Genomic DNA, 109387 nt, shown 5'->3' with positions numbered 1-109387 from the left:
GCTGCGGCGGTTGTCGAGGTTGGTTACCCGCACGCGGGTACCGAACGGCAACGTGCGGTGGGCAGCGGTCATTGCGTTGGGGTTGTAGCGCTCGCCGCTAGCGGTACGCAGGCCTGCGTGGCGGCTGCCATAGTAGGAGGCTTCGCCGGTATCCGCGGAACCGCTGCCGGCGAGGCTGGAGCAGCCGGCGAGGAACAGGGGCAGGACGGCGAGGGCGAGGCGCGCGGCGGCGGATGGGGTGGGCATGGACAACAGGCTCCTGGCGGACAAGAAGACGCCGGGCGAACCCGGCGTCTGGCTTTGACTCACGCTTCGAGCTTTTTCTTCAGCAACTCGTTCACCTGCTGCGGGTTGGCCTTGCCTTTCGAGGCCTTCATCGCCTGGCCGACGAAGAAGCCGAACATCTTGCCGCGCTTGGCCTCGTCGGCGGCGCGGTACTGCTCGACCTGCTCGGCGTTGGCCGCCAGCACCTCGTCGAGCATCTTCTCGATGGCGCCACTGTCGGTGACCTGCTTCAGGCCCTTGGCCTCGATGATCTGGTCGGCGGAACCCTCGCCGTTGGCCATGGCTTCGAAGACCATCTTGGCGAGCTTGCCGGAGATGGTGTTGTCCTTGATGCGCAGGATCATGCCGCCCAGTTGCTCGGCGGACACCGGGGACTGCTCGATCTCCAGGCCGTCCTTGTTGAGCAGGCTGCCCAGCTCGACCATCACCCAGTTGGCCGCCAGCTTGGCGTCGCCGCAGATGCCCTGGACCTTCTCGAAGTAGTCGGCCATCTCGCGGCTGGCGGACAGCACGCTGGCATCGTAGGCGGACAGGCCGTACTGGCTCTCGAAGCGTTCGCGCTTCTGCACCGGCAGTTCCGGCAGTTGCTCGCGCAGCTTCGCCAGGTACTCGGGCTCGATGACCACCGGCAGCAGGTCGGGACAGGGGAAGTAACGGTAGTCGTTGGCTTCTTCCTTGCCGCGCATGGAGCGGGTCTCGTCCTTGTTCGGGTCGTACAGGCGGGTTTCCTGGACTACCTTGCCGCCGTCCTCGATCAGCTCGATCTGGCGCTGGATCTCGTGGTTGATCGCCTTCTCGATGAAGCGGAAGGAGTTGACGTTCTTGATCTCGGCGCGGGTGCCGAATTCGGCCTGGCCCTTCGGTCGTACCGAGACGTTGCAGTCGCAGCGCAGCGAGCCCTCGGCCATGTTGCCGTCGCAGATGCCCAGGTAGCGCACCAGGGCGTGGATCGCCTTGACGTAGGCCACGGCTTCCTTGGCGCTGCGGATGTCCGGCTCGGAAACGATCTCCAGCAACGGCGTGCCGGCGCGGTTCAGGTCGATGCCGCTCATGCCCTGGAAGTCTTCGTGCAGGCTCTTGCCGGCGTCCTCCTCCAGGTGCGCGCGGGTGATGCCGATGCGCTTGGTGGTGCCGTCTTCCAGGGTGATGTCGAGATGGCCCTTGCCGACGATGGGATGGTCCATCTGGCTGGTCTGGTAGCCCTTCGGCAGGTCGGGGTAGAAGTAGTTCTTGCGGGCGAACACGTTCTGCCGGTCGATCCGTGCGTCGATCGCCAGGCCGAACAGGCAGGCCATGCGTACGGCCTCCTCGTTGAGCACCGGCAGGGTGCCCGGCATGGCCAGGTCGACCAGGCTGGCTTGGGTATTCGGCGCGGCGCCGAAGGCGGTCGAGCTGCCGGAGAAGATCTTCGATTGGGTGGCGAGCTGTGCGTGGATTTCCAGCCCGATCACGGTTTCCCATTGCATGTGGTGTTCCTCAATCCTTCTGTGCCTGCGCAGTCCCGCTGCCGACCCTGCGGGTCGCCCTCTCCGCGCCGGGAGAGGGGAGGGGACTGCGTGGCGTTGCCATGGCTTAGAAGCCGGCCGGGGTGCGGGTGTGCCAGTCGCTGACCTGCTGGTACTGGTGCGCGACGTTGAGCAGGCGGCCTTCCTGGAAGTAGGGCGCGAGCAACTGGACACCCACCGGCAGGCCGTCGACGAAGCCGGCGGGCATGGACAGCCCCGGCAGGCCGGCGAGGTTGGCGGTGATGGTGTAGATGTCTTCCAGGTACTGGGAAACCGGGTCGTCGTTCTTCTCGCCGATCTTCCAGGCCGGGTTCGGCGTGGTCGGGCCGAGGATCACGTCCACTTCGGCAAAGGCGCTGACGAAGTCGTTCTTGATCAGCCGGCGAATCTTCTGAGCCTGCAGGTAATAGGCATCGTAGTAGCCGGCCGAGAGTGCGTAGGTGCCGACCATGATGCGGTTCTTCACTTCGCTGCCGAAGCCTTCCGCGCGCGAGCGCTTGTACAGGTCTTCCAGGTTCTGCGGGGCGTCGCAACGATAGCCATAGCGCACGCCGTCGAAGCGCGACAGGTTGGAGGACGCCTCGGCCGGCGCGATTACGTAGTAGGCCGGGATGGCGTGCTGCATGTTCGGCAGGGAAATGTCCTTCACCGTGGCGCCGAGCGTCTTCAGCTCCTCGACCACGGCCAGCACCGCGTCGGCGATGCGGCTGTCGAGGCCGGCGCCGAAGTATTCCCGCGGCAGGCCGATGCGCAGGCCGCTCAGCGGCTTCTGCAGGGCGGCCAGGTAGTCGTCCACCGGCTGTTCGACGCTGGTCGAGTCCTTCGGATCGAATCCGGCCATCACCCCCAGCATCAGCGCGCAGTCCTCGGCGGTGCGCGCCAGCGGGCCGCCCTGGTCGAGGCTGGAAGCGTAGGCGATCATGCCCCAGCGGGAAACCCGGCCGTAGGTTGGCTTGATCCCGGTGAGGTTGGTCAGCGCCGCCGGTTGGCGGATCGAGCCGCCGGTATCGGTGCCGGTGGCGGCCGGCAGCAGGCGCGCGGCGACTGCCGCGGCGGAACCGCCGGAGGAGCCGCCCGGCACGCGGTCGAGGCTCCAGGGGTTCTTCACCGCGCCGTAGTGGCTGGACTGGTTCGACGAGCCCATGGCGAATTCATCCATGTTCAGCTTGCCGAGGGTAACGGCGCCGGCGGCGGTGAGCTTCTCGACCACGGTGGCGTCGTAGGGCGAGACGAAGTTGTCGAGCATCTTCGAACCGCAGCTGGTGCGTACGCCCTGGGTGCAGAACAGGTCCTTGTGGGCGATCGGCGCGCCGAGCAGGGCGCCGTTCTCGCCGTTGGCGCGCCGTTCGTCGGCTGCCTTGGCCTGGGCGATGGCCAGGTCGTCGGTGATGCTGATGAAACTGTTGAGCTGGGGATCCAGCTGCCGGATGCGACCGAGCAGGGTGCGGGTCAGCTCTTCGGCGGAAAATTGCTTGTCGGCGAGGGCGCGGGCGATCTCGGCGAGGGTCAATTGATGCAGCATGTGTCCGCGTCCTTATGACTCGATGACTTTCGGAACCAGGTACAGACCTTCTTCCACGGCGGGGGCGATGGTCTGGTAGGCGTCGCGGTGATCGGTCTCGGTGACCGCGTCCGGGCGCAGGCGCTGGGTGGCTTCCAGCGGATGGGCGAGCGGTTCGACGCCGCTGGTGTCGACCGCCTGCATCTGGTCGATCAGGCCGAGGATGTTGTTCAGGGTCTCGGTGGTGCGCGGAAGATCGGCCTCGCTCAGGCCCAGGCGGGCGAGATGGGCGATTTTTTCCACGTCGGAGCGTTCAAGCGCCATCGGGAGTCTCCAGCAAAAGCGGCCTTGGAAGGGCGGCGGGGCGCCATGCGTTATATAAGGCAGGGAACGGATGCCGCGGTCGGCGGTCTAATTCCGCCTGGACGGGCCTTGTGGGGCCGGGAAAAGCCTGCAATTTAGCATATTGCCCGCCTTGCCCAAAATCCCCGTCGTTGTTAGAGTTTGCCGCACTTTTTTACCCGCGTATTTTTCACCCACGCTTCGCCTAGGGTTTCTTTCCCATGTTCAAAAAATTGCGTGGCATGTTTTCCAGCGATCTGTCGATCGACCTGGGTACTGCCAATACCCTTATTTATGTGCGCGAGCGCGGCATCGTCCTGAACGAACCGTCCGTGGTCGCCATTCGCAGCCATGGCAGCCAGAAGAGCGTCGTCGCCGTGGGCACCGAGGCCAAGCGCATGCTCGGCCGTACCCCGGGCAACATCGCCGCCATCCGTCCGATGAAAGACGGCGTGATCGCGGATTTCAGCGTCTGCGAGAAGATGCTGCAGTACTTCATCAACAAGGTCCACGAGAACAGCTTCCTGCAGCCCAGCCCACGCGTGCTGATCTGCGTGCCGTGCAAGTCCACCCAGGTTGAGCGCCGGGCCATCCGCGAATCCGCCCTGGGCGCCGGCGCCCGCGAGGTGTTCCTGATCGAAGAGCCGATGGCTGCCGCCATCGGCGCCGGCCTGCCGGTCGAGGAGGCCCGCGGCTCGATGGTCGTAGACATCGGCGGCGGCACTACCGAGATCGCCCTGATTTCCCTCAACGGTGTTGTCTACGCCGAATCCGTCCGCGTCGGCGGCGACCGCTTCGACGAAGCCATCGTCACCTACGTGCGCCGCAACTACGGCAGCCTGATCGGCGAATCCACCGCCGAGCGCATCAAGCAGGAGATCGGCACCGCCTTCCCGGGCGGCGACGTTCGCGAAGTCGACGTCCGCGGCCGTAACCTGGCCGAAGGCGTACCGCGCAGCTTCACCCTGAACTCCAACGAGGTCCTCGAGGCCCTGCAGGAGTCCCTGGCGACCATCGTCCAGGCGGTCAAGAGCGCCCTCGAGCAATCGCCGCCGGAGCTGGCCTCGGATATCGCCGAGCGCGGCCTGGTGTTGACCGGCGGTGGCGCGCTGCTGCGCGACCTGGACAAGCTGCTGGCACAGGAAACCGGCCTGCCGGTGATCGTCGCCGAGGAGCCGCTGACCTGCGTGGCTCGCGGCGGTGGCCGTGCGCTGGAGATGATGGACCGCCACTCCATGGACCTGCTCTCCACCGAGTAAGGTGGCGAGCATCGTCGCCTAGGAGCGGATCATCAAACCGCTATTCTCCAAAGGCCCGTCGCTGGGCGTTCGCCTGTTGGTGCTGGCCGTGCTGTCGGTCAGCCTGATGGTGGTGGACGCCCGGTTCGACTATCTGGAGCCCGTCCGTAGCAAGCTGGGGATGGTGCTCACGCCTTTCTACGGCCTGGCGGAAATGCCGGTGCGCGCCTGGGAAGGCGTGCGCGACCAGTTCAGCAGCCGTAGCGAGCTGATCGCCGAGAACGAACGCCTCAAGGCCGAGTCCCTGCTGATGCAGCGCCGGGTGCAGAAACTCGCCGCGCTCACCGAGCAGAACGTGCGCCTGCGCGAGCTGCTCAATTCCGCCGCGCTGGTCGACGACAAGGTACTGGTCAGCGAGCTGATCGGCGTCGATCCGAACCCCTTCACCCAACGCATCATGATCGACAAGGGCGAGAACGACGGCGTCTTCGTCGGCCAGCCGGTGCTCGATGCCAGCGGCCTGATGGGCCAGGTGGTCGAGGTGATGCCCTATACCGCGCGGGTCCTGCTGCTCACCGACACCACCCACAGTATCCCGGTGCAGGTCAATCGCAACGGCCTGCGCGCCATCGCCGTCGGCACCGGCAATCCCGAGCGCCTGGAATTGCGCTACGTCGCCGACACCGCCGACATCAAGGAAGGCGACCTACTGGTCAGCTCCGGCCTGGGGCAACGCTTCCCCGCCGGCTATCCGGTGGCCACGGTCAAGGAAGTGATCCACGATTCCGGCCAGCCGTTCGCCGTGGTGCGCGCGGTGCCGACCGCGAAGATGAACCGTAGCCGCTACGTGCTGCTGGTGTTCAGCGACAGCCGCACCCCGGAACAGCGCGCCAACGACGCCGCCGAGGCCCAGGAAGAGGCGGACAAGAAAGCCGCCGCCGGCGCCCAGGCGCCCCAGCCTGCCGCGCAACCGGCCGCCGCGCCGTCGCCGGCCACCCCGGCAGCCCAGGGCGCTGCGCAGCAGCCCGCCGCCGCGCCCGCGCCAGCTCCCACGCAGCCTGCCGCTCCGGCGGCCAACGGGGGGCGCCGCTGATGGCTCGCGCGACCCAGGGTTCGAACAATGTCTGGGTGATCTGGCTGAGCCTGCTGGTCGGGCTGGTGCTGGCCGTAGCGCCGATGCCTACCTTCACCGAGATCGGCCGCCCGCTGTGGCTGGCGATGCTGCTGACCTACTGGGTGTTGCTGCTGCCCGAGCGCGTCGGGATGGTCACCGCCTGGCTGCTCGGCCTGGCCCAGGACGTGCTCTACGGCAACCTGCTCGGGCAGAACGCGCTGATCCTCGGCCTGATCACCTTCCTCGTGCTGTCCCTGCACCAGCGCCTGCGCATGTTCCCGGCCTGGCAGCAGTGCCTGGTGCTGGTGGTGGTCTACGGCCTGGCGCAACTGCTCCAGCTCTGGCTCAACGCCCTGACCGGCAATCGCCCGCCGACCCTGACCTTCCTGCTTCCGGCCCTGGTCAGCGCGCTGCTCTGGCCCTGGGTGTACGCCCTGCTGCAGTTCGTCCGCCTGCGTCTCAACGTGAGGTAGGTCCGCTTCGCAGCTATGCTGCGGCGGATACGTCATTCTTCGAAACGGGTGATCGGCGCATCGCCCGACGCGTTTCCCGGGAGCCTCCATGCCGTCGCTGTATCTCGCCTCCGCCTCGCCCCGTCGCCGTGAACTGCTGACCCAGATCGGCGTTCCGCTGTCCGTGCTCGCCACCGCTATCGACGAGTCCCCCTTGCCGAACGAAGCGCCCGCCGCCTACGTCGAGCGCCTGGCGCGCGGCAAGGCGGCCGCCGGGCTGGCTATGCTGGAAGGGCGCGGCGAGGACGGTTATGTCCTGGGCGCGGATACCTCGGTGGTGATCGACGGGCGAATTCTCGGCAAGCCCGTGGACCAGGCCGAGGGGCTGGCCATGCTGGCTGCGCTGTCCGGGCGCGAACACCAGGTTCTCACCGCCGTGGCCCTGGCCGCCGCTGGCGGCGTCGAGGCGCGGGTAGTGGAGTGCCGGGTGCGCTTCCGCCAGGTCGCCCCGGAAGAAGCGCTGCGCTACTGGCAGAGCGGCGAGCCGGCGGACAAGGCGGGCGGATATGCGATCCAGGGCCTCGGAGCGATATTCGTCAGCCGCATCGAAGGCAGTTACAGTGCGGTGGTCGGGCTGCCTTTGTGTGAAACTGCGGAACTGTTGAGGGAATTCGGCATCCCTTGCTGGCAGCCCGTGGGTGGCAACCCGCCGTAACGCCTAACGCGCCGAAATAAGGACAGTGGACGCATGAGCGAAGAGATCCTGATCAATATCACGCCGATGGAGTCGCGCGTGGCGGTGGTGGAAAACGGCGTCCTGCAGGAAGTGCATGTCGAACGCACCCAGCGGCGCGGCATCGTCGGCAATATCTACAAGGGGCGGGTGGTACGGGTACTGCCGGGGATGCAGGCGGCGTTCGTCGACATCGGCCTGGAACGTGCGGCGTTCATCCATGCCGCCGAGATATCCAATCGCGAAGGCAGTGCCGTGGAAAGCATCAGTGCCCTGGTCCATGAGGGGCAGGCGCTGGTGGTGCAGGTGACCAAGGATCCGATCGGCACCAAGGGCGCACGGCTGACCACCCACCTGTCGATTCCTTCGCGCTATCTGGTGTACATGCCGCGCACCAGTCATGTCGGGATATCCCTGCGGATCGAGGACGAAGTCGAGCGCGAGCGCCTGAAGAAGGTGGTGGCCGACTGCGTGGCGGCGGAAGGCATCGAGGGGCAGGGCGGCTTCATCCTGCGCACCGCCGCGGAAGGCGCGGGCGAGGACGAGATTCTCGCCGACATCCGCTACCTTCGCCGGCTATGGGACCAGATCGCCGCGCAGATCCAGACCGTCGGCGCGCCTTCGGTGATCTACGAAGACCTGTCCCTGGCGATCCGTACCCTGCGCGACCTGGTGAACCCGCGGATCGAGAAGATCCGCATCGACTCGCGAGAGAACTTCCAGAAGATCACTTCCTTCGTCGAAGAATTGATGCCGGAGATTTCCGATCGCCTCGAACACTACCCGGGCGAGCGACCGATCTTCGATCTCTACGGCGTCGAGGACGAAATCCAGAAAGCCCTGGAGCGCAAGGTACTGCTGAAGTCCGGCGGCTACCTGATCGTCGATCCGACCGAGGCGATGACCACCATCGACGTGAACACCGGCGCCTTCGTCGGCCATCGCAACCTCGAGGAAACCATCTTCAAGACCAACCTCGAGGCGGCCACCGCGATCGCCCGCCAGCTGCGCCTGCGCAACCTGGGCGGGATCATCATCATCGACTTCATCGACATGGAGGACGAGGAGCATCGCCGGCAGGTCCTGCGCACCCTGGAGAAGCAACTGGAGCGCGACCACGCGAAGACCAACATCATCGGCATCACCGAGTTGGGCCTGGTGCAGATGACCCGCAAGCGCACCCGCGAAAGCCTGGTGCAGATCCTCTGCGAGCCGTGCCCCTGCTGCCAGGGACGCGGCATGCTGAAGACTGCGGAAACCACCTGCTACGAGATTTTCCGTGAGATCCTCCGCGAGGCGCGTGCCTACCAGGCCGACTCCTACCTGGTGCTGGCCAACCAGAAGGTGGTGGACCGGCTGCTCGACGAGGAGTCGGGTAACGTCGCCGATCTCGAGGCGTTCATCGGCCGCACCATCAAGTTCCAGGTCGAGGCGATGTACTCGCAGGAGCAATATGACGTGGTCCTGCTCTGAGGCGTATGGCTGAAATGGCGGATGTGGGAAGCCTCGGAACGCGACTGCTACGGATCGTCCTGGGTCTGTGCGCCCTGGTACTGGTGCTGCTGGCGCTGTACGTCAGCCTTGGCCGGCAACTGGTGCCGCTGGTGGCCGAATACCGCCAGCAGCTGGAGGACGAAGCTGGCAAGCAACTCGGCATACCGGTGCGGATTGCCGAACTGACGGGCTCCTGGCGCGGCTTCGAGCCTCTGGTGGTGGCGCGCGACATTCAGGTCGGCGACGGCGAACAGAGTCTGCGCCTGGCGCGGGTGCGGCTGGCGCCGGACCTGCTCGGCAGCCTGCTGGCGCGCCAGGTGCGGATCGGCAGCCTGGAGCTGGAGGGACTCAAGCTGACCCTGCGCGAAGGCGAGGATGGCCAGTGGAGCCTGGATGGCCTGCCGCACAGCGACAAGCCCAGCGATCCCCGGAAACTCCTGCAATTCCTGCTGCAGACCCAACGCATCTCGCTGCTGGACAGTCAACTGGAGGTGGCGCCGCGGGGAAGCGCAGCGCTGTCGCTCAGCGCGGTCGGCGCGACCCTGCGCAGTTCATCGGTCGGTGGGCAGAGTCTCGATGCCCGCCTGCAACTGCCGGATGGCCAACCCCTGGCGCTGCACGCCGAAGGGCGGATCGACAGCGAGGACTGGCCGCGCAGCAGCGCCAGGTTCTATCTCAGCCTGCCGCAGAGCGACTGGGCGCAATGGTTGCCGGCCGGTCTGACCCAGGAATGGAAGATCGTCCGGGCCAAGGCCGGCGGCGACTTCTGGTTCGACTGGCGCGACGGCAAGGCGCAACGGCTGGTGGCACGGCTGCTGGCGCCGCAGTTGAAGGCGTCGTATGCCGCGCGCAAGCCGGTGGAAATCAACGACCTGGGCATGAACCTGTTCTTCGATCGCGAAGCGCAGGGCTGGAAGGTTCGGGTCGGCGACCTGGCGGCGAATTTCGGCGAGCAGCGCTGGGGCGAGGTGGAGTTGCTGTTGCGTCGCGACCAGCAGAACAACGAGCCACACTGGAAGCTGCAGGCCGACCGCGTCGACCTGACGCCCCTGGTGCCGGCGATAGAAGCGCTGGCGCCGCTGCCGGACGCGGCGGCGGAGTGGGTGGCGGGCCTGAAGCCGAAGGGCATCCTGCACAACCTGAACGCCGATTTCTGGCCGCAGCGAGAGGTGCCTGAGCGGGTCAGCTACGCGACCAACCTGGAAAAGGTCGGTATCTCGGCGTTCCATGAGGTTCCGGCAGTGGAAAATGTCAGCGGCACCTTGACCGGCACCCTGGCTGGAGGCCAGCTCGACGCATCGGCGCAGGATTTCATGCTGCACCTGGCCAAGGTGTTTCCCGAGCCGTGGCGCTACCGCGAGGCCCGCACGCGGATGTTCTGGAGCCTGGACGACCGCGCCTTCACCCTCGGCAGCCACCTGATGCGGGTCGAGGGCGAGGAGGGCCGCCTGGCCGGCGACATGCTGATCCGCCTGATGCGCGATCCCGGCGCTGAAGACTACATGGACCTGCAGGTCGGCCTCAGCGACGGCGACGCGCGCTTCACCGCCAAGTACCTGCCGACCCAGTTGCCGGGAATGAACAAAAGCCTGGCGAACTGGTTGAAGACGGCGATCCGCAGTGGCCATGTCGAGCAGGGCTACTTCCAGTGGCAGGGCTCGCTGAATCGCGGCGCGGCGGCCGAAGCCCACGTCATGAACCTCTACTTCAAGGTCCGCGACGGCGAGCTGGCCTACCAGCCCGGCTGGCCCGTCTTGAGCAAAACGGTCGGCGAGGTGTTCGTCGAGGATTCCGGAGTCCGCGTGCTGGCCTCCAGCGGGAGTCTGCTGAATTCCCGGGTCAGCGACGTCAAGGTCGACATTCCCCTCGGCCGTCCGGGACAGACGCCGCACCTGTATGTGGATGGGGCCGTCGACAGTAACCTGAAGGACGGCATCAAGCTGCTCCAGGAAGCGCCGATCCCGACCCGCAAGATCTTCGCCGGCTGGGAGGGCGATGGGCCCTTGCAGGGCCACCTGAAGCTGGATATTCCGCTGGACCACGACGAGGCCGGCAAGACCGGGGTGGTCGTGGATTTCTCCACCGTGGGCGCGACCCTGAAAATGCCCAGTCCGAAGCTGGATATGAGCGAAGTGAAGGGCGACTTCCGTTTCGACCTGGCCAAGGGCCTGAGCGCCCCGGCGGTGCAGGCCCGGGTGCTGGGCAGCGAGGTACGCGGGCGGATCGTCGCCGAGGGGCGCGGCGATGCGCGCACGCGCTTGCTGCTCAACGGCCAGGTGGCGGTCAAGTCGCTGAGCGACTGGCTCGGCGCTGGCCAGCGTCCGTTGCCGGTCTCGGGACGCCTGCCGTTCCAGCTCAACCTGCTGCTGGATGGCAAGGACAGCCAATTGCAGATCGATTCGGATCTCAAGGGCGCCGTCGTCGACCTGCCGGCGCCGTTCGGCAAGACGGCCGCCCAGGCGCGGCCGACCCAATGGCGGATGACCCTGGATGGCGCCGAACGACGTTACTGGGCGCGTTACGACGGCCTCGCCAGCCTGGCCTATGCGGCCCCGGCGGACAAGCCGCTGAACGGACGCGGCGCCCTGCGCCTGGGCGGTGACCCGGCGTTGCTGCCCTCGGCACAGGGGCTGCGGGTGCGCGGGCGTCTGGCGGAACTGGACTGGGACGCCTGGCAGGCCACCCTGAAGCGCTACGGCAACGGCGACCAGGCCGCCAGTAGCGCTGCGGGCCTGCTGCGCGGCGCCGACCTGCGCATCGACAGCTTCAAGGGCTTCGGCCAGGAGCTGAAGAACCTGACCGTCGACCTGGCCCGCCAGGAGCGGGCCTGGCAACTGGTGCTGGTCAGCGACCTCGCATCGGGGCGCCTGGTCCTGCCGGATGCCAGGGGCGCGCCGATCGTGGTCGATCTGGACCGCCTGAACCTGCCGAAGTCGACCCTTCCCGACGAGAACAAGGTGGAGGACTCGGACCCGCTGGCCGCCGTCGATCCGCGCAGCCTGCCGGCGGTAGACGTGAAGATCGGCCAGGTCGCCCTCGGCGGCCAGCCGCTGGGCGCCTGGAGCCTGAAGGTACGGCCGGGCAGCAACGGCGTGGCGTTCAACGACCTGGACCTCGACCTGCGTGGCCTGCACGTCAACGGCAGCCTGCGTTGGGACGGCAGTCCGGGCAATACCCGCAGCACCTATCAGGGCCGGATCGAGGGCAAGAACCTGGCGGATGTGCTCAAGGCCTGGAATTTCGCGCCGAGTGCCACCAGCGAACGTTTCCGCATGGATATCAACGGCCAGTGGCCGGGATCGCCGGCCTACATGGCCCTGAAGCGCTTCAGCGGCAGCATGGATGCATCGCTGCGCAAGGGGCAGTTCGTCGAGGTCGAAGGCAGCGCCCAGGCGCTGCGAGTGTTTGGCCTGCTCAATTTCAACGCGATCAACCGCCGGCTGCGCCTGGATTTCTCGGACATCCTCGGCAAGGGACTGAGCTATGACCGGGTGAAGGGGGTTCTCTCCGCCACCGACGGCGTCTACGTCACCCGCGAGCCGCTGAAGCTGGAAGGGCCGTCGAGCAACCTGGAGTTGAACGGTACCCTGGACCTGGCTCACGATCGGATCGACGCCAAGCTGCTGGTGACCTTGCCATTGACCAACAACCTGACCCTGGCGGCACTGATAGTCGGCGGTCCGGCGGTCGGCGGCGCGGTCTTCGTCGTCGACAAGCTGCTCGGCGACCGGGTCTCGCGCTTCGCCAGCGTGCAATACAGCGTCAAGGGCCCCTGGCAGGATCCGAAGATCAGCTTCGACAAGCCATTCGAGAAGCCCCGCTGAGCGGCGCCCGGTGCCGCGACGCGGCGCTTTCGTCCGCAAGGAGGAAACCATGTCCATTGCCGTGATCCAGATGGTCAGCCAGGACGACGTGACGGCCAACCTGGCCGCCGCCCGTCGCCTGCTGGAACAGGCCGCCGAGGGCGGGGCGCGGCTCGCCGTGCTACCGGAAAACTTCGCCGCCATGGGCCGGCGCGACCTGGCCGAACTGGGGCGCGCCGAGGCGCGGGGGAACGGGCCTATCCTGCCGTGGTTGAATTCCGCCGCTCGCGACCTCAGGTTGTGGATAGTCGCCGGAACGTTGCCGCTGCCGCCGGATGGGCAACCCGAGGCGAAGGCGAATGCCTGTTCGCTGCTGATCGACGAGCACGGAGAGCGGGTCGCCCGCTACGACAAGCTGCACCTGTTCGATGTGGATGTAGCCGATGCGCGGGGCCGCTATCGTGAATCCGACGACTATGCTTTCGGTCAGAATATCGTGGTGGCGGATACGCCGGTCGGCCGCCTCGGCCTGACGGTCTGCTACGACCTGCGTTTTCCGGAGCTCTATACCGCCCTGCGCGAGGCCGGCGCGGAACTGATCACGGCGCCGTCGGCGTTCACCGCGGTGACCGGCGCGGCGCACTGGCAGGTACTGGTCCGCGCCCGTGCCATCGAGACCCAGTGCTACCTGCTGGCGGCCGGACAGGGTGGCGTTCACCCACGGGGCCGGGAGACGTTCGGCCATTCGGCCATCGTCGATCCCTGGGGCCGGGTCCTGGCCGAGCGGCCGCAGGGCGAAGCGGTGCTGCTGGCGGTGCGCGACGCCGCAGAACAGGCGGATATCCGCCGGCGCATGCCGGTGGTGGCGCACAGACGATTTTTCCCGCCGGCCGAACCGCGGCCGGCGCGTACGGAGTGAATATGAGCGAGTTGTTGTCATCCGTCAGCCAGCAATTGCTGGCCCCCGGTGGTCTGGAACTGGACAGCCTGCCCGGCATTCTTCATGAACTGAACGGCCCGGGCATCGATGCCGCCGACCTGTATTTCCAGAGTCAGGTCTCCGAGTCGTGGATGCTCGAGGACGGCATCGTCAAGGAAGGCAGCTTCAATCTCGACCAGGGTGTCGGGGTACGCGCGCAGTCGGGCGAGAAGACCGGCTTCGCCTATAGCAATGCGATCACCGCCGAGGCGTTGAAACAGGCCGCGGTGGCGGCCCGTTCGATTTCCCGTGCGGGACAGAACGGCAGCGTGCAGGCGTTCAAGGCCGTGGTGCCGGCTCGCCTGTACGCCGGCGAGAACCCGCTGGACGTGCTCAGCCGTGCCGAGAAGGTCGAGTTGCTGAAGCAGATCGACGCCGCTACCCGTGCGCTCGATCCCCGCATCCAGCAGGTCACGGTGAGCATGGCCGGCGTCTGGGAGCAGATCCTGGTAGCGGCCAGCGACGGTTCTCTGGCCGCCGACATTCGTCCGCTGGTGCGTTTCAACGTCAGCGTGATCGTCGAACAGAACGGCCGACGCGAACGCGGCGGCCACGGCGGCGGCGGTCGCACCGACTATCGCTATTTCCTCCAGGAGGATCGCGCCATGGGCTACGCCCGCGAGGCCCTGCGCCAGGCGCTGGTCAACCTCGAGGCGATTCCCGCGCCGGCCGGCACCCTGCCGGTGGTGATGGGCGCGGGATGGTCCGGGGTCCTGCTCCACGAAGCGGTCGGCCACGGCCTGGAGGGCGACTTCAACCGCAAGGGCAGCTCCGCCTACAGCGGCCGGGTCGGCGAAAAGGTCGCCTCGAGCCTGTGCACCATCGTCGACGACGGCACCCTGGCCGGGCGTCGCGGCTCGCTGAGCGTGGATGACGAAGGCACGCCGAGCAACTGCAACGTGCTGATCGAGAACGGCGTGCTCAAGGGCTACATGCAGGACAAGCTCAACGCCCGCCTGATGGGTGTGGCGCGCACCGGTAACGGCCGCCGCGAGTCCTACGCGCACCTGCCGATGCCACGCATGACCAACACCTACATGCTGGCCGGCGAGAGCGATCCGCAGGAAATCATCGCCTCGGTGGAGAAGGGTATCTACTGCGCCAACCTCGGCGGTGGCCAGGTCGATATCACCAGCGGCAAGTTCGTGTTCTCCACCAGCGAGGCCTACCTGATCGAGAACGGCAGGATCACCACCCCGGTGAAAGGCGCCACCCTGATCGGCAACGGTCCGGAAGCGATGAGCCGGGTGTCCATGGTCGGCAACGACCTGGCCCTGGACAGTGGCGTGGGAACCTGCGGGAAGGACGGTCAGTCGGTGCCGGTCGGCGTCGGCCAGCCGACCCTGAAGATCGATGCGATCACCGTCGGCGGCACCGGCGCCTGAGGCATGGCCCGGGCGCCGGCGCGGCGAAACCTAGCGCAGGCCGCGCTTGGTTTCGTCCAGCTCGCGGATGTACTTGAACACTTTGCGTGCGGCGGCCGGCGGTTTGTTGTGCGCGGCCTCGTGCTGGGCGTGGCGGACCAGGCCGCGCAGGTGCTGGCGATCGCACTCGGGGAACTCCCCGACGAAGGCGTCGAGCGCTGCGTCGCCGCCGGCGATCAACTGGTCGCGCCAACGTTCGAGGGCATGGAAACGTTCGTTGTACTGGCGGGTGGAGGAGTCCACCTGGTCGATGAGGGCGACGATGGCGTCCACGTCCTGGTCGCGCATCAGTTTGCCGATGTACTGGATATGCCGTTTGCGGGCGATGTGCGCCTTGTGCTTCGGCGCCTCGAGCAGCGCCTTGCGTAGCGGGTCGGTGAGCGGCAGGCGCTCCAGCAACTGCGGTTGCAGGGTGGTCAGGCGCTCGCCGAGGTCCTGCAGGGCATGCAGCTCGCGTTTGATCTGCGACTTGCTCTTCTCTTCGAATTGCGAGTCGTCGTCGTGAAATTCAGCCATGGTGGTGGTCCAGTGGAAAACGCCGCCATGATAACGAGTCAGGGGCCGCTTGTCCGGCCCGGCCGCGTGGGCGGCCACGTCAACAGGAGAGTCAACAGATGAGTCTACATGCCGCGGCAGTCGGTCCCTCCGTGCTTCCGGACCTTCGCGAGCAGGTCGAGCAGATCATCGCCGAGGCCCGCCGCCAGGGCGCCAGTGCCTGCGAAGTGGCGGTGTCGCTGGAGCAGGGCCTGTCCACCAGCGTGCGCCAGGGCGAGGTGGAAACCGTCGAGTTCAACCGTGACCAAGGTTTCGGCATCACCCTCTACGCAGGCCAGCGCAAGGGCTCGGCGAGCACCTCGGCGACCGGCGAGGCGGCCATCCGCGAGACGGTGGCGGCGGCGCTGGCGATCGCCCGCCATACCTCCGAGGACGAATGCGCCGGTCTCGCCGATGCCGCGTTGATGGCCCGCGAGTTGCCCGAGCTGGACCTCTATCATCCATGGAGCCTGAGCCCCGAGCAGGCCGTGGAACGAGCCCTGGCTTGCGAGGCAGCGGCGTTCGCCGCCGACAAGCGGGTGACCAAGGCCGACGGCACTACCCTGAATACCCACCAGGGTTGCCGGGTATACGGTAACAGCCACGGTTTCATCGGTGGTTACGCCAGCACCCGGCACAGCCTCAGCTGCGTGATGATCGCCGAGGGCGAAGGACAGATGCAGCGTGACTATTGGTATGACGTCAACCGCCGTGGCGAGGCCTTGGCCAGCGCCGAGTCGATCGGCCGGCGCGCCGCCGAGCGCGCCGCCAGCCGACTGGGCGCGCGGCCGGTGCAGACCGCCGAAGTGCCGGTGCTGTTCGCTCCGGAAATCGCTGTTGGCCTGTTCGGCCATTTCCTCGGGGCGATCTCAGGCGGCAGCCTGTATCGCAAGTCATCCTTCCTCGAAGGCGCGCTGGGCCAGCGCCTGTTTCCCGATTGGCTGAGCATCGACGAGCGGCCGCACCTGGTCGGCGCGCTCGGCAGCGCCAGCTTCGATAGCGACGGCCTGGCGACCTATGCCAAGCCATTCGTCGAGAACGGCGAGCTGGTGTCCTATGTCCTGGGCACCTATTCCGGGCGCAAGCTCGGCCTGCCGAGCACGGCCAACGCCGGCGGCGTGCATAACCTGTTCGTCAGCCATGGCGACGAGGACCAGGCCGCTCTCATACGCAGGATGGGGCGTGGCCTGCTGGTCACCGAGTTGATGGGGCAGGGCGTCAACCTGGTGACCGGCGATTATTCCCGCGGCGCCGCCGGCTACTGGGTCGAGAACGGCGAGATCCAGTTCCCGGTCCAGGAAGTCACCATCGCCGCCAACCTGCGCGACCTGTTCCGCCGTATCGTCGCGGTCGGCAAGGACATCGAACGGCGCGGCAACCTGCATACCGGTTCTGTACTGGTCGAGTCGATGATGGTGGCCGGGCGCTGAGGCCGGGTTTCCCTCTATAAAACGCCAGCGCTCGTCGCTGGCGTTTTCGTTTCCGCCTGTTCAATTGTCCGCCTCTATGGGGACCATGCTTGTCTTTTGCCAAGAAGAAAACAATAATCAATCTCATTATCGTCTGGTGAGGTTGCCATGTCCTTCGAGGCGCACGACCCGCAAGCATTGGATCACTGGTACTGGCTGGGCACGCAGATCCGCTGCGCGCTCGATCCCGACGAACCGCGCCTGCTCGACCAGTACCTCGGCGAGGCGCGCTATCTCGCCGGTTGGGAAGGTGTGGCCGCCTGGCCGCTGTTCGAGAAAGCCTACAACCTCCTGCTCGATACCGGTCGCGATCCGATATTGCCCTGGCACTGGCGCAGCCTCTGCCTCGACTACGCCTACCGGCCCCTCTGCGAACTTCAGCGACTGACCACCAACGGCAGCCAGCGACGCCGGCTGCGCCAGCTCTCCGTACGAATGGCCAGGCAGGACCTGGCGCCGTCGATGAGCTTCGATCACCCGCAACAAGGAAACCAAGATGACTGACACCCGCATCGAACGCGACAGCATGGGCGAACTGGCGGTCCCGGCGACCGCCCTCTATGGCGCCCAGACCCAGCGCGCGGTGAACAACTTCCCGGTCAGCGGCCAACGCATGCCCCAGGCCTTCGTCCGCGCCCTGCTGCTGGCCAAGGCCGCGGCGGCGCGGGCGAACGTCTCCCTGCAGCAACTGGATGCACCGATGGGCGAGGAGATCGCCGAGACCTGCCTGCAACTGCTGCAGGAGGACTTCATGCAGCATTTCCCGGTGGATGTGTTCCAGACCGGCTCCGGCACCAGTTCCAACATGAACGCCAACGAAGTGGTGGCGACCCTGGCCAGTCGTCGCCTGGGCGGCAAGGTCAATCCGAACGACCATGTGAACTGCGGGCAGAGCAGCAACGACATCATTCCCTCGACCATCCACATCAGTGCCGCCCTCGAGATCAGCGAACGCCTGCTGCCGGCGCTGCGCCACCTGGAGCAGACTATCCAGAGCAAGGCCGGCGAAGTGCATGCCTATGTGAAGACCGGCCGCACCCACCTGATGGATGCGATGCCGGTACGCATGAGCCAGGTGCTCGGTGGCTGGGCGCAGCAGGTGCGACAGGCCGGCGTGCACATCGAGAGCGTACTTCCTGCCTTGCAGCAGTTGGCACAGGGCGGCACCGCGGTGGGCACCGGGATCAACGCCCATCCGCGGTTCGCCGAACGTTTCAGCCAGGAGCTGAACGACCTGACCGGGCTGGCGTTCCGCCCCGGCGACGACTTCTTCGCCCTGATCGGTTCGCAGGACACCGCGGTCGCTGCGTCCGGCCAGTTGAAGACCCTGGCGGTGACCCTGATGAAGCTGGCCAACGACCTGCGCTGGATGAACTCCGGGCCGCTTGCCGGGCTCGGCGAGATCGAGCTGGAAGCGCTGCAACCAGGCTCCTCGATCATGCCCGGCAAGGTCAACCCGGTGATCCCGGAGGCCACCGCGATGGTCGCCGCCCAGGTGATCGGCAATGACGCCGCCATTGCCGTCGCTGGCCAATCGGGCAACTTCGAACTGAACGTGATGCTGCCGCTGGTGGCGGACAACCTGTTGCACAGCATCCAGTTGCTGGCCAACGTCAGCCGGCTGCTGGCGGACAAGGCCATCGCCAGCTTCAAGGTCAACCAGGGCAAGCTCAGCGAGGCGTTGGCGCGCAACCCGATCCTGGTCACTGCGCTGAACCCGATCATCGGCTACCAGAAGGCTGCGGAAATCGCCAAGCAGGCCTATCGCGAGGGACGGCCGATCATCGATGTGGCGCTGGAAAACACCGATCTGGACCGTGCGCGCCTGGAGGTGTTGCTGGATCCGGAAAAACTCACGGCTGGCGGCCTCTGAGGCCGCCCCACCACTGGAGGTACCGCCATGCGTCATTGGCAACGAACGATCGAACAGGGCAACCGCTGTTTCGTCACCGGCGCATTGATCGATGCGCGTGAGCACTACCTCCATGCCCTGGCCCTGGCCCAGGTGCTGCTGGAACGCTGGGGCGACGCCGACGAGGCGGTGATGGCGTTCGTCATTTCCCATCACAACCTGGCCGACTTGCACCTGCAACTGGAGCAACCGGAGGAGACCGCAGAATACCTGTGCGCCTGCCACGAGCGCCTGTTGCGGGTCAGCGCCGACCAGAAGCTGCCGCTGGCCCTGCGCCAGGCGGCCCAGCATCACAGCCGGCGCACCTATGTCGAACTGCTGTCGTTCATCGGCGAACACGGTGCCTATCCGCGCACAGAGCGCCTGCTCAAGGGACCGCCGAACGCGGAGGTCCGACCCGAGTTCCTCGCTCCGCCCCCCTCACTTCGCTATCACTGACGGAGAGTTTCCATGCCCCACGCCTTGCCGCCCTTGCCTTACGCCTACGATGCCCTGGAACCGCACATCGATGCGCTGACCATGGAGATCCACCACAGCAAGCACCACCAGACCTATGTGAACAACCTGAACGCCGCGCTGGAAGGCACGCCCTATGCCGAGCAGCCGGTGGAAAGTCTGCTGCGGCAACTGGCTGGTCTGCCGGAGAAGCTGCGCACCCCGGTTGTCAACAATGGCGGTGGGCATGCCAACCACTCGCTGTTCTGGACCGTGATGTCGCCCCAGGGCGGTGGCCGTCCCGATGGCGACCTGGGGCGGGCCATCGATGAGCAGCTCGGGGGCTTCGAGGCGTTCAAGGATGCGTTCACCAAGGCTGCGCTGACCCGCTTCGGCAGCGGCTGGGCCTGGCTCAGCGTGACTCCCCAGGGCAGCTTGCTGGTGGAGAGCAGCGGCAACCAGGACAGCCCGCTGATGAACGGCAATACGCCGATCCTCGGCCTGGACGTATGGGAGCACGCCTATTACCTGAAGTACCAGAACCGCCGCCCGGAATACATCGGCGCTTTCTACAACGTGATCGACTGGCGGGAGGTCGCGCGTCGCTATGCGCAAGCCCTGGCCTAGTGTTACCCGTGATGCGAGATGGCTGGCCGGCAGCCTGGCGGTGCGGCGATGAAGGCGTTGCTCCATGGCATCGCCGAAGGTAACGGGCGGACGCTGCGCAACCTGCTGGGCCTGCTGATCTTCATCGGCGGCGGCTACCTGCTCGGCCGCCACGCGCTGTTGCTGGCCGAACTCAACCTGCCGGCGCCCATCGTGCTGGCATTGAAAGGCGGCCTGCTCTGTGCCTTCGGTACCGCTCTCGGGGCGATGCCGGTGCTGGTGGTGAAGACCATGCCGGCGCGCCTGTCGGATGCGCTGCTGGGCTTCGGTGCCGGCGTGATGCTCTCGGCGACGGCCTTCTCGCTGATCATGCCGGCGCTATCCGCGGCCGGCGACCTCGGCTACTCGAAGTTCGGCGCGGGGTTCCTGGTCAGCTTCGGCCTGGCGGTCGGCGTGATGGGGCTGTTCATCCTCGGCCGGCTGATGCCGGACGTCCATCCCGGTTGCGAGGGCGCGCCACTGTCCGGTGGCATTCCCCCGCGCATCCTGCTGTTCGTCACGGCCATCGTCCTGCACAACATCCCCGAAGGCATGGCGGTTGGCGTGTCGGCCGGTGCCGGCCTGGACGAGGCGAACGGCCTCGCCCTGGGCATCGCTCTGCAGGATGTGCCGGAAGGTCTGGTGGTGGCGCTGGTGCTGGCCGGAGTCGGTATGTCGCGTTTCAAGGCGATGCTGGTCGGTGCCGCGTCGGGCCTGGTCGAGCCGCTGTTCGCGGTGCTCTGCGCCTGGCTGGTCGGCCTCTCCGCGCTGCTCCTGCCCTGGGGGCTGGCCGCCGCGGGGGGAGCGATGCTCTTCGTGGTCACCCACGAGATCATTCCCGAGTCCCACCGCCAGGGACATGCCGCCGAGGCTACGCTGGGCCTGGTGTTCGGTTTCTGCCTGATGATGGTGCTGGATACCGCGCTGGGCTAGGGGATTCATCCGACCCGCGCTGAATTGACGCCGGCCGCAATCGCCGGAAAGGAAAAGCCGCCAGTTGGCGGCTTTTTCGTTGTCGCTGGGAAGAGCCTACTCGCCCTCGTCGAACCTGTTGTTGATCAGTTCGACCAGCGCGTTCAACGCCTCGTCTTCCTGTTCGCCTTCGGTATGCAGGTGCAGGTTGGTGCCCTTGCCGGCAGCCAGCATCATCACGGCCATGATGCTCTTGCCGTCGACGCAGCTTTCAGGATTGCGGCCGACCCGGACCTGGCAAGGGTAGCGCCCCGCGACGCCGACGAACTTGGCCGCCGCGCGGGCGTGCAGACCGAGCTTGTTGATGATGGTGATCTCGAGGGCGGGCATCTTGGGGAGTCTGTCCTTCTTGTTATGGGCTAGCTGCTGAGATCGCGGTGGCGAATCTGCACGTTCTTCAGGGAATCCCTGAGTGCAGCGCCAATCCGCTCGGCGAGGTAGACCGAACGATGGTGCCCGCCGGTACAGCCTATCGCAACTGTTACATATGAGCGGTTACTGGCGGCGAAGCGCGGCAGCCATTTGTTCAGGTAGCCGACGATGTCCTGGTACATTTCCTCGACGTCCGGCTGGGCGGCCAGATACTCGCGGACTTCCGGCTCCAGCCCCGAATGATCGCGCAACTCGGGCTTCCAGTAGGGGTTCGGCAGGCAGCGCACATCGAACACCAGGTCGGCGTCGACTGGCATGCCGCGCTTGAAGCCAAAGGATTCGACGAGGAACGCGGTGCCGGGCTCCGGCTTGTTCAACAGGCGCAGTTTGATGGTGTCGCGCAGCTGATAGAGGTTGAGGCTGGTGGTGTCCAGCTTCAGGTCGGCGAGGTCGGCGATCGGTCCGAGCAATTGGCTCTCGTCGCCAATCGCCTCCGCCAGCGAACGGGTGTCGGTGGTCAGCGGGTGGCGCCGGCGGGTTTCCGAGAATCGTTTGAGCAGCGTCTCGTCGTCGGCGTCGAGATACAGCACATCGCAGTTGATGTGGTTGTCCCGCACTTCCTGCAACAGTTCGGGGAAGCGCTGCAACTGGCTGGGCAGGTTGCGGGCGTCGATCGACACCGCCACCTGTGGCTGCAGTAGCTCCGTGTGCAACAGGGCGCGCTGCGCCAGGTCGGGAAGCAGGCTGGCGGGAAGGTTGTCGATGCAATAGAAGCCGTTGTCTTCGAGGACGTTCAGGGCGGTGCTCTTGCCCGAGCCCGAGCGGCCACTGACGATGATCAGGCGCATGTCATTGCCCGTTCTGTACGTCTACCACGATCTGATAAAGCGCTTCGGCGGTGGGAGCGCTGCGCAGGCGGTCGCGTACGTCGGCACGGTCGAGCATGGCGGCGATCTGCCGGAGCAGTTCGAGATGTTCTTCGGTCGCGGCCTCCGGTACCAGCAGGACGAAGAGCAGGTCGACCGGCGCGCCGTCCAGCGCGTCGAAGTCCACGGGAGCATCCAGGTGCAGCACGGCGCTGATGGGGCTCTGGCAGCCAGACAGGCGGCAGTGCGGAATGGCGATGCCATTGCCGAAGCCGGTGGAACCGAGTTTTTCCCGGGCCACCAGGTTTTCGAAGATGGTCTGGGCGTCGAACTCCGGCAGCTCCCTGGCTACCAGGTTGGCGATTTGTTCGAGTACGCGTTTCTTGCTGCCGCCCGGCACGTTCACGAGGGAACGGCCGGGGGTCAGGATTTGCTCAAGTCGGATCATAGGGGAGGGGAGATCAGCGGGCGCCTACGCCTTGCTGCCGTTCGAGATACTTCTCTTTGTGTTTGATCAGTTGACGGTCGAGTTTGTCGATCAGCAGGTCGATGGCCGCGTACATGTCCTCATGTTCCGCATTGGCTACGATCTCGCCACCGGCGATGCGCAGGGTGGCTTCGATCTTCTGCTTCAGTTTCTCGACCTCCATGATCACCTGAACATTGGTGATCTTGTCGAAATGGCGCTCCAGACGGCTCAGTTTCTCGCCGACATAGTCGCGCAGGGCGTCGGTCACATCCAGTTGATGGCCACTGATGTTGACTTGCATACCGCGTTCTCCTTGTTGCCCGTGTGTAAGTGGCAGGTTAGCAACCTGCCTCCGGAACACCTTGGCGTGGATCAACGTCACACCAGTCGCTTGCGCTCGCTCGAAGGGGCTATGCCCAGGGATTCGCGGTATTTGGCGACGGTGCGGCGAGCCACTTGAATGCCCTGTGCCTCCAGTAAACCAGCGATCTTGCTGTCGCTCAATGGCTTTTTCGCATTTTCCGCGGCCACCAGTTTCTTGATGATCGCGCGGATCGCGGTGGACGAGCATTCCCCGCCTTCGGCGGTACTGACGTGACTTGAAAAGAAATATTTCAGCTCGAAAATGCCGCGCGGCGTATGCATGTATTTCTGCGTGGTGACCCGCGAAATGGTCGATTCGTGCATGCCCACCGCTTCGGCGATGTCGTGCAGGACCAGCGGCTTCATGGCTTCTTCGCCGTAGTCGAGGAAACCGCGCTGGTGCTCGACGATCTGGGTGGCGACCTTCATCAGCGTTTCGTTGCGGCTCTGCAGGCTCTTGATGAACCAGCGGGCTTCCTGCAACTGGTTGCGCATGAAGGTATTGTCGGCGCTGCTGTCGGCGCGGCGGACCATGCCGGCGTAGGTGGCGTTGACGCGCAGGCGCGGCATCGCCTCCTGGTTCAGCTCGACCAGCCAGCGCTCGTTGTCCTTGCGCACGATGACGTCGGGGACGATGTATTCGGCTTCGCTCGATTCGATCTGCGAACCGGGCCGGGGATGCAGGCACTGGATCAGCTCGATGACCTGGCGCAGTTCGTCTTCCTTGAGCTTCATGCGCCGCATCAATTGGCTGTAGTCGCGGCCGCCGAGCAGGTCGAGGTAGTCGGATACCAGGCGCAGCGCTTCGTTCAGCCAGGGCGTGGTGGACGGCAACTGGCGCAGTTGCAGCAGCAGGCACTCGCGCAGGTTGCGGGCGCCGATGCCGGCGGGTTCCAGTTGCTGGATGCGGCGCAGCACGACTTCCACTTCGTCGAGTTCGACGTCCAGTTCCGGATCGATGGCGGCGAGGATTTCTTCGAGGGACTCTTCGAGATAGCCATCGTTGTTGATGCTATCGATGATGGTCACCGCGATCATCCGATCGGTGTCCGACATCGGTGCCAGGTTGACCTGCCAGAGCAGGTGGCTGTGCAGGCTCTCGCCGCTGCTGGTGCGCGCGGTGAAGTCCCATTCGTCATCGTCGTTGCTGGGCAGGCTGCTGGCGCTGGTCTGGTAGATGTCTTCCCAGGCGGTATCCACCGGCAACTCGCTGGGTATGCGTTCGCTCCACTGGTCGTCGTCGAGGCTTTCGACGCTGGGCGTGGCGCTTTCCTGGAGAGGGCTCTCCTGGGGCGCGCTGGCCGCCTGTTCGGCGCCATCGGCGAGAGGGTCGCTGTTGTCGAAATCGTCGCCGTCTTCCTGGCGTTCGAGCATGGGATTGGATTCCAGCGCTTCCTGGATTTCCTGCTGGAGGTCCAGGGTGGATAGCTGGAGGAGGCGTATGGCCTGTTGCAGCTGCGGCGTCATCGTCAGCTGCTGGCCCATCTTGAGGACTAGCGATGGTTTCATGGCTGAGGGCTTAGTACCTTATTCGCTGGTACCGGATGGCACCATCCACTACTACGGGTGCCGAGGTGGCGGCACCGCCAGGAAGCAAATTATATGCCTGAATTTTCGTACTTTGCCTAGGGTTGCTCTGAATAAATCATCCGCTCCAGGCGGCACTCGCGGTTGCGAAACCGCGGGCGAGCGGAACCGCTCCGGCGAGGCCGGAGGGCGCGCTAGGAGATTTCTTCAGAGGCGGAACTCGTGCCCCAGGTAGACTTCCTTGACCAGGTCGTTGGCGAGGATGCTCTCGGCATCCCCCTCCGCGATCAACTGCCCATCATTGACGATATACGCCGTTTCACAGATGTCCAGGGTCTCGCGGACGTTGTGGTCGGTGATGAGGATGCCGATACCCTTCGCCTTGAGGTGATGGATGATCTGCTTGATGTCGCCGACCGAGATCGGGTCCACGCCGGCGAAGGGCTCGTCGAGGAGGATGAATTTCGGCGCGCTGGCCAGGGCGCGGGCGATTTCCACCCGGCGTCGTTCGCCGCCGGACAGGCTCATGCCGAGGTTGTCGCGGATGTGGTGGATGTGGAATTCCTGCAGCAGGCCTTCCAGGGCTTCCTTGCGACCGTTGCGATCGAGGTCGCTGCGGGTCTCGAGGATCGCCATGATGTTGTCGGATACCGACAGCTTGCGGAAGATCGAGGCTTCCTGCGGCAGGTAGCCGATGCCGGCCCGGGCGCGCCCGTGCATCGGCAGGTGGGTGACGTTCTGCTCGTCGATGCGGACCACGCCCTGGTCGGCCTGGACCAGGCCGACGATCATGTAGAAGCAGGTGGTCTTGCCGGCACCGTTCGGACCGAGCAGGCCGACGATCTGCCCGCTATCGATGGACATGCTGACGTCGCGGACGACTTGCCGGCCTTTATAGCTTTTGGCCAGGTGCTGGGCTTTGAGCGTTGCCATTACTGGGCCTTTTTCTTCGGCTGGATGACCATGTCGATGCGCGGGCGCGGGCTGGTCACCTGGGAGCCGGTGGCACGACCCGCGTTGACGATCTGGCGCTGGGTGTCGTAGACGATCTTCTCGCCTTCGAAGGTGTTGCCTTCCTGGATCACCTTGGCCTGGTCGATCAGCACGACCCGGTTCTGCGTGACGAAGTACTGGATGGTCAGGCCATAGGCCTTGGTCACGTCCTTGTCCGGAGCGGGTTTCTGCTCGTAGTAGGCAGGCTTGCCGACCGAGGTCACGACCTCGATGTCGCCGTTCTTGTCCTGCTTCAGGGTCACGGTGTTGCCGGTCAGCTTGGTGCTGCCCTGGGTCACCACGACGTCGCCGCGGTAGACCGCGACGCCCTGCTTGTCGTCCAGTTCGGCGCTGTCGGCCTGGACGCGGATCGGTTGTTCGCGGTCCGAAGGCAGGGCCAAGGCCATGGAGCTGCCGAGGGCGGCAGTCAGACCGAAAATAAGGGGGAGGGTATTAACGAACCTCATGCTGACCTCTTACGTTGGACAGCAGGTGCATCCGGCTGTCTTTCAGATACGCTTTCATTCCAACAGCCGTCGTCACTCCATTGGCCGCGTCGATTTTAACGGCTTGCTCGGTCTGTGCATAATTCTTGTCGGGGAATACGGTCAGCCGAGTGGTGGTCAGGATGCTTGGTTGGCCCTTGGCATCGGTACGTGCGACGCGCACGTCGTCGATGAGTTCGACCTCCTTGCCTTTCGGTCCGACTTCGGCGCGGGCGCTCTGGATGTGCCAGGGTTGCACGTTGCCACGGAAGAGCAGCAGGTCGGGGGTGGTGACGAAAGTGATGTCCGTGGCTTTCTGGTGCTCCAGCTTCACCGCGGTCATCTCGTAGTCGAGGCTGCCGTCCTCCTGGTACTGGAGGCTATGGGCATTCTCGGCATAGTAGTCGATGGTGTTGTCCTGGCCGGGGCGGGTCGGCTGTTCGTTGAACAGCTCGAGCCCGACGTTCCAGTAGTAGCCCGCGACGATCAGCAACAGGGCGATCAGGGCGAGCAGCAGTTTCTGGCGTAGTGTCTTCGGCATGGTCGGCTCTACAGATAGGCGCCCTGGGCGGCTTCGAGCGTACCCTGGGCGCGCATGATCAGTTCGCAGAACTCGCGGGCGGCGCCTTCGCCGCCGCGGGCCGCGGTGACGCCATGGGCATGCTGGCGCACGAACGGGTCGGCACTGGCTACCGCCATGCCCAGGCCGACGCGGCGGATCACCGGCAGATCGGGCAGGTCGTCGCCAAGGTAGGCGACTTGCTCATAGCCTAGTCCGAGTTCGCCGAGAAGTTCGTCGAGGACGGCGAGCTTGTCTTCCCGGCCCTGATAGAGATGCTGGATGCCCAGGTTGCGCGCGCGCCGTTCGACCACCGGAGTGTCGCGGCCGGTGATGATGGCGGTGCGCACGCCGGAGGCGATGAGCATCTTGATGCCATGTCCGTCCAGGGTGTTGAAGGTCTTGAACTCGCTGCCGTCGACGAGGAAATACAGCTTGCCGTCGGTCAGCACGCCGTCGACGTCGAAGATCGCCAGGCGTATCCGGCTGGCCCGGACCGGGAGTTCCGCGGCCGAATGGGTATCGCTCATTACATCACTCCTGCGCGCAACAGGTCGTGCATGTTCAGGGCGCCGACCGGACGGTCGTCCGCGTCGACCACCACCAGTGCGCCGATCTTGTTGTCTTCCATGATCTTCAGGGCTTCCGCGGCGAGGATCTCGGCGCGGACGGTCTTGCCGTGGACGGTCATCACCTGGTCGATGGTGACCTGGCGGACGTCGATGCCCCGATCCAGGGCGCGACGCAGGTCGCCATCGGTGAAAATGCCGGCAAGCTTGCCATGTTCGTCGAGCACTACGGTCATGCCCAGGCCCTTGCGGGTCATTTCCATCAGCGCGCCGGTCAGCGAGGTGCCGAGCAGCACCTGCGGCAGCCCTTCGCCGACGTGCATGACGTCTTCCACCTTCAGCAGCAGTCGGCGGCCCAGCGCACCGCCCGGGTGCGAGAAGGCGAAGTCTTCCGCGGTAAAGCCGCGGGCTTCGAGCAGGGCGATCGCCAGGGCGTCGCCGAGGACCAGGGTTACGGTGGTGGAGGAGGTCGGGGCCAGGTTCAGTGGGCAGGCTTCCTGGCCGACACTGGCGTCCAGGTTCACTTCCGCAGCCTTGGCCAGGGGCGACTCGGGGTTACCGGTCATGCTGATCAGGGTGATGCCCAGGCGCTTGATCAGAGGCAACAGGGTGACGATTTCGGCAGTCGAGCCGGAGTTGGACAGGGCGAGGACCACGTCGTCCTTGGTGATCATGCCCATGTCGCCATGGCTGGCCTCGGCCGGATGCACGAAGAAGGAGGGGGTGCCGGTGCTGGCCAGGGTAGCGGCGATCTTCTTGCCGATGTGACCGGACTTGCCCATGCCGACGACGACGACCCGGCCCTTGCCGGCCAGCAGCAGTTCGCAGGCCTTGACGAAATCGTCGCCAATCCGCGCCAGCAGGCTGTCTACCGCGTCGCGCTCGAGGCCGATGGTGCGCTGGGCGGAATGGATGAAATCGAGGTTCTGGCTCATGTTCAACGAATGTGGCGCCTGGATTAAAGGCGGGATTATAACGGGAAAGCGTGCCCCGCTTACACCAGCCATGCTGTGAAGTCGGTCCGCATCCCCCGCGGCGCAATGTTGTATGGACTGCAATGCTCTGTTACGCCGCCGTTATCTGCACTCCGCGCTATGACTGCATAAATGTCGATATATTCGACGTCGACGCGATTTTTTTCTGTCCGTAGTGAACCTGAAGTGTGCGATATGTCCTAAAGGGCTGAGAGAACGCTCCGAACAAGCTGAATCCAAGCTGAACGGCACGGTGCCAGGCCTTGGGCCAGAACCCGCCGCAGTGCTATAGTCCGCGCCCATTCGACCCCTCCGGGATGCGTGCCTTTGCAACGGGGCAAGGCGTCCAGCATGGACGGGTCGCATCGCAAGGAGTCCTGATGAGCACCGATAGTGCCTACGCGGTCGAGTTGAAGGGCCTGACCTTCAAGCGCGGATCGCGGGCGATTTTCGACAACATCGATGTGCGTATCCCGCGCGGAAAGGTGACCGGCATCATGGGCCCGTCCGGTTGCGGCAAGACCACGTTGCTGCGGCTGATCGCCTCCCAGTTGCGTCCTTCGAAGGGGGAGGTCTGGGTCAACGGGCAGAACCTGCCGCAGCTTTCGCGCGGCGACCTGTTCGACATGCGCAAGCAGTTCGGCGTGCTGTTCCAGAGCGGGGCGCTGTTCACCGATCTCGACGTCTTCGAGAACGTCGCGTTTCCGCTGCGCGTGCATACCCAGCTGCCGGAAGAGATGATCCGCGACATCGTCCTGATGAAGCTTCAGGCCGTCGGCCTGCGCGGCGCCGTGGAACTGATGCCGGACGAGCTTTCCGGCGGCATGAAGCGCCGCGTCGCCCTGGCCCGGGCGATCGCCCTGGACCCGCAGATCCTGCTCTACGACGAGCCGTTCGTGGGGCAGGATCCGATCGCCATGGGCGTCCTGGTGCGCCTGATCCGCCTGCTCAACGATGCCCTCGGCATCACCAGCATCGTGGTTTCCCATGACCTGGCCGAGACCGCCAGCATCGCCGACTACATCTATATCGTCGGCGACGGCCGGGTACTTGGCCACGGGACGCCGGACGTCCTCAAGGAAACCGACGATCCTCGTATCCGCCAGTTCGTCAAGGGAATCCCGGATGGTCCCGTTCCGTTCCATTATCCGGCCCGCGACTACCGGGCCGACCTGCTGGGAGAGCGCTGATGCGTAGAGTCTCTCCCCTCGAACGTATCCGGCTGTTCGGCCGCGCCGGCCTGGACGTGGTCGCCGCGCTCGGCCGCTCGACCCTGTTCCTCGGCCACGCCCTGCTCGGCCGGCGCACGCCAGGCACCGGTTTGCACCTGCTGGTGAAGCAACTCTACTCGGTAGGCGTGCTGTCGCTGGCGATCATCGTCGTCTCGGGCCTGTTCATTGGCATGGTGCTGGCCCTGCAGGGCTACAACATCCTGATTTCCTATGGTTCCGAGCAGGCGGTCGGGCAGATGGTGGCCCTGACCCTGCTGCGCGAACTGGGGCCGGTGGTGACCGGCCTGCTGTTCGCCGGCCGTGCCGGCTCTGCGCTTACCGCGGAAATCGGCAACATGAAGGCCACCGAACAGCTTTCCAGCCTGGAAATGATCGGTGTCGACCCGCTCAAGTACATCGTCGCGCCGCGCCTGTGGGCCGGTTTCATCTCCATGCCGCTGCTCGCCGCGATCTTCAGCGTGGTCGGCATCTGGGGTGGGGCGATGGTCGCGGTCGACTGGCTGGGCGTATACGAGGGGTCGTTCTGGGCGAACATGCAGAACAGCGTGCAGTTCACCGAGGATGTGCTCAACGGCGTGATCAAAAGTATCGTATTCGCCTTCGTGGTGACCTGGATCGCGGTCTACCAAGGCTACGACTGCGAGCCGACCTCGGAAGGAATCAGCCGGGCGACGACCCGGACCGTGGTCTATGCCTCCCTGGCGGTGCTGGGGCTCGACTTCATTCTGACTGCTTTGATGTTTGGAGATTTCTGAATGCAAACCCGCACCCTGGAAATCGGTGTCGGCCTGTTCCTCCTGGCCGGCCTGCTGGCCCTGTTGCTGCTGGCCCTGCGGGTCAGCGGCCTGAGCGTGGGCAACGCCGGCGATACCTACAAGGTCTACGCCTACTTCGACAACATCGCCGGTGTTACCGTGCGCGGCAAGGTCACCCTGGCCGGCGTGACGATCGGCAAGGTGACGGCGGTCGACCTGGATCGCGACAGCTACACTGGTCGCGTGACCATGGAGATCAACCAGAACGTGAACAACCTGCCGGTCGATTCCACGGCGTCGATCCTGACCGCCGGCCTGCTGGGCGAGAAATACATCGGCATCAGCGTCGGCGGCGACGAGGACGTTCTGAAGGACGGCAGCACCATCCACGACACCCAGTCGGCGCTGGTGCTGGAAGACCTGATCGGCAAGTTCCTGCTGAACTCGGTTAACAAAGACGAAGCCAAAAAGTGAGGTTTTCTTCCATGCTGACTCTTCTGCGTCGCGGCCTGCTGGTGTTCCTGGCGGCTTTCCCGCTGCTTTCCATGGCGGCGCCGACCCCGCAACAGGTGGTGCAGGGCACGGTCGACGAACTGCTTTCCGACATCAAGGCCAACAAGGCCGCCTACAAGGCCGATCCGCAAAAGCTCTACGCCACTCTCGACCGTATCCTTGGGCCGGTGGTCGATGCCGAAGGCATCGCCAAGAGTGTGATGACCGTCAAGTACTCGCGCCAGGCCTCACCCGAGCAAATCAAGCGCTTCGAGGAAGTGTTCAAGAACAGCCTGATGCAGTTCTACGGCAACGCGCTGCTCGAATACGACAACCAGGACATCCGCGTGCTGCCTAGTTCGGCCAAGCCGAGCGACGATCGCGCCAGCGTCAACATGGAGATCCGTGACAGCAAGGGCACGGTCTATCCGGTCTCCTACACCATGACCAACCTGGCCGGTGGCTGGAAGGTCCGCAACGTGATCATCAACGGCATCAACATCGGCAAGCTGTTCCGCGACCAGTTCGCCGACACCATGCAGAAGAACCGCAACGACCTCGAGAAGACCATCGCCGGCTGGGGCGAGGTGGTCGCCAAGGCCAAGGAAACCGCGAAAGCGGAAGAGGCCGGGGCGAAATGAGCCAGGCCAGCCTGCGCGAAGGCGCGGCCGGCGAACTGCAGCTCGCCGGCGTGCTCGACTACAGCAGCGGGCCGGCGTTGCGCGAGCAGGGCGGTCGGCTGATTCGCGCCAGCCAGGCGGCGGAACTGGTCGTCGACTGCTCGGCGGTGGAGCGCTCCAGCAGCGTGGGCATTTCCCTGTTGCTGGCCTTCATGCGCGACGCACGCAAGGCCGGCAAGGTCCTGAGCGTCAGGGCGTTGCCGGACGACATGCGGGAGATTGCCAAGGTCAGCAGCCTTCTGGAGATCCTGCCTTTGCAGGAATGACCGGCCGGCGGAACGAGCGGCCCTCCGTCTGCGCGTCCCTTCCTGGGGTTCGCAGGCGGAGGGCTTTTTTGTATGATGGCCGACCGTGCGCGTAGGGCGCCCGATTGAGGTTGAGCATGCAGGCCGAAGACGTTAAGAGCCTTCTCCAGGAAAAACTCCCCGGCACCCAGGTGGAAGTCGAGGGCGAAGGGTGCAATTTCCAACTGAATCTGATCAGCGACGAACTGGCCGGCCAGAGCCCGGTCAAGCGTCAGCAGCAGGTCTACGCCCATTTGAACGCCTGGATCGCCGATGGCAGCATCCATGCCGTCACCATGAAATTCTTCAGCCGCGCCGCCTGGGCCGAGCGTTCCTGAGCCCACGGGGGATCATTGCAATGGATAAACTGATTATTACCGGCGGTAACCGCCTCGATGGCGAAATCCGCATTTCCGGCGCGAAGAACTCGGCGCTGCCGATCCTGGCCGCGACCCTGCTGGCCGATACTCCGGTCACCGTCTGCAACCTGCCGCACCTGCACGACATTACCACCATGATCGAACTGTTCGGCCGCATGGGCGTGCAGCCGATCATCGACGAGAAGCTCAACGTCGAAGTCGATGCCAGCAGCATCAAAACCCTGGTCGCGCCGTACGAACTGGTGAAGACCATGCGTGCCTCGATCCTGGTGCTGGGCCCGATGCTGGCGCGCTTCGGCGAGGCCGAAGTGGCCCTGCCGGGCGGTTGCGCGATCGGTTCGCGTCCGGTCGACCTGCATATCCGCGGTCTCGAGGCCATGGGCGCGCAGATCGAGGTCGAAGGCGGCTACATCAAGGCCAAGGCGCCGGCCGGCGGCCTGCGTGGCGGTCACTTTTTCTTCGATACCGTCAGCGTGACCGGCACCGAGAACCTGATGATGGCTGCCGCGCTGGCCAACGGCCGTACCGTGCTGCAGAACGCCGCTCGCGAGCCGGAGGTGGTCGACCTGGCCAACTGCCTGAACGCCATGGGCGCCAACGTCCAGGGCGCTGGCTCCGATACCATCGTCATCGAAGGCGTGAAGCGCCTCGGCGGTGCTCGCTACGACGTACTGCCCGACCGTATCGAGACCGGCACCTACCTGGTGGCCGCGGCCGCGACCGGTGGCCGGGTGAAGCTGAAGGATACCGACCCGACCATCCTCGAGGCGGTCCTGCAGAAGCTGGAAGAGGCCGGTGCCCACATCAGCACCGGCAGCAACTGGATCGAGCTGGACATGAAGGGCAACCGGCCGAAGGCGGTCAACGTGCGTACCGCGCCGTACCCGGCGTTCCCCACCGACATGCAGGCCCAGTTCATCTCCATGAACGCGGTAGCCGAAGGCACCGGCGCGGTCATCGAGACGGTCTTCGAGAACCGCTTCATGCATGTTTACGAAATGAACCGCATGGGCGCGCAAATCCTCGTCGAAGGCAACACCGCCATCGTCACCGGCGTACCCAAGCTCAAGGGTGCTCCGGTCATGGCGACCGACCTGCGCGCATCCGCGAGCCTGGTGATCGCCGGCCTGGTGGCCGAAGGCGACACCCTGATCGATCGCATCTACCACATCGACCGTGGCTACGAGTGCATCGAAGAGAAACTCCAGCTGCTCGGCGCCAAGATCCGCCGCGTACCGGGCTAGCGGAGGCTGTCGCGCAAATGCTGACCATCGCCTTGTCCAAGGGCCGGATTCTCGACGATACCCTGCCGCTGCTCGCAGCGGCGGGCATCGTACCGTCGGAGAACCCGGACAAGAGCCGCAAGCTGATCATCCCGACGTCCCTGTCCGATGTGCGCCTGCTCATCGTGCGCGCCACCGACGTGCCGACCTATGTCGAGCATGGCGCCGCCGATCTCGGCGTGGCCGGCAAGGACGTGCTGATGGAGTACGGCGGCCAGGGACTCTACGAACCGCTGGACCTGCGTATCGCCAACTGCAAGCTGATGACCGCCGGCGCCATTGGCGCGCCTGAACCCAAGGGACGCCTGCGGGTGGCCACCAAGTTCGTCAATGTCGCCAAGCGCTACTACGCCGAGCAGGGCCGCCAGGTCGACGTGATCAAGCTGTACGGCTCGATGGAGCTGGCGCCGCTGGTCGGTCTCGCCGACAAGATCATCGACGTCGTGGATACCGGCAATACCCTGCGCGCCAACGGCCTGGAGCCCCAGGAACTGATCGCCACGATCAGCTCGCGCCTGGTGGTCAACAAGGCCTCGATGAAGATGCAGCACGGTCGCATCCAGTCGCTGATCGATACCCTGCGCGACGCCGTCGAGGCGCGACACCGTCACTGATACCCGTGCGGCTCCGCGCCGCACCTGCCTATCCGTGTCATAGCCAAATTTTCTCGGGTGCCCGCACGGTGGGCTTGGTAGTCTAGCGGCGCCCGAGACAACGCCATCCATAAAAGAGGCTCGCTATGACCGCTCCCTTCGCTATCCGTCGACTCAATGCCGCTGATCCGGACTTCGGGCGTCATCTGGATCATCTGCTGAGCTGGGAAAGTGTCTCCGACGATTCGGTCAACCAGCGCGTCCTCGACATCATCGCCGCCGTACGCAGCCGTGGCGACGCCGCCGTGGTCGAGTTCACCCAGCGCTTCGACGGTCTCCAGGCCGCCTCGATGGCCGACCTGATCCTGCCGCGCGAGCGCCTGGAGCTGGCTCTCACACGTATCACCGTAGCCCAGCGCGAAGCCCTGGAAGTCGCCGCCGAGCGCGTGCGCAGCTACCACGAGAAGCAGAAGCAGGGTTCCTGGCGCTACACCGAGGCCGACGGCACGGTGCTCGGCCAGCAGGTCACCCCGCTGGACCGCGCCGGGCTCTATGTGCCGGGCGGCAAGGCGTCCTACCCGTCCTCGGTGCTGATGAATGCGATCCCGGCCAAGGTCGCCGGGGTGTCCGAAGTGGTCATGGTCGTACCGACCCCGCGCGGCGAGATCAACGAGATCGTCCTCGCCGCCGCCTGCATCGCCGGCGTCGACCGTGTCTTCACCATCGGCGGGGCACAGGCCGTGGCCGCGTTGGCCTACGGCACCGAAAGCGTGCCGCGGGTGGACAAGATCGTCGGCCCCGGCAACATCTACGTGGCCACCGCCAAGCGTCACGTGTTCGGCCAGGTCGGCATCGACATGATCGCCGGTCCCTCGGAAATCCTCGTGGTCTGCGACGGCCAGACCGATCCCGACTGGATCGCCATGGACCTGTTCTCCCAGGCCGAACACGACGAAGACGCCCAGTCGATCCTGGTCAGTCCGGACGCGGCGTTCCTGGACCGCGTCGCGGACAGCATCGCTCGCCTGCTGCCGACCATGGAGCGCGCCGAGATCATCCGCACCTCCCTGGAGGGGCGCGGCGCGCTGATCCAGGTCGCCGACCAGGCCCAGGCCTGTGCGGTCGCCAACCGCATCGCTCCGGAACACCTGGAGCTGTCGGTGGCCGATCCGGAAAGCTGGCTGCCGGAGATCCGCCATGCCGGCGCGATCTTCATGGGCCGCTACACTGCCGAGGCCCTGGGCGACTATTGCGCCGGCCCGAACCACGTGCTGCCGACCTCCGGTACCGCGCGTTTCTCTTCGCCGCTGGGGGTATATGACTTCCAGAAGCGTTCGTCGATCATCAACTGCTCGGCCGAGGGCGCTTCGGTCCTCGGTCGTACCGCCTCGGTGCTGGCTCGCGGCGAGTCGTTGACCGCCCACGCGCGTAGTGCCGAATACCGCATCCTCGACGAGAAGGAGGCCTGAGCATGAGCAAATTCTGGAGTCCCTTCGTCAAGGACCTGGTGCCTTATGTGCCGGGCGAGCAGCCGAAGCTGTCGCGGCTGGTCAAGCTGAACACCAACGAGAATCCCTACGGTCCGTCGCCACAGGCGCTCGCCGCGATGCAGGCGGAACTCAACGACGACCTGCGCCTGTATCCCGATCCCAACGGCGAGCGGTTGAAGCAGGCGGTCGCCGCGCACTACGGCGTACAGGCCAACCAGGTGTTCGTCGGCAACGGCTCCGACGAGGTGCTCGCGCACATTTTCCATGGCCTCTTCCAACACGACCTGCCGCTGCTGTTTCCGGACGTGACCTACAGCTTCTATCCGGTCTATTGCGGCCTGTACGGGATCGCGCACGAGAAGATCGCGCTGGATGAAAGGTTCCGCATCCGCGTCGAAGACTACGCGCGGCCCAACGGCGGAATCATCTTCCCCAATCCGAACGCGCCGACCGGCTGCCTGCTGCCGCTGGACGCCATCGAAGCGATGCTGAAGGCGTCGCCGGATTCGGTGGTGGTAGTCGACGAGGCCTATGTCGACTTCGGCGGCGAGAGCGCCATCGCCCTGGTCGATCGCTACCCGAACCTGCTGGTCACCCAGACGCTGTCCAAGTCGCGCTCCCTGGCCGGCCTGCGGGTCGGCCTGGCGGTCGGCCATGCCGATCTGGTCGAGGCGCTGGAGCGGATCAAGAACAGCTTCAATTCCTACCCGCTGGATCGCCTGGCGATCGCCGGCGCGGCGGCGGCTTTCGAGGACGACGCCTATTTCCGTCGGACCTGCCAGGCAGTGATCGATAGCCGCGAGGCGTTGAGCGCCTCTTTGCAGGCGCTGGGCTTCGAGGTACTACCGTCGGCCGCCAACTTCGTCTTCGCCCGTCATCCGCGGCACGATGCCGGGCAGATTGCCTCGACCCTGCGCGAGCAGGGAGTGATCGTCCGCCATTTCAAGCAGGCGCGGATCGACCAGTTCCTGCGTATCACCATCGGCAGTCCGGAGCAGAACCAGGCGCTACTGGACGCCCTGCACTTCCTCAAGTGATACGAAAACGGCGCCTGAGGGCGCCGTTTTCAATGGCGGGGATCACTCGCCGCCGTCCTGTTTCTGCTGTGGAGCCGGTGCCGGCGGCGGACGCAGGCCGACCTCGGCGGTCAGGTTGACCTTCTGTCCGTTGCGCAGCACCACGATGCTGATCTTCTGTCCCGGACGGGTGCGCGCCACCTGGTTCATCGAGCGGCGGCCGTCGCTGGCTTCCTGCTTGTCGATGGTCAGGATCACATCGCCCGGCAGCAGGCCGCCGCGTGCCGCCGGACCGTCGCGATAGACGCCGGCGACGACGATCCCGGCGGTTTCGCCGAGGCCCAGCGACTCCGCCAGTTCCGGGGTCAGCGCCTTGACCTCGACGCCGAGCCAGCCGCGGATCACCTGGCCGTGCTCGATGATCGACTGCATGACCTCCAGGGCCAGCTTGGTCGGGATGGCGAAGCCGATACCCTGGGAGCCGCCGGACTTGGAGAAGATCGCCGTGTTGATGCCGATCAGGTTGCCGGCAGCGTCCACCAGCGCGCCGCCGGAGTTGCCGGGGTTGATCGCCGCGTCGGTCTGGATGAAGTCTTCGTAGGTGTTCAGGCCGAGCTGGTTGCGTCCGGTGGCGCTGATGATGCCCATGGTCACGGTCTGGCCGACGCCGAACGGGTTGCCGATGGCGAGGCAGACGTCGCCGGTGCGAATGCCGTCGGAGCGGCCGAGGGTCATCGCCGGCAGGTTCTTAAGGTCGATCTTCAGCACGGCCAGGTCGGTTTCCGGGTCGCTGCCGACCAACTGGGCGATGGTTTCGCGGCCGTCGCGCAAGGCCACGATGATCTGGTCGGCGCCAGCGGTCACGTGGTTGTTGGTCAGCAGGTAGCCTTCCGCGCTCATGATCACCGCCGAGCCGAGGCTCGATTCCATGCGCTTCTGTTGCGGCAGGTTGTCGCCGAAGAAGCGGCGGAACATCGGGTCGTCGAACAGGGGGTGGGAGGGCTTGCTGACCATCTTGGTGGTGTACAGGTTGGCCACTGCCGGAGCCGCTCGACTCACCGCGTTGGCATAGGACACCGGGCCTTCCTGCAGGCGGCTGAGCAGAGGCGCCTGCTCGACGTGCACCTCCTGGCGTGGCAGGCCGACCAGCTCGGGGTTGTGCTGGATGATCAGCAGGGCCAGCAGCACGCCGACCAGCACGGGCCAGCCGAGGAAACGCAGGGCCTTGGGCATCGGGACAATCCTTGGGGTTGCGAGGCCGAAAAGCGGCCGATAAGGTGGCGCCCATTATAGGGGGAAGCCGTCCATTAGAGGAGCGGCGCGCCCTGCCTGAATGAAGAGGAATTTGCATGGCTATCGCCCTGAGCACCCTGGTCGAAGAGGCCGACCGTTATCTGGATGCCGCGCGCATCCAGGACTACTGCCCGAACGGCCTGCAGGTCGAAGGCCGGCCGCAGGTGCGGCGGATCGTCAGCGGGGTCACTGCCAGCCAGGCGCTGCTGGATGCCGCCGTGGAGGCCGACGCCGACGTGGTGCTGGTGCATCACGGTTACTTCTGGAAGGGTGAGAACCCCTGCGTGGTCGGCATGAAGCAACGGCGCCTGAAGACCCTGCTGAACAACGATATCAGTCTGCTCGCTTACCATCTGCCGCTGGATCTGCATCCGGAGGTGGGCAACAACGTGCAGCTCGCCCGGCAGCTCGGCTTCGAAGTGGAAGGGCCGTTGGAGCCGGGCAACCCGCGTTCCATCGTCCTCCTCGGTTCGCTTGCCGAGCCGATGCAGCCTGCCGATTTCGCTCGGCATGTGCGCGATGCGCTGGGGCGTGAGCCGCTGCTGGTCGATGCCGGTCAGCCGATCCGGCGCATCGCCTGGTGCACCGGCGGCGCCCAGGGCTATATCGACCAGGCGATCGCCGCTGGCGTCGATGCCTACCTGACCGGCGAGGTTTCCGAGCAGACCGTGCACAGCGCGCGGGAGAACGGCATCAGCTTCATCGCCGCCGGACACCATGCCACCGAGCGCTACGGGGTACAGGCGTTGGGCGACTACCTGGGCAAGCGCTTCGCCATCGAGCACTTGTTCATCGACTGTCCTAATCCTGCCTGACGACGGAGCGGTGACGCACCCGGTCGACTTCCTTGCCCAGTTCCCAGACGGCCATCGCGTAGTGGGTGCTGTGGTTGTAGCGGGTGATCACGTAGAAGTTCGGCAGGCCGTACCAGTACTGGTAGTTCCTGCCCATGTCCAGGCGCAGCAGGCTGGCTTGCCGGTGGCCGCCGAGCGGACCCCGCGGGCGTAATCCGGCGGAAGCGAGCACGTCCAGCGGGTACAGCGTCTTGAAGCCATCTTCCAGCGAGGGAGCCCGGCCACTGGCGGGAACCGCCACGCGATCGCCGCTGACCCAGCCGTGCTGCTTGAAATAGTTGGCGACGCTGCCGATGGCGTCACGCGGATTCCACAGGTCGATATGCCCATCGCCATCGAAGTCCACCGCGTACTTGGTGAATGAAGACGGCATGAACTGGCCGTAGCCCATGGCGCCGGCATAGGAACCGCGCAGGGCCAGCGGGTCGGTGCCTTCCTTGCGCGCCTGGAGGAGGAATTGCTCCAGTTCGCCGCTGAAGAATTCCGCGCGGCGAGGGTAGGAGAAGGACAGGGTGGACAGCGCATCGATGATCCGCGTCTTGCCCATCACACGCCCCCAGCGGGTTTCCACGCCGATGATGCCGACGATGATCTCCGGCGGCACGCCGTAGACGCGCGATGCCCGTTGCAGGTCGGTTTCGTATTGGTCCCAGAACAGCACGCCGTTCTGTACGTTGCCTGGCGTGACGAACTTCTTCCGGTAGCGCAGCCAGGCGCCGTTCGGTCCGCTGGGTGGGGTATAGGTCGGGGCTTGCCGGTCCATCAGGCGGATCACCCAGTCCAGGCGCTGGGTCTGGGCGAACAGATCGTGCAGTTGCTGGCGGTTGAAGCCGTGCTGGCTGACCATCCTGTCGATGAAGCGCTGTGCCGCCGGATTGTTCGCGTAATCGCCGCGCAGCGGCAGTATCGGTTGCACCGACTGGCGTACGGGGCGGGGTGAAATGACGGTGCGAGCCTGGGGTTTGGCGGCGGGTTTCGGTGGTGGCGTCGGTTCGCTGCTGCATGCTGAGACCAGAAGGAACAGGGGCAGGGCGAGGGCGGTACGGCGCATCTGGGGGCTTCTTGGCGGAATGACGATGCCCGCTATGCTAGCGCAGTGCCGCCGGCGTACAAGTCGAGCCGCCGAAAGGGGGCGGACCGTCTGCTCGCTGTCGCGGCGACGGCTTTGTCCGGTCCGGGACGATGCCGTCTCAGCTTTGTCCGCCCGGTCTGCGAAACGCCCCTGGAAAACCTCTCGACGCCAGTGTTTTCGCCGGCTGCGAGGCTGAGCGCTGATGGCTATATGGGTATATTTTTTCGGTATAAATGGCGAATCTTTTAGAGCCTTGCGCTGTGATAGAGTGCGCGTTCGTCTACGGCCCGACGGCCGTCCATAAGCAATTCCGTGAGTAGCCATGGTCGACAAACTGACGCACCTGAAACAGCTGGAGGCGGAAAGCATCCACATCATCCGCGAGGTGGCCGCCGAGTTCGATAACCCGGTGATGCTGTACTCGATCGGCAAGGATTCCGCGGTCATGCTGCACCTGGCCCGCAAGGCCTTCTTCCCCGGCAAGCTGCCCTTCCCGGTGATGCACGTGGACACCCGCTGGAAATTCCAGGAGATGTACAGGTTCCGCGATCGGATGGTCGAGGAAATGGGCCTGGACCTGATCACCCACGTCAACCCGGACGGCGTCGCCCAGGGCATCAACCCGTTCACCCACGGCAGCGCCAAGCACACCGACGTGATGAAGACCGAGGGACTCAAGCAGGCCCTGGACAAGTACGGTTTCGACGCTGCCTTCGGCGGCGCGCGCCGCGACGAGGAGAAGTCGCGGGCCAAGGAACGGGTCTATTCGTTCCGCGACAGCAAGCACCGCTGGGACCCGAAGAACCAGCGTCCCGAGTTGTGGAACATCTACAACGGCAAGGTGAAGAAGGGCGAGTCGATCCGCGTCTTCCCGCTGTCCAACTGGACCGAGCTGGACATCTGGCAATACATCTACCTGGAAGGCATCCCGATCGTCCCGCTGTACTTCGCCGCCGAGCGCGAGGTTATCGAGAAGAACGGCACGCTGATCATGATCGACGACGAGCGCATCCTCGAGCATCTCTCTGACGAAGAGAAAGCCCGCATCGAGAAGCGCATGGTGCGCTTCCGTACCCTCGGCTGCTACCCGCTCACCGGCGCGGTCGAGTCCAGCGCCACCACGCTGCCGGAAATCATCCAGGAAATGCTCCTGACGCGTACTTCCGAACGCCAGGGTCGGGTCATCGACCATGACCAGGCCGGTTCGATGGAAGAAAAGAAACGTCAGGGCTATTTCTGAGGATACGCAGCATGTCTCATCAATCCGATCTGATCAGCGAGGACATCCTCGCCTACCTGGGGCAGCACGAACGCAAGGAACTGCTGCGCTTCCTTACCTGCGGCAACGTCGATGACGGCAAGAGCACCCTGATCGGGCGCCTGCTGCACGACTCCAAGATGATCTACGAGGATCACCTCGAGGCCATCACCCGCGACTCGAAGAAAGTCGGCACCACGGGCGACGACGTCGACCTGGCGCTGCTGGTCGATGGCCTGCAGGCCGAGCGCGAGCAGGGCATCACTATCGATGTGGCGTACCGCTACTTCAGCACCGCCAAGCGCAAGTTCATCATCGCCGACACGCCCGGCCATGAGCAGTACACCCGCAACATGGCTACCGGTGCCTCGACCTGCGACCTGGCGATCATCCTGATCGATGCCCGCTACGGTGTGCAGACCCAGACCCGCCGGCACAGTTTCATCGCGTCCCTGCTGGGTATCCGGCATATCGTGGTCGCCATCAACAAGATGGACCTGAAGGGCTTCGACCAGGGTGTCTTCGAACAGATCAAGGCCGACTACCTGGCCTTTGCCGAGAAGATCGGTCTGAAGACCAGTTCGCTGCACTTCGTGCCGATGTCGGCGCTCAAGGGCGACAACGTGGTCAACAAGTCCGAGCGTTCGCCCTGGTACGCCGGCCAGTCGCTGATGGAAATCCTCGAAACCGTCGAGATCGCCGCCGACCGCAACCTCGATGACATGCGCTTCCCGGTGCAGTACGTGAACCGGCCGAACCTGAACTTCCGCGGTTTCGCCGGCACCCTGGCCAGCGGCGTGGTGCGCAAGGGCGACGAAGTGGTGGCATTGCCGTCGGGCAAGGGCAGCAAGGTGAAATCCATCGTCACCTTCGAGGGCGAACTGGAGCAGGCCGGTCCCGGCCAGGCCGTCACCCTGACCCTGGAAGACGAGATCGACGTTTCCCGCGGCGACATGCTGGTGCATGCCGACAATCGCCCGCTGGTCACCGACGGCTTCGATGCCATGCTGGTGTGGATGGCCGAGGAGCCGATGCTTCCGGGCAAGAAGTACGATATCAAGCGCGCTACCAGCTATGTGCCGGGTTCGATTCCGAGCATCGTCCACAAGGTGGACGTGAATACCCTGGAGCGGACCCCGGGCAGCGAGCTGAAGCTGAACGAGATCGCCAGGGTCAAGGTCAGCCTGGACGCGCCCATCGCGCTCGATGGCTATGAGCAGAACCGCACCACCGGCGCCTTCATCGTCATCGATCGCCTGACCAACGGCACCGTTGGCGCCGGCATGATCATCTCCGCTCCGCCGGCGGCCCATGGCAGCAGCGCTCATCACGGTTCGAATGCCCATGTGACGCGCGAGGAGCGTGCCGGCCGCTTCGGCCAGCAGCCGGCGACCGTACTGTTCAGCGGCCTCTCCGGCGCCGGCAAGAGCACCCTGGCCTACGCCGTGGAGCGCAAGCTGTTCGATATGGGCCGCGCGGTCTACGTGCTGGACGGGCAGAACCTGCGCCACGACCTGAACAAGGGGTTGCCGCAGGACCGCGCCGGACGCACCGAGAACTGGCTGCGCACCGCCCATGTTGCCAAGCAGTTCAACGAGGCCGGGTTGATCAGCCTCTGCGCCTTCGTCGCGCCGAGCGCGGAAGGGCGCGAGCAGGCCAGGGCGCTGATCGGCGCCGAGCGCCTGATCACCGTCTATGTGCAGGCGTCGCCGCAGGTCTGCCGCGAACGCGATCCACAGGGGCTGTATGCGGCGGGCGAGGACAATATCCCCGGCGAGTCCTTCCCCTACGACGTGCCGCTGGATGCCGACCTGGTGATCGATACCCAGGCGCTGAGCGTCGAGGACGGCGTGAAGCAGGTGCTCGACCTGTTGCGCGAGCGCCAGGCGATCTGATCGTCTCGCAGCCATGAAAAAGCCCCGCGGATGCGGGGCTTTTTCATGGGCGTCGGCAGGTTCGCGCAGCGCGTCAGTACTTGCCTTTCAGGCCGTAGGTGGCGTCGAGGGTGCCGGGGCTGTCCGGGCTTTTCGGCGCATAGTCCTTCGGCACTTCGCCGGAGGCCGGCGGAGTCAGGCGCTCGCGGCGCTCGGCCGGATAGGCCTCGTCGGCATGCAGCGCAGCCAGCAGGCGCTGGCGGGTCTGTTCGTCCAGGGCCAGGCGCTGGGCGCCGTCGGAGAGGTGCTCCTGCACGTCCTGGTAGCTCTGGGTCAGCTTCTTCACGAGGCTGGCGGTGGTGTTGAAATGGGTCACGACTTCGCGCTGATAGCTGTCGAAGCGGTCCTGCAGGTCGTCCATCTGGCGTTGCACCTTGTTCGGCGCGGCGTTGGGCAGCAGGCGGGCGATCAGAAAACCGATGGCGACCCCGGCGACCAGGGCGAGGGCCGGCAGCAGCCAGGCGGTGAGCGACTGTTCCACGCGAATCCTTCCTCTATAGACGGCTTTGCTTTACGTTAACGGCTTGAGTCCGAGCTGTATACCACGGCACGCGAGTAAGTGCCTGTGTCGCTTGGAGTAATCTGCTAGACGAGTCGACCCGAGCCGGGGTCACGGAGTTCCTGTTTGTCTACCCGCGAAATCCCTGTATCCATCGATGGCCCCTGCGGGCCGCTGGAAGCCCTGCACCTCGATCTGCCCGATGCCCGCGGCATCGCCCTGGTCTGCCATCCGCACCCGCTGTTCGCCGGCACCATGCAGAACAAGGTGGTCGCCACTCTGCAACGCAGCGCCCGCGATGCCGGCCTGGCGACCCTGCGTTTCAACTTCCGTGGCGTTGGCCAGAGCGCTGGCAGCTATGGCGAGGGGATCGGCGAGATCGACGACGCCGAGGCCGCCGCGCGCTGGTTGCTGGCACGCCATCCGGGGCTGCCGCTGACACTGATGGGCTTTTCCTTCGGCTCCTGCGTCGCCGGCAATCTGGCGGGTCGCCTGGAAGCGCAGGGCGTCGGGCTGGCGCGGCTGTTCATGATCGCGCCGCCGGTGGAACGCTTCGCGGTCAGCCTGCCTGCGCGTTGCCCGCTGACCGTGGTGCAGCCGGAGGACGACGACGTGGTCACGCCGGCCGCGGTATATGCCTGGAGCGAGTCCCTGGCACGACCGCACGAGCTGTTGCGGGTGGCAGAAAGCGGACATTTCTTCCATGGCAAGCTGATCGATCTGAAGGACCTGTTGCTGCCACGCCTGCAGGACTGACGTCGTCGCGCCGGCCCTGCTACCATCCGGCGCGCCATTCTTTTCTTTGCCTGACATCTGGTATCGCATGACTACTCGTATCCTGACCGGCATCACTCCTACCGGCACTCCGCACCTGGGCAACTACGCCGGCGCCATCCGCCCGGCGATCCTCGCCAGCCGTCGGAGCGACGTGGATTCGTTCTACTTCCTGGCGGACTACCACGCCTTGATCAAGTGCGACGATCCCGCTCGTATCCAGCGCTCGCGCCTGGAAATCGCCGCGACCTGGCTGGCCGGCGGCCTGGACGTCGAGCGTGCGACCTTCTACCGGCAGTCGGACATCCCCGAGATTCCCGAGCTGACCTGGTTGCTCACCTGCGTCAGTGCCAAGGGGCTGCTCAACCGCGCGCATGCCTACAAGGCCGCGGTGGACCGCAATGTCGAGGCTGGCGAAGACCCGGACGCCGGCGTGACCATGGGCCTCTACAGCTATCCGGTGCTGATGGCCGCGGACATCCTGATGTTCAACGCGCACAAGATCCCGGTCGGCCGCGACCAGGTGCAGCACGTGGAGATGGCCCGCGACATCGGCCAGCGTTTCAACCACCTGTTCGGCAACGGCCGCGAGTTCTTCGTCCTGCCCGAAGCGGTGATCGAGGAAAACGTCGCCACCCTGCCGGGCCTGGACGGGCGCAAGATGTCCAAGAGCTACGACAACACCATCCCGCTGTTCAGCCCGTCCAGGCAGCTCAAGGACGCCATCGCACGCATCGTCACCGACTCGCGCGCGCCGGGCGAGCCGAAAGACCCGGACAGTTCGCACCTGTTCCTTCTTTACTCGGCCTTCGCCAGCGCCGAACAGGTCGCCGCGTTCCGCCAGGAACTGCTCGAAGGCCTGGCCTGGGGCGAAGCCAAGCAGCGCCTGTTCCAGTTGCTCGACAACGAACTGGGCGAGGCTCGCGAGCGTTACCAGGCGCTGATCGCCAAGCCGGACGATATCGAGGACATTCTCCTCGCAGGTGCCGCCAAGGCGCGCCGCATCGCCACCCCATTCATCGCCGAGTTGCGCGAGGCAGTCGGCCTGCGCTCCCTGCGCGAGCCGCTGAAAAGTGCCGAGAGCGGCAAGAAGAAGGCCGCCAAGGCTGCGCGCCTGGTCAGCTTCCGCGACGACGACGGCAGCTTCCGCTTCCGCCTGCTGGACGCCGCCGGCGAACAGCTACTGCTGTCCCGCGCCTTCGCCGACGGCAAGGCCGCCGGTGCGGTGAGCAAGCGCCTGCTGGCTGGCGAGACTGCCGACCTGCGGGCCGAGGGCAATGCCTTTGGCCTGTGGCTGGATGGCGAGGCGGTGGCGCAGAGCCCGGCCTTCGCCGACGCCGCCGCCCGTGACGCCGCCATCGAGCGCACCCGCGAAGCGCTGGCACCGCAGGAGTAGGCAGCCCCGGTACATCCTCGACGGATGGCCGATTGCCAAGAGACGGGGTCGTCGCTAAAGTGACGGCCCCGTTTTCGTTGCATTGCTACCGATCATGACGCCCCTCGAGCGCTACCAGGCCGATCTCCAACGCCCCGATTTCTTCCACGATGCCGCACAGGCGAATGCCGTGAAGCATCTGCAACGCCTCTACGATGACCTGGTCGCCGCCGACCACGCCAAGCCCGGCCTGTTCGGCAAGCTGCTCGGCAGGAAGTCCGGCGGGCCGGTGAAGGGCCTGTATTTCTGGGGCGGCGTCGGCCGTGGCAAGACCTACCTGGTGGACACTTTCTTCGAGTCGCTGCCGTTCGAGCAGAAGGTGCGCACGCACTTCCACCGCTTCATGAAGCGGGTGCACGAAGAACTGAAGACCCTCAAGGGCGAGAAGAACCCGCTGACCATCATCGGCAAGCGCTTCGCCGACGAGGCGCGGGTGATCTGCTTCGACGAGTTCTTCGTCTCCGACATCACCGACGCGATGATCCTCGCCACCCTGCTGGAAGAGCTGTTCAAGAACGGCGTGAGCCTGGTGGCGACCTCCAACATCGTGCCGGACGGCCTGTACAAGGACGGCCTGCAACGCGCCCGTTTCCTGCCGGCGATCGCCCTGCTCAAGGAACATACCGAGATCGTCAACGTCGATAGCGGCGTCGACTATCGCCTGCGCGCGCTGGAGCAGGCCGAGCTGTTCCACTGGCCGCTCAGCGAACAGGTCGAGGAGGAGATGGCGCGCAGCTTCAAGGCCCTGACCCCGGACTGTGCCAAGGCCCAGCGCGACGAGGCGCTGATGATCGAGAACCGCGAGATCCGCGCGCGCCTGACCTGCGACGACGTGGCCTGGTTCGAATTCCGTGAGCTGTGCGACGGCCCGCGCAGCCAGAACGACTACATCGAACTGGCGAAGATTTTCCACGCCGTGCTGATCTCCAACGTCGAGCAGATGGGCGTCACCAAGGACGACATGGCGCGGCGTTTCATCAACCTGGTGGATGAGTTCTACGACCGCAGCGTCAAGCTGATCATCTCCGCCGAGGTCGAGCTAAAGGATCTCTACAGCGGCGGCCGGCTGGAGTTCGAATTCCAGCGCACCCTCAGTCGTCTGCTGGAAATGCAGTCCCACGAATACCTGACGCGTCCGCACCGGCCCTGATCCGGGGCGGAAACGAGAAAGGGGTTGCCGATGGCCACCCCTTTTTTCATGGGCGCGCGGCGTTTCAGCGCTGCGCGGTGTTCTGCTCGAAGCCGGCGAGGAGCTTCTTCGCATGGGCCACTTCGAGGGCTTCCATGGCGTTGATCGGCTTGATCGCCACGGCCTGCTTCAGTTGGGCGATGGCCTTCTCCCGCTCGTCGTCGCCGTATACGTAGGTGAGCGCGTTGGCGTACTCGTAGTGGCCGATCGGCAGGTCGTTGGCCTGGCGGAAGGAGCGGGCGAAGTACTGCTCCATCTTGTCGGCGCTGACCCCGTAGGTCATCTTGCCGACCAGCTTGCCGACCTTGCGGATCACTCCCGCCTCGTAGCCGCCGTAGAGCGCCAGGGCGAACGGCTGGTTGGGTTGCCTGGCCAGGAGAGCGTCCAGTTCCTTGGGTATTTCGCTGGTATAGCCGCGCTTGAGCACTACCGGTACCGATAGCTCCTCGGCCAGGCGCGCCTTGGCGTAGACGCTGCCGAACTGGGCGACGATATCGGCCTTGACCAGCGGGCCGGCCTGTTCGGTGTAGTCGATGACCTCTTCGAGCAGGCGCTGTTTCTCCGCCTGGTCGGGAGCCAGGAACATGGCGTAGAGCACCTGGGCGAACATCGCCGGTACCTGGCCGCCGACTCCCAAGGCCAGTCCCTGCTCCTTGGCCTTGGCGTAGTCGCCGCGGAACAGCAGGCGCCAGACATCCTGCAGTCGTGCCGCATATTGCGTGGCCTCTTCCGGCTTGCCGGTGAAGCCGGTGCCGGCCTTCACGGTCTTTTCCAGGGCATCCGGATGGGCGGTCGCCATGTTCACCACCCAGTCGGCGTCCGGATAGGGATAGTCGCCGAAGCCGCGGGTCAGGCGCGGCCAGGCTTCCTTCAACTTGTCGCCTGGATAGTCATAGGCGCTCTGGTCGTAGGGGAAGGCTTTCCAGTTGTCGGCGGCCATAGCATTCATACCGAAGAGGGCCAGGAAGGCGAGCAGATAAAGGCGCATGGCAAAGGTCCGTTCTTGTCGTTGTTCGGAACGCCCGCGTCTGCGGCGGGCCTGCGGATTCATGAGAACCCGCGAAGGCCGACCTGGCTACCTATCCTAGGTTCTGTAGGGAAAGCGCCGGCGCCGATGCCGTTCGGGCAGGCCCGGCGATGTCCGGCTCAGCTTTCCTTCTGCATGAACTGGCGACGGTAATGGTGGGGAGAGAGTTCGGTGTGCTGGCGGAACAGGCGGGCGAAGAAGCTGGCGTCGTCGTAGCCGACCTCGTAGCTGATCGTCTTGATGCTCTTGCGCGTGCTCGAGAGCATGCCCTTGGCGGTCTCGATCCGCAGTCGCTGCAGATAGTGCAGCGGCTTGTCGCCGGTAGCGGCCTGGAAGCGCCGCATGAAGTTGCGGATGCTCATGCCGTGGTCGCGGGCGACGTCCTCGAAACGGAACTTGTCGGCGAAGTGGTCTTCCAGCCATTGCTGGATCTGCAGGATCGTCGGGTCATGGTGCAGCTTCTGTCCGCCGAAGCCGATGCGCCCTGGGGTGTAGCTGCGCTGTACTTCGTAGAGGGTATCCCGGGCCACCGCCTGGGCCACCGATCCGCCGCAGAAACGCTCGATCAGATAGATGTAGAGGTCGCAGGCGGAGGTGACGCCGCTGGCGCAGAACAGGTCGTCGGCATCGGTCAGGTGCTTCTCCTGATTGAGCAGCACGTTCGGGAAGCGTTCGGCGAATTCTCGATAGAAGCGCCAGTAGGTGGTCGCTTCCTTGCCATCCAGTAGACCTGCCTGGGCCAGCCAGAAGACCCCGGTCGCCTCGCCGCAGAGGGCGGTTCCCTCGGCATGGCTGCGGCGCAACCAGGGAACGATTTGCGGATAGCGCCGTTCGAGCGCGTCGAAATCGCCCCAGAAGGCGGGCAGGACCACGATATCGCAGGCGGCGAGGGGACCGTCGACGGCGATGCTGTCGCCGCTGAAGCTGCGTACCGGCTGGCCGTCGGGGCTGAGGATGCGGGTGCGGAAGGCCGGCTGGAGACCGAGGCCCTGCTGCTTGCCGTGGCGCAGGCTGGCCATGTGGAAGAAGTCCTTGGCCTGCATCAGGGTCGAGGCGAAGACGCCGTCGATGGCGACGATGCCGACATGTTTCAGCACCGGAGCGGATTGAGCGCGCATGGATTTTTATCGTTGTTGTGAGTAAGGGAAAGCGGTCAAAAGGCGGCTGGATCGTCTTATTTTTTGGCGCAACTGTCCAGTGCGTCGGTCGGGGCATTTCCCTACAGTCGAAGACCTGCCGCGTGCAGCCAACCCGATCCCAGACCGTTTCCAGGTGACCACGATGATACCGAGAACCCTGTTCAGCTCCGACCACGAACTGTTTCGCGACAGCGTGCGCAAGTTCCTCGAACAGGAAGCCGTGCCTTTCCATCACCAATGGGAAAAGGATGGGCATGTCGACCGCGCGCTCTGGAACAAGGCCGGCGAGGCCGGAATGCTCTGTTCGCACCTGCCGGAAGAGTATGACGGGATGGGCGCGGACTTCCTCTACAGCGCCGTGGTCATCGAAGAGATCGGTCGGGCCGGCCTGACCGGGATCGGTTTCTCCCTGCATTCGGACATCGCTGCGCCCTACATCCTCCACTACGGCAGCGAGGCGCTGAAGCGCAAGTACCTGCCGAAGCTGGTATCCGGCGAGATGGTCGCGGCCATCGCCATGACCGAGCCGGGGGCCGGTTCCGACCTGCAAGGGGTGAAGACCACTGCGGTACTGGATGGCGACGAGTACGTCATCAATGGCTCGAAGACCTTCATCACCAACGGCTTCCTCGCCGACCTGGTGATCGTGGTGGCGAAGACCGATCCGAAGGCTGGCGCCAAGGGCATAAGCCTGTTCGTGGTCGAGGCGGGTACGCCGGGCTTCAGCAAGGGCAAGCGCCTGGAGAAGGTCGGGATGAAGGCCCAGGACACCTCCGAGCTGTTCTTCCAGGATGTGCGGATTCCCCGGGAGAACCTGCTCGGCAAGGACGGCCAGGGATTCATCTACCTGATGCAGGAGCTGCCGCAGGAGCGCCTGACCGTCGGTATCGGCGCGCTGGCGTCGGCCGAGGCGGCCCTGCAATGGACGCTCGACTACACTCGCGAGCGCAAGGCGTTCGGCAAGTCGGTGGCGGACTTCCAGAATACCCGCTTCAAGCTTGCCGAGATGGCTACCGAGATCCAGGTCGGCCGGGTCTTCGTCGATCGCTGTATGGAGCAGCATCTCCGGGGCAAGCTGGACGTACCCACCGCCGCCATGTGCAAGTACTGGACGACGGACCTGCAATGCAAGGTGCTCGACGAATGCGTGCAGTTGCACGGCGGCTACGGCTTCATGTGGGAATATCCGGTGGCGCGGGCCTGGGCCGATGCCCGGGTGCAGCGGATCTACGCCGGTACCAACGAGATCATGAAGGAGATCATCGCGCGGGCCCTGTGAGGCGCGCCTGGTCACCGGGAGGGGCGGACGACCGCATCGCGCGGTTGTCCGCCGAACCCGCGGCAGCGCCAGGCCCCTGGAGGCTCAGGGAGCCGGGTTCGGTTGCTCCCGGTGGATTGCATCGATACCGGCGAGCAATTCCTCGTCCAGCCTCAGGTCGACGCTGCCGAGATTGGTTTCCAGCTGTTCCAGCGAGGTGGCGCCGATGATGTTGCTGGTCACGAACGGCCGCGAGGTGACGTAGGCCAGTGCCATCTGCGCCGGTTCCATTCCATGTTCGCGGGCCAGCGCTACGTAGCGCGCGCAGGCCGCTTCCGCCTGCGGGTTGGTGTAGCGGGTGAAGCGGCTGTACAGACTGATGCGCGCGTTGGCCGGGCGGGCGCCGTCCGCGTACTTGCCGGAAAGCATGCCGAAGGCCATCGGCGAGTAGGCCAGCAGGCCGCACTGCTCGCGGATGGCGATTTCCGCCAGGCCCACCTCGAAGCTGCGGTTGAGCAGGTTGTAGGGGTTCTGGATCGATACCGCGCGCGGCCAGCCGCGCTCCTCGGCGAGCCTGAGGAAGGTCATGGTGCCCCAGGGCGTCTCGTTGGACAGGCCGATGTGGCGGATCTTGCCGGCGCGCACCTGCTCGTCGAGCACTTCCAGGGTTTCCTCCAGCGGTGTGAAGCTCTCTTCCTGGTGCTGGTAGCCGAGCTGGCCGAAGAAGTTGGTCCGCCGCTCCGGCCAGTGCAACTGGTAGAGGTCCAGCCAGTCTGTCTGCAGGCGCTCCAGGCTGGCATCGAGGGCGGCGACGATGTGCTGGCGGTTGAACTTGAGGTTGCCGTCGCGCACATGGCTGATGCCGTTGCCGGGGCCGGCGATCTTGCTGGCGAGGATCCAGTCGGCGCGGTCGCTGCTGCGGCGGAACCAGTTGCCGATGATGCGCTCGGTGCTGGCGTAGGTCTCGGCGCGGGGCGGCACCGGATACATTTCGGCGGTATCCATGAAATTGATCCCGGCGGCCTTGGCCCTGGCGATCTGGGCGAAGGCGTCCTGCTCGCTGTTCTGCTCGCCCCAGGTCATGGTGCCGAGGCAGAGGGCGCTGACTTTCAGATCGGTGCGGCCGAGCGGGCGATACTCCATGCGGGTGTCCTCGTGAAATTAAGTGGTTAATGCGGTTGTAAATTCTGGCGAAATCTGCATAATTCCGCAGCCTTTCATCGGTGGGGGATGCCAAGCCTGCCGATCGATGTATCTAGTCGTTACGGACGCACACCGACCCGAGCCCCAATTCGTGTCTGTTTTCGGCTGTCCTTGACTTGTCAAGGCAACCACTGTCCAGTAAGATTCGCCGTCTTATTTTCAGGCGGCCCCTGAGGCTATAACGAATGAAAACCTATACCGCGAAACCGGAAACTGTACAGCGCGACTGGTTCGTCGTCGACGCTGCCGGCCAGACCCTGGGTCGTCTGGCGACCGAAATTGCCCGCCGCCTGCGTGGCAAGCACAAGCCTGAGTACACTCCGCATGTTGACACCGGCGACTACATCGTCGTCATCAACGCCGAGCAGGTGCGTGTGACCGGTGCCAAGACCACCGACAAGATGTACTACCACCACTCCGGCTTCCCGGGCGGCATCAAGTCGATCAACTTCGAGAAGCTGATCGCCAAGGCCCCTGAGCGCGTCATCGAGACCGCTGTGAAAGGCATGCTGCCGAAGAACCCTCTGGGTCGCGATATGTATCGCAAGCTGAAGGTGTACAAGGGTGCCAGCCACCCGCACACCGCTCAGCAGCCCCAAGAACTGAAGATTTAACGGGATAGCTCATTATGTCGGCGACTCAAAATTACGGCACTGGCCGTCGTAAGACCGCTACCGCTCGCGTCTTCCTGCGTCCGGGTACTGGCAAGATTTCCATCAACAACCGTGGTCTCGATCAGTTCTTCGGTCGTGAAACCGCTCGCATGGTCGTGCGTCAGCCGCTCGAGCTGACCGAGACCGTCGAGAAGTTCGACATCTTCGTTACCGTCGTTGGCGGTGGCGTAAGCGGTCAGGCCGGTGCGATCCGTCACGGCATCACCCGTGCCCTGATCGAGTACGACGAAACCCTGCGTAGCTCGCTGCGCAAGGCCGGCTACGTGACTCGCGATGCCCGTGAAGTCGAGCGTAAGAAAGTCGGTCTGCGTAAAGCGCGTAAGCGTCCGCAGTACTCCAAGCGTTAATTCGACGCTTGCTGAAAAACGCCCACCTCTTCGGAGCTGGGCGTTTTTTTATGTCTACGCTTTAACTCTGCGGCAAGGTGTCGCATGGCCGAAGGGCGCGCCCTACAAGGGTTTCGGGCGTTTTGTGTCAGGCTATTACCTTGTCATCAAAGGGGGTTTTCTTTACCATTTGGCGAATTTTTTGCGCGGCTCGAATTTTTACTTAAAGGCCTGATTAGAACAGGTCTGAAGCTGATGGGAGACGACTGAATGAGTAATGACGGCGTGAATGCAGGCCGGCGTCGCTTCCTCGTCGCGGCCACCTCTGTGGTTGGCGCGGCGGGAGCGGTGGGTGCTGCGGTCCCGTTCGTAGGGTCATGGTTCCCCAGTGCCAAAGCCAAGGCTGCTGGCGCGCCGGTGCAGGTGAACGTGGGCAAGATCGATCCAGGTCAGCAGATCATCGCTGAATGGCGCGGCAAGCCTGTATTCATCGTGCACCGCACGAAGGAGATGCTGGACGCCCTGCCGAGCCTCGAAGGACAACTGGCCGACCCGGACTCCAAGGCTTCGGAGCAGCCGGAGTACGTCGATCCCAAGCTTCGCTCGATCAAGCCGGAACTGGCGGTGATCGTCGGCATCTGCACCCACCTGGGCTGCTCGCCGACCTTCCGTCCCGAAGTCGCCCCCGCCGACCTCGGTCCGGACTGGAAGGGTGGCTACTTCTGCCCTTGCCACGGCTCCCACTACGACCTCGCCGGTCGTGTCTACAAAGGCCAGCCAGCGCCGCTGAACCTGCCGATTCCGCCTTATACGTTCGATGCTGACGACGTCATCACCATCGGCGTGGACCAGGAGAAAGCCTGATGAACAAGTTCATGGCTTGGGTCGATGCGCGTTTTCCCGCGACCAAGATGTGGGAAGACCATCTGAGCAAGTACTACGCACCGAAGAACTTCAACTTCTGGTATTTCTTCGGTTCCCTGGCGCTGCTGGTGCTGGTCAACCAGATCCTCACCGGCATCTGGCTGACCATGAGCTTCACGCCGTCGGCCGAAGAGGCGTTCGCTTCCGTCGAATACATCATGCGCGATGTCGACTACGGCTGGATCATTCGCTACATGCACTCCACCGGTGCATCGGCGTTCTTCATCGTGGTCTACCTGCACATGTTCCGCGGCCTGCTCTACGGCTCCTATCAGAAGCCGCGCGAGCTGGTGTGGATCTTCGGCATGCTGATCTACCTGGCGCTGATGGCCGAGGCCTTCATGGGCTACCTGCTGCCTTGGGGTCAGATGTCCTACTGGGGCGCCCAGGTGATCATTTCCCTGTTCGGCGCGATTCCGGTGGTCGGCGAAGACCTGGCCCAGTGGATCCGCGGTGACTTCCTGATCTCCGGCATCACCCTGAACCGCTTCTTCGCCTTGCATGTGATCGCCCTGCCGATCGTCCTGCTCGGCCTGGTCGTGCTGCACATCCTGGCGCTGCACGAAGTCGGTTCGAACAACCCGGACGGCGTTGACATCAAGAAGAAGAAAGACGAGAACGGCGTACCGCTGGACGGCATCGCGTTCCATCCGTACTACACCGTGAAGGACATCGTCGGCGTGGTGGTGTTCCTGTTCATCTTCTGCACCGTGATCTTCTTCTTCCCGGAAATGGGCGGCTACTTCCTCGAGAAGCCCAACTTCGAGATGGCCAACCAGTTCAAGACCCCCGAGCACATCGCTCCGGTCTGGTACTTCACCCCGTTCTACGCGATCCTCCGCGCGGTTCCGGACAAGCTGATGGGCGTGGTGGCGATGGGTGCGGCGATCGCTGTGCTGTTCGTCCTGCCGTGGCTGGATCGCAGCCCGGTTCGCTCGATCCGCTACAAGGGCTGGCTGAGCAAGCTGTGGCTGGTGATCTTCGCGGTGTCCTTCGTGATCCTCGGCTACTACGGCGCCCAGGCTCCGAGCCCGCTGGGTACTACCCTGTCGCGCGTTTGCACCGTCCTGTATTTCGCCTTCTTCATCCTGATGCCGTTCTACACCCGGATGGAGAAGACCAAACCGGTTCCGGAAAGGGTGACTGGCTGATGAAAAAGCAATTCGCTGCACTGATTCTGGCGGTACTGCCAGTCCTGGGTTTCGCCGCTGGCGGCCATGGGCCGCAACTGGATCATGTCGATATCGACCTGACCGACAAGGCGGCCATGCAGGATGGCGCGCGTACCTTCGCCAACTACTGCATGGGCTGCCATAGCGCCAAGTTCCAGCGTTACGAGCGTGTTGCCACCGACCTGGGCATTCCTGCCGATCTGATGATGGAGAAGCTGGTGTTCACCGGCGCCAAGATCGGCGACCACATGGACATCGGCATGAAGCCGGCCGACGCCAAGACCTGGTTCGGCGCCGCTCCGCCGGATCTGACCCTGGTTGCCCGCGTACGCGGCACCGACTGGCTGTACAGCTACCTGCGCTCGTTCTACGAGGATCCCAAGCGTCCGTGGGGCGTGAACAACGTGATCTTCCCCAACGTCGGCATGCCGAACGTCCTGGCGCCCCTGCAGGGACGCCAGGTGATCGGCTGCAAGCAGGTACAGGTGGTCGAGGATGGCAAGAAGCAGTTCGATCCGTTGACCGGTACCCCGCTGACTCACGAAGCTTGTGACCAGTTGACCGTGGTGCCGAAGACCGGCGAACTGAACGAAGCTCAGTTCGACGAGAAGGTCAAGAACCTGGTGACCTTCCTGGCCTATTCGGCCAACCCGAACAAGCTGGCCTCCGAGCGTATCGGTACCTACGTCCTGCTCTACCTGGCCTTCTTCTTCGTATTCGCCTATCTCCTCAAGCGCGAGTACTGGAAGGACGTGCACTAACCCGCACGTTGGTCTTCGAAGCGCGCGCCCTACGGGGCGCGCGCGTCTTTCACCTCCCACAAGTCGACCTGCGAGGAGGGCTCCATGGCTTCAATCAACAAGCTGACCTGCTATTCCGACCCTGCCGATCATTACTGCCATCGCATCCGCCTGGTCCTGGCCGAGAAGAACGTGGCGGTAGAGGTGATCGATATCGAGGCGGGCCGCTGTCCGCCGATGCTGGCGGAGGTCAACCCCTACGGCAGCGTACCGACCCTGGTCGATCGCGACCTGGCGCTGTACGAGCCGACGGTGGTCATGGAATACCTCGACGAACGCTATCCGCATCCGCCGCTGCTGCCCGATTATCCGGTGAAGCGTGCCAACAGCCGCCTGTTGATCCATCGTATCCAGCGGGACTGGTGTTCCCTGGTGGACCGGATCCTGGATGCGCGCAGCAAGGAGGCCGAGCGGGTCCAGGCGCGCAAGGAGTTGCGCGAGAGCCTGACCGGGGTTTCCCCGCTGTTCGCCGACAAGGCATATTTCCTCAGCGAGGATTTCAGCCTGGTGGATTGCTGCCTGTTGCCGATCCTCTGGCGTCTGCCGCTGCTGGGCATCGAGTTGCCGCGGCAGGCCAAGCCGTTGCTCGACTATATGGAGCGCGGATTCGCCCGGGAAAGCTTCCGGGCCAGCCTGTCTTCCGTTGAACGAGATATGCGTTAAGGAACATGAAGATGAATTCCAGCCGTCCCTATCTGGTCCGCGCGCTCTATGAATGGATCGTCGACAACGATTGCACGCCGCATATCCTGGTGAACGCAGAGTTCGCCGGGGTAAAGGTGCCTCCGGGCTATGCCAGCGATGGGCAGATCGTGCTCAATGTCTCGCCCTCTGCCGTGCGGCATCTGCACATGGACAACGAGGCGGTCAGCTTCGAGGGGCGTTTCGGCGGCGTGGCGCAGAGCCTGTACATTCCAGCGCTGGCGGTAATGGCCATCTACGCCCGGGAAAACGGCCAGGGCATGGTCTTCGATCTGGAGCAGCCGGGTCCGGTGGACGACGAGCCGGGCGATGACGATGGTGGGCCGTCCGATGAGCCGCCGCGTCCCAGTGGCAGGCCATCCCTGAAGGTGGTCAAGTAAACGGCGAGCAATGAAAAAGGCGATCGAAGGATCGCCTTTTTTTCGTTCGCTGTTCTTCAGTTTATGTATTCGAACAGCTTGACGATCTTCTGCACCCCGTCGACGCCCTGGGCGACGCGGACAGCCTGGGCGGCTTCCTGCTGGTTGACCAGGCCCATCATGTAGACGATGCCGTTCTCGGTGACCACCTTGATCCGCGACGAGGGCACGTTGGGATCGCTGAGCATCTGGGTCTTCAGCTTGGTGGTGATCCAGGCGTCGTTGTTGCGGGCGAGCAGGGAGGAGGGCGAGGTCACCTGCAGTTCGTTATGCACGTTCTTGACCTTCTGCACCGTGCGCGCGGCCTGTTCGGCCTTGCTCTTGAGGTCGGCGCGCGGGGTCTGGCCGGCGATCAGCACGATGCCGTTGTAGCTGACCACGACGATGTGAGAGTCCTTGTCCAGGGCCGGATCGGCCTTGGCGATGTTCACCGCGGCCTTGGTCTCGATCAGCGAGTCGTCGATCTTGCTGCCGATGGTTCGGGTCCCGCGATCGTCGTCGATCGGTTTGTCCCGGGTGGCGCTGAGGAAACTGCTGCAGCCTCCCAGGGCCAGGCTCAGGGCCAGGGTGGCGGCGACGAAGGCGGTACGGCTCATTCTTCACTCCCGAACAGTTGGCGGTCGATCAGGTCGCAGAGGCAGTGGATGGCCAGCAGGTGGACTTCCTGGATGCGTGCGGTGATCTTGGAAGGAACGCGGATCTCCACGTCTTCCGGCAGCAGCAGCGAAGCCATGCCGCCACCGTCACGGCCGGTCAGGGCGACCACCAGCATCTCGCGGTCGTGGGCAGCCTGGATGGCCTGGATCACGTTGGCCGAATTGCCGCTGGTGGAAATCGCCAGCAGGACGTCGCCCGGCTGGCCCAGGGCGCGGATCTGCTTGGAGAAGACTTCGTTGTAGCTGTAGTCGTTGGCGATCGAGGTGATGGTCGAGCTGTCGGTGGTCAGGGCCACGGCCGGCAGGCTCGGACGTTCGCGCTCGAAGCGGTTGAGCAGTTCGGAGGAGAAGTGCTGGGCATCGCCGGCCGAGCCGCCATTGCCGCAGGAGAGGATCTTGCCCTCGTTGAGCAGCGCATTGACCATCACCAGGCTGGCTTGCTCGATATAGGGAGGCAGTACTTCCAGCGCCTGCTGCTTGGTCTCGATGCTGGCCTGGAAGAGCTGGCGGATACGGTGTTGCATGTCCATCGGTAATGACCTTCGGTGGGGCGGCTGATCAGGCGTCGAATGCGTTCTGAATCCAGTCCAGTCGCGGTGGTGATTGTCCGTCGCTGGTATCGACGGTGACCACATCGAAGCGACAGGGGCGTTTGGCCCAGCGCGCCTCCTGTTGCAGAAAAAGTTCGGCGGAGAGAATCAGGCGCTGCCGCTTGCGCGCGTCGATGCTCTCCAGGGCTCCGCCCCAGGCGCGATGCCGGCGGGAGCGGACTTCGACGAATACTACTGTATCGCCGTCGAGCATGACCAGATCGAGCTCTCCGCGGCGACAGGTCCAATTCTTGCCAAGTGTGGCAAGGCCCTGTCGCCGTAGATGGGCGCAGGCCAGTTCCTCGGCCTGGCGCCCCTTTTCCCGGGAGCTTTCCCTATCGGTCAAAAGCTGCTGGTCCCCAGCGGCTGGACCTGGCCATTGCGGAACTCGGCCCATTGCAACTGGCGTTCGATACGTTGGGTCGGATTCAGGCTCAGGGTACCGGTCAGGCCGTCGATCTGCAGGCTCGGCACGGCCTTCAGTTCAGGCAGACGCGGAGCGAGGCGGTAGGCGTCGACGCCCATGGCGTAGAGGCGGCCCATGCTGCCGTTGGCCTGGGGCCATTGGGCGGCGACCTGCTGGCGGGTCGGGTCGCTGGGGTTGAGCAGCCACGGGGTCTCGCAGAAGCGGATGCCGTTGAGATCCTGGTCCTGGGTCGGGTTGTTGGTCCCGGTGTAGAGGTGCGAAGTGGCGTAGACCGGAAGGTCGCCGGCGTACTGGAAGGCCAGGGTCGGCTTGATCTGGCGGGCCTGCTGCGGGGTGGCGGCGAGGAACACGAAGTCGATGTCCTGGCGGCGCGACGGCTGGGTGGCGATCTGGCTGCCGAGGGCGCCCTGCAGGCGCTGGGCGCGGCCTTCGCTCTGGCGCAGTTGCAGCAGGTCGGCGATCTGTTGCGCCAGTTGTACCGGCTGGTCGACATGCTCGGCGGCGATCAGGCTGCCGCCCGCGGACTGCCAGCTCTGGCTGAAGGCGGCCAGCACGCGGTCGCCCCATTCGCCGCGCGGCACCAGCGCCACGGCCCGGCGCATGCCGTCGCCCCAGGCCCGGCTGGCCACCGCGCGCGCTTCGTCCTCGGCGGCGAGGCCGAACTGGAACAGCTGCGCCGGGCCTTCTTGGCTGTTGTCGCTGTAGTTGAGTGCGAGGGTGGTGATCGGCAGTTGCTCGCGGCTAGCGAGTTGCTTGACCAGCGGCTTCTCCAGTGGACCGACGACCAGTTCGACGCCATCGGCCTGGGCCTGGCGGTAGAAGTCATCTAGCGAGCGCACCTGGGTACTGTCGTAGAGCTTGATCGAAGGAGGATTCTGGCCGGCCTGCTGGGCCTGGAAGTGGGCGGCGAGGAAGCCGTCCTGCAGGGCCCGGGCGACGTTGGCCAACTGCCCCTGCTGGGGTAGCAGGAGGGCGATGCGGGTCAGCGGCTGCTGGGACAGCGTCTTGAGTTTCTCCAGCGCCGCCGGCAAGTGCTTGGCCGCCGGGTGCTCGGGGTTCTGCTGTTGCCAGCTCTCGATGCTGGCCTGCTGTTGCTGCAGGGTCGGCGAGGTCTTGGTGATGCGTGCCAGGGTCAGCCAGCCGCTGAGGTCGCCTTCGTTGGCGCTCGGTTGCAACTGGTCGACCGGCAGGCTGCTGACCAGGGTCCAGATCTTTTCCTGGTTCTCGATCACCGCCGGGCCCTCGAGCAGCGGTGCGAAGTAGATGCGCTCCTTGGCTGCGGCAAGGACCTGGCCGTCGGCGGCGAGGGCCTGGGCCTTGGCGCGCTGGGTACGAACCTGCTGGGTCACCGGCAGTTCGCTGAGATGCTGCATGCTCGGATGCTGCAATGCCTGCAGGGCGGCCTTGGGCTTGCTGCGGGCGAGGGCCAGTTCGGCGTTCAGGGTGCTGGCGAAGACCTGCTGGGCCGGCTTCAGGCTTTCCAGCGGGATCTGTCCCAGGATGGCGGTGGACCTGGCGAGGTCCTTCTGCTGGTAGGCAAGGTCCGCTGCCGAGAGGCGCAGCAGCGCCGCTTCCTCGGGCTTGCTCTGGCTGGCCTGTTGCAACAACTGCTCGATGCTGGCATTCGGCGTACGGGGAAGTTCGCCCAGTCCGGAATTGGACGAGGTCGCGCAGGCGGTCAGCAGACCGGCCAGGATCAGAGCAGAAAGCGGACGCAGGCAAGCGATCATATAGGGCTTCTCATGGCGCATTCACGAAGAGTCGCCGATTGTACCGGAGGCCCGCCTCGGGTGCGATGGCGGCACCCTGAATCGCGATACAATGCCGCCTTTTCAGATAGCTCCCGAGGTATTTTCGTGTCAGCAGGCACTCTGTTCGTAGTGGCGACCCCGATCGGCAATCTCGACGACATCAGCCCGCGCGCCCTGCGGGTGCTGCGGGAGGTGGCCCTGGTGGCTGCGGAGGATACCCGCCATTCGATCCGGCTGTTCCAGCACTTCGGCATCGAGACGCCATTGGCGGCCTGCCACGAGCACAACGAGCGCGAGGAGGGCGGGCGCTTCATCTCCCGGCTGCAGGTTGGGGAGGACGTCGCGCTGATCTCGGACGCCGGTACCCCGCTGATTTCCGATCCCGGCTTCCACCTGGTGCGCCAGGCACAGGCGCTGGGTATCCGGGTGGTCCCGGTGCCGGGCTCCTGCGCGCTGATCGCGGCGCTGTCGGCGGCGGGATTGCCGTCGGACCGGTTCATCTTCGAAGGTTTCCTGCCCGCCAAGGCTGCGGGACGACGCAGCCGCCTCCAGGCGGTACAGGAAGAGCCGCGCACGCTGATTTTCTACGAGGCGCCCCATCGTCTGCTGGAAAGCCTGGCGGACATGCGCGACGTGTTCGGCGGGGAGCGCCGTGCGGTGCTGGCGCGGGAGCTGAGCAAGACCTTCGAGACCATTCGCAGCCTGCCGTTGGCCGAACTGCACGATTGGGTCGCGTCGGACAGCAACCAGCAGCGCGGCGAGTGCGTTGTGCTGGTGGCGGGGTGGCAGGCGCCGGAAGGCGAGGAGTCGATCGGTGCGGAGGCGCTCAGGGTGCTCGACCTGCTGCTTGCCGAGCTGCCGTTGAAGAAAGCCGCGGCGCTGGCGGCGGAAATTACCGGGGTGCGAAAAAACCTTTTGTATCAACAGGCTTTGCAACGCCAAGGGAAGAGTTGAGCTTGTTCTTCGCGCCTGCTCCCGCTAACCTTGTCGGCGGAGAGTCGATTGGACAGTCGCTGTCGCGCAATAGCGCGGTGGAGGAAAGTCCGGGCTCCATAGGGCAGAGTGCCAGGTAACGCCTGGGAGGCGCGAGCCTACGGAAAGTGCCACAGAAAATAACCGCCTAAGCGCAACAGCGCCGGTAAGGGTGAAAAGGTGCGGTAAGAGCGCACCGCACGGCTGGCAACAGTGCGTGGCTAGGTAAACCCCACTCGGAGCAAGACCAAATAGGAATCCATTGGCGCGGCCCGCGTTGGATTCGGGTAGGTCGCTTGAGGCGTACAGTGATGTGCGTCCCAGAGGAATGGCTGTCCTCGACAGAACCCGGCTTATAGATCGACTCTCCCACTTCTTCCCACTCTCTTCGCTTTTTCCCGGTTTTATCCGTCCGTCGCAAAAGCGAAAAGCCGCAACTCTTGATAAATCACTTTAAGTTCGAAGGCTAAGACTTTGGGCTTATTGTGTTTTGTCATCTCTTTTACTTCTAAAAGCGCTCCGCAACCTTCCAAAAGCACGCTAAATCTCCGTCCTGTAAGGATTTTTCACTTCTGACGCGCCTTGACGGTGGGGAGTGTGGATTTCTATAGTGTGCAGAAGTGGTATGAAGTGGGTAAAAGTGGGATCAATTGGCATGGAAAGCCAACCACAGGGGAAGCGCTGACGTGTTTCGCGGAGCTAATGCCATAAGTCTCGACGCCAAAGGGCGCCTCGCGATGCCGAGTCGGTATCGTGACGAGCTCGTTTCGCGTTGTGCCGGCCAGCTCATCGTCACTATCGACGCAGTCGACCCCTGCCTCACCGTTTACCCCTTGCCCGAATGGGAACTGATCGAAGCCAAGCTGCGCGAGCTGCCTTCTTTGCGAGAAGAAACGCGGCGCCTGCAGCGGCTGCTGATCGGTAATGCCGTCGATCTGGAACTGGACGGAAACGGGCGTTTCCTGATTCCGCCGCGCCTGCGCGAGTACGCCAAGCTGGACAAGCGGGCGATGCTGGTGGGGCAACTGAACAAGTTTCAGTTGTGGGATGAGGATGCCTGGAACGCCATGGCTGAAGCCGACCTGGCGGCAATCAAACAACCCGGTGGGCTGCCGGACGAACTACGCGACCTGATCCTTTGACTATGAATGCCACCTACCGCCATATCACCGTTCTGCTCGAGGAGGCCGTTTCCGCACTGGCCCCGCGGGAGGACGGCTGCTATCTGGACGGTACCTTCGGAAGAGGGGGCCATAGTCGAGCCTTGCTCGAGAAACTGGGCACCGGGGGGCGCCTGCTCGGATTCGACAAAGATCCCCAGGCCATCCAGACAGGAAAAGCATTGGCGGCCGAAGACGGCCGCTTCGTCATTGTGCAGCGCTCGTTCGCCGAACTGGGCGATGAGGTGCGCGCACGCGGTCTCGAAGGTCGGGTCGATGGCGTCCTGCTCGACCTTGGCGTGTCGTCGCCGCAACTCGACGATCCCGAGCGCGGCTTCAGCTTCCTCAACGATGGTCCGCTGGACATGCGCATGAATCCCGGCCAGGGCATCAGCGCAGCGGAGTTCATCGCCAACGCCACCGAAGAGGAAATCGCCCGGGTCTTCAAGGAATATGGCGAAGAGCGCTTCGCCAAGCGAATGGCCCGCGCCATCGTGCAGCGCCGTCAGGAGCGGCCGTTCGAACGGACCGCCGATCTGGCCGAAGTGATCACGGTTGCCAACCCCGCCTGGGAGAAGGGCAAGAATCCGGCGACCCGCGCATTCCAGGGCCTGCGCATCCATGTGAACAATGAATTGGGCGATCTCGAGCGCGGCCTTGACGCCGCGCTCGAATCGCTGGCCGTCGGCGGCCGCCTGGTGGTGATCAGTTTCCATTCCCTGGAAGACCGCATCGTCAAGCTGTTCATGCGCAAGCACGCCAAGGGCGAGGCGGACAACCTGCCGCGCGACCTGCCGATCCGCTCCAAGGTCTTCGAGCCGCGCCTGAAGCTGCTGGGCAAGCCGCAGTATGCTTCGGAAGAAGAACTCAAGGCCAACCCGCGCTCGCGCAGCGCGGTCATGCGCGTGGCGGAGAAGCTGAGATGAGCCGTCTCTTCGTCAAGCGCCTGCCTACCGGCAGCTTCCTCATGTTGCTGCTTTATATAGGTCTGTTGCTCTCGGCGATTGCCGTGGCCTACAGCACCTACTGGAACCGGCAACTGCTCAACTCGCTGTATTCCGAGCTGAGCGTGCGCGACAAGGCGCAGGCCGAGTGGGGCCGGTTGATTCTCGAGCAGAGCACCTGGACCGCTCATAGCCGTATCGAAAGCCTGGCGGTGGAACAGTTGCGCATGCGCGTTCCCGACCCGGCCGAGGTCAGGATGGTGGCGCCATGAAACTGAATTATTTCCAGGGCGCCCTCTACCCATGGCGGTTCTGCGTGATCGTCGGCCTGCTGCTGGCGATGGTCGGCGCCATCGTCTGGCGAATCGTCGACCTGCACGTGATCGACCATGACTTCCTCAAGGGCCAGGGCGACGCGCGTAGCGTGCGGCATATCGCTATCCCTGCGCACCGGGGCCTGATCACTGACCGCAACGGCGAACCGCTGGCGGTGAGCACCCCGGTCACCACCCTGTGGGCCAACCCCAAGGAGCTGATGACCGCCAAGGAACGCTGGCCGCAACTGGCGGCGGCGCTCGGGCAGGATACCAAGCTGTTCGCCGACCGCATCGAGCAGAACGCCGAGCGCGAGTTCATCTATCTGGTCCGTGGGCTGACCCCGGAGCAGGGCGAAGGCGTGATCGCCCTGAAGGTGCCCGGCGTGTACTCCATCGAGGAGTTTCGGCGTTTCTACCCGGCTGGCGAAGTGGTGGCCCATGCGGTCGGCTTCACCGATGTCGACGACCGCGGTCGCGAAGGTATCGAGCTGGCTTTCGACGAATGGCTGGCCGGCGTGCCGGGCAAGCGCCAGGTGCTCAAGGATCGCCGTGGCCGCGTGATCAAGGACGTGCAGGTCACCAAGAATGCCAAGCCGGGCAAGACCCTGGCGCTGTCCATCGACCTGCGCCTGCAGTACCTGGCTCATCGCGAACTGCGCAACGCTCTGCTGGAGAACGGCGCCAAGGCCGGCAGCCTGGTGATCATGGACGTGAAGACCGGGGAGATCCTGGCCATGACCAACCAGCCGACCTACAACCCGAACAATCGTCGTAACCTGCAGCCGGCGGCCATGCGCAACCGGGCGATGATCGACGTGTTCGAGCCGGGCTCGACGGTCAAACCGTTCTCGATGAGCGCGGCGCTGGCCAGCGGGCGTTGGAAACCCAGCGATATCGTCGACGTCTACCCGGGCACCCTGCAGATCGGCCGCTACACCATTCGCGACGTATCGCGCAATTCGCGGCAACTCGATCTCACCGGCATCCTGATCAAGTCGAGCAACGTCGGCATCAGCAAGATCGCCTTCGACATCGGCGCCGAATCCATCTACTCGGTCATGCAACAGGTCGGCCTCGGGCAGGACACGGGGTTGGGCTTCCCCGGCGAGCGCGTCGGCAACCTGCCCAACCACCGCAAGTGGCCGAAGGCGGAAACCGCGACCCTGGCCTACGGCTACGGTCTCTCGGTAACCGCGATCCAGTTGGCGCATGCCTATGCGGCCCTGGCCAACGACGGCAAGAGCGTGCCGCTGAGCATGACCCGAGTCGACCGCGTGCCGGATGGCGTGCAGGTGATCTCGCCTGAAGTGGCTTCCACCGTGCAGGGCATGCTGCAACAAGTGGTCGAGGCCCAGGGCGGGGTGTTCCGCGCCCAGGTGCCGGGTTACCACGCCGCCGGCAAGAGCGGGACCGCGCGCAAGGTCTCGGTCGGCACCAAGGGCTACCGGGAAAACGCCTATCGCTCGCTGTTCGCCGGTTTCGCCCCGGCCACCGATCCGCGCATCGCGATGGTCGTGGTGATCGACGAGCCGAGCAAGGCGGGCTACTTCGGCGGCCTGGTGTCGGCGCCGGTGTTCAGCAAGGTCATGGCTGGCGCGCTGCGCCTGATGAACGTGCCGCCGGATAACCTGCCGACGGCCACCGAACAGCAGCAGGTCAATGCTGCGCCCGCAAAAGGAGGGCGTGGCTGATGCCTATGAGCCTGAACCAACTGTTTCCCCAGGCCGAGCGCGATCTGCTGATCCGCGAGCTGACCCTGGATAGCCGCGGCGTTCGTCCGGGCGACCTGTTCCTGGCGGTGCCGGGCGGGCGCCAGGATGGTCGTGCGCACATCGCCGATGCCCTGGCCAAGGGCGCGGCTGCCGTGGCTTACGAGGCGGAAGGCGCCGGAGAGCTTCCGCCCAGCGATGCGCCGCTGATCGCGGTGAAGGGGCTGGCCGCGCAACTGTCGGCGGTCGCCGGGCGTTTCTACGGCGAGCCGAGCCGCGGGCTGGACCTGATCGGCGTCACCGGCACCAACGGCAAGACCAGCGTCAGCCAACTGGTGGCCCAGGCCCTGGATCTGCTCGGCGAGCGCTGCGGCATCGTCGGCACCCTCGGCACCGGTTTCTACGGCGCCCTGGAGAGCGGCCGGCACACCACGCCGGACCCGCTCGCGGTGCAGGCCACGCTGGCCACGCTGAAGCAGGCCGGCGCCCGCGCGGTAGCGATGGAAGTGTCTTCCCACGGCCTCGACCAGGGCCGCGTGGCGGCGCTCGGTTTCGATATCGCGGTGTTCACCAATCTGTCCCGCGACCACCTCGACTATCACGGTTCGATGGAAGCCTATGCCGCCGCCAAGGCCAAGCTGTTCGCCTGGCCGGGCCTGCGCTGCCGGGTGATCAACCTGGACGACGATTTCGGCCGTCGACTGGCCGGCGAGGAGCAGGACTCGGAGCTGATCACCTACAGCCTCACCGACAGCTCGGCGTTCCTCTATTGCCGCGAAGCGCGCTTCGGCGACGCCGGCATCGAGGCGGCGCTGGTCACTCCGCACGGCGAGGGCCTGCTGCGCAGCCCGTTGCTCGGCCGCTTCAACCTGAGCAACCTGCTGGCGGCGGTCGGTGCGTTGCTTGGCCTGGGTTATCCCCTGGGCGATATCCTCCGCACCTTGCCGCAACTGCAGGGGCCGGTCGGCCGCATGCAGCGCCTGGGAGGCGGCGACAAGCCGCTGGTGGTGGTGGACTACGCGCATACTCCCGACGCCCTGGAAAAAGTCCTGGAGGCCCTGCGTCCGCACGCGGCCGCGCGCCTGCTGTGTCTGTTCGGCTGCGGTGGCGATCGCGATGCCGGCAAGCGTCCGTTGATGGCTGCGATCGCCGAACGCCTGGCGGATGGGGTGCTGGTCACCGACGACAACCCGCGCACCGAGGCCAGTGCGGCGATCATCGCCGATATCCGCAAAGGCTTCGCTGCCGCTGACAAGGTTACCTTCCTGCCGTCGCGCGGTGAGGCGATCGCCCATCTGATCGCTTCCGCTGCGGTGGATGACGTGGTGCTCCTGGCCGGCAAGGGTCACGAGAATTATCAGGAGATCGACGGCGTACGCCATCCGTTCTCCGACATCGAGCAGGCCGAGCGCGCCCTGGCCGCCTGGGAGGTGCCGCATGCTTGAGCCTCTTCGCCTCAGCCAGTTGACGGTCGCGCTGGACGCCCGCCTGATCGGCGAGGACGCCGTCTTTTCGGCGGTTTCCACCGACAGTCGCGCCATCGGGCCCGGCCAACTGTTCATTGCCCTGAGTGGGCCGCGTTTCGACGGCCACGACTATCTCGCCGAGGTTGCCGCCAAGGGCGCGGTGGCTGCGCTGGTGGAGCGCGAAGTCGCCGACGCGCCCCTGCCGCAATTGCTGGTGCGCGATACCCGTGCGGCCCTGGGGCGACTGGGCGCGCTGAACCGGCGCAAGTTCACCGGCCCGCTGGCGGCCATGACGGGCTCCAGCGGCAAGACCACGGTCAAGGAGATGCTCGCCAGCATCCTGCGTACCCAGGCCGGCGATGCCGAGTCGGTGCTGGCTACCCGTGGCAATCTGAACAACGACCTCGGCGTACCGCTGACCCTGCTGCAACTGGCGCCGCAGCACCGTAGCGCAGTGATCGAACTGGGCGCCTCGCGCATCGGCGAGATCGCCTACACGGTCGAGCTGACCCGCCCGCACGTGGCGATCATCACCAATGCCGGAACCGCCCATGTCGGCGAGTTCGGCGGACCGGAGAAGATCGTCGAGGCGAAGGGCGAGATACTCGAAGGGCTGGCCGCCGACGGCACCGCCGTGCTGAACCTGGACGACAAGGCCTTCGACACCTGGAAGGCCCGTGCCAGCGGCCGTCCGTTGCTGACTTTCTCCCTCGACCGGCCCCAGGCCGATTTCCGCGCCGCCGATCTGCAGCGCGATGCGCGCGGCTGCATGGGCTTCAGGCTGCAGGGCGTAGCGGGTGAAGCGCAGGTCCAGCTCAACCTGCTGGGGCGGCACAATGTCGCCAATGCCCTGGCTGCCGCCGCTGCCGCCCATGCACTGGGCGTGCCGCTGGATGGGATCGTCGCCGGGCTGCAGGCGCTGCAGCCGGTCAAGGGCCGCGCGGTAGCGCAACTGACCGCCAGCGGGCTGCGTGTGATAGACGACAGCTACAACGCCAACCCCGCGTCAATGCTGGCGGCGATTGATATACTGAGCGGCTTTTCCGGGCGCACCGTCCTGGTCCTCGGAGACATGGGCGAACTCGGTTCCTGGGCCGAGCAGGCCCACCGCGAGGTGGGCGCCTACGCCGCTGGCAAGGTGTCCGCGCTCTATGCGGTCGGACCGCTGATGGCCCACGCCGTACAGGCGTTCGGCGCCACGGGCCGGCACTTCGCCGACCAGGCCAGCCTGATCGGGGCGCTGGCCACCGAACAACCGACAACCACCATTTTGATCAAGGGTTCCCGCAGTGCGGCGATGGACAAAGTCGTCGCGGCGCTGTGCGGTTCCTCCGAGGAGAGTCACTAATGCTCCTGCTGCTGGCCGAATACCTGCAACAGTTCTACAAGGGCTTCGGCGTCTTCCAGTACCTGACCCTGCGCGGCATTCTCAGCGTGCTCACCGCGCTGTCGCTGTCGCTGTGGCTGGGGCCCTGGATGATCCGTACCTTGCAGATCCGCCAGATCGGCCAGGCCGTGCGCAACGACGGTCCGCAGTCGCACCTGTCGAAGAAGGGCACCCCGACCATGGGCGGCGCCCTGATCCTTACCGCCATAGCCATCAGCACGCTGCTGTGGGCGGATCTTTCCAACCGCTACGTGTGGGTAGTGCTGGTCGTTACCCTGCTGTTCGGTGCCATCGGCTGGGTGGACGACTACCGCAAGGTGATCGAGAAGAACTCCCGTGGCCTGCCGAGCCGCTGGAAGTACTTCTGGCAGTCGGTGTTCGGCATCGGCGCCGCCGTGTTCCTCTACATGACTGCCGAAACCCCGATCGAGACCACCCTGATCGTGCCGATGCTGAAGAGCGTCGAGATCCAGTTGGGCATCTTCTTCGTGGTCCTGACCTACTTCGTCATCGTCGGCTCGAGCAATGCGGTGAACCTCACCGACGGTCTCGACGGCCTGGCGATCATGCCGACGGTAATGGTTGCCGGCGCGCTGGGCATCTTCTGCTACCTGTCGGGCAACGTGAAGTTCGCCGAGTACCTGCTGATTCCCAACGTACCGGGCGCCGGCGAGCTGATCGTGTTCTGCGCCGCGCTGGTCGGCGCCGGCCTCGGCTTCCTCTGGTTCAACACCTATCCGGCGCAGGTCTTCATGGGCGACGTCGGCGCGCTGGCGCTGGGCGCCGCGCTGGGCACCATCGCGGTGATCGTGCGCCAGGAGATCGTGCTGTTCATCATGGGTGGGGTGTTCGTCATGGAAACCCTCTCGGTGATGATCCAGGTCGCTTCCTTCAAGCTGACCGGACGCCGCGTCTTCCGTATGGCGCCGATCCATCACCATTTCGAACTGAAAGGCTGGCCGGAGCCGCGCGTGATCGTGCGCTTCTGGATCATCACCGTGATCCTGGTGCTGATCGGCCTCGCCACCTTGAAGCTGCGTTGAGGACGAAGAGAGCATGAGCCTGATCGCCTCCGACCACTTCCGCATCGTTGTCGGCCTCGGCAAGAGCGGCATGTCCCTGGTGCGCTACCTGGCGCGCCGCGGCTTGCCTTTCGCCGTGGTCGATACCCGAGAGAACCCGCCGGAGCTGGCCACCCTGCGTGCCCAGTATCCGCAGGTGGAAGTGCGTTGCGGCGAACTCGACGCCGAGTTCCTCTGCTCCGCCCGCGAACTCTATGTCAGCCCCGGCTTGTCGCTGCGCACCCCTGCGCTGGTACAGGCCGCCGCGAAAGGCGTGCGCATCTCCGGTGACATCGATCTCTTCGCCCGCGAGGCGAAGGCCCCGATCGTCGCCATCACCGGTTCCAACGCGAAGAGCACCGTGACCACCCTGGTGGGCGAAATGGCGGTGGCCGCGGACAAGCGTGTCGCCGTCGGCGGCAACCTCGGCACCCCGGCGCTCGACCTGCTGGCCGACGACATCGAGCTGTACGTGCTGGAGCTGTCGAGCTTCCAGCTGGAAACCTGCGATCGCCTCAACGCCGAGGTGGCGACCGTGCTGAACGTCAGCGAAGACCATATGGATCGCTACGACGGCATGGCTGACTACCACCTGGCCAAGCACCGGATCTTCCGCGGTGCCCGCCAGGTCGTGGTGAATCGCGCCGATGCCCTGACCCGACCGCTGATCGCCGATACCGTGCCGTGCTGGTCGTTCGGCCTGAACAAGCCGGACTTCAAGGCTTTCGGCCTGATCGAGGAAGACGGCCAGAAGTGGCTGGCGTTCCAGTTCGACAAGCTGCTGCCGGTTGGCGAACTGAAGATCCGTGGCGCCCACAACTATTCCAACGCGCTCGCCGCGCTGGCGCTGGGCCATGCGGTCGGCCTGCCGTTCGACGCCATGCTCGGCGCGCTGAAGGCGTTTTCCGGCCTGGCTCATCGCTGCCAGTGGGTACGCGAGCGGCAGGGCGTGAGCTACTACGACGATTCCAAGGCCACCAACGTCGGCGCCGCCCTGGCGGCGATCGAGGGGCTGGGTGCCGACATCGACGGCAAGCTGGTGCTGCTCGCCGGCGGAGACGGCAAGGGCGCCGATTTCCATGACCTGCGCGAGCCGGTCGCGCGCTTCTGCCGGGCGGTGGTACTGCTTGGCCGTGACGCCGAGCTGATTGCCCAGGCACTGGGCAACGCGGTACCGCTGGTGCGCGTCGCAACGCTGGACGAAGCAGTCCGGCAGGCCGCCGAGCTGGCCCGCGAAGGCGATGCGGTGCTGTTGTCGCCGGCCTGCGCGAGCCTGGACATGTTCAAGAACTTCGAAGAACGCGGACGCCTGTTCGCCAAAGCCGTAGAGGAGCTAGCGTGATGCTGTCGGTGTTGCGCCCCTTCCCGTCGCCGCTGTTGAGCCGGCACGGCATCGACCTGGACTTCCCGCTGCTGGCGGGTTGCCTGGCGCTGCTCGGCCTCGGCCTGGTGATGGTGACTTCCGCCTCTTCCGAGGTGGCGGCGGCGCAGTCGGGCAACCCGCTGTACTTCTCCGTCCGTCACCTGATCTACCTGGTGATCGGCCTGATTTCCTGCGGCCTGACCATGATGGTCCCGATGGCCACCTGGCAGCGTTGGGGCTGGAAGCTGTTGCTGGTCGCCTTCGGCCTGCTGGTGCTGGTGATCACCCCCGGTATCGGCCGCGAGGTGAACGGCTCGATGCGCTGGATCGGCTTCGGCCTGTTCAACATCCAGCCTTCGGAGATCGCCAAGGTCTGCGTGGTGATCTTCATGGCCGGCTACCTGATCCGCCGCCAGCAGGAGGTCCGGGAAAGCTGGATGGGCTTCTTCAAGCCCTTCGTGGTGTTGCTGCCGATGGCCGGCCTGCTGCTGCGCGAGCCGGACTTCGGCGCCACCGTGGTAATGATGGGCGCTGCCGCGGCCATGCTGTTCCTCGGCGGGGTGGGGCTGTTCCGCTTCGGCCTGATGGTGCTGCTGGCGGTCGGCGCGGTGGTCCTGCTGATCCAGACCCAGCCCTACCGGATGGCACGCCTGACCAACTTCACCGACCCCTGGGCCGACCAGTTCGGCGCCGGCTATCAGTTGAGCCAGGCGCTGATCGCCTTCGGCCGCGGCGGCTGGTTGGGCATGGGACTGGGCAACAGCATCCAGAAGCAGTTCTACCTGCCGGAGGCGCACACCGATTTCGTCTTCGCCGTGCTTGCAGAGGAGCTGGGCATCGTCGGCGCCCTGGCGACCGTCGCCCTGTTCGTGTTCGTCAGCCTGCGCGCGCTGTACATCGGCATCTGGGCCGAGCAGGCCAAGCAGTTCTTCTCCGCCTACGTGGCCTACGGCCTGGCCTTCCTCTGGATCGGCCAGTTCCTGATCAACATCGGGGTGAACGTCGGCCTGCTGCCGACCAAGGGCCTGACCCTGCCGTTCCTCAGCTACGGCGGCAGTTCGCTGGTGATCTGCTGTGCCTGTCTGGGGATGTTGCTGCGCATCGAATGGGAACGGCGAACCCACCTGGGTAGCGAGGAATATGAGTTCAACGAAGAGGACTTTGCCGATGAAAGGTAATGTCCTGATCATGGCGGGTGGCACCGGCGGACACGTGTTCCCGGCGCTCGCCTGTGCGCGGGAGTTCCAGGCGCGCGGCTATGCCGTGCACTGGCTGGGGACGCCGCGCGGCATCGAGAATGACCTGGTACCCAAGGCCGGCCTGCCGTTGCACCTGATTCAGGTCAGCGGGCTGCGCGGCAAGGGCCTGAAGTCGCTGGTCAAGGCGCCGCTGGAACTGCTCAAGTCGCTGTTCCAGGCGCTGCGGGTGATCCGCCAGCTGAGGCCGGTCTGCGTGCTCGGCCTGGGTGGCTATGTCACCGGCCCGGGCGGCCTGGCTGCGCGCCTCAACGGCGTGCCGCTGGTGATCCACGAGCAGAACGCCGTGGCCGGCACCGCCAACCGCAGCCTGGCGCCGATCGCCAGGCGCGTCTGCGAGGCATTCCCGGATACCTTCCCGGCCAGTGACAAGCGTCTGACCACCGGCAATCCGGTGCGCGGCGAGCTGTTCCTCGACGCGCACGCCCGCGCGCCGCTGACCGGCCGTCGGGTCAATCTGCTGGTGCTCGGCGGCAGCCTTGGCGCGGAACCGCTGAACAAGCTGTTGCCAGAGGCCCTGGCGCAGGTGCCGCTGGAAATCCGTCCGGCAATCCGCCATCAGGCCGGTCGTCAGCATGCCGAGATTACCGCCGAGCGTTATCGCACAGTGGCGGTCGAAGCGGACGTCGCGCCCTTCATCAGCGACATGGCCGCGGCCTATGCCTGGGCCGACCTGGTGATCTGTCGCGCCGGCGCGCTGACCGTCAGCGAGCTGACGGCGGCGGGATTGCCCGCCTTCCTGGTGCCGTTGCCTCACGCGATCGACGATCACCAGACCCGCAATGCCGAATTCCTGGTACGCAGCGGCGCCGGCCGCCTGCTGCCGCAAAAGTCTACCGGCGCGGCCGAACTGGCCGCGCAGCTGTCCGAGGTCCTGATGCATCCCGAAACCCTGCGCTCCATGGCAGACCAGGCACGCAGCCTGGCGAAACCCGAGGCTACCCGGACGGTGGTCGATGCCTGCCTGGAGGTGGCCCGTGGTTAAAGAACCGAATGGCGTCACCCGGACCATGCGCCGTATCCGCCGCATCCATTTCGTCGGCATCGGCGGCGCCGGTATGTGCGGGATCGCCGAAGTGCTGCTGAACCTCGGCTACGAGGTATCCGGCTCGGACCTCAAGGCCTCGGCGGTGACCGAGCGCCTGGAGAAGTTCGGCGCGCAGATCTTCATCGGCCACCAGGCGGAAAACGCCGACGGCGCCGACGTGCTGGTGGTGTCCAGTGCCATCAACCGGGCCAACCCGGAAGTGGCATCGGCCCTGGAACGGCGGATTCCGGTGGTGCCGCGTGCGGAGATGCTCGCCGAGCTGATGCGCTACCGGCACGGCATCGCGGTAGCCGGCACCCACGGCAAGACCACCACTACCAGCCTGATCGCCTCGGTGTTCGCCGCCGGCGGCCTGGACCCGACCTTCGTCATCGGCGGCCGGCTGAACGCCGCCGGGACCAACGCCCAGCTCGGCGCCAGCCGCTACCTGGTGGCCGAGGCCGACGAGAGCGACGCCAGCTTCCTGCACCTGCAACCGATGGTCGCGGTGGTCACCAATATCGACGCCGACCACATGGCGACCTACGGCGGCGACTTCAACAAGCTGAAGAAGACCTTCGTCGAGTTCCTCCACAACCTGCCGTTCTACGGACTGGCGGTGATGTGCGTGGATGATCCGGTTGTGCGTGAGATCCTCCCGCAGATCGCCCGCCCGACCGTGACCTACGGCCTCAGCGAAGACGCCGACGTGCGCGCGATCAACATCCGCCAGGAAGGCATGCGCACCTGGTTCACCGTGTTGCGCCCGGAGCGCGAGCCGCTGGACGTCTCGGTGAACATGCCCGGCCTGCACAACGTGCTGAATTCCCTGGCGACCATCGTCATCGCTACCGACGAGGGCATCTCCGACGAAGCCATCGTCCAGGGGCTGTCCGGCTTCCAGGGCGTAGGCCGGCGCTTCCAGGTCTACGGCGAGCTGCAGGTCGAGGGTGGCAGCGTGATGCTGGTGGACGACTACGGCCACCATCCGCGCGAAGTCGCCGCGGTGATCAAGGCGATCCGTGGCGGTTGGCCGGAGCGTCGCCTGGTGATGGTCTACCAGCCGCATCGCTATACCCGTACCCGCGACCTGTACGAAGACTTCGTGCAGGTGCTGGGCGAAGCCAACGTGCTGCTGTTGATGGAGGTCTATCCGGCCGGCGAAGAGCCGATCCCGGGAGCCGACAGCCGCCAGCTGTGCCACAGCATCCGCCAGCGCGGCCAGCTCGACCCGATCTACTTCGAGCGCGACGCCGACCTGGCGCCGCTGGTCAAGCCGCTGCTGCGCGCTGGCGACATCCTGCTTTGCCAGGGCGCTGGCGATGTCGGCGGCCTGGCCCCGCAACTGATCAAGAACCCGCTGTTCGCCGGCAAGGGAGGGAAGGGCGCATGAACCTTTGCCTCGATAGCCTGCTGAACGGCACCCAGGATCCCAAGGCGTTCGGCCGTGTCGCCGTGCTGTTCGGTGGCAAGAGCGCCGAGCGCGAGGTGTCGCTGAAGTCCGGCGCGATGGTCCTGCAATCCCTGCTGGCCGCCGGGGTCGATGCCTTCGGCATCGATGTCGGCGAAGACCTGCTGCAACGCCTGGTCGAGGAGAAGATCGACCGTGCCTTCATCATTCTCCACGGTCGTGGCGGCGAGGATGGCAGCATGCAGGGCCTGCTCGAGTGCGCGGGCATTCCCTACACCGGCAGCGGCGTGCTGGCCTCGGCGCTGGCGATGGACAAGCTGCGGACCAAGCGGGTCTGGCTCAGCCTCGGCCTGCCGACCCCGGACTACGCGGTGCTGGCCAGCGAGGATGACTGCCGCGAAGCGGCGCAGCGACTGGGTTTCCCGCTGATCGTCAAGCCGGCTCACGAAGGCTCGAGCATCGGCATGGCCAAGGTCGGCGGGCTCGACGAATTGATCGCGGCGTGGCGCGAAGCGGCCCGCTACGACTCGCAGGTGCTGGTCGAGCAGTGGATCAGCGGCCCGGAATTCACCGTGGCGACCTTGCGCGGGCAGGTGCTGCCGGCGATCCGCCTGGGCACGCCGCACACCTTCTACGACTACGACGCCAAGTACCTGGCCAGCGATACCCGCTACCAGGTGCCCTGCGGTCTCGACGAGGCCAAGGAACGCGAGCTGAAGGAACTTACCGCGCGCGCCTGCGACGCCCTGGGCATCCAGGGCTGGGGGCGGGCGGACGTGATGCAGGACGCCGAAGGGCGTTTCTGGCTGCTTGAAGTTAACACCGCACCGGGCATGACCGACCACAGCCTGGTGCCTATGGCCGCGCGGGCCGCCGGCCTGGATTTCCAGCAACTGGTGCTGGCGATCCTGGCCGATAGCCGCGAGGCGAGGGGATAAGCCATGAATGGCGTACTGCTCCGTCATCAGCAACCCGGTGGACTTGGCCGCGCTCCGCGCAAGCCGATGCCGCGCGGCGCCAGCCGTCTGGTGGCCAAGGAACCGCTGAGCGTGCGCCTGCCGAAAGCCGACTTCAGTTTCCTCAAGTACCTGGCCTGGCCGCTGTTGCTGGCCGTTCTCGGCTATGGCGCCTATCGCGGCGCCGAGTACATCCTGCCGTACGCCGACCGGCCGATCGCCAAGGTCAGTGTCGAGGGCGACCTCAGCTACATCAGCCAGCGCGCGGTGCAGCAGCGGATCTCCCCGTACCTGGCGGCGAGCTTCTTCACCATCGACCTGGCGGGCATGCGCGGGCAACTGGAACAGATGCCCTGGATCGCCCACGCCGAGGTGCGCCGGGTGTGGCCGGACCAGGTGGTGATCCGCCTGGACGAGCAACTGCCGATCGCGCGGTGGGGCGACGAAGCGCTGCTGAACAACCAGGGACAGGCTTTTACGCCAAAGGAACTGGCGAATTATGAACATCTGCCCCGCTTGCATGGTCCACAGCGGGCGCAACAGCAGGTGATGCAGCAATACCAGTTGCTCAGCCAGTTGCTGCGTCCCCTCGGGTTCTCCATCGCCCGCCTGGAAATGAGCGATCGCGGCGGTTGGGCGCTGACCACGGCCCAGGGCGTCGAGATCCAGATCGGGCGCGACCACGTGGTAGACAAGATTCGCCGCTTCGTAAGCATCTACGACAAGGCACTCAAAGATCAGATTTCGAACATTGCGCGGATCGACCTGCGTTACCCCAACGGCCTCGCCGTTGCGTGGCGCGAGCCGGTCACGCCCGCGACGGTGGCCACGGCCAGCGCCGTGCAGTGAGTTGAGGAGACAGTAATAACCATGGCAAGCGTGCAGAGCGGCAAGATGATCGTCGGCCTCGACATCGGTACCTCCAAGGTGGTGGCGCTGGTGGGCGAGGTGACGGCCGATGGCCAGCTGGAGGTCGTTGGCATCGGTACTCATCCGTCCCGCGGCCTGAAGAAGGGCGTGGTGGTGAACATCGAGTCCACCGTGCAGTCGATCCAGCGCGCCATCGACGAGGCCCAGCAGATGGCCGGTTGCCGTATCCACTCGGCGTTCGTCGGCATCGCCGGCAACCACATCCGCAGCCTCAATTCCCACGGCATCGTGGCGATCCGCGATCGCGAGGTGAACCCGGCGGATATCGAACGGGTACTGGATGCCGCCCAGGCGGTGGCGATCCCGGCGGACCAGCGGGTGCTGCATACCCTGGCCCAGGATTACGTGATCGATAACCAGGAAGGCGTGCGCGAGCCGCTGGGCATGTCCGGGGTGCGCCTGGAAGCCAAGGTGCACGTGGTGACCTGCGCGGTGAATGCCTCGCAGAACATCGAGAAGTGCGTGCGCCGCTGCGGCCTCGAGGTCGACGACATCATCCTCGAGCAGTTGGCCTCGGCCTATTCGGTGCTGACCGAGGACGAGAAGGAACTGGGCGTGTGCCTGGTGGATATCGGCGGCGGCACCACCGATATCGCGATCTTCACCGAAGGCGCGATCCGCCATACCGCGGTGATCCCGATCGCCGGCGACCAGGTCACCAATGACATCGCCATGGCCCTGCGGACGCCGACCCAGTACGCGGAAGAGATCAAGATCCGCTACGCCTGCGCCCTGGCCAAGCTGGCCGGTGCCGGCGAGACCATCAAGGTGCCCAGCGTCGGCGACCGGCCGCCGCGCGAACTGTCGCGCCAGGCCCTGGCCGAAGTGGTCGAGCCTCGTTACGACGAGCTGTTCACCCTGGTCCAGGCCGAGCTGCGCCGCAGCGGCTACGAGGACCTGATCCCGGCCGGGATCGTCCTCACCGGCGGCACCTCGAAGATGGAAGGCGCGGTCGAGCTGGCCGAGGAAATCTTCCACATGCCGGTACGCCTCGGCGTGCCGTATAGCGTGAAGGGCCTCACCGACGTGGTGCGCAACCCGATCTATTCGACGGGCGTCGGCCTGCTGATGTACGGACTGCAGAAGCAGTCCGATGGCATGTCGATGTCTGTGTCAGGCAGCAGCTACAGCAGCGACGAACCCAAGGCACCTGTCCTGGAGCGGCTCAAACGCTGGGTCCAGGGCAATTTCTGATTCAACGCGGTAACAGTAGGCGACAAAACTAGAAAGGAAGGAGAGGGGAAATGTTTGAACTGGTCGATAACATCGCACAAACCGCCGTCATAAAAGTGATCGGTGTAGGTGGTGGTGGCGGCAACGCCGTCAATCACATGGCCAAGAACAACGTCGAGGGCGTCGAGTTCATCTGCGCCAACACCGACGCACAAGCGCTGAAGAACATCGCGGCGCGCACCGTTCTGCAACTCGGCCCGGGCGTCACCAAGGGGCTGGGTGCCGGCGCCAATCCGGAAGTCGGTCGTCAGGCGGCTCTGGAAGATCGCGAGCGCATTTCCGAAGTGCTGGAAGGTGCCGACATGGTCTTCATCACCACCGGCATGGGTGGCGGCACCGGTACCGGCGCCGCGCCGATCATCGCCGAAGTGGCGAAGGAAATGGGCATCCTCACCGTCGCGGTGGTGACCCGTCCGTTCCCGTTCGAAGGTCGCAAGCGCATGCAGATCGCCGACGAGGGCATCCGCGCGCTGGCCGAGAGCGTCGATTCGCTGATCACCATCCCGAACGAGAAGCTGCTGACCATCCTCGGCAAGGACGCCAGCCTGCTGGCCGCCTTCGCCAAGGCCGATGACGTGCTGGCCGGTGCCGTGCGCGGTATCTCCGACATCATCAAGCGTCCGGGCATGATCAACGTCGACTTCGCCGACGTGAAGACCGTCATGAGCGAAATGGGCATGGCGATGATGGGTACCGGCTGCGCCAGCGGTCCGAACCGTGCCCGCGAGGCCACCGAGGCGGCAATCCGCAACCCGCTGCTGGAAGACGTCAACCTGCAGGGCGCGCGCGGCATCCTGGTGAACATCACCGCGGGTCCGGACCTGTCCCTGGGCGAGTACTCCGATGTCGGCAACATCATCGAACAGTTCGCTTCCGAGCACGCCACTGTGAAGGTGGGCACCGTGATCGACGCGGACATGCGCGATGAACTGCACGTCACCGTAGTCGCCACCGGCCTGGGCGCGCGCCTGGAGAAGCCGGTGAAGGTCGTCGACAACACCGTGCAGGGCAGTGCAACCCAGGCAGCCGCTCCGGCCCAGCGCGAGCAGCAGTCGGTGAACTACCGCGACCTCGACCGTCCTACCGTGATGCGCAACCAGTCTCACGGCAGCGCGGCGACCGCGGCCAAGCTGAACCCGCAGGATGACCTGGATTACCTGGATATCCCGGCGTTCCTGCGTCGTCAGGCCGATTGAAGTAATTAATCAGGAGTAGAGATGTGATTGGTGTTCAGCAAAGGCCGGTTCTGCTATCATCGCCGGCCATTGTTGAAAACAGTTCGCAGTCAGCGCTTAAGCGGCCAAAGCCATGATCAAACAACGCACCTTGAAGAACATCATCCGGGCTACTGGCGTCGGTCTGCACTCGGGGGAAAAGGTTTACCTGACCCTGAAACCGGCGCCGGTGGACACCGGTATCGTGTTCTGCCGCACCGACCTGGATCCGGTCGTGGAAATCCCGGCCCGGGCCGAGAACGTCGGCGAAACCACCATGTCGACCACCCTGGTCAAGGGTGACGTCAAAGTGGATACGGTGGAGCACCTGCTCTCGGCCATGGCCGGCCTGGGTATCGACAACGCCTACGTCGAGCTGTCCGCTTCGGAAGTGCCGATCATGGATGGCAGCGCTGGTCCGTTCGTATTCCTGATCCAGTCCGCCGGATTGCAAGAGCAGGAAGCTGCCAAGAAGTTCATCCGCATCAAGCGCGAAGTCAGCGTGGAAGAGGGCGACAAGCGCGCCGTCTTCGTTCCGTTCGACGGCTTCAAGGTCAGCTTCGAGATCGATTTCGATCATCCGGTCTTCCGTGGTCGCACCCAGCAGGCCTCGGTCGATTTCTCCAGTACTTCCTTCGTCAAGGAGGTCAGCCGCGCCCGTACCTTCGGGTTCATGCGCGACATCGAGTACCTGCGTTCGCAGAACCTGGCACTCGGCGGTAGCGTGGAGAACGCGATCGTGGTCGACGAGAACCGCGTGCTCAACGAAGACGGCCTGCGTTACGAGGACGAGTTCGTCAAGCACAAGATCCTGGATGCCATCGGCGACCTGTATCTGCTCGGCAACAGTCTTATCGGCGAGTTCCGTGGCTTCAAGTCCGGCCATGCCCTGAACAACCAACTGCTGCGTACGTTGATCGCAGACAAGGATGCTTGGGAAGTGGTGACCTTCGAAGACGCGCGTACCGCGCCTATTTCCTATATGCGCCCGGCGGCGGCAGTGTAGGAAAACTCTCCTTTCCATATTTGGAGGCCACCTCAGGGTGGCCTCTTTTTATTTCGGGATTTATTCTTGCCGGCTTTTCTCGGCGCGGCTTGCCAGCCGCTCGAGCGCTTCCCGCAGGCGTGGATTGCCGACGATCTCGGCGGATTCGCGAAGGTTTTCCGCCGCGACGGCAGACAGGGTCAAGCTGCGACGTGCCGCACGTTGTGTGGACGTGGTGGGTTGCACCTTGAAAAGGATTTTCGCTAAGTTCGCGAATTCTTCGAAAGCCTGCAGCTGCCGCTGCAGGCGCCGCTGCTGATAGCGCAGGCGTGTGGCCCAGTGGCCATCGGTGACGATCAGCAGCAGGCAACCGCCGCGCCACGAAGCCACATGGCAGTACGGGCGCGCCGCCGGTTGCAACTGGCTTTCCAGCAGTTGCTGCAGGCGGCAGATACGCTGGGCTTCGGCGAACAGCATCTGCAGCGGCCTGGCCTGGCGCAGCAACTGGGTCGATGCCTGGGCGGGCAAGGGACGAAAAGACATGGCGGGAAGCCTGGGGGTTACTGAGTCGGAATGGTAGCAGAAAGTGTTTCGCTACTGCCGGCCCGTATGAAGGATAAGTCATGCACATCATTTTTCTGAGCCGGCACCATGGGGCCGCTCGCTCCGTCCATCTGCAGCCGCGGTTGCTGATGCTGGCCGGGGCCTGCGTGGTCGGTGCCAGCCTGTTGGCCGGGGGCTTCATGGGCGCCTGGCTGTTCCGCGCGCCGGCTCCGGTGGCCGGCATCGAAGTCGATGCCGCGCTGCAGGCGCAGAGCGCCGAGATCAGCAGCGCCCGCGAGGACGCGCAGCGGCAGATGGACGCACTGAGCGTGCATCTCGGCGAACTGCAGGCGCGCCTGGTTCGGCTGGATGCCCTCGGCGAACGTCTCACCGAGCTGGCCGACGTCGACCCCGACGAGTTCGACTTCTCCCTGAGCGTCGGCCAGGGTGGCGTCGACGAACCGCTGGAGGGCAGCGCCTATGCCCCGCCGTCGTTCATGGCGACGCTGGACGAACTGGCGGCACGCCTGGATACCCGCGAGCAGCAGCTCGAGGTGCTGGAGCAACTGCTCGCCGACAAGCACATCAGCCAGTCGACCTACCTGGCCGGCCAGCCGGTGCGCCAGGGCTACATCTCCTCGCCGTTCGGGCGCCGGGTCAATCCGGTGAGCGGCCGCCTGAGCATGCACAAGGGCATCGACTTCGCCGCGCCGGCCGGCAGCGACGTGGTGGCCGTGGCGGCGGGGGTGGTGACCTGGTCCGGGCGCAAGAACGGCTATGGCAACGTGGTCGAGGTCGGGCACGCCGATGGCTACACCACGTTGTATGCCCATAACCAGAAGAACCTGGTCGAGGTCGGTGACCTGGTCAAGCGCGGCCAGGTGCTGGCCAAGGTCGGCAGCACCGGACGCTCCACCGGCTACCACGTACATTTCGAAGTGATGAAGGATGGCCGGGTAATGAATCCGCAAAGCTTCATCGCACGCGCGTCTGTTTCCGAGTGAGCGACGCGCATTGATCTGCTGTACTTTTCTCATACCCGTTTCCGGGTAGAATGTTCCCTTTCATGCCGTTGATCGGCACGGGCCGCCGGATGGGTGAGCCTTCCATTCCCCACGTGTGGATGACCAAGTCGATATGTTTGCGCCTTTGTTGAAGAAACTCTTTGGAAGCAAGAACGAGCGTGATGTAAAGCGCATGGCCAAGGCTGTACAGGCCATCAATGCGCTCGAGCCCCAGATGGTGGCGCTCTCCGACGAGCAGTTGAAGGCGAAAACGGCTGAATTCCAGCAGCGCTACGCCAAGGGCGAAACGCTCGACCAATTGCTGCCCGAAGCCTTCGCCGTGGTTCGCGAGGCTGGCAAGCGGGTGATGGGCATGCGCCACTTCGACGTCCAGCTGATCGGTGGCATGACCCTGCACGACGGCAAGATCGCCGAAATGCGTACCGGCGAGGGCAAGACCCTGGTGGGCACCCTGCCGGTCTACCTCAACGCGCTGTCCGGCAAGGGCGTGCACGTGGTCACGGTGAACGACTACCTGGCGCGCCGCGACGCCAACTGGATGCGCCCGCTGTACGAGTTCCTCGGCCTCAGCGTCGGCGTGGTCACTCCCTTCCAGCCGCCGGAAGACAAGCGCGCCGCCTACGCCGCCGACATCACCTACGGCACCAACAACGAATTCGGCTTCGATTACCTGCGCGACAACATGGCCTTCAGCCTGGACGACAAGTTCCAGCGCGAGCTGAACTTCGCCGTGGTCGACGAAGTGGACTCGATCCTCATCGACGAGGCGCGTACCCCGCTGATCATCTCCGGCCAGGCCGAAGACAGCTCCGAGCTGTACATCAAGATCAACAAGCTGATCCCGCGTCTCAAGCGCCAGGTCGAAGAGGTCGAGGGCAAGCCGACCGAGGAAGGCCACTACAGCATCGACGAGAAGACCCGCCAGGTCGAACTCAACGAGCAGGGCCACCAGTTCATCGAGGACCTGCTGAGCCAGAACGGCCTGCTCGGCGAAGGCGAGAGCCTCTACTCGGCGCACAACCTGAGCCTGCTGACCCACGTTTACGCAGCGCTGCGCGCGCACACCCTGTTCCACCGCAACGTCGAGTACATCGTCCAGGGCGACCAGATCCTCCTGATCGACGAGCACACCGGCCGCACCATGCCTGGCCGTCGCCTGTCCGAGGGCTTGCACCAGGCCATCGAGGCGAAGGAAGGCCTGCCGATCCAGGCCGAGAGCCAGACCCTGGCCTCCACCACCTTCCAGAACTATTTCCGCCTGTACAACAAGCTGGCCGGCATGACCGGCACCGCCGATACCGAGGCCTTCGAGTTCCGCCAGATCTACGGTCTCGACGTGGTGGTGATCCCGACCCACCGGCCGATCGCGCGCAAGGACTTCAACGACCTGGTCTACCTGACCCAGGAAGAGAAGTACGCGGCGATCATCACCGACATCAAGCAGTGCCAGGCCCTCGGCCGGCCGATCCTGGTCGGCACCGCGTCGATCGAGAGTTCCGAGTACGTTTCCAAGCTGTTGCAAGAGGCAGGCATCGAGCACAAGGTGCTCAACGCCAAGTACCACGAGAAGGAAGCCGAGATCATCGCCCAGGCTGGCGCGCCCGGTTCGGTGACCATCGCCACCAACATGGCCGGCCGCGGTACCGACATCCTCCTCGGTGGCAACTGGGAAGTCGAAGTCGCGGCCCTGGAGAACCCCACCGAGGAGCAGATCGCCCAGATCAAGGCTGAATGGCAGAAGCGCCACCAGCAGGTGATCGAGGCGGGCGGCCTGCACGTGATCGCTTCCGAGCGCCACGAATCCCGCCGGATCGACAACCAGTTGCGCGGCCGCGCCGGTCGTCAGGGTGACCCGGGTTCCAGCCGCTTCTACCTGTCGCTGGAAGACAACCTAATGCGGATCTTCGCCTCCGACCGGGTGAAGAACTTCATGAAGGCGCTGGGCATGCAGTCCGGCGAGGCGATCGAGCACCGCATGGTGACCAACGCCATCGAGAAGGCCCAGCGCAAGGTCGAAGGGCGCAACTTCGACATCCGCAAGCAACTGCTGGAATTCGATGACGTAGCCAACGAGCAGCGCAAGGTGATCTACCACATGCGCAACACCCTGCTGTCGGCAGAGGACGTGGGCGAGACCATCAAGGAGTTCCGCGAGGAAACCCTCAGCGCCACTATCAACCAGCACATTCCGCCGCAGTCGCTGCCCGAGCAGTGGGACATCGAAGGCCTGGAGGCCGCGCTGTACAGCGACTTCGCCGTACGCCTGCCGATCCAGCAGTGGCTGGACGAAGACGACAAGCTGTACGAGGAAACCCTGCGTAGCAAGATCCTCGAGCAGATCGTCGCCGCCTACTACGAGAAGGAAGAGCTGGCCGGCGCCGAAGCCCTGCGCGCCTTCGAGAAGCAGATGCTGCTGCGGGTACTGGACGACCTGTGGAAGGACCACCTGTCGACCATGGACCACCTGCGGCACGGCATCCACCTGCGTGGCTACGCGCAGAAGAATCCGAAGCAGGAATACAAGCGCGAGTCCTTCACCCTGTTCCAGGAGCTGCTGGACTCGATCAAGCGCGACACCATCCGCGTGCTGTCCCACGTCCAGGTCCGTCGCGAAGACCCGGCCGAAGAGGAGGCCCGCCTGCGTCGCGAGGCCGAGGAACTGGCCAAGCGCATGCAGTTCCAGCACGCCGAGGCTCCCTCGATGGAGCAGGCCGTGGCCGGCGAGGAAGAAGCGCTTCCCGAGGGCCCGGCTCCGGTCGTGCCGCTCGAGCCTGTGCGCAACGAGCAGAAGATCGGCCGCAACGAGCCTTGCCCGTGCGGTTCCGGCAAGAAATACAAGCACTGCCACGGGCAGCTGGACTAAGCTTCCCGCCTGGTTCACCAACGCCGCGACCGGTCCTGCCGCTCGCGGCGTTTGTTCGAATTGGCGCCAGCCCGGCGCCGATGCGTTTTCCGTCACGCCGTCGCAGACGGCATCGAGTCCACTGTTTGGTAAAGGAGCGCGTTCCCATGGCTGTCGGTCTTGGCCCCTGTCCACCCTGCACCCGGTCCCCGGTTTCGAACTCGGCATCGCTTCCGCCGGCATCAAGCGACCGGGGCGCAAAGACGTGGTGGTCATGCGCTGCGCCGAAGGCTCCAGCGTGGCCGGGGTGTTCACCCTGAACGCGTTCTGTGCCGCGCCGGTGACCCTGGCCAAGCAGCGTTTCCTCGGTGAGGTGCGCTACCTGCTGACCAATACCGGCAACGCCAACGCCGGTACCGGCGAGGCCGGCCTCGCCGCCGCCGCGCAAACCTGCGCCAAGCTCGCCGAACTGGCCGGGGTCGCCGAGACTTCGGTGCTGCCATATTCCACCGGGGTGATCGGCGAGCCCCTGCCGGTGGCCAAGATCGAGGCGGCGTTGCCTGCGGCCCTGGCCGACCTGGCCGAGGACCGCTGGGCCGAAGCTGCCGCGGGGATCATGACCACCGATACCCTGCCCAAGGGCGCCAGCCGCCAGTTCGTGCACGATGGCGTGACCGTGACCGTCACCGGGATCAGCAAGGGCGCCGGGATGATCAAGCCGAACATGGCGACCATGCTCGGTTATATCGCCACTGACGCCAAGGTCGCCCAGGGCGTGCTGCAGGATCTGTTGCGCGACGCCGCCAACAAGTCCTTCAACCGCATCACCATCGACGGCGATACCTCCACCAACGACTGCTGCATGCTGATCGCCACCGGTCGCGCGGCGCTGCCGGAAGTCACCCAGGCCAGCGGCGCGCTGTTCGCCGCGTTAAAGCAAGCGGTACTGGAGGTTTCCATGGAGCTGGCCCAGGCCATCGTTCGCGATGGCGAGGGCGCGACCAAGTTCGTCACTGTTCAAGTCAACGGCGGCGCCACCCACCAGGAGTGCCTGGATGTCGGCTATGCCGTGGCCCACTCGCCGCTGATCAAGACCGCGCTGTTCGCCTCCGACCCGAACTGGGGACGCATCCTCGCCGCGGTCGGACGTGCCGGCGTGGCCAATCTGGACGTGAGCAAGATCGACGTGTTCCTTGGCGACGTCTGTATCGCCAGCCGTGGCGGCCGGGCGGCCAGTTACACCGAGGAGCAGGGCGCGGCGGTGATGGCCCAGGCCGAGATCGGCATCCGCATCGAACTGGGACGCGGCACCTGCAGCGAGACCATCTGGACCACCGACCTGTCCCACGAATACGTGAAGATCAACGCAGAGTACCGCACCTGAAGCCAGGCATTCCGATCCTTCATCGATGGATGAAAATCGGGAATTTGCCATCGGTCCGTGCGCCTCTTAAGTTCTCTGGTGCATGGCCGTCCGCGTCGGGCGGCCGAAGAGGAGAGGCGCATGGCCCTGACCATCGTGATTGGCAATCGTAATGACTCGTCCTGGTCGCTGCGGGGCTGGCTGGCCCTGCGCATGAGCGGGGCGGCGTTCGACGAGATCCTCGTCCCGCTGGGGCGGCCCGATACCCGGGAGCGGATCCTGCAATATTCGCCGACCGGCAAGGTGCCCTTGCTGAAAAGCGAGGATGGCGACATCTGGGATTCCCTGGCCATCGCCGAGTACCTCGCCGAGCGCTTCCCCGAGGCCCACCTGTGGCCGCGCGGCGAGGCGGCGCGGGCGCTGGCCCGTTCGGTCTGCGCGGAAATGCACAGCGGTTTCGCCGCGTTGCGCGGCGAGCTGCCGATGGACCTGCGGCGCCAGCAGCCATTGGTGGAATTGTCCGAGGCGACACGACAGGATATTCAACGTATCTGCGAAGCCTGGGCGGATTGCCGGCGGCGCTTCGGCCAGGACGGTCCGTTCCTGTTCGGCCACGCCAGCCTGGCGGATGCGTTCTACGCACCGGTGGCGGCGCGTTTCCGCAGTTATGCGGTGGAATTGCCGGATATCGCCCGGACCTATGTCGAGACGATTTATCAGTGGCCTGCGTTCCGCGCCTGGTACGACGCGGCATTGCGCGAGCAGGCCGGTAGTTGATGGCCGTCCGCCGCTTCCGGCGGTGCGTGACGGCAGTAGCGAGGAGATGATCCGTGAAACGAGTACATGTCGCCGCGGCCGTGATTCGTGGCTCCGATGGCCGGGTGCTGATCGCCCGGCGGCCGGAAGACAAGCATCAGGGCGGCCTGTGGGAGTTTCCCGGGGGCAAGGTGGAGGACGGCGAGCCGGTGCGCGCGGCGTTGGCCCGTGAGCTGGAAGAGGAACTGGGCATCCGTGTCGAGCGGGCCCGGCCGCTGATCCAGGTTCGCCACGACTATGCCGACAAGCACGTCCTGCTCGATGTCTGGGAGGTCGACGGGTTTTCCGGCGAAGCCCACGGCGTCGAGGGCCAACCGCTGGCCTGGGTGGAGCCGCGCGAGCTGGCGGACTACGAGTTCCCCGCCGCCAACGCGCCGATCGTCCAGGCCGCGCGCCTGCCGGCGCACTATCTGATCACCCCGGACGGCCTGGAGCCGGGCGAGCTGATCAGCGGCGTACGCAAGGCGGTGGAGGCGGGCATCCGCCTCATCCAGTTGCGCGCGCCGAACATGTTCAGTCCCGAATACCGCGATCTCGCCATCGATATCCAGGGACTCTGCGCCGGCAAGGCGCAACTGATGCTGAAAGGCCCGCTGGAGTGGCTGGGCGACTTCCCGGCTGCCGGTTGGCACCTGACCTCCGCTCAACTGCGCAAATACGCCAGCGCCGGTCGGCCGTTCCCCGAAGGGCGCCTGCTGGCCGCCTCCTGCCACGACGCGGAGGAACTGGCCCTGGCTGCCTCGATGGGAGTGGAGTTCGTCACCCTTTCGCCGGTACAGCCGACCGAGAGCCATCCCGGCGAGCCGGCGCTGGGTTGGGACAAGGCCGCCGAACTGATCGCCGGCTTCAACCAGCCGGTCTACCTGCTGGGTGGCCTCGGTCCGCAGCAAGCCGAGCAGGCTTGGGAGCATGGAGCCCAGGGCGTGGCGGGTATCCGTGCGTTCTGGCCGGGCGGCCTTTGACGGTGGAATGAAGAAAAAAGGAGGCTTCGGCCTCCTTTTTTTCGTCTCGATGCCGAGCCCTCGCTCGCCGTCAGTCCGGTTTTGCCGCCGCCTCCCAGAGAATCTCCGCCACGCCCTGGCGCCGGGCGATGGCGCGGGCGGCGACGAACAGCAGGTCGGAGAGCCGGTTCAGGTAGCACAGGCCGACGCCCTCCAGCGTTTCCTCCTGGTCCAGCGCCTGGCAGCGCCGTTCGGCACTGCGCGCCAGGCTGCGGCAGACATGGGCCTGGGCGACCAGGCGGGAACCGCCGGGGAGGATGAAATTCTTCAGCGGGCCCAGCTCGTCGTTCCAGCGGTCGATGCAGCTTTCCAGGCGTGCCACTTCCGTCTCGTCCAGGGCCCGATACTCCGGCATCGCCAGCTCCCCGCCGAGGTCGAACAGGCGGTGTTGCACCGGCGCCAGCGCCTGGACGATCTCCTCCAGGCCGGGATGTGCGCCACGCGCTTCCAGCAGCTCGGCAAGGAGCAGGCCCAACTGGCTGTTCAATTCGTCCACCGCGCCGATCGCCTCGATGCGTGGATGGCTCTTGGGCACCCGGCGTCCGCCGGCCAGGCCGGTCTCGCCGCGGTCGCCGGTACGGGTGTAGATCTTCGACAATCGATTGCCCATGGATTCAACCTTCCTCTTCGTCGCCCCGCCGCAGGCTGCTACCGGGTTGCGGCAGAGCGGGCGGCAGGGCCTTGGCTTGTGCCGGGGCGACCGCTTCGGAGCTTTCCAGCGGCAGGCGGATGCTGAAGCAGGTGCCGCGGCCCAGTTCCGAGCGTACTTCCATCTGGCCCTTGTGATTGTTGGTGATGATGAAATACGAGACGGACAGGCCGAGACCGGTGCCCTGGCCGACTTCCTTGGTGGTGAAGAACGGCTCGAAGATACGCTTGCGCACCAGTTCGGGCATGCCGCTGCCGTTGTCTTCCACCTGGACTTCCGCCCAGGGCGGCGTCAGGCGCGTGCGCAGGACGATCCGGCCCTGTTCGCCTTCCTCTTCGTCGTCGCGCTGGTGGATGGCCTGGGCGGCGTTCTTCAGCAGGTTGAGCAGGACCTGCTCGACCTCGTTGGCGATCACCGGCACCGGGCCGAGGTTGGGGTCGAACTCGTGGACGATCTGCAACGACTTGAAGTCGAAGCCTTCGGCCAGGTCGAAGTCGTTACCGGCGATTTCCACCGCCTGTTCGAGCAGTGCGGGCAGTTCGCAAGCGGTCATCTGCCGGTGGCTGCGGCGGCTGAAGGCGAGCATGTGGGTGACGATCTTCGCTGCCCGCGAGCCGGCGTGCTGGATGCCTTCCAGCAGGCGCGGGATGTCGCGGCCGTCGAGGTAGTGATTGATGTCTTCCAGCGGCACTCCGACCTCGGCCGCCAGCTCGACGTTCTTCGCCAGCTCCGGGGACAGGCGCCGCTTGATGTTCTGCACGTTGTGCAGGATCGCGCCGAGCGGGTTGTTGATCTCGTGGGCCATGCCGGCGGCGAGGCTGCCGACCGAGAGCATCTTCTCCGATTGCACCATCACTTCTTCCAGGCTCAGCCGCTGGGTGATGTCGTCGATGCGGATCACCGCGCCGCGGCCGGTGCCGCCCATCAGCGGGTAGAAGGTCAGGGCGTAGTGGCGTGGCGTGTCGATCAGCGCCCAGGTGACCCGTTCGACACGCTCCACGCTGTGCTTCTCGGCAGCCCGGGTGAGCTGCGGAAGGAACGGCTTGAGCGAGGGAAAGGCGAGGAACACCGGCTGGTTGACCGCATCGTCCAGGCTGGTGCCGGAAAGCTGGCTGGCCTCCTGGTTCCACTGCGTGACGTAGAGTTGCTCGTCCACCGCGATCAGCGCCGAAGGCATGGAGTCGATGATGCTGTTGAGGTAGTGCTGGAAACCGGTGAGCTTCTTCTCGATCTTGCTGCGCACCTGCACTTCCAGTTCCAGCTTGCGGTTCGAGCGGCGGGTTTCCTCGGCCAGGCTCTGGGCCTGCTCGACCGCTTCCTGGGCATCGTCGCGGGCGCGCTTGAGCTGCTGCTCGCGGGCCTCGATGCGGGTCAGCATGGTGTTGAACGCGTCGGCCAGGCGGCCGATCTCGTCGCCGTTGCCGCGCTGGGCGCGGAGGGCGTAGTTCTCCTCGCGGGTGACCTGCCGCGACAGTTCCTCGAGATCGCGGATCGGCCGGGTGATCAGGCGGCGTATCTGCTGCGCCACCAGCAGCCAGAGCAGCACGCTGACGCCGAGGATCGCCAGGCTGGCGGTGAGGGTCCCGGTGTAGAACGCGCTCGGCAGTTCACCGCTGGCCACCAGCAGCAGGTAGCCGGGGCGGGCGTTTTCCTGGGGCAGTTCGATCAGCGCGTTGAGGCGGTACTCGCCGCGCCTCCAGTGCTCCAGGCGGTCCAGGCGGGCCGGCAGCTTGAGGGTGTCGCCGCGTTGCAGGTCGGCCAGCATCAGCCCATTGCTGTCGTACAGGGCCGCGGCGCGCAACGGCTGGTAATCGTTGAGCTGGCGCAGCAGGACCTCGGCGGTCTGCGGCGAACTGAGCGCCGGCTGGCTGAGCGCCGGGTTGGCGATCAGCCGGCCGATGGTCTGCATCGCCTGGGGGGCGACGCTCTCCTGGGAAATCCAGTAGGCGGCGCTGATGAACGCCAGGTTGGCCACCAGCAGCACGGTAGCCAGCAGGATCAGCAGGGCGGCGAGCAGTTTCTGCCCTACGGGCAGGTTGTCGAGGCGCTGGCGCAGGTTCATGGGCTCTGGCGGTCCGCGGCGAAAAGGAATGGCGGGCAGGGTAACGCGCTTTAGCGGTCGGGCAAACCGCGCTGGCGCAGATGGGCCTGGAGGCGGGCGAGCAAGGTTCCCAGGCGCGGCAGCGGTAGTCCCAGGCGCTGCCCGTGCTGGCAGGCGTAGCCGAGCAGGTAGCCGATTTCCGTGCGCCGGCCGCGGGTGACGTCCTGATGCATCGAGGAATAGTTGGCCGCGGTGGCGTCGATCACCGCCCGGACATCCTCCAGCAGGCTCCTGGCGGCGGCGTCGTAGCCGCTGGCGTGGAGCAACTGGCCGAGTTCGTCGCAAAGCGCGGCGATCTCTTCCGGGTGCTGCCGCAGGCCGCCGTTGCGGCAATCGTGGAGGACGGTCAGCGGGTTGATCGCGCAGTTCAGGGCCAGCTTGCGCCACAGCCGTTCGAGGATGTCGTCGCTCCAGCTGTGCGGGATCCCGGCCTGGGACAGCTGCGCCAGCCAGGCGGGGGCGCTTGTGTCGCGCGGATCGCCGAGCCAGGTGTGCCCCCGGCCGGCGAAGACCACGCGGAAATCGCCATCGCGGAACGCGCCTTCGGTGCTGGAGGCGAACAGGCAGCGGCTGCGCGGCAGGCGGGCGGCGACCGCCTGCTGGCTGCCCAGGCCGTTCTGCAGCAACAGCAGTTCGGCGTTGCCGGCCAGGCGATGGGCCACGCTGGAGGCGGCTTCCTCCGCGTCGTAGGCCTTGCAGGCCAGCAGCAGGCGCTGGATGGGTTGCCCGCCGTCCGGGGTTTCCGCGGCGATCGGGTAGAGGCTGGCCTGGCCGTCTTCCACCAGGCTCAGTCCGCCGGCCTGTTGGTAGCGGCGCAGGCGCTGGCGGTCGCGCAGGATCAGGCGGACGGGCAGGCCGGCGCGCCCGAGGCGCGCGGCCCAGAGGCTGCCGAGGCTACCGGCGCCGAGGATATGCCAGGTCATGGTGGCTACTGCGAATGGCTGACGATAGGGCGAAGTCTAGCGCAGTGCCGGTAGCCGGCAGGTTGCGATCCTGCCGCTGGCATAGGCATCGGGCAACAGGGCCTCGGTGCGCTGCAGCAGTTCGTCGATGCCCAGCGGCAATGCCCCGCTGTCGAGGCCGAGCATGGCGATGCCGGCTTTCAGGCTGATGAAGCCTTCGCTGGTCTTGAAGGCCTTCAGGTTGAGCCCGTCGTGCAGCCGCTTGAAGCTGCTCGATGAGCATTCGTGCAGGTCCTCCACCAGGGTGATCAGGGCGAAATGCTGCTCGTCCAGGCGCACCAGCACATCCAGCGGCCGGACCAGCTGTTGCAGGCGCCTGGCCACGCCGAGCAGCAGCTCGCGATGGAAGGCCTCGCCGTGCCGCTGGCGCAGGACCGGTGCCTCGGGCATGCCGACCAGCAGGTAGCACAACGCTCCACCGCGGGTTTCCACCTGGCGCAGGCTGTCGGCCAGCTTCTGTCGCAGGTAGCGGGGATTGCCGAGGCCGGTGAGGGTATCCACCAGGTTGCGTTCTTCCATCCGCGCGATGTTTTCGGTGAGCAGGCGGTTTTCCACCAGCAACCGTTGCAGGGTGTTGCACAGGCGGTCGGCTGCGTAGATGCGCGGCACCAGTTGCTCGTTCATCGCGGCCTTGCTGACGAAGTCGTCGACGCCGCGGTCGAAGGCCTCGCCGAGGACGTTCTCGCCTTCCTTGCCGGTGAGCAGGACGATGTAGGTGTAGTGGTTGATGCTTTCGTCCAGTTGGCGGACCCGGGCGGTCAGTTCCAGGCCGTCCATCTCCGGCATCAGCCAGTCGGCCAGGAGCACGCTGACCGGGCGTTGTTCGAGCTGCTGCAGGGCCTCGCTGGCGCTGCTGGCGAAGCGGATGTCCTGGTAGCCGGCCTGGCTGAGGGCGCGGCCGATCATGGCGCTGGAAAACTTGGCGTCGTCGACGACCAGGATGCTGAGATCGGGGTTGGGCATGAACGGACTCGAGAAGAGGATGGGCGCCGGTACGCTGCCGGCAAGGGCCCGGTTCGTCGCGGGAGGCCGGGTCCCGGCCGCGGTCGCGCGCGCCATCGGGAAGAAATCGTCGGTCTCCGCCACACCGGCGGGCATTCGCTCGCGAGGGCTCGGTTATAATGGGCGGGCATTTTTTACCGTCAAGCCAGGCGCGGTTCCGTCTGTGAACCCTGTCGCGCCGTCCATCTGGAGAGATGACATGCCTTCGTTCGACGTGGTGTCCGAACTGGACAAACACGAGTTGACCAACGCCGTGGACAACGCCATCAAGGAACTGGATCGCCGTTTCGACCTGAAAGGCAAATGCAGTTTCGAAGCCAAGGACAAGTCGGTGACCCTCACCGCCGAAGCCGATTTCATGCTCGAGCAGATGCTCGACATCCTGCGTTCCAACCTGGTCAAGCGCAAGGTCGACAGCCAGTGCATGGAGATCAAGGATGCCTACCCGTCGGGCAAGGTGGTCAAGCAGGACGTCAACTTCCGCGAGGGCATCGACAAGGACCTGGCGAAGAAGATCGTTGGTCTGATCAAGGAGCGCAAGCTCAAGGTCCAGGCCGCCATCCAGGGCGAGCAGGTGCGCGTCACCGGCAAGAAGCGTGACGATCTGCAGGAGGCCATCGCCCTGCTGCGCGGCGAATCCCTCGGCATGCCGCTGCAGTTCACCAACTTCCGCGATTGACGAGGTTTTTCGGAACCTCTCGCCATCCCGGGCATCGCAATAGGGAGTAGCGCCGCCGCGACCTCTCCCGCGTTGTCCGCCCCTGTCGGCGCAGCGTCGGTTCGTCCGCGCTGCGCCGATTCGTATCCAGGCCCGGAAACGTCGCCCCACGGCGTCCGGGCAGGAATCTGCAAGCCCGTCCCGTTTCCGTTGCGGAAGGGAGGGGTGTTTTTTCGAGAAATGGAGGTAATGCATGGAATTGAACTACGACCGACTGGTGCAGCAGACCGAGTCCTGGCTGCCGATCGTGCTGGAGTACAGCGGCAAGGTCGCCCTGGCGCTGCTGACCCTGGCGATCGGCTGGTGGCTGATCAACACCCTGACCGGCCGGGTCGGCGGCCTGCTCGCCAGGCGCAGCGTCGACCGCACCCTGCAAGGCTTCGTCGGCAGCCTGGTGAGCATCGTCCTGAAGATCCTGCTGGTGGTCAGCGTGGCTTCCATGATCGGCATCCAGACCACCAGCTTCGTCGCCGCCATCGGCGCCGCCGGCCTGGCCATCGGCCTGGCCCTGCAGGGCAGCCTGGCTAACTTCGCCGGCGGCGTGCTGATCCTGCTGTTCCGCCCGTTCAAGGTCGGCGACTGGATCGAGGCACAGGGCGTGGCCGGTACCGTGGATTCGATCCTGATCTTCCACACCGTGCTGCGTAGCGGCGACAACAAGCGGATCATCGTGCCCAACGGGGCGCTGTCCAACGGAACGGTGACCAACTACTCCGCCGAGCCGCTGCGCAAGGTGATCTTCGACGTCGGCATCGACTACGACGCCGATCTGAAGAATGCGCAGAACATTCTTCTGGCCATGGCCGACGATCCGCGGGTTCTGAAGGACCCGGCACCGGTGGCGGTGGTTTCCAATCTCGGCGAAAGCGCGATTACCCTGTCCCTGCGGGTCTGGGTGAAGAACGCCGACTACTGGGACGTGATGTTCATGTTCAACGAAAAGGCCCGCGACGCGCTGGGCAAGGAAGGTATCGGCATTCCCTTCCCGCAGCGGGTGGTCAAGGTTGTGCAGGGCGCGATGGCCGACTGAGGTCCGTGCGATCCACGAAAAAGGCCGGCGAATGCCGGCCTTTTTCATTCTCGCCTCAGTGCTGCTCGGCGTTCTGGTGGCCCGGCGCCGGCGTCTCGCTGGACGGCGCGCGGCGCAGCCACAACCAGCCGATCAGCAGCAGGGTGGGAATGCCCATCACCGCGGTGACGTAGAAGAAGTGCTCGTAGCCGAGGCTCTCGACCATGGTTCCGGAGTAGCCGCCGATGAAGCGCGGCAGCAGGAGCATGGTCGAGCTGAGCATGGCGTACTGGGTGGCGGAGAACTTCAGGTTGGTCAGGCTCGACAGGTAGGCGACGAAGGCCGAGGCGGCGAGGCCGCCGCTGAAGTTGTCGAGGGTGATGGTCATCACCAGCATCAGCACGTGCGGCTCGAGCGCCATCACCAGGCTGATCACGTCATGGCTGGGCAGGGCCTCGGCGTGCAGCGGGCCGAGCTGGGCGAGCATGGCGAACAGCAGGTTGGTGGCAGCCGAAGCGGCACCGCCGATGAACAGGATGGAGAGGATGCTGAAGCGGGCGATCAGCACCCCGCCGGCGGCGGCGCCGATCAGGGTCATGAGTACGCCGAAGACCTTGCTGACACTGGCGATGACTTCCTTGGAGAAGCCCATGTCGATGTAGAAGACCCCGGCCATCACCCCCATCACCGTGTCCGACAGGCGATAGGTGGAGATCAGGCCGAGCAGCAGCAGGGCCTGCCAGCGATAGCGCTGGACGAACTCGGTGATCGGCGTCAGCACCGGGGCCATCAGCAGGCGTCCGGGTGCCGACAGGCAGGACGCGGCGATCAGCAGGAACAGCGTGCCGCGCGGCCAGGCGCCGGAGTAGTAGGCGCGGCACATGGCGGTGACGGTGACGAGGAGGATGATCAGCACCATCACCGAGACCGCCTGGTGGACGAAATCGAACAGCGGCACTTCCTTGCCGCGCGCCGCCACCAGCAGCGGCCTGCGCACGGTGGCGAGCAGTTCGCGGACCGGGCGGATCTGCTGGCGTCCCCACGGCGACAGGCAGATCCCCATGAGCAGCGCGTAGAGGCCGGCGCGCGGCCAGGCGCGGTCGAGGAGGGCGGTGATCATCGCCGGCAGCGAGATCAGCAGGATCAGCAGCAGGAGCACCGAGAGCAGTTGGTGGTTGAAGTCGAAACGCGACGGGTTGACGTGGATCGGCACGTCCACCGCCGGCTCGCGGATCAGCAGGCTGGTGACCAGCCCAGGCAGGATCAGCAGGGCGAACAACGCATAGGTCAGGCCCCAGGCCGACTGGCTGTAGTTGAGGCTGGTGGAGCCGAACCATTCGGCGAGAATCAGCGCGCCGGCGCTGGCCAGCAGGATCGCCGCGCGGTAGCCGGTCATGTAGCAGGCAGCGAGGGCGGCCTGGCGGCTATCCTCGGCGATTTCCAGGCGGTAGGCGTCGATCGCGATGTCCTGGGTGGCGGAGGCGAACGCCACCAGCAGGGCCAGGCCGATCAGCCAGGGCAGGTGGCTCTGCGGATTGCACAGGGCCATGCCGAGCAGTCCCAGGGCGATCAGCACCTGCGAGAACACCAGCCAGGAACGGCGCCGGCCGAGACGGCCGACGAAGGGCAGGCGCCACTGGTCGAGCATCGGCGACCAGACCCACTTGAAGGCGTACACCAGCCCCAGCCAACTGGCGAAACCGATGGTATCCCGCGCCACGCCGGCTTCGCGCAGCCACACCGACAGGGTGTTGAACACCAGCATGGTCGGCAGGCCGGCGGCGAAGCCGAGCAGCAGGAGGGCCAGGCTGGCGGGAGACTTGTAGGCGACCAGGGCCTCTCGCCAGGATTGCTGAGTCATGGGGTAACCGTTCCGCAAAAAATAACGCGCACTCTAACCGCTCTACTTCGCTGTAAGCCAGCCATGCCGACGTATGTCCACCCTGTCGTTGTGCAGGAGAACGCCTTCCTCGCGCAAGCGTGCGCGTTGTTCGCGACCGCCGGGACTGTCCGCCGGCAGGCTGATGCGACCGCCGGCGCCGAGAACCCGATGCCAGGGCAGGCGGGTATCCACCGGCAACTGGCTGAGCGTCCTGCCGACCCAGCGAGCGGCGCGGCCTAGGCCGGCCAGTTCGGCCAGTTGCCCGTAGCTGACCACCTGCCCCGGCGGCACCTGCGCCAGCACCAGGTACAGGGCCTCGCGGCGCGCCTGGGCACTTGCCGGGTCGCTGCCGGCCCATGCATGCTCATCGGTTTTCCCTTTCCTGTCCGCCTTGTGAACGCCCATGTCGCTCAGAGCCCTCTGTTCAATCGTCGTGATGCTCCTGGCCGGCCCCGCGCTGGCCGACACCGTATGGCTGGACAACGGCGACCGCCTGTCCGGCGAGATCGTGCTGATGGACGGCGGCAAGCTGGCGCTGAAGACCCGTTATGCCGGCCAGGTGCTGATCGATTGGAAGGATATCGACACCATCAGTTCCGACAAACCCCTGCTGATCAAGCAGCAGGGCGTATCCGGGCAGCGTAGCCGAACCCTGGAGGCGGCGGGCAAGGGCATGGTGCGGATCGTCGATGGCGGCAGCCATACCGTCCCGCTGGCCAGTATTCGCCAGATGGTGCCGCCGCGACCGCTGGTGGAGGACCTGGTCTGGGAGGGCAATCTCGACGTCAAGCTGGATAGCAAGCGCAACGACAGCGACAAGGACGAATGGAAGCTCAAGGGCGATACCCGGCTTCGCCACGGTGCCTGGCGCCACGTGCTGGCGGGGGAAGTGGAGCGGGAAAAGAAGGACGGGCGCAAGGTCGAGGACAACTGGGAGCTGGACTACGACCTCGATCGCTTCTTCGACGAACACTGGTTCTGGCGCGGCAGCTATTCGCAGAAGCACGATGCGATCGACAACCTGGAGCGCCAGAGCGCGCTGGGAACCGGCCCCGGCTACCAGTTCTGGGACGACGAACTTGGGCGTTTCGACCTGGTCGCCGAGATCAGTCGCTGGCAACTGGAGTGGCGCGATCAGCCGCGCGAGGATTTCACCTCCTATTCGCTGGAGTGGGACTACAAGCGGCTGCTCGCCGGCACCCGGCTGGAGCTGTACAGCAAGGGGACCGTGCTGGTTCCCGGCATCGAGCGGATCGACTACCTGCTCGACAGCGAATACGGCCTGCGCTATCGCCTGAACAGTTGGGCGCGTCTTTCGTTCCTCTATGAACTGGACCAGTTGCGCACCGAGGGGGGCACCCAGTCCGACCGGCATTACCTGATCGGGGTCGGCGTCGGCTGGTGACGCGGCTCACCTTTCGGTCGATCCGGCTGAACTTTACCGCCCGTGCCCCGGTCCTTGCTCTGCCGCCCGGCATTTGGATAATGCCGGCCTCTTCGAACCCAACTCAGTTGATTTGTGCTCATGTTGTCGAGAATCCTGCTGTGCCTCGCTGCCCTTGCAAGTTCCACCTCTGCCCTTGCCGATACGGTCTGGATGAAGAACGGTGACCGCCTTACCGGCAAGATCACCCTGTTCGACGGCGGCAAGCTGCTGCTGAAGACCGACTATGGCGGCGACATCACGCTCAAGTGGGACAAGATCTCCACCTTCGAGAGCGAGCAGAACCTGCTGGTCAAGCAGGATGCCGAGACTGGCGAGCACTCCAAGGGCATCAAGGCCGCCGGGCCGGGCCAGGTGACCCTGGTCAACGGCGAGCCGAAGACCGTGGAGCTGGCCAGCATCCAGCAGATGATGCCGCCCAAGCCGATCCTCCAGGACTGGGTATGGAACGGCAACGTCGATTTCTCGCTGGACCGCAAGCAGGCCGAGAACGATGTGTCCGACTACGACATCGATTTCAAGACCAACGCCCGCCACGGACTCTGGCGCCACAACGTGCAGGGCGAGTACAACCGCGAGAAGAAGAACGGCCAGGTCAGCACCGACAATTATTCCGGCCAGTACGCGCTGGACCGCTTCATCGACGACCACTGGTTCTGGCAGGGCCAGGTCGCCTACAAGCGCGACATGATCGAGGACCTGGCGAAGAAGCGTACCGTCGGTACCGGCCCCGGCTACCAGTTCTGGGACAACGAGCTGGGCGCGTTCTCCATCGCCACCCTGGTCAACCGCAACGACTACGAGTTCGCCGATGGCGAGAAGGAGCACTTCTATTCGTCGAGCTTCAAGTGGGACTACAACCGCTACCTGCTGGCCAAGCAGTTCGAGCTGTTCACCAACGGCGAGGTCAGCAAGCCGCTGCAATCCGGCCTGGACTACGAGCTGCAGACCGAGGCGGGGATCCGCTACAAGCTGACCAGCTGGGCTTCGCTGAGCATGAAGGCGGAATGGGACAAGTTCAGCGGCAACGACGGCAACGTCAACCAGCGCCGCTATACCTTCGGCCTCGGGGTCGGCTGGTAAGCCGGCCTGCACGAAAAAGCCCCGCGATAGCGGGGCTTTTTCCTTGCGGGGCCGGGGCCTACAGGCGCAGGCCGCCGTCCAGTTCGAGAACGCGGCCGGTGTAGTAGTCGTTCTCGAAGATGTAGGCCACCGAGTGGGCGATCTCCACCGGCTTGCCCATACGCTTGAGGGGGATGCCGGCGGTCATCTTCTCCAGCGCCTCGGGTTTCATCCCGGCGGTCATCTCGGTCTCGATGAAGCCCGGCGCCACGCCGGCCACGCGGATGCCGTAGCGCGCCAGTTCCTTCGCCCAGACCACGGTATCCGCGGCCACCCCGGCCTTGGCTGCCGAGTAGTTGGCCTGGCCCATGTTGCCGGCGCGGGAGATCGAGGAAATGTTGACGATCGCGCCTTCGTTCTTCAGCTCGATCATCTTCGCCGCCACTTCGCGGGTGCAGAGGAACACACCGGTGAGGTTGACGTCGATCACCGATTGCCATTGGGCCAGGCTCATCTTGCTCAACTGGCCGTCCTTGACCTTGATGGTCAGGCCGTCGCGGAGGATGCCGGCGTTGTTGACCAGGCCGTTGATCGCGCCGAAGTCGCTGGCGACCTGGGCCACCATGTGGGTAACCTGTTCCTCGTCCGCCACGTTGCACACGTAGGCGCGAGCGTCGCCGCCGGCGGCCTTGCAGGCAGCGACGGCTTCGTCGAGACGTTCGCGGTTGAGATCGACCAGGGCCAGCCTGGCGCCCTTGCCGGCGAGATATTCGCCCATTGCCCGGCCGAGCCCCTGGCAGCCGCCGGTGATGATGATGACCTTGTCTTTCAATTGCATTGCTTGGAACCCCACGAGCAGTTTCTGGAAGCGGACCTTGCCGGCACCTGCGAACGTACTTTGATATGCCCGTCCGTTTACGACGGATTCTATGCAAGGAGTCATAAATTGAGCGTTGAAGCTGCAAAGAATGCCCGAGAATTGCTGCTCAAGGAATACCGTGCGGTCCTTTCCACCCACTCGAAGAAATGGCCGGGCTTTCCTTTCGGTTCGGTGGTTCCCTATTGCCTGGATGCCGAAGGCCGGCCGCTGATCCTGATCAGCCGGATCGCCCAGCACACCCACAACCTGCAGGCGGACCCGCGCTGCTCGATGCTGGTAGGCGAGCGCGGCGCCGAGGATATCCAGGCTGTCGGCCGCCTCACCCTGCTGGCCGAGGCGCGGCAATTGGCGGAGGAGGAGGTCGCCGCGGCGGCCGAGCGTTACTACCGCTATTTCCCCGAGTCCGCCGACTACCATCGGGTCCACGATTTCGACTTCTGGGTGCTGCAGCCGGTCCAGTGGCGTTTCATCGGCGGTTTCGGCGCGATCCACTGGCTGGCCGCCGAGCGCGTGCCGCTGGCCAATCCGTTCGCCGGAGAAGCCGAGCGCGGCATGGTCGAGCACATGAACAGCGACCACGCCGCCGCCATCGCCCACTATGTGGAACTGGCCGGACTGCCGGCGCATGCCGCGGCGCAGCTGGCGGGAATTGATACAGAAGGTTTCCACCTGCGCATCGGCCAGGGCCTGCACTGGCTGCCGTTCCCCGCCGCCTGCGGCAACCCCGGGGCCGTGCGCCAGGCGCTGGTGCAATTGGCCAGGGCCGAGCGCTGGCCTACCGTCGAGCCGGAGCAGGGTTGAATTCTTCCCCGGCTGGCGCCAACTACTGGTGGTACCGGGGGCAAACGGGCCCCGCCAAGGACTCTGAAATGCGCGCTTTCCTCTTTCTGCTGTTGCTCTTCCCGCTGGTCGAGCTGGCCGTCCTGATCAAGGTCGGCAGTGTCATCGGGGTCGGCTGGACCCTGTTCCTGATCGTCGCCAGCGCCTTCATCGGTGCCGCATTGTTGCGCGTGGCCGGCGTGGCCACCGCCTGGCGCGCCCGCGAACGACTGGCCCGTGGCGAACTGCCGGAGCAGGAAATGCTCGAAGGCCTGTTGATCGCCGTCGGCGGCGGCCTGCTGATGCTGCCGGGTTTCATCAGCGACATCTTCGGCATCCTCTGCCTGATTCCTTTCACCCGTCGCCTGATGCTCGGCGGCCTGCGCCGCCGCGTCGAACAGCAGGCGCTGCGCCGGCGCGCCTTCGCCGACGACCTGAACGCCCGCTACGGACAGGGTCCGTCGCGGCCGAACGTCATCGAGGGCGAGTACGAGCGCCGCGACGATTCGCGCAACTGAAAAAAAATTTCACTGCATGCCCTTGAAATGGCTTGTGGCGACCTTATGTAACGGTCACCGCAAGGTCCCTGCCACAAGGGCAGGCTGTCTTACGCGGCTCGCGCGTCGAGTCGCAACCCGGCAACGCCGGCTTCAACAAAACCCGCCGGACTTCGATCCGGCCGTTGGAAACCACTGTTTGGGAGAGTTACGACTATGAAGCTTCGTCCTCTGCATGATCGCGTCGTTATCCGTCGCAGCGAGGAAGAGACCAAGACCGCAGGCGGCATCGTGCTGCCGGGTTCCGCCGCCGAGAAGCCGAACCGCGGTGAAGTGGTAGCCGTAGGTACCGGTCGTGTACTGGACAACGGCGAAGTGCGCGCTCTGGCAGTGAAGGTGGGCGACAAGGTGGTCTTCGGGCCTTACTCCGGCAGCAACGCCATCAAGGTCGATGGCGAGGAACTGCTGGTGATGGGCGAGTCCGAAATCCTCGCCGTCCTGGAAGACTGATCGGTCTCACCACTCCGTTTTCACCGAATTCGATTTAGAGGAAAGAGAACATGGCTGCCAAAGAAGTTAAGTTCGGCGATTCCGCTCGCAAGAAAATGCTGGTCGGCGTGAACGTGCTGGCCGATGCCGTCAAGGCCACCCTCGGCCCGAAAGGCCGCAACGTGGTTCTGGACAAGTCCTTCGGCGCTCCGACCATCACCAAGGACGGCGTTTCCGTCGCCAAGGAAATCGAGCTGAAAGACAAGTTCGAGAACATGGGCGCGCAACTGGTGAAAGACGTTGCCTCCAAGGCCAACGACGCTGCCGGTGACGGCACCACCACCGCGACCGTCCTGGCCCAGGCCATCGTCAACGAAGGCCTGAAGGCCGTTGCCGCCGGCATGAACCCGATGGACCTGAAGCGTGGCATCGACAAGGCCACCGTGGCCATCGTCGCCCAGCTGAAAGAGCTGGCCAAGCCCTGCGCCGACACCAAGGCCATCGCCCAGGTAGGCACCATCTCCGCCAACTCCGACGAGTCCATCGGCCAGATCATTGCCGAAGCCATGGAAAAAGTCGGTAAAGAAGGCGTGATCACCGTCGAGGAAGGCTCGGGCCTGGAAAACGAACTGTCCGTCGTCGAAGGCATGCAGTTCGATCGTGGCTACCTGTCCCCCTACTTCGTGAACAAGCCGGACACCATGGCTGCCGAGCTGGATAGCCCGCTGCTGCTGCTGGTCGACAAGAAGATCTCCAACATCCGCGAAATGCTGCCGGTGCTGGAAGCCGTCGCCAAGGCCGGCCGTCCGCTGCTGATCGTCGCCGAGGACGTCGAGGGCGAAGCCCTGGCCACCCTGGTGGTAAACAACATGCGTGGCATCGTCAAGGTCGCGGCTGTCAAGGCTCCGGGCTTCGGCGATCGCCGCAAGGCCATGCTGCAGGACATCGCCATCCTCACCGGTGGTACCGTGATCAGCGAAGAAGTCGGCCTGAGCCTGGAAGGCGCTACCCTGGAGCACCTGGGCAACGCCAAGCGCGTCGTGATCAACAAGGAAAACACCACCATCATCGATGGCGCCGGTGTGCAGGCTGATATCGAAGCCCGCGTCCTGCAGATCCGCAAGCAGATCGAGGAAACCACTTCCGACTACGACCGCGAGAAGCTGCAAGAGCGCCTGGCCAAGCTGGCCGGCGGTGTTGCCGTGATCAAGGTAGGCGCTGCCACCGAAGTCGAGATGAAAGAGAAGAAAGCCCGCGTCGAAGACGCCCTGCACGCTACCCGTGCAGCGGTGGAAGAGGGCGTGGTTCCCGGCGGCGGCGTAGCCCTGGTTCGTGCCCTGCAAGCCATCGAAGGCCTGAAGGGTGACAACGAGGAGCAGAACGTCGGTATCGCCCTGCTGCGTCGCGCCGTCGAATCGCCGCTGCGCCAGATCGTGGCCAACGCCGGCGACGAGCCGAGCGTAGTGGTCGACAAGGTCAAGCAGGGTTCCGGCAACTACGGCTTCAACGCTGCTACCGGCGTGTACGGCGACATGATCGAGATGGGCATCCTGGACCCGGCCAAGGTCACTCGTTCCGCTCTGCAGGCTGCGGCCTCCATCGGCGGTCTGATGATCACCACCGAAGCCATGGTTGCCGAGATCGTGGAAGACAAGCCGGCCATGGGCGGCATGCCTGACATGGGCGGCATGGGCGGCATGGGCGGCATGATGTAAGCCGACCGGCCCCTGTGGTTGGAAAAGCCCCGCTTCGGCGGGGCTTTTTTTATTCCTCAGCGCGGGCAGTCCTGGCGGTAGCCCGGCAGCTCCTTTGCCGCCGGTTCGCAGGCCAGGCGCAGCGCCTGCTTCAGGTCGTCGGGCAGAGTGGCGCGGCTGATCGGCCGCCAGTGCATGCGTTCGCCGAAATAGCGCGCCCAGTGGAATTCGATGAAATAGCTCTGCCGATCCTTGTCGAAGGCGTTCTCGTCCTCGGCGTAGCCGGCCAGGGCGCGGTAGGGATCGTCGCCAAGCCCGGCGAGAGCGTCCGGCAGCGCCTCGGGCGGGATCTCCGCGCCACGCGCATCGTGCAGCCAGACCCAGTGGTTTTCCTGCATCTTCTTCCAGAAGTCGGTGGCCTGAGGTAGCCGGCCGATCACCTTCACCGGTACGCCCTGTTTCGGGTCCAGGCGCCAGAGCGCGCTACTCAGGTGATGGCGATCGGTGAGGTAGAAGCGGCCGCCGGGGCCGATCACCACCGGAATCTCCTTCTTGCGCAAGTAGCGCTCGAGAGCCTTGGGCTTCTTCCCGGCGAGCTTGGCCTGGTCATCCTCGACCTGCAGCAGGCCGACATTCTGCTGGGTCGGGTGGAGGGCCGCGAGCGGCAGCTCGCACCAGCTACCGACAGAGGTTTGCGGCGAGCAATCCTCGGCCTGGGCGGTGGCGGACAGGAACAGGCAGCAAAGCAGCAGGGCTGGGCGCATGGGGGACTCCGGCGAAGGAAGGGGAAAGGTTCCCTAGACTGGCACGCTTCGGGCGATCCGGCGTACTCCGGCCTTTGATAGGTGCCTCGCTTTGTGCCAATCTTGCCGACAGGAGATGGCATTCCTCCTTCAACCGCCCCTGGGGCTGATGATGCCTACGCATGAACCTGGAAAGGCGCGTAGGCGCTCGCCTGCCGCCTGTCCGAATCGCTCCTACAAGGACAGGACTATGTGGAAATCCATTCTCGCCATCGCCCTCGGCGCCGCCCTGGGGGCGTTGCTGCGCTGGTTCCTCGGGCTAAAGCTGAACAGCCTGCTGCCCAGCATTCCCCCCGGCACGCTGCTGGCCAACCTGGTCGGCGGCTATGTCATCGGCGCGGCGATTGCCTATTTCGCCCAGGCGCCGGGCATCGCTCCGGAATGGCGGCTACTGATCATCACCGGGTTCTGCGGCGGCCTGACCACTTTCTCCACCTTTTCCGCCGAGGTCGTCAGCCTGCTTCAGGAGGGCCGCCTGGGCTGGGCCGCCGGGGCCATCGCGACGCACGTCAGCGGCTCGTTGCTGATGACTCTGCTGGGGTTGTTCTCGATGAACTGGATGCTGGGCAAATAGCGCAGCGGGAGGACCGACCATGCAAGGCTATCAACTGACCTTCATCACCCAGCAGGGGCGCTGCCACCAGGGCCAGCCGATCTGCGACTGGCTGCTGCAAGAGGCGCGCCGCCTGGGCGTGCGCGGTGCCACCGCGTTGGCTGCCAGCGAAGGCTTCGGCCAGAGCGGCCGGCTGCATTCGATGCATTTCTTCGAGCTGGCCGACCAGCCGCAGGAAATCCTCATGGCGGTCGATCCCGAGCAGGCAGAACGGCTGTTCGAGTCGATCCGCCAGGCGGGTGTGCGGCTGTTCTACATGAAGGTGCCCATCGAGTTCGGCGTGCTGGGAGCGGACGAACCGTCTCCCTGAACGCGGTTTTCGTCGGCGCCGCCGTTGCGCTGTCCTCGCTTCTCCGGTCGGTAGAGCATCAGGCGGTACAGGCCGAGGCAGATCAGCCAGTCGAACAGCATCGTCCACAGGTTGTGCGAGAGGAAGTGCGCACCTTGCAGCATGCGCGACAGCGACAGCAGGCAGCCCATGGCGAAGGCGAAGGCCAGAGCGTAGCGCGCCAGCCTGGGCTTGCGGTCGCGCAGGGCGAAGAACAGCGCGAACAGGACGAATCCGGACGATGCGTGCCCGCCCGGCCAGCAGCGTCCGGGGTGCTCGGTCGGCGGCCGTGGGCTGAGCAGCGAACTATAGGTTTCCTCGCCGCCGAACTGCGCCAGACTCCAGGGGCACTGCACGGCGGTGAGCGCCTTGAGCGGAGTGACTATGCTGGCTGCAAGGCTCATGGCGAGGAACACATAGGCCAGCGGCCTGCTCAGTGCGCGCCATGGCCGGTGGAACAGTCCGGCGATGGAGACCAGCAGGCCGAGGACGCTGATGGCGATCACCAGTTGCTTGACCCGGTCGTGCAGGATGTTCTCCAGGAACCAACTGTGCCGGCCGATGAAGCCGGCGCCCGGGTCGTACATCAGGTTGGCCAGGGCGAGGTCGAGGGTCACCGGCTCGAAGGCCAGCAGCAGTGCCGCCAGGCCCAGCGGCAGGGCGAGGAACAGCCAGGGGTTGAATGGACGGGAAGGGGAATGGACGGCGGCCTGGGTCATGCGATCTCCAACGCTGGCGTTGACGTTCTCTTGACTTCGACGCTGGTTAAATCCACCGCCGGGGTTCGTGCGCATCCGCAAAGCCGCTATGATCGGCGGCCATGGAAGACGCCATGCAGTCTCTGGTGGCGAGCGTAGAGCCGGTGTGAATCGCCGGTGAAGAATCCGTAAATGCGCGAGAGGCGCTCGATCGGTCTTCCTGCGAAGGAGTGGGACATGCGAATACTGGTGGTCGAAGACAACCGCGACATCCTGGCCAACCTGGCCGATTACCTGTCGCTCAAGGGCTATACCGTGGATTGCGCGCAGGACGGGCTGTCCGGCCTGCACCTGGCGGCCACCGAGCACTACGACCTGATCGTGCTCGACGTGATGCTGCCGGGAATCGACGGCTATGCCCTGTGCCGGCGCCTGCGCGAAGACGCACGGCGCGATACGCCGGTGATCATGCTCACCGCCCGCGACCAGTTGGACGACCGCCTGCAGGGGTTTCGTTCCGGCGCCGACGATTACCTGGTCAAGCCCTTCGCCCTTTCCGAACTTTCCGCACGTATCGAGGCGGTGCTGCGTCGCGCCCAGGGTGGCGGCCGCCGCGAGCTGAGCGTGGCCGATCTCAGCTATGACCTGGACACCCTGGAGGTCAAGCGCGCGGGCAAGTCGCTCAAGCTCAACCCGATCGGCCTCAAGCTGCTCGCCGTGCTGATGCAGAAGAGCCCCCATGTGGTGCGCCGGGATGCCCTGGAGGAAGCGGTCTGGGGCGACGACTGCCCGGACAGCGACAGCCTGCGCAGCCACGTCCATCAACTCCGTCAGGTGATCGACAAGCCATTCTCCGTGGCCTTGCTGCATACGGTGCATGGCGTTGGCTACCGCCTGGCGGAGGAGCCGAATGGAGTATAAGCAGAGCCTCGCCCGCCGGATCGTCATCGCCTTCATGCTGATGACGGTCGCTGTGGGAGGACTGTTCTCCGCCGGCATCGTCGGCGTGGTCCACATCATCGAGGAGCGCCTGATTTCCCGCGACCTGGGCGGCGAACTGGAGCGCATCCTGCGCGACGACCTGGCCCAGGGACGCAACCCGGTGCTCGATCCCGGCATGCGCTTCTTCATCAGCGACGGCCAGGGCTCCTACGCCATGCCGCCGGCGCTGGACCAACTGGATGTCGGTTTCCACGAAGTGTTCGAGGGCGACTTGTCGTTCCATGCGCTGGTGCGCGATATCGATGGTCGCCGTTTCGTCCTGCTGCAGGACCAGAGCGATTTCGAAGCGCGCGAGCAGGTGCTCTACGCCTCGGTGCTGACCGGCTACGTGCTGAGCATCGCCCTGGCCGGCCTGCTTGGCTGGATGCTCGCGCGCAAGGTGATGGAGCCGGTGGTGCGCCTGGCGCGCCAGGTGCGGCATCGCGAACAGTTGCTCGGTCTGGCGCCGCCGTTGGCGCCGGACTACGCCAACGACGAGGTCGGCGAGCTGGCCGCTTCCTTCGACGAGACCCTTGGCCGCCTGCGCGACGCGCTCAAGCGCGAGCAATTGTTCACCAGCGACGTCAGTCATGAGTTGCGTACGCCGTTGATGGTCATCGCCACCTCGTGCGAACTGCTGGCCGAAGAACCCAGCCTCGGCCCGCGCGCCCGTGGCCAACTGGAGCGGATGACCAAGGCCACCGAGGAGATGCGCGACCTGGTGCAAACCTTCCTGTTGCTGGCGCGTGCGCAGAAGGGCGAGGAAAGCCTGGCGCCCCACGGTAGCCTGGAGAGCATCGCCGACGACCTGGTCCAGGTCTGGCGCGAACAGGTCGAGGCGCGAGGACTGACCCTGCACTACCGCAACGAAGGTGCCTGCGCCGGCCAGTTCAACGCGCCACTGCTGCGCGCGGTGATGGGCAACCTGTTACGCAACGCGACCCACTACACCGATGCCGGGAGCATCACGCTGACCCTCGACGAGCATGGTTTCAGCGTCGAGGACACCGGGGCGGGCGTCCCGGAAGAACAACGCGAACGCATCTTCATGCCCTTCGTTCGCGGCAGTTCCAGCTCCGGGCGCGGCGAAGGCCTTGGCCTCGGGCTCTCGCTGGTGAAGCGGATCTGCGCGGCCGAGGGCTGGAGCGTAACCCTCAGCGCGGTGGAGCCGCACGGCTGCCGGTTCGAAGTTTTACTCGATGTTGCTTGACGAAAAATTCACCACCCCTTGACCCGAGCTTGACGGCTGGATTCATACCGTTCGTCTCATGAATCCTGGAGTTCCCGTCATGAACAATCCGCCTGTCGACCTCGACTTTTCTCACAAGTATGATCGCGAGCATGCTGAGGCCTACCTGAAGAAGCATCAGGACGGCCTCGCCCGGAAACTTTCCCACCGGCGCGACGTCCAACTCGCCCGGCACGCGCTGAAGCTCGCGGGGCAGCCCAACCTGGTGCTCGACCTGCCCTGCGGCGCCGGACGCTTCTGGCCGCTGCTGGCGGAAAAGGACAACCGGGTGATCATCGGCGCCGACAATTCCGCGGACATGCTGGCGGTCGCCTGCGCCGGTCAGCCGGACGGTGTGGTGAAACGGGTACGGCCCTTGCAGACTTCCGCTTTCGCCATCGACCTGCCGGACAGCTCGGTGGACAATATCTTCTGCATGCGGCTGCTCCACCACATCGGCGAGGCGGACGATCGACGCGTCCTGCTCCGCGAGTTTCACCGGGTCACGCGGGACAGCGTGATTCTTTCCCTCTGGGTCGATGGCAATTTCAAGGCCTGGAAGCGTAGGCGCATGGAGGCACGGCGGGTAGCGAACGGGGAACAGACCGGCTACCAGAACCGCTTCGTGTTACCAGCCGAAACGGTCGAGCGCGAGTTCCGCGACGCCGGCTTCGTCGTCCAGAAGCATCTCGATTTCATCCCGCTGTATCACATGTGGCGGGTCTATATCTTGCGAAAGGAATAACGATGGCTCCCGATCTGGCATCCCTGCAACGTATCTCCGGCGACTCCGCCATCGACCAGTGGTTGCAGGTACCCGGCAGCTGGGTCGAGGAGCCCAACGAGCGCCGCGGCGGGGCCAGCGGCGTGCAGCGGGTGTACACCGGCGATGGACGGCTGCTTTATCGCAAGCAGCAGACCGGCCACGTCTACCGCGACTGGCAGCGCCCTTTCGGCTATCCCACCGCCATGCGCGAGCGCGATGCGCTACGGGCCTTCGAGTCGCTTGGTATTCGCGTGCCGCGCCTGGTCTATTCCGGCTGCCGCAAGGTCGACGGACAATGGCAGGCGCTGCTGGTGACCGAAGCCCTGGAGGGTTTCTCCAGCCTCGACGAGTGCTATGCGCGCGGTGACCAGGACCGCTGGGGCGAAGCGAAGCACCAAAGAATTCTGCAACAAATCGGCGCTACCATTGCCCGGATGAATCTCGCCCACTGGCAGCACGGTTGTCTCTATCCGAAGCACATCTTCGTCCGCGTCGAGGGCGAGGCCATCGAAGTAGCGCTGATCGACCTGGAGAAGAGCCGCCGCCGCCTTACGGTGAACAAGGCGTCCCAGCACGACCTGAAGCAGTTGAAGCGCCGTTCGTCGTGGACTGGCGCGCAGTGGCAAGCCTTCATCTATGGTTACCAGACGGCGTTTGGCAGCGCCATCAAAGGGTTGCAGACATGAAATTAGAAATCACTCGAGGTTTGTTGCTGGTCGGCGCTCTCGCCGTGGCTACAGCCGCGGCTGCCGCCTGGCACGAACCCGCGCCGAACGTGGTGCAGATGAGCGGCGGTCATGAGTACTGCCCGACACCTTCGGCGCTCAAGGCCGAGCGGCCGACGCGCCAGGAGGTCCAGCCGAACAAGGACATCCTGCTGCTGATGTTCGGTCTTTCCCAGGGGGGAGCCAGCCTGTCGCGCTGAGTCTCCTTGTCGAAAAAGCCCCGCCTTGGCGGGGCTTTTTCATGGGCGATGAGATCGTCGGAGGCATGGGCCGAATAAGGACCAGGCCTCATGCGCCACCTTGCCGCAGCGCGCCAGGCTTGCTCTAGGCGACCTGGAACACGTGCTTGAGGTAGTGGATGAAGTCAGGGTCCCGGCATTGCGCCTTGCCGGGCGTATCGGAGATCTTTGCCACCGGATGGCCGTTGCAGGCGCTCATCTTCACCACGATGTTCATCGGCTCGACGCCCGGCAGGTCGCAGGTGAAATGCGTACCTATGCCGAAGCTGACGTTGATCCGGCCCTGCAACGCGCGATAGATCTTCAGGGCCCGCGGCAGGTCGAGGCCGTCGGAGAACACCAGGGTCTTGGTCAGCGGGTCGATGCCCAGCTTGAGGTAGTGGGCGATGGTCTTTTCCGCCCACAGCAACGGGTCGCCCGAGTCGTGGCGGAGGCCGTCGAAGAGCTTGGCGAAATAGAGGTCGAAGTCGCGCAGGAAGGCATCGGTGGTGATGCAGTCGGTCAGCGCGATGCCGAGCAGCCCACGGTATTCGCGGACCCAGCAGTCCAACGCGGCACTCTGGCTGTCGATCAGGCGCGGACCGAGCTGCTGGTGGGCCATCAGCCATTCGTGGGCCATGGTGCCGAGGGGCTTGAGGTCGAGCTTGCGTGCCAGGTGGACGTTGCTGGTGCCGACGAAGCAGCCCGGAAAGTCCTCCTTCAGACCGCTCACCACCGCCTCGTGGACCCGATAGGAGAAGCGGCGGCGGGTACCGAAGTCGGCCATCTTGAAGCCGGCCAGTTCCTCGGCGCTGGCCTCCCGGCGCAGCCAATCGAACTTTTCCTGCAGGCGTTCGCGCGCCTGCTCGACGGTGGCGGCCGGGTAGCGGGCGCGGTTGCGCACCTCGCTGATCATCGCCAGCAGCGGCACTTCGAAGAGGATCACGTGCAGCCAGGGACCTTTCAGGCGCAGGAAGAATTCGTCGTTCTCGATGCCGGTCTGCACGTAGCGCGGGTTGAAGCGGAACAACCCGAGGAAGCGGATGAAGTCCGGCGCGAGGAAGGGAATCCGTTCGAGGAAGGCCAGTTGCTCGTCGCTGATCGCCAGGCCCGCCAGGTATTCCAGTTGTTCGCGGATGGCCGGCAGGTACAGGCGCAGGTCTTCCTGGTTGCGGCAGCGGAACTCCCATTCCACCTCGGCGTTGGGATAGTTGTGCAGCACCGCCTGCATCATGGTCAGCTT

110 protein-coding genes, 1 other RNA gene, 1 pseudogene and 1 riboswitch (2 of these 113 running past the window's edge) are annotated in these 109387 nt (G+C 65.1%); of the genes and pseudogenes, 76 read left to right on the top strand and 36 right to left on the bottom strand.

All coding sequences use genetic code 11. The features are described from left to right. The 4 genes from LE197_RS21170 to gatC all read right to left on the bottom strand — a co-directional run. A protein-coding gene (locus tag LE197_RS21170; protein ID WP_003116225.1) for a septal ring lytic transglycosylase RlpA family protein crosses the window boundary here: on the bottom strand, positions 1-246 show its 5' portion. The gene continues 132 nt to the left of window position 1, outside the view; the window shows 246 of its 378 coding nt (coding positions 1-246); the start codon lies at positions 244-246; the stop codon falls past the left edge of the window. A 59-nt stretch (positions 247-305) separates the two neighbouring features. Beyond that, positions 306-1751 (bottom strand): Asp-tRNA(Asn)/Glu-tRNA(Gln) amidotransferase subunit GatB, encoded by a 1446-nt coding sequence (gatB, locus tag LE197_RS21165; RefSeq protein WP_003112870.1) that lies wholly within the window; start codon positions 1749-1751, stop codon positions 306-308. Between the two features lie 106 nt (positions 1752-1857). Next, positions 1858-3312 carry an Asp-tRNA(Asn)/Glu-tRNA(Gln) amidotransferase subunit GatA gene (gene gatA, locus LE197_RS21160; protein WP_003112871.1) on the bottom strand — a complete coding sequence of 485 codons (1455 nt, stop codon included), beginning with the start codon at positions 3310-3312 and terminating at the stop codon, positions 1858-1860. 12 nt (positions 3313-3324) lie between these two features. After that, complete coding sequence (gatC, locus tag LE197_RS21155; protein WP_003106543.1) at positions 3325-3615, bottom strand: Asp-tRNA(Asn)/Glu-tRNA(Gln) amidotransferase subunit GatC; 291 nt, start codon at positions 3613-3615, stop codon at positions 3325-3327. Positions 3616-3854: 239 nt separating this feature from the next. Here gatC and mreB point away from each other — a divergent pair, with 239 nt between their 5' ends. The 8 genes from mreB (at position 3855) to tldD (ending at position 14831) form a co-directional block, all read left to right on the top strand. Beyond that, positions 3855-4892, top strand: a complete 1038-nt coding sequence (gene mreB, locus LE197_RS21150) for a rod shape-determining protein MreB (protein ID WP_003094393.1) — start codon at positions 3855-3857, stop codon at positions 4890-4892. Positions 4893-4971: 79 nt separating this feature from the next. Next, positions 4972-5964, top strand: coding sequence for a rod shape-determining protein MreC (gene mreC / locus LE197_RS21145; RefSeq protein ID WP_003123307.1), 993 nt, complete (start codon positions 4972-4974; stop codon positions 5962-5964). Next, positions 5964-6458 (top strand): rod shape-determining protein MreD, encoded by a 495-nt coding sequence (gene mreD / locus LE197_RS21140; protein WP_003094389.1) that lies wholly within the window; start codon positions 5964-5966, stop codon positions 6456-6458. The genes mreC and mreD overlap by 1 nt, the downstream gene beginning before the upstream one ends. An 88-nt stretch (positions 6459-6546) precedes the next feature. Then, positions 6547-7152 (top strand): Maf family protein, encoded by a 606-nt coding sequence (locus tag LE197_RS21135; RefSeq protein ID WP_003116221.1) that lies wholly within the window; start codon positions 6547-6549, stop codon positions 7150-7152. 33 nt (positions 7153-7185) lie between these two features. Next, positions 7186-8643, top strand: a complete 1458-nt coding sequence (gene rng / locus LE197_RS21130; protein WP_003094386.1) for a ribonuclease G — start codon at positions 7186-7188, stop codon at positions 8641-8643. 14 nt (positions 8644-8657) lie between these two features. After that, entirely contained in the window at positions 8658-12488 is a 3831-nt protein-coding gene (locus tag LE197_RS21125; protein ID WP_023108743.1) for a YhdP family protein, read from the top strand. A 49-nt stretch (positions 12489-12537) separates the two neighbouring features. After that, positions 12538-13386: a carbon-nitrogen hydrolase family protein gene (locus tag LE197_RS21120; protein ID WP_003098871.1), complete on the top strand. Its 849-nt coding sequence runs from the start codon at positions 12538-12540 to the stop codon at positions 13384-13386. Positions 13387-13388: 2 nt separating this feature from the next. Next, positions 13389-14831 (top strand): metalloprotease TldD, encoded by a 1443-nt coding sequence (gene tldD, locus LE197_RS21115; RefSeq protein WP_003098866.1) that lies wholly within the window; start codon positions 13389-13391, stop codon positions 14829-14831. A 30-nt stretch (positions 14832-14861) separates the two neighbouring features. Here the strand turns inward: tldD and yjgA are convergent, their stop codons facing one another. Then, positions 14862-15386, bottom strand: coding sequence for a ribosome biogenesis factor YjgA (yjgA, locus tag LE197_RS21110; RefSeq protein ID WP_003094378.1), 525 nt, complete (start codon positions 15384-15386; stop codon positions 14862-14864). Positions 15387-15484: 98 nt separating this feature from the next. On the opposite strand from yjgA, the gene pmbA reads away from it, so the two are divergent. The 6 genes from pmbA (at position 15485) to LE197_RS21080 (ending at position 20798) form a co-directional block, all read left to right on the top strand. Beyond that, on the top strand, positions 15485-16834 hold the full coding sequence (pmbA, locus tag LE197_RS21105; protein ID WP_003123305.1) for a metalloprotease PmbA: 1350 nt from the start codon (positions 15485-15487) through the stop codon (positions 16832-16834). A 147-nt stretch (positions 16835-16981) separates the two neighbouring features. Beyond that, entirely contained in the window at positions 16982-17377 is a 396-nt protein-coding gene (locus LE197_RS21100) for a hypothetical protein (RefSeq protein WP_003094374.1), read from the top strand. Next, positions 17370-18746, top strand: a complete 1377-nt coding sequence (gene fumC / locus LE197_RS21095) for a class II fumarate hydratase FumC (protein ID WP_023108742.1) — start codon at positions 17370-17372, stop codon at positions 18744-18746. The genes LE197_RS21100 and fumC overlap by 8 nt, the downstream gene beginning before the upstream one ends. A 27-nt stretch (positions 18747-18773) precedes the next feature. Then, entirely contained in the window at positions 18774-19223 is a 450-nt protein-coding gene (locus tag LE197_RS21090) for a hypothetical protein (RefSeq protein ID WP_003094369.1), read from the top strand. A 12-nt stretch (positions 19224-19235) separates the two neighbouring features. After that, on the top strand, positions 19236-19847 hold the full coding sequence (locus tag LE197_RS21085) for a superoxide dismutase (protein ID WP_003098862.1): 612 nt from the start codon (positions 19236-19238) through the stop codon (positions 19845-19847). 18 nt (positions 19848-19865) lie between these two features. Next, the gene (locus LE197_RS21080) at positions 19866-20798 is read left to right on the top strand and encodes a ZIP family metal transporter (RefSeq protein WP_003123303.1); all 933 of its coding nucleotides are present in this window, start codon (positions 19866-19868) and stop codon (positions 20796-20798) included. Between the two features lie 96 nt (positions 20799-20894). Here LE197_RS21080 and LE197_RS21075 read toward each other — a convergent pair whose 3' ends face one another. The 10 genes from LE197_RS21075 to kdsD all read right to left on the bottom strand — a co-directional run bounded on the left by LE197_RS21075 (position 20895) and on the right by kdsD (position 27981). Beyond that, the gene (locus tag LE197_RS21075) at positions 20895-21167 is read right to left on the bottom strand and encodes an HPr family phosphocarrier protein (RefSeq protein ID WP_003094362.1); all 273 of its coding nucleotides are present in this window, start codon (positions 21165-21167) and stop codon (positions 20895-20897) included. Positions 21168-21196: 29 nt separating this feature from the next. Next, complete coding sequence (rapZ, locus tag LE197_RS21070; protein WP_003094361.1) at positions 21197-22057, bottom strand: RNase adapter RapZ; 861 nt, start codon at positions 22055-22057, stop codon at positions 21197-21199. A 1-nt stretch (position 22058) separates the two neighbouring features. Further along, a complete protein-coding gene (gene ptsN / locus LE197_RS21065) occupies positions 22059-22523 on the bottom strand; it encodes a PTS IIA-like nitrogen regulatory protein PtsN (RefSeq protein ID WP_003098853.1) in 465 nt (154 codons plus the stop codon). A gap of 13 nt (positions 22524-22536) precedes the next feature. After that, positions 22537-22845: a ribosome hibernation-promoting factor, HPF/YfiA family gene (gene hpf / locus LE197_RS21060; protein ID WP_003094359.1), complete on the bottom strand. Its 309-nt coding sequence runs from the start codon at positions 22843-22845 to the stop codon at positions 22537-22539. A 77-nt stretch (positions 22846-22922) separates the two neighbouring features. Further along, positions 22923-24416: an RNA polymerase factor sigma-54 gene (locus LE197_RS21055; RefSeq protein WP_003094357.1), complete on the bottom strand. Its 1494-nt coding sequence runs from the start codon at positions 24414-24416 to the stop codon at positions 22923-22925. Positions 24417-24641: 225 nt separating this feature from the next. Further along, positions 24642-25367, bottom strand: coding sequence for an LPS export ABC transporter ATP-binding protein (gene lptB, locus LE197_RS21050; protein ID WP_003094355.1), 726 nt, complete (start codon positions 25365-25367; stop codon positions 24642-24644). Beyond that, positions 25367-25894, bottom strand: coding sequence for a lipopolysaccharide transport periplasmic protein LptA (gene lptA, locus LE197_RS21045; RefSeq protein WP_003120916.1), 528 nt, complete (start codon positions 25892-25894; stop codon positions 25367-25369). Before lptA ends, lptB begins: the two co-directional genes overlap by 1 nt. Continuing rightward, entirely contained in the window at positions 25881-26453 is a 573-nt protein-coding gene (gene lptC / locus LE197_RS21040) for an LPS export ABC transporter periplasmic protein LptC (protein WP_003094353.1), read from the bottom strand. The genes lptA and lptC overlap by 14 nt, the downstream gene beginning before the upstream one ends. An 8-nt stretch (positions 26454-26461) precedes the next feature. Beyond that, a complete protein-coding gene (locus LE197_RS21035) occupies positions 26462-27001 on the bottom strand; it encodes a KdsC family phosphatase (protein ID WP_003098849.1) in 540 nt (179 codons plus the stop codon). After that, the gene (gene kdsD, locus LE197_RS21030; RefSeq protein ID WP_003094347.1) at positions 27001-27981 is read right to left on the bottom strand and encodes an arabinose-5-phosphate isomerase KdsD; all 981 of its coding nucleotides are present in this window, start codon (positions 27979-27981) and stop codon (positions 27001-27003) included. The genes LE197_RS21035 and kdsD overlap by 1 nt, the downstream gene beginning before the upstream one ends. Positions 27982-28394: 413 nt before the next feature. Between kdsD and LE197_RS21025 the strand changes: the two genes are divergently transcribed. The 10 genes from LE197_RS21025 to hisC all read left to right on the top strand — a co-directional run bounded on the left by LE197_RS21025 (position 28395) and on the right by hisC (position 36240). Continuing rightward, entirely contained in the window at positions 28395-29204 is an 810-nt protein-coding gene (locus LE197_RS21025) for an ABC transporter ATP-binding protein (RefSeq protein ID WP_003094343.1), read from the top strand. Then, a complete protein-coding gene (gene mlaE, locus LE197_RS21020; RefSeq protein ID WP_003094341.1) occupies positions 29204-30001 on the top strand; it encodes a lipid asymmetry maintenance ABC transporter permease subunit MlaE in 798 nt (265 codons plus the stop codon). Before LE197_RS21025 ends, mlaE begins: the two co-directional genes overlap by 1 nt. Continuing rightward, positions 30002-30475, top strand: a complete 474-nt coding sequence (gene mlaD / locus LE197_RS21015; protein ID WP_003094339.1) for an outer membrane lipid asymmetry maintenance protein MlaD — start codon at positions 30002-30004, stop codon at positions 30473-30475. An 11-nt stretch (positions 30476-30486) separates the two neighbouring features. Then, positions 30487-31134, top strand: coding sequence for a phospholipid-binding protein MlaC (locus LE197_RS21010; RefSeq protein WP_003094337.1), 648 nt, complete (start codon positions 30487-30489; stop codon positions 31132-31134). Continuing rightward, positions 31131-31439, top strand: coding sequence for a lipid asymmetry maintenance protein MlaB (locus tag LE197_RS21005; RefSeq protein ID WP_003094335.1), 309 nt, complete (start codon positions 31131-31133; stop codon positions 31437-31439). The genes LE197_RS21010 and LE197_RS21005 overlap by 4 nt, the downstream gene beginning before the upstream one ends. 116 nt (positions 31440-31555) lie before the next feature. Continuing rightward, positions 31556-31795 carry a BolA family protein gene (locus LE197_RS21000; RefSeq protein WP_003094334.1) on the top strand — a complete coding sequence of 80 codons (240 nt, stop codon included), beginning with the start codon at positions 31556-31558 and terminating at the stop codon, positions 31793-31795. Positions 31796-31815: 20 nt separating this feature from the next. Then, entirely contained in the window at positions 31816-33081 is a 1266-nt protein-coding gene (gene murA / locus LE197_RS20995) for a UDP-N-acetylglucosamine 1-carboxyvinyltransferase (RefSeq protein ID WP_003094332.1), read from the top strand. A gap of 17 nt (positions 33082-33098) precedes the next feature. Then, positions 33099-33734 carry an ATP phosphoribosyltransferase gene (gene hisG / locus LE197_RS20990; RefSeq protein ID WP_003098837.1) on the top strand — a complete coding sequence of 212 codons (636 nt, stop codon included), beginning with the start codon at positions 33099-33101 and terminating at the stop codon, positions 33732-33734. Between the two features lie 125 nt (positions 33735-33859). Next, complete coding sequence (gene hisD, locus LE197_RS20985) at positions 33860-35182, top strand: histidinol dehydrogenase (protein WP_003094326.1); 1323 nt, start codon at positions 33860-33862, stop codon at positions 35180-35182. Between the two features lie 2 nt (positions 35183-35184). Next, positions 35185-36240 carry a histidinol-phosphate transaminase gene (gene hisC / locus LE197_RS20980; protein WP_003098833.1) on the top strand — a complete coding sequence of 352 codons (1056 nt, stop codon included), beginning with the start codon at positions 35185-35187 and terminating at the stop codon, positions 36238-36240. Between the two features lie 42 nt (positions 36241-36282). Here the strand turns inward: hisC and algW are convergent, their stop codons facing one another. Further along, positions 36283-37452: a Do family serine endopeptidase AlgW gene (gene algW, locus LE197_RS20975; protein WP_003098831.1), complete on the bottom strand. Its 1170-nt coding sequence runs from the start codon at positions 37450-37452 to the stop codon at positions 36283-36285. A gap of 116 nt (positions 37453-37568) precedes the next feature. Between algW and LE197_RS20970 the strand changes: the two genes are divergently transcribed. Continuing rightward, a complete protein-coding gene (locus tag LE197_RS20970) occupies positions 37569-38327 on the top strand; it encodes a Nif3-like dinuclear metal center hexameric protein (RefSeq protein WP_003094318.1) in 759 nt (252 codons plus the stop codon). On the opposite strand, the gene mltB is transcribed toward LE197_RS20970, so the two are convergent. Further along, positions 38314-39417 carry a lytic murein transglycosylase B gene (gene mltB / locus LE197_RS20965; protein WP_003098827.1) on the bottom strand — a complete coding sequence of 368 codons (1104 nt, stop codon included), beginning with the start codon at positions 39415-39417 and terminating at the stop codon, positions 38314-38316. The genes LE197_RS20970 and mltB overlap by 14 nt on opposite strands. A 343-nt stretch (positions 39418-39760) precedes the next feature. On the opposite strand from mltB, the gene cysD reads away from it, so the two are divergent. Both cysD and cysN read left to right on the top strand, forming a co-directional pair. Next, complete coding sequence (gene cysD / locus LE197_RS20960) at positions 39761-40678, top strand: sulfate adenylyltransferase subunit CysD (RefSeq protein WP_003094311.1); 918 nt, start codon at positions 39761-39763, stop codon at positions 40676-40678. Positions 40679-40689: 11 nt separating this feature from the next. After that, the gene (gene cysN, locus LE197_RS20955) at positions 40690-42591 is read left to right on the top strand and encodes a sulfate adenylyltransferase subunit CysN (protein ID WP_003123300.1); all 1902 of its coding nucleotides are present in this window, start codon (positions 40690-40692) and stop codon (positions 42589-42591) included. Positions 42592-42664: 73 nt separating this feature from the next. Here the strand turns inward: cysN and LE197_RS20950 are convergent, their stop codons facing one another. Continuing rightward, entirely contained in the window at positions 42665-43111 is a 447-nt protein-coding gene (locus tag LE197_RS20950; RefSeq protein WP_003094304.1) for a YhcB family protein, read from the bottom strand. 144 nt (positions 43112-43255) lie between these two features. On the opposite strand from LE197_RS20950, the gene LE197_RS20945 reads away from it, so the two are divergent. The 3 genes from LE197_RS20945 to zapE all read left to right on the top strand — a co-directional run bounded on the left by LE197_RS20945 (position 43256) and on the right by zapE (position 46488). After that, positions 43256-43885, top strand: coding sequence for an alpha/beta hydrolase (locus tag LE197_RS20945; protein WP_003098823.1), 630 nt, complete (start codon positions 43256-43258; stop codon positions 43883-43885). Positions 43886-43952: 67 nt separating this feature from the next. Then, positions 43953-45299, top strand: coding sequence for a tryptophan--tRNA ligase (locus LE197_RS20940; RefSeq protein ID WP_003112748.1), 1347 nt, complete (start codon positions 43953-43955; stop codon positions 45297-45299). 94 nt (positions 45300-45393) lie between these two features. Further along, positions 45394-46488, top strand: a complete 1095-nt coding sequence (gene zapE / locus LE197_RS20935) for a cell division protein ZapE (RefSeq protein WP_003094297.1) — start codon at positions 45394-45396, stop codon at positions 46486-46488. 64 nt (positions 46489-46552) lie between these two features. On the opposite strand, the gene LE197_RS20930 is transcribed toward zapE, so the two are convergent. Further along, positions 46553-47515, bottom strand: a complete 963-nt coding sequence (locus tag LE197_RS20930; protein WP_003123298.1) for a hypothetical protein — start codon at positions 47513-47515, stop codon at positions 46553-46555. A gap of 158 nt (positions 47516-47673) precedes the next feature. Beyond that, positions 47674-48573, bottom strand: a complete 900-nt coding sequence (locus tag LE197_RS20925; protein WP_003120906.1) for a GlxA family transcriptional regulator — start codon at positions 48571-48573, stop codon at positions 47674-47676. Positions 48574-48826: 253 nt separating this feature from the next. On the opposite strand from LE197_RS20925, the gene LE197_RS20920 reads away from it, so the two are divergent. Further along, on the top strand, positions 48827-49972 hold the full coding sequence (locus tag LE197_RS20920; protein WP_172616860.1) for an acyl-CoA dehydrogenase family protein: 1146 nt from the start codon (positions 48827-48829) through the stop codon (positions 49970-49972). A gap of 84 nt (positions 49973-50056) precedes the next feature. On the opposite strand, the gene LE197_RS20915 is transcribed toward LE197_RS20920, so the two are convergent. Beyond that, positions 50057-51094 carry an NADP(H)-dependent aldo-keto reductase gene (locus LE197_RS20915; RefSeq protein ID WP_003098813.1) on the bottom strand — a complete coding sequence of 346 codons (1038 nt, stop codon included), beginning with the start codon at positions 51092-51094 and terminating at the stop codon, positions 50057-50059. Positions 51095-51339: 245 nt separating this feature from the next. On the opposite strand from LE197_RS20915, the gene rplM reads away from it, so the two are divergent. The 7 genes from rplM (at position 51340) to LE197_RS20880 (ending at position 56132) form a co-directional block, all read left to right on the top strand. Continuing rightward, on the top strand, positions 51340-51768 hold the full coding sequence (gene rplM, locus LE197_RS20910; protein WP_003094164.1) for a 50S ribosomal protein L13: 429 nt from the start codon (positions 51340-51342) through the stop codon (positions 51766-51768). Between the two features lie 14 nt (positions 51769-51782). Then, positions 51783-52175 carry a 30S ribosomal protein S9 gene (gene rpsI, locus LE197_RS20905; RefSeq protein WP_003098810.1) on the top strand — a complete coding sequence of 131 codons (393 nt, stop codon included), beginning with the start codon at positions 51783-51785 and terminating at the stop codon, positions 52173-52175. A gap of 249 nt (positions 52176-52424) precedes the next feature. Then, entirely contained in the window at positions 52425-53018 is a 594-nt protein-coding gene (gene petA, locus LE197_RS20900; protein WP_003100631.1) for a ubiquinol-cytochrome c reductase iron-sulfur subunit, read from the top strand. After that, positions 53018-54229, top strand: a complete 1212-nt coding sequence (locus tag LE197_RS20895) for a cytochrome b (RefSeq protein WP_003094159.1) — start codon at positions 53018-53020, stop codon at positions 54227-54229. The genes petA and LE197_RS20895 overlap by 1 nt, the downstream gene beginning before the upstream one ends. Then, positions 54229-55011, top strand: coding sequence for a cytochrome c1 (locus LE197_RS20890; protein ID WP_003094157.1), 783 nt, complete (start codon positions 54229-54231; stop codon positions 55009-55011). Before LE197_RS20895 ends, LE197_RS20890 begins: the two co-directional genes overlap by 1 nt. A gap of 84 nt (positions 55012-55095) precedes the next feature. Next, a complete protein-coding gene (locus tag LE197_RS20885; RefSeq protein ID WP_003094155.1) occupies positions 55096-55713 on the top strand; it encodes a glutathione S-transferase N-terminal domain-containing protein in 618 nt (205 codons plus the stop codon). 11 nt (positions 55714-55724) lie between these two features. Continuing rightward, positions 55725-56132 (top strand): ClpXP protease specificity-enhancing factor, encoded by a 408-nt coding sequence (locus tag LE197_RS20880; RefSeq protein ID WP_003094153.1) that lies wholly within the window; start codon positions 55725-55727, stop codon positions 56130-56132. 56 nt (positions 56133-56188) lie between these two features. Here the strand turns inward: LE197_RS20880 and LE197_RS20875 are convergent, their stop codons facing one another. Genes LE197_RS20875 through LE197_RS20860 form a run of 4 tightly spaced genes read right to left on the bottom strand, consistent with a single transcriptional unit; the run spans position 56189 to position 59574 of the window. Beyond that, positions 56189-56767 carry a BON domain-containing protein gene (locus LE197_RS20875; RefSeq protein WP_003094151.1) on the bottom strand — a complete coding sequence of 193 codons (579 nt, stop codon included), beginning with the start codon at positions 56765-56767 and terminating at the stop codon, positions 56189-56191. Beyond that, a complete protein-coding gene (locus tag LE197_RS20870) occupies positions 56764-57357 on the bottom strand; it encodes a phosphoheptose isomerase (protein WP_003094149.1) in 594 nt (197 codons plus the stop codon). The genes LE197_RS20875 and LE197_RS20870 overlap by 4 nt, the downstream gene beginning before the upstream one ends. A 28-nt stretch (positions 57358-57385) precedes the next feature. Further along, complete coding sequence (locus LE197_RS20865) at positions 57386-57763, bottom strand: YraN family protein (protein ID WP_003103094.1); 378 nt, start codon at positions 57761-57763, stop codon at positions 57386-57388. After that, complete coding sequence (locus tag LE197_RS20860) at positions 57760-59574, bottom strand: penicillin-binding protein activator (protein WP_003103096.1); 1815 nt, start codon at positions 59572-59574, stop codon at positions 57760-57762. Before LE197_RS20860 ends, LE197_RS20865 begins: the two co-directional genes overlap by 4 nt. Before the next feature lie 126 nt (positions 59575-59700). Here LE197_RS20860 and rsmI point away from each other — a divergent pair, with 126 nt between their 5' ends. The 18 genes from rsmI to lpxC all read left to right on the top strand — a co-directional run bounded on the left by rsmI (position 59701) and on the right by lpxC (position 79007). After that, a complete protein-coding gene (rsmI, locus tag LE197_RS20855) occupies positions 59701-60549 on the top strand; it encodes a 16S rRNA (cytidine(1402)-2'-O)-methyltransferase (protein ID WP_023108740.1) in 849 nt (282 codons plus the stop codon). Positions 60550-60589: 40 nt separating this feature from the next. Continuing rightward, positions 60590-60939: RNase P RNA component class A (rnpB, locus tag LE197_RS20850), an RNA gene on the top strand. Positions 60940-61253: 314 nt separating this feature from the next. After that, a complete protein-coding gene (mraZ, locus tag LE197_RS20845) occupies positions 61254-61709 on the top strand; it encodes a division/cell wall cluster transcriptional repressor MraZ (RefSeq protein ID WP_003103101.1) in 456 nt (151 codons plus the stop codon). 2 nt (positions 61710-61711) lie between these two features. Then, positions 61712-62653 carry a 16S rRNA (cytosine(1402)-N(4))-methyltransferase RsmH gene (gene rsmH, locus LE197_RS20840; protein WP_003134737.1) on the top strand — a complete coding sequence of 314 codons (942 nt, stop codon included), beginning with the start codon at positions 61712-61714 and terminating at the stop codon, positions 62651-62653. Next, positions 62650-62943: a cell division protein FtsL gene (gene ftsL / locus LE197_RS20835; protein WP_003094142.1), complete on the top strand. Its 294-nt coding sequence runs from the start codon at positions 62650-62652 to the stop codon at positions 62941-62943. Before rsmH ends, ftsL begins: the two co-directional genes overlap by 4 nt. After that, positions 62940-64679, top strand: a complete 1740-nt coding sequence (gene ftsI, locus LE197_RS20830) for a peptidoglycan D,D-transpeptidase FtsI (RefSeq protein ID WP_003094139.1) — start codon at positions 62940-62942, stop codon at positions 64677-64679. Before ftsL ends, ftsI begins: the two co-directional genes overlap by 4 nt. Next, complete coding sequence (locus tag LE197_RS20825) at positions 64679-66142, top strand: UDP-N-acetylmuramoyl-L-alanyl-D-glutamate--2,6-diaminopimelate ligase (protein ID WP_023108739.1); 1464 nt, start codon at positions 64679-64681, stop codon at positions 66140-66142. Before ftsI ends, LE197_RS20825 begins: the two co-directional genes overlap by 1 nt. Beyond that, complete coding sequence (locus tag LE197_RS20820) at positions 66135-67511, top strand: UDP-N-acetylmuramoyl-tripeptide--D-alanyl-D-alanine ligase (RefSeq protein ID WP_003103103.1); 1377 nt, start codon at positions 66135-66137, stop codon at positions 67509-67511. The genes LE197_RS20825 and LE197_RS20820 overlap by 8 nt, the downstream gene beginning before the upstream one ends. After that, positions 67511-68593, top strand: coding sequence for a phospho-N-acetylmuramoyl-pentapeptide-transferase (gene mraY, locus LE197_RS20815; RefSeq protein WP_003094129.1), 1083 nt, complete (start codon positions 67511-67513; stop codon positions 68591-68593). Before LE197_RS20820 ends, mraY begins: the two co-directional genes overlap by 1 nt. A gap of 13 nt (positions 68594-68606) precedes the next feature. Further along, a complete protein-coding gene (murD, locus tag LE197_RS20810) occupies positions 68607-69953 on the top strand; it encodes a UDP-N-acetylmuramoyl-L-alanine--D-glutamate ligase (protein ID WP_003161468.1) in 1347 nt (448 codons plus the stop codon). Then, a complete protein-coding gene (gene ftsW / locus LE197_RS20805) occupies positions 69953-71152 on the top strand; it encodes a putative lipid II flippase FtsW (RefSeq protein WP_003094125.1) in 1200 nt (399 codons plus the stop codon). The genes murD and ftsW overlap by 1 nt, the downstream gene beginning before the upstream one ends. Continuing rightward, positions 71142-72215 (top strand): undecaprenyldiphospho-muramoylpentapeptide beta-N-acetylglucosaminyltransferase, encoded by a 1074-nt coding sequence (gene murG, locus LE197_RS20800; RefSeq protein ID WP_003103107.1) that lies wholly within the window; start codon positions 71142-71144, stop codon positions 72213-72215. The genes ftsW and murG overlap by 11 nt, the downstream gene beginning before the upstream one ends. Further along, complete coding sequence (gene murC, locus LE197_RS20795; RefSeq protein WP_003094121.1) at positions 72208-73650, top strand: UDP-N-acetylmuramate--L-alanine ligase; 1443 nt, start codon at positions 72208-72210, stop codon at positions 73648-73650. Before murG ends, murC begins: the two co-directional genes overlap by 8 nt. Next, positions 73647-74606 (top strand): D-alanine--D-alanine ligase, encoded by a 960-nt coding sequence (locus LE197_RS20790; protein ID WP_003103113.1) that lies wholly within the window; start codon positions 73647-73649, stop codon positions 74604-74606. Before murC ends, LE197_RS20790 begins: the two co-directional genes overlap by 4 nt. Before the next feature lie 3 nt (positions 74607-74609). Continuing rightward, a complete protein-coding gene (locus LE197_RS20785) occupies positions 74610-75473 on the top strand; it encodes a cell division protein FtsQ/DivIB (protein ID WP_003094118.1) in 864 nt (287 codons plus the stop codon). 21 nt (positions 75474-75494) lie between these two features. After that, positions 75495-76748, top strand: coding sequence for a cell division protein FtsA (gene ftsA, locus LE197_RS20780; RefSeq protein WP_003094115.1), 1254 nt, complete (start codon positions 75495-75497; stop codon positions 76746-76748). 50 nt (positions 76749-76798) lie between these two features. After that, positions 76799-77983 carry a cell division protein FtsZ gene (ftsZ, locus tag LE197_RS20775; protein WP_003103118.1) on the top strand — a complete coding sequence of 395 codons (1185 nt, stop codon included), beginning with the start codon at positions 76799-76801 and terminating at the stop codon, positions 77981-77983. Positions 77984-78095: 112 nt separating this feature from the next. After that, positions 78096-79007, top strand: a complete 912-nt coding sequence (lpxC, locus tag LE197_RS20770) for a UDP-3-O-acyl-N-acetylglucosamine deacetylase (RefSeq protein ID WP_003094111.1) — start codon at positions 78096-78098, stop codon at positions 79005-79007. A 60-nt stretch (positions 79008-79067) separates the two neighbouring features. On the opposite strand, the gene LE197_RS20765 is transcribed toward lpxC, so the two are convergent. Beyond that, positions 79068-79463, bottom strand: coding sequence for a DciA family protein (locus tag LE197_RS20765; RefSeq protein ID WP_003120896.1), 396 nt, complete (start codon positions 79461-79463; stop codon positions 79068-79070). 146 nt (positions 79464-79609) lie between these two features. On the opposite strand from LE197_RS20765, the gene LE197_RS20760 reads away from it, so the two are divergent. The 5 genes and pseudogenes from LE197_RS20760 (at position 79610) to LE197_RS20740 (ending at position 86537) form a co-directional block, all read left to right on the top strand. Continuing rightward, positions 79610-80533 carry a M23 family metallopeptidase gene (locus tag LE197_RS20760; protein WP_003094103.1) on the top strand — a complete coding sequence of 308 codons (924 nt, stop codon included), beginning with the start codon at positions 79610-79612 and terminating at the stop codon, positions 80531-80533. Positions 80534-80666: 133 nt separating this feature from the next. After that, a complete protein-coding gene (gene secA / locus LE197_RS20755) occupies positions 80667-83417 on the top strand; it encodes a preprotein translocase subunit SecA (protein ID WP_003110155.1) in 2751 nt (916 codons plus the stop codon). Between the two features lie 146 nt (positions 83418-83563). Then, a pseudogene (gene argJ / locus LE197_RS20750) lies at positions 83564-84780 on the top strand (bifunctional glutamate N-acetyltransferase/amino-acid acetyltransferase ArgJ). Positions 84781-84900: 120 nt separating this feature from the next. Next, the gene (locus tag LE197_RS20745) at positions 84901-85536 is read left to right on the top strand and encodes a glutathione S-transferase family protein (RefSeq protein WP_003116203.1); all 636 of its coding nucleotides are present in this window, start codon (positions 84901-84903) and stop codon (positions 85534-85536) included. Between the two features lie 53 nt (positions 85537-85589). Further along, positions 85590-86537 (top strand): Nudix family hydrolase, encoded by a 948-nt coding sequence (locus LE197_RS20740; RefSeq protein WP_023108738.1) that lies wholly within the window; start codon positions 85590-85592, stop codon positions 86535-86537. A 70-nt stretch (positions 86538-86607) separates the two neighbouring features. On the opposite strand, the gene LE197_RS20735 is transcribed toward LE197_RS20740, so the two are convergent. The 4 genes from LE197_RS20735 to LE197_RS20720 are packed head-to-tail and all read right to left on the bottom strand — an operon-like array spanning position 86608 to position 91386. Next, entirely contained in the window at positions 86608-87186 is a 579-nt protein-coding gene (locus LE197_RS20735) for a cob(I)yrinic acid a,c-diamide adenosyltransferase (protein WP_003106516.1), read from the bottom strand. A 4-nt stretch (positions 87187-87190) separates the two neighbouring features. Further along, positions 87191-89287 (bottom strand): sensor histidine kinase, encoded by a 2097-nt coding sequence (locus LE197_RS20730; protein ID WP_003106517.1) that lies wholly within the window; start codon positions 89285-89287, stop codon positions 87191-87193. Positions 89288-89337: 50 nt separating this feature from the next. Next, positions 89338-90249 carry a putative 2-dehydropantoate 2-reductase gene (locus tag LE197_RS20725; RefSeq protein WP_003110160.1) on the bottom strand — a complete coding sequence of 304 codons (912 nt, stop codon included), beginning with the start codon at positions 90247-90249 and terminating at the stop codon, positions 89338-89340. Between the two features lie 36 nt (positions 90250-90285). Beyond that, positions 90286-91386, bottom strand: a complete 1101-nt coding sequence (locus LE197_RS20720; RefSeq protein ID WP_003106524.1) for a response regulator — start codon at positions 91384-91386, stop codon at positions 90286-90288. A gap of 103 nt (positions 91387-91489) precedes the next feature. On the opposite strand from LE197_RS20720, the gene LE197_RS20715 reads away from it, so the two are divergent. After that, positions 91490-91969, top strand: a complete 480-nt coding sequence (locus LE197_RS20715) for a YajQ family cyclic di-GMP-binding protein (protein ID WP_003106526.1) — start codon at positions 91490-91492, stop codon at positions 91967-91969. Positions 91970-92201: 232 nt separating this feature from the next. Beyond that, entirely contained in the window at positions 92202-93038 is an 837-nt protein-coding gene (locus tag LE197_RS20710) for a mechanosensitive ion channel family protein (RefSeq protein ID WP_003094078.1), read from the top strand. A gap of 55 nt (positions 93039-93093) precedes the next feature. Here the strand turns inward: LE197_RS20710 and ampG are convergent, their stop codons facing one another. Continuing rightward, positions 93094-94878 (bottom strand): MFS transporter AmpG, encoded by a 1785-nt coding sequence (ampG, locus tag LE197_RS20705; RefSeq protein ID WP_003094076.1) that lies wholly within the window; start codon positions 94876-94878, stop codon positions 93094-93096. Between the two features lie 42 nt (positions 94879-94920). Beyond that, entirely contained in the window at positions 94921-95304 is a 384-nt protein-coding gene (locus LE197_RS20700; protein WP_003112757.1) for an MGMT family protein, read from the bottom strand. Between LE197_RS20700 and LE197_RS20695 the strand changes: the two genes are divergently transcribed. Next, complete coding sequence (locus LE197_RS20695) at positions 95303-96304, top strand: DUF481 domain-containing protein (RefSeq protein WP_003120893.1); 1002 nt, start codon at positions 95303-95305, stop codon at positions 96302-96304. The genes LE197_RS20700 and LE197_RS20695 overlap by 2 nt on opposite strands. 114 nt (positions 96305-96418) lie before the next feature. Then, positions 96419-97426 carry a DUF481 domain-containing protein gene (locus LE197_RS20690; RefSeq protein WP_003120892.1) on the top strand — a complete coding sequence of 336 codons (1008 nt, stop codon included), beginning with the start codon at positions 96419-96421 and terminating at the stop codon, positions 97424-97426. 58 nt (positions 97427-97484) lie between these two features. Here LE197_RS20690 and LE197_RS20685 read toward each other — a convergent pair whose 3' ends face one another. Then, complete coding sequence (locus LE197_RS20685) at positions 97485-98243, bottom strand: SDR family oxidoreductase (RefSeq protein WP_003094072.1); 759 nt, start codon at positions 98241-98243, stop codon at positions 97485-97487. A gap of 108 nt (positions 98244-98351) precedes the next feature. Between LE197_RS20685 and LE197_RS20680 the strand changes: the two genes are divergently transcribed. The 4 genes from LE197_RS20680 to groL all read left to right on the top strand — a co-directional run bounded on the left by LE197_RS20680 (position 98352) and on the right by groL (position 101805). Beyond that, positions 98352-99086: a HugZ family protein gene (locus tag LE197_RS20680; RefSeq protein ID WP_003112758.1), complete on the top strand. Its 735-nt coding sequence runs from the start codon at positions 98352-98354 to the stop codon at positions 99084-99086. 68 nt (positions 99087-99154) lie between these two features. Next, on the top strand, positions 99155-99622 hold the full coding sequence (locus tag LE197_RS20675) for an FxsA family protein (protein WP_003094066.1): 468 nt from the start codon (positions 99155-99157) through the stop codon (positions 99620-99622). A 195-nt stretch (positions 99623-99817) separates the two neighbouring features. Further along, positions 99818-100111, top strand: a complete 294-nt coding sequence (locus tag LE197_RS20670; protein ID WP_003094064.1) for a co-chaperone GroES — start codon at positions 99818-99820, stop codon at positions 100109-100111. Between the two features lie 50 nt (positions 100112-100161). Continuing rightward, the gene (gene groL / locus LE197_RS20665) at positions 100162-101805 is read left to right on the top strand and encodes a chaperonin GroEL (RefSeq protein ID WP_003094059.1); all 1644 of its coding nucleotides are present in this window, start codon (positions 100162-100164) and stop codon (positions 101803-101805) included. A 56-nt stretch (positions 101806-101861) separates the two neighbouring features. On the opposite strand, the gene LE197_RS20660 is transcribed toward groL, so the two are convergent. Then, positions 101862-102548, bottom strand: coding sequence for a ParB-like protein (locus tag LE197_RS20660; RefSeq protein WP_003094054.1), 687 nt, complete (start codon positions 102546-102548; stop codon positions 101862-101864). Between the two features lie 102 nt (positions 102549-102650). Continuing rightward, positions 102651-102713, top strand: a riboswitch (Fluoride riboswitch). A 64-nt stretch (positions 102714-102777) separates the two neighbouring features. Between LE197_RS20660 and crcB the strand changes: the two genes are divergently transcribed. Further along, positions 102778-103161: a fluoride efflux transporter CrcB gene (crcB, locus tag LE197_RS20655; RefSeq protein ID WP_003094051.1), complete on the top strand. Its 384-nt coding sequence runs from the start codon at positions 102778-102780 to the stop codon at positions 103159-103161. A gap of 19 nt (positions 103162-103180) precedes the next feature. Continuing rightward, on the top strand, positions 103181-103510 hold the full coding sequence (locus LE197_RS20650) for a DUF190 domain-containing protein (RefSeq protein ID WP_003094048.1): 330 nt from the start codon (positions 103181-103183) through the stop codon (positions 103508-103510). On the opposite strand, the gene LE197_RS20645 is transcribed toward LE197_RS20650, so the two are convergent. Then, positions 103453-104247, bottom strand: coding sequence for a phosphatase PAP2 family protein (locus tag LE197_RS20645; protein WP_003094044.1), 795 nt, complete (start codon positions 104245-104247; stop codon positions 103453-103455). The two genes, LE197_RS20650 and LE197_RS20645, sit on opposite strands and share 58 nt — an antisense overlap. A 216-nt stretch (positions 104248-104463) precedes the next feature. Here LE197_RS20645 and LE197_RS20640 point away from each other — a divergent pair, with 216 nt between their 5' ends. The 5 genes from LE197_RS20640 (at position 104464) to LE197_RS20620 (ending at position 108126) form a co-directional block, all read left to right on the top strand. Further along, positions 104464-105147 (top strand): response regulator transcription factor, encoded by a 684-nt coding sequence (locus LE197_RS20640; RefSeq protein WP_003094039.1) that lies wholly within the window; start codon positions 104464-104466, stop codon positions 105145-105147. After that, positions 105137-106417 carry a sensor histidine kinase gene (locus tag LE197_RS20635; protein WP_003094037.1) on the top strand — a complete coding sequence of 427 codons (1281 nt, stop codon included), beginning with the start codon at positions 105137-105139 and terminating at the stop codon, positions 106415-106417. The genes LE197_RS20640 and LE197_RS20635 overlap by 11 nt, the downstream gene beginning before the upstream one ends. A 79-nt stretch (positions 106418-106496) precedes the next feature. Next, positions 106497-107180 (top strand): class I SAM-dependent methyltransferase, encoded by a 684-nt coding sequence (locus LE197_RS20630; RefSeq protein ID WP_003094031.1) that lies wholly within the window; start codon positions 106497-106499, stop codon positions 107178-107180. 2 nt (positions 107181-107182) lie between these two features. Further along, a complete protein-coding gene (locus LE197_RS20625; protein ID WP_003094029.1) occupies positions 107183-107887 on the top strand; it encodes a lipopolysaccharide kinase InaA family protein in 705 nt (234 codons plus the stop codon). After that, complete coding sequence (locus LE197_RS20620) at positions 107884-108126, top strand: hypothetical protein (protein WP_003102660.1); 243 nt, start codon at positions 107884-107886, stop codon at positions 108124-108126. The genes LE197_RS20625 and LE197_RS20620 overlap by 4 nt, the downstream gene beginning before the upstream one ends. Positions 108127-108250: 124 nt before the next feature. Here LE197_RS20620 and pncB read toward each other — a convergent pair whose 3' ends face one another. Beyond that, on the bottom strand, positions 108251-109387 hold the 3' portion of the coding sequence (gene pncB, locus LE197_RS20615; protein ID WP_003102657.1) for a nicotinate phosphoribosyltransferase. It continues 60 nt past the right edge of the window; 1137 of the gene's 1197 nt are visible here — the last part of the coding sequence; its start codon lies beyond the right edge, outside the window — the gene reads right to left on this strand; it ends in the stop codon at positions 108251-108253.

This window comes from Pseudomonas sp. PS1(2021), assembly GCF_020405165.1.
Classification (GTDB): Bacteria; Pseudomonadota; Gammaproteobacteria; order Pseudomonadales; family Pseudomonadaceae; genus Pseudomonas; species Pseudomonas aeruginosa.
Note: the sequence above shows the minus strand (reverse complement) of the source record. Positions and strands in the feature narration are given on the sequence as shown.

What these genes read in the sequence shown, in the direction of transcription:
- LE197_RS21000 (WP_003094334.1), top strand. Translation starts at nt 31,556, where the DNA reads ATGCAGGCCGAAGACGTTAAGAGCCTTCTCCAGGAAAAACTCCCCGGC.
- mlaE (WP_003094341.1), top strand. Translation starts at nt 29,204, where the DNA reads ATGCGTAGAGTCTCTCCCCTCGAACGTATCCGGCTGTTCGGCCGCGCC.
- ampG (WP_003094076.1), bottom strand. Translation starts at nt 94,878, where the DNA reads ATGACTCAGCAATCCTGGCGAGAGGCCCTGGTCGCCTACAAGTCTCCC.
- yjgA (WP_003094378.1), bottom strand. Translation starts at nt 15,386, where the DNA reads ATGGCTGAATTTCACGACGACGACTCGCAATTCGAAGAGAAGAGCAAG.
- LE197_RS20720 (WP_003106524.1), bottom strand. Translation starts at nt 91,386, where the DNA reads ATGCCCGCCGGTGTGGCGGAGACCGACGATTTCTTCCCGATGGCGCGC.
- LE197_RS21090 (WP_003094369.1), top strand. Translation starts at nt 18,774, where the DNA reads ATGCGTCATTGGCAACGAACGATCGAACAGGGCAACCGCTGTTTCGTC.
- petA (WP_003100631.1), top strand. Translation starts at nt 52,425, where the DNA reads ATGAGTAATGACGGCGTGAATGCAGGCCGGCGTCGCTTCCTCGTCGCG.
- lptA (WP_003120916.1), bottom strand. Translation starts at nt 25,894, where the DNA reads ATGAGGTTCGTTAATACCCTCCCCCTTATTTTCGGTCTGACTGCCGCC.
- LE197_RS20895 (WP_003094159.1), top strand. Translation starts at nt 53,018, where the DNA reads ATGAACAAGTTCATGGCTTGGGTCGATGCGCGTTTTCCCGCGACCAAG.
- LE197_RS20860 (WP_003103096.1), bottom strand. Translation starts at nt 59,574, where the DNA reads ATGATCGCTTGCCTGCGTCCGCTTTCTGCTCTGATCCTGGCCGGTCTG.
- LE197_RS20790 (WP_003103113.1), top strand. Translation starts at nt 73,647, where the DNA reads ATGAACCTTTGCCTCGATAGCCTGCTGAACGGCACCCAGGATCCCAAG.
- LE197_RS20745 (WP_003116203.1), top strand. Translation starts at nt 84,901, where the DNA reads ATGGCCCTGACCATCGTGATTGGCAATCGTAATGACTCGTCCTGGTCG.
- mraY (WP_003094129.1), top strand. Translation starts at nt 67,511, where the DNA reads ATGCTCCTGCTGCTGGCCGAATACCTGCAACAGTTCTACAAGGGCTTC.
- LE197_RS20730 (WP_003106517.1), bottom strand. Translation starts at nt 89,287, where the DNA reads ATGAACCTGCGCCAGCGCCTCGACAACCTGCCCGTAGGGCAGAAACTG.
- LE197_RS20625 (WP_003094029.1), top strand. Translation starts at nt 107,183, where the DNA reads ATGGCTCCCGATCTGGCATCCCTGCAACGTATCTCCGGCGACTCCGCC.
- zapE (WP_003094297.1), top strand. Translation starts at nt 45,394, where the DNA reads ATGACGCCCCTCGAGCGCTACCAGGCCGATCTCCAACGCCCCGATTTC.
- ftsL (WP_003094142.1), top strand. Translation starts at nt 62,650, where the DNA reads ATGAGCCGTCTCTTCGTCAAGCGCCTGCCTACCGGCAGCTTCCTCATG.
- LE197_RS20645 (WP_003094044.1), bottom strand. Translation starts at nt 104,247, where the DNA reads ATGACCCAGGCCGCCGTCCATTCCCCTTCCCGTCCATTCAACCCCTGG.
- secA (WP_003110155.1), top strand. Translation starts at nt 80,667, where the DNA reads ATGTTTGCGCCTTTGTTGAAGAAACTCTTTGGAAGCAAGAACGAGCGT.
- rplM (WP_003094164.1), top strand. Translation starts at nt 51,340, where the DNA reads ATGAAAACCTATACCGCGAAACCGGAAACTGTACAGCGCGACTGGTTC.
- hpf (WP_003094359.1), bottom strand. Translation starts at nt 22,845, where the DNA reads ATGCAAGTCAACATCAGTGGCCATCAACTGGATGTGACCGACGCCCTG.
- ftsI (WP_003094139.1), top strand. Translation starts at nt 62,940, where the DNA reads ATGAAACTGAATTATTTCCAGGGCGCCCTCTACCCATGGCGGTTCTGC.
- LE197_RS21100 (WP_003094374.1), top strand. Translation starts at nt 16,982, where the DNA reads ATGTCCTTCGAGGCGCACGACCCGCAAGCATTGGATCACTGGTACTGG.
- LE197_RS20620 (WP_003102660.1), top strand. Translation starts at nt 107,884, where the DNA reads ATGAAATTAGAAATCACTCGAGGTTTGTTGCTGGTCGGCGCTCTCGCC.
- LE197_RS20735 (WP_003106516.1), bottom strand. Translation starts at nt 87,186, where the DNA reads ATGGGCAATCGATTGTCGAAGATCTACACCCGTACCGGCGACCGCGGC.
- ftsW (WP_003094125.1), top strand. Translation starts at nt 69,953, where the DNA reads ATGCTGTCGGTGTTGCGCCCCTTCCCGTCGCCGCTGTTGAGCCGGCAC.
- ftsZ (WP_003103118.1), top strand. Translation starts at nt 76,799, where the DNA reads ATGTTTGAACTGGTCGATAACATCGCACAAACCGCCGTCATAAAAGTG.
- LE197_RS20630 (WP_003094031.1), top strand. Translation starts at nt 106,497, where the DNA reads ATGAACAATCCGCCTGTCGACCTCGACTTTTCTCACAAGTATGATCGC.
- LE197_RS20765 (WP_003120896.1), bottom strand. Translation starts at nt 79,463, where the DNA reads ATGCTGTTCGCCGAAGCCCAGCGTATCTGCCGCCTGCAGCAACTGCTG.
- LE197_RS20710 (WP_003094078.1), top strand. Translation starts at nt 92,202, where the DNA reads ATGGAATTGAACTACGACCGACTGGTGCAGCAGACCGAGTCCTGGCTG.
- murD (WP_003161468.1), top strand. Translation starts at nt 68,607, where the DNA reads ATGAGCCTGATCGCCTCCGACCACTTCCGCATCGTTGTCGGCCTCGGC.
- pmbA (WP_003123305.1), top strand. Translation starts at nt 15,485, where the DNA reads ATGAGTCTACATGCCGCGGCAGTCGGTCCCTCCGTGCTTCCGGACCTT.
- crcB (WP_003094051.1), top strand. Translation starts at nt 102,778, where the DNA reads ATGTGGAAATCCATTCTCGCCATCGCCCTCGGCGCCGCCCTGGGGGCG.
- gatC (WP_003106543.1), bottom strand. Translation starts at nt 3,615, where the DNA reads ATGGCGCTTGAACGCTCCGACGTGGAAAAAATCGCCCATCTCGCCCGC.
- LE197_RS20660 (WP_003094054.1), bottom strand. Translation starts at nt 102,548, where the DNA reads ATGCGCCCAGCCCTGCTGCTTTGCTGCCTGTTCCTGTCCGCCACCGCC.
- mreD (WP_003094389.1), top strand. Translation starts at nt 5,964, where the DNA reads ATGGCTCGCGCGACCCAGGGTTCGAACAATGTCTGGGTGATCTGGCTG.
- tldD (WP_003098866.1), top strand. Translation starts at nt 13,389, where the DNA reads ATGAGCGAGTTGTTGTCATCCGTCAGCCAGCAATTGCTGGCCCCCGGT.
- LE197_RS21085 (WP_003098862.1), top strand. Translation starts at nt 19,236, where the DNA reads ATGCCCCACGCCTTGCCGCCCTTGCCTTACGCCTACGATGCCCTGGAA.
- LE197_RS20970 (WP_003094318.1), top strand. Translation starts at nt 37,569, where the DNA reads ATGGCTATCGCCCTGAGCACCCTGGTCGAAGAGGCCGACCGTTATCTG.
- LE197_RS21120 (WP_003098871.1), top strand. Translation starts at nt 12,538, where the DNA reads ATGTCCATTGCCGTGATCCAGATGGTCAGCCAGGACGACGTGACGGCC.
- cysN (WP_003123300.1), top strand. Translation starts at nt 40,690, where the DNA reads ATGTCTCATCAATCCGATCTGATCAGCGAGGACATCCTCGCCTACCTG.
- LE197_RS20885 (WP_003094155.1), top strand. Translation starts at nt 55,096, where the DNA reads ATGGCTTCAATCAACAAGCTGACCTGCTATTCCGACCCTGCCGATCAT.
- LE197_RS20700 (WP_003112757.1), bottom strand. Translation starts at nt 95,304, where the DNA reads ATGGGCGTTCACAAGGCGGACAGGAAAGGGAAAACCGATGAGCATGCA.
- hisG (WP_003098837.1), top strand. Translation starts at nt 33,099, where the DNA reads ATGCTGACCATCGCCTTGTCCAAGGGCCGGATTCTCGACGATACCCTG.
- lptC (WP_003094353.1), bottom strand. Translation starts at nt 26,453, where the DNA reads ATGCCGAAGACACTACGCCAGAAACTGCTGCTCGCCCTGATCGCCCTG.
- LE197_RS20715 (WP_003106526.1), top strand. Translation starts at nt 91,490, where the DNA reads ATGCCTTCGTTCGACGTGGTGTCCGAACTGGACAAACACGAGTTGACC.
- ptsN (WP_003098853.1), bottom strand. Translation starts at nt 22,523, where the DNA reads ATGATCCGACTTGAGCAAATCCTGACCCCCGGCCGTTCCCTCGTGAAC.
- LE197_RS20760 (WP_003094103.1), top strand. Translation starts at nt 79,610, where the DNA reads ATGCACATCATTTTTCTGAGCCGGCACCATGGGGCCGCTCGCTCCGTC.
- lptB (WP_003094355.1), bottom strand. Translation starts at nt 25,367, where the DNA reads ATGGCAACGCTCAAAGCCCAGCACCTGGCCAAAAGCTATAAAGGCCGG.
- LE197_RS20650 (WP_003094048.1), top strand. Translation starts at nt 103,181, where the DNA reads ATGCAAGGCTATCAACTGACCTTCATCACCCAGCAGGGGCGCTGCCAC.
- LE197_RS20820 (WP_003103103.1), top strand. Translation starts at nt 66,135, where the DNA reads ATGCTTGAGCCTCTTCGCCTCAGCCAGTTGACGGTCGCGCTGGACGCC.
- LE197_RS20915 (WP_003098813.1), bottom strand. Translation starts at nt 51,094, where the DNA reads ATGGAGTATCGCCCGCTCGGCCGCACCGATCTGAAAGTCAGCGCCCTC.
- ftsA (WP_003094115.1), top strand. Translation starts at nt 75,495, where the DNA reads ATGGCAAGCGTGCAGAGCGGCAAGATGATCGTCGGCCTCGACATCGGT.
- lpxC (WP_003094111.1), top strand. Translation starts at nt 78,096, where the DNA reads ATGATCAAACAACGCACCTTGAAGAACATCATCCGGGCTACTGGCGTC.
- fumC (WP_023108742.1), top strand. Translation starts at nt 17,370, where the DNA reads ATGACTGACACCCGCATCGAACGCGACAGCATGGGCGAACTGGCGGTC.
- LE197_RS21080 (WP_003123303.1), top strand. Translation starts at nt 19,866, where the DNA reads ATGGCTGGCCGGCAGCCTGGCGGTGCGGCGATGAAGGCGTTGCTCCAT.
- cysD (WP_003094311.1), top strand. Translation starts at nt 39,761, where the DNA reads ATGGTCGACAAACTGACGCACCTGAAACAGCTGGAGGCGGAAAGCATC.
- LE197_RS20640 (WP_003094039.1), top strand. Translation starts at nt 104,464, where the DNA reads ATGCGAATACTGGTGGTCGAAGACAACCGCGACATCCTGGCCAACCTG.
- rng (WP_003094386.1), top strand. Translation starts at nt 7,186, where the DNA reads ATGAGCGAAGAGATCCTGATCAATATCACGCCGATGGAGTCGCGCGTG.
- hisC (WP_003098833.1), top strand. Translation starts at nt 35,185, where the DNA reads ATGAGCAAATTCTGGAGTCCCTTCGTCAAGGACCTGGTGCCTTATGTG.
- LE197_RS21075 (WP_003094362.1), bottom strand. Translation starts at nt 21,167, where the DNA reads ATGCCCGCCCTCGAGATCACCATCATCAACAAGCTCGGTCTGCACGCC.
- LE197_RS21125 (WP_023108743.1), top strand. Translation starts at nt 8,658, where the DNA reads ATGGCGGATGTGGGAAGCCTCGGAACGCGACTGCTACGGATCGTCCTG.
- LE197_RS21035 (WP_003098849.1), bottom strand. Translation starts at nt 27,001, where the DNA reads ATGAGCGATACCCATTCGGCCGCGGAACTCCCGGTCCGGGCCAGCCGG.
- LE197_RS20930 (WP_003123298.1), bottom strand. Translation starts at nt 47,515, where the DNA reads ATGCGCCTTTATCTGCTCGCCTTCCTGGCCCTCTTCGGTATGAATGCT.
- LE197_RS20785 (WP_003094118.1), top strand. Translation starts at nt 74,610, where the DNA reads ATGAATGGCGTACTGCTCCGTCATCAGCAACCCGGTGGACTTGGCCGC.
- murG (WP_003103107.1), top strand. Translation starts at nt 71,142, where the DNA reads ATGAAAGGTAATGTCCTGATCATGGCGGGTGGCACCGGCGGACACGTG.
- mreB (WP_003094393.1), top strand. Translation starts at nt 3,855, where the DNA reads ATGTTCAAAAAATTGCGTGGCATGTTTTCCAGCGATCTGTCGATCGAC.
- LE197_RS20940 (WP_003112748.1), top strand. Translation starts at nt 43,953, where the DNA reads ATGACTACTCGTATCCTGACCGGCATCACTCCTACCGGCACTCCGCAC.
- algW (WP_003098831.1), bottom strand. Translation starts at nt 37,452, where the DNA reads ATGCCCAAGGCCCTGCGTTTCCTCGGCTGGCCCGTGCTGGTCGGCGTG.
- LE197_RS21135 (WP_003116221.1), top strand. Translation starts at nt 6,547, where the DNA reads ATGCCGTCGCTGTATCTCGCCTCCGCCTCGCCCCGTCGCCGTGAACTG.
- LE197_RS20695 (WP_003120893.1), top strand. Translation starts at nt 95,303, where the DNA reads ATGTCGCTCAGAGCCCTCTGTTCAATCGTCGTGATGCTCCTGGCCGGC.
- groL (WP_003094059.1), top strand. Translation starts at nt 100,162, where the DNA reads ATGGCTGCCAAAGAAGTTAAGTTCGGCGATTCCGCTCGCAAGAAAATG.
- rpsI (WP_003098810.1), top strand. Translation starts at nt 51,783, where the DNA reads ATGTCGGCGACTCAAAATTACGGCACTGGCCGTCGTAAGACCGCTACC.
- LE197_RS20880 (WP_003094153.1), top strand. Translation starts at nt 55,725, where the DNA reads ATGAATTCCAGCCGTCCCTATCTGGTCCGCGCGCTCTATGAATGGATC.
- LE197_RS20635 (WP_003094037.1), top strand. Translation starts at nt 105,137, where the DNA reads ATGGAGTATAAGCAGAGCCTCGCCCGCCGGATCGTCATCGCCTTCATG.
- mlaD (WP_003094339.1), top strand. Translation starts at nt 30,002, where the DNA reads ATGCAAACCCGCACCCTGGAAATCGGTGTCGGCCTGTTCCTCCTGGCC.
- LE197_RS20925 (WP_003120906.1), bottom strand. Translation starts at nt 48,573, where the DNA reads ATGGCCAGCCTGCGCCACGGCAAGCAGCAGGGCCTCGGTCTCCAGCCG.
- LE197_RS20825 (WP_023108739.1), top strand. Translation starts at nt 64,679, where the DNA reads ATGCCTATGAGCCTGAACCAACTGTTTCCCCAGGCCGAGCGCGATCTG.
- murA (WP_003094332.1), top strand. Translation starts at nt 31,816, where the DNA reads ATGGATAAACTGATTATTACCGGCGGTAACCGCCTCGATGGCGAAATC.
- gatA (WP_003112871.1), bottom strand. Translation starts at nt 3,312, where the DNA reads ATGCTGCATCAATTGACCCTCGCCGAGATCGCCCGCGCCCTCGCCGAC.
- LE197_RS20685 (WP_003094072.1), bottom strand. Translation starts at nt 98,243, where the DNA reads ATGCAATTGAAAGACAAGGTCATCATCATCACCGGCGGCTGCCAGGGG.
- LE197_RS21005 (WP_003094335.1), top strand. Translation starts at nt 31,131, where the DNA reads ATGAGCCAGGCCAGCCTGCGCGAAGGCGCGGCCGGCGAACTGCAGCTC.
- LE197_RS21055 (WP_003094357.1), bottom strand. Translation starts at nt 24,416, where the DNA reads ATGAAACCATCGCTAGTCCTCAAGATGGGCCAGCAGCTGACGATGACG.
- gatB (WP_003112870.1), bottom strand. Translation starts at nt 1,751, where the DNA reads ATGCAATGGGAAACCGTGATCGGGCTGGAAATCCACGCACAGCTCGCC.
- LE197_RS20870 (WP_003094149.1), bottom strand. Translation starts at nt 57,357, where the DNA reads ATGGACATGCAACACCGTATCCGCCAGCTCTTCCAGGCCAGCATCGAG.
- rapZ (WP_003094361.1), bottom strand. Translation starts at nt 22,057, where the DNA reads ATGCGCCTGATCATCGTCAGTGGCCGCTCGGGCTCGGGCAAGAGCACC.
- LE197_RS20875 (WP_003094151.1), bottom strand. Translation starts at nt 56,767, where the DNA reads ATGAGCCGTACCGCCTTCGTCGCCGCCACCCTGGCCCTGAGCCTGGCC.
- rsmH (WP_003134737.1), top strand. Translation starts at nt 61,712, where the DNA reads ATGAATGCCACCTACCGCCATATCACCGTTCTGCTCGAGGAGGCCGTT.
- LE197_RS21010 (WP_003094337.1), top strand. Translation starts at nt 30,487, where the DNA reads ATGCTGACTCTTCTGCGTCGCGGCCTGCTGGTGTTCCTGGCGGCTTTC.
- LE197_RS20675 (WP_003094066.1), top strand. Translation starts at nt 99,155, where the DNA reads ATGCGCGCTTTCCTCTTTCTGCTGTTGCTCTTCCCGCTGGTCGAGCTG.
- LE197_RS21025 (WP_003094343.1), top strand. Translation starts at nt 28,395, where the DNA reads ATGAGCACCGATAGTGCCTACGCGGTCGAGTTGAAGGGCCTGACCTTC.
- LE197_RS20670 (WP_003094064.1), top strand. Translation starts at nt 99,818, where the DNA reads ATGAAGCTTCGTCCTCTGCATGATCGCGTCGTTATCCGTCGCAGCGAG.
- hisD (WP_003094326.1), top strand. Translation starts at nt 33,860, where the DNA reads ATGACCGCTCCCTTCGCTATCCGTCGACTCAATGCCGCTGATCCGGAC.
- LE197_RS20890 (WP_003094157.1), top strand. Translation starts at nt 54,229, where the DNA reads ATGAAAAAGCAATTCGCTGCACTGATTCTGGCGGTACTGCCAGTCCTG.
- LE197_RS20725 (WP_003110160.1), bottom strand. Translation starts at nt 90,249, where the DNA reads ATGACCTGGCATATCCTCGGCGCCGGTAGCCTCGGCAGCCTCTGGGCC.
- mltB (WP_003098827.1), bottom strand. Translation starts at nt 39,417, where the DNA reads ATGCGCCGTACCGCCCTCGCCCTGCCCCTGTTCCTTCTGGTCTCAGCA.